We start from the raw sequence: 115,343 nt of genomic DNA on the forward strand, positions 1-115,343 counted from the left end.
CGGCCTGGACCAGCACCAGGTCCGCCGCTGGGACTCCTGGCACCGGTTCACCACCCTCGCACTGGCCGCTCTCGCCGTCCTGGCGATCTGCGCAGCCGACGCCGCCGCCGAACCCACCGACACCGGCATGATCAAGCTGACCGTCAACGAGATCCGCCGCCTGATCAACACCCTCATACTCCACCAAAACCCCGACCTCAACCACTGTCTGCGCTGGTCAGACTGGCGCCGCCGCCATCAAGCCCGAGCCCGACAAGCCCACTACACCCGACGACTCAACCTCGAACCCCAGCCATGATCCCGAACGGCGGCTGCCGTACTAGACGCTGGCGAACCTTCGTCGGGCCGCCGGGGGCCGCAGAGGCAGATCCTGGTATGCGCCAGCAAGCTCCTACCAGGCGGGCCGGCCCGGTGGGCATGGGTCAGCGTTGTAGGCCGCCGACGCGAATGGTGTTGTCTCCGGAGCGCGTGAGGGGGTGGGTTCTGCTGTGAACGGCATCAGGTTCTCGACCGACCAGTACCGGCTGTCGACGTTCGAGGTCGACGACCAGCGCCTGCGGGTGCTCGGTGCGTGGTTGATCACTGACGTCTCCAAGCATCTGCTGGTCTGCCTGGACGCCCTGGCCATGGTCGACGACGTCAGCCAGGGGCGCCCGCCCTTCGAGGAGTGGAGCAGCGAGAACTACGCCGTCTCGATCACCCCGGAGGGCGTCACGCTGCGCAACGAGTGGGTGGAGGGCGAGGAGGCCGGATACCCGCTGGCCGAGTTCCGGGAGGCGGTGGAGGCGTACTGGAGCTTCCTCGCCGGTCTGCCGGAGAATCCGCACCTGGTTCGAGAGCACCGTCCTGACCTGCCCGAGTGGGAGGCGGACCTGCTGAACTGGGAGGGGAAGTGGGGCCGGCTGCACCCCTACCGGGGTCGCCTCTTCTGATCCGCCGTCGGTCTCGGGGGCAACCCGGGGATCACCCCTGCCCGAAGTCGGGGACCGTCCACTTGTGACCGCGCAACCAGCCCTGCTAACTTTCCTTTGCATGTGCAAGGGTTGGTTATGAGCGACGAGCCGCCCACCGGGGACGACCTCCTGCGGGTGCTGGCGACCCTGGCCAACCCGCACCGCCTCCGGGTGGTCGCCGCGCTGGCCAGGGAACGCGCCTACGTCAGCCGGCTGGCACGCGAGCTGGGCATCAGCCGGGCCCTGCTCCAGGTCCACCTGCGCAAGCTGGCGGCGGCCGGGCTGGTCTCCGCGCGCCTGGAGCTTTCCGAGGACGGGAGGGCAATGAAGTACTACGAGGTGAATCCGTTCGTGTTCACCCTCACCCCCGAGACCATCCGGCGGGCGGCCGAGACGCTGACCCCGCCGGACACGGCCGGACAGGAGGGGGAATGACCGGGATGAGCGGCCACGACTGGACCGAGGTGATCGGGGCGGCCGGCATCTTCACCCTGCTCGTCACCGTCGTCACGGTGGTCGTCGTGCAGCTGTCCAAGAACCGCCGGGCCAGGCTGTCCGGCGGGCGCGAGGACGACTACCGCCGGCTCGCCGAGGCGTCGGCGCGGGCCCAGGAGGCCAACGAGCGGCTCCTGGCCGCGATCGACGCCCGGCTCGGCGAACTGGCGACCCGGACGGCCGCGCTGGAGCGCGTCCTGCGGGACGTCGACTGAGCGGCCGGTAAGACCCTGGGCCGCCGAGCGGCAACTCGACGACCCAGGTGGAAGCAGCATCACCTCGCCCGTGGGCGAGTTCTCAGCGCAATGCTCCTTCGAGGAGAGGACAGCATCTCATGCTGCGTACCCGCAAACCCGCAGCCGACCCGCCGCCGCGCACCGGCCTCCGCCGGGCCGTCGGCGCGACGCTGGCGGCGGCCGTCGCCGGCACGTTCCTCGCCGGCGCGCCCGGCACGGCCCGCGCCGATCCGGCAGCAAAGCCGACGGTACGGCCGACCTCAGGGCCGACGGCGTTCGGGCCGATCCGTTGGGTGCCCTGCCCCGCCGACGGGTCCGCCGAGTGCGGCACCCTGTCGCTGCCGGTGGACTGGGCCGACCCGGCCGGGCAGCGGTTCGATCTTGCCCTGGCCCGCCGGCGCGCCACCGACCCCGCCGCCCGGGTCGGCGTGCTGTTCTTCGGCCCCGGCGGTCCGGGGGACTCCGGCGTGCAGAAGGTGGTGGAGAGCGTGCGGTTCAGCGCCGAGCAGCGCCGCCGCTTCGACATCGTCAGCTTCGACCCGCGCGGCGTCGGCCGCAGCAACCCGGTGGTCTGCGCGGCGGACCTGCTCGCCCGGGTCCCACAGGTGATCACCGACCAGGCGCAGTTCGACGCCACCGTACGCGACAACGCGGAGCTGCGCGCGGACTGCCGGGCCCGCACCGGCCCCATCTTCGACCACGTCGACACCCGCAGCGCGGTACGCGACCTCGACGCCGTCCGGGCCGCCCTCGGTGAGGAGCGGCTGACCTTCCACGGCAGCTCCTACGGCACGCTGCTCGGCGCGCAGTACGCCGACGAGTATCCGCACCGGGTGCGGGCCATGGTGCTGGAGAGCGTGATCGACCACAGCCTGCCGATGCGGCCGTTCCTGGCCAGCCAGGCCGCCGCCGCGCAGGACTCGTTCGACGAGTTCGTGGCGTGGTGCGACCGTTCCGCCGACTGCGTCCTGCACGGCCAGGACGTCCGGGCCCGCTGGGCGGAGTTGCTCGACCGGGCCGAGCGGGGCGAGCTGCCCGATCCGACGTTGACCCCGTTCGCGCTGACCGCCCGCGCCCAACGCGACCTCTACGGCCCCGACTGGGCGGTACTCGCCGGCCGCATCGCGACCTGGTCGGCATCCGCCGGGACGGACAGCAGTGCGGGGGGCACGCATGCAGAAACCGCAGCGAACCCGCTCGCCGTCTTCTGCCAGGACTGGAGCCTGCCCGTCGACAACTACACCGAGTACGCCCGGCTACTGCGCCGGCTCGCCGCGATCGCGCCCGACGTCCGGTATCCGCTGGTGGTGCAGGCGCTCGCCCTGTGCCTCGGCGCACCCGTCGGCAACCCGCAGCACCGGCTCCGGGGTCGCACCGACGTGCCGGTGCTGGTGGCGGCCACCCGGCACGACCCGGTGAGCGAGTTCGGCCGGGCCGCCGCCGTCGCCCGCCAGCTCCACGGCGTCCTGCTCGCGTACGAGGGGTGGGGGCACGGCAGCTACACCACCAGCCCCTGCATGGGCGCCACGATCGACCGCTACCTGATCGAGCTGGCACCCCCCGCCCCCGACGCCCACTGCCCACCGCTGGAACCCCGCTGACCCACCCCACCCCCGCCACCCGGCTCGGTGATCAAGAGGTTTGCGTCATCCTGGAGATCAACCCTGACGTTCTTCTCTTGATCACCGGGGCGGGCCGGTGGGGTGGTGGGGGCCGTCAGGGTAGGCGGGTGGCGCGGGATTCCAGGTAGCGGCGCTCGGGGCGGCTGGTGGTGGATCGGGCCGCCGCTCGGTACGCGTCCCGGGCGGCGGCCGGGTCCCCGGCCAGCTCCAGCAGGTGGCCCCGCACGGCGGCGAGCCGGTGGTGCCCGGCGACGCGCCCGTCGCCGTCGAGCGGGGCGAGCAGGGCCAGGCCGGCGCGCGGACCATCCACCATGGCCACCGCCGCCGCCTCGTTGAGGGTGACCATCGGGTTCGGGGCGAGCCGGCCCAGCAGCCGGTAGAGCGCCACGATCTGCCGCCAGTCCGTCTCGGCTGCGGTCGGGGCCTCGGCGTGCACCGCCGCGATGGCCGCCTGGAGCTGGTACGGCCCGGGCGGCGACCAGGTCAGCGCCTCGGTCACCAGGGCGGTGCCCTCGGCGATCGCGGCCCGGTTCCATTGGCTGCGGTCCTGCTCGGCCAGCGGCACCAGCTCGCCGTCGGGGCCGGTGCGCGCGTCCCGGTGCGCGTCGGTGAGCAGCATCAGCGCCAGCAGCCCGGCGACCTCGCCGTCGTCGGGCAGCAGCCGGCGCAGCTCCCGGGTCAGCCGGACCGCCTCGGCGGTCAGCTCGGCGCGCTGCAGGTCCGGCCCGCTGGAGGCGGTGTAGCCCTCGTTGAACACGAGGTAGAGCACCTGGAGCACGGCGCGCATCCGCTCGTCGCGTTCGGCGGGCGAGGGCAGGACGAACCGGGCCCCGGCCGCCTCGATCCGCTGCTTGGCCCGGCGGATGCGCTGACTCATCGTCGCCTCGGGCACCAGGTGGGCGCGGGCGATCTGGGCGGTGGTCAGCCCGCCGACCGCGCGCAGGGTCAGCGCGACCTGCGCCGACCGGTTCAGCGCCGGGTGGCAGCAGAGCAGGAGCAGCAGGAGGGTGTCGTCGCCGGTCGGCGGCTGCTCGTCGGGCGGCGGGGCCACCGCCGCGTACGCCGGCTCCCGGAGGGCCACCGCGACCTCGCGGTCCCGGCGGGCGTGCTCGCTGCGCCAGGCGTCGGTGAGCCGGCGGGTCGCCACGGTGAGCAGCCACGCCCGGGGGTGGTCGGGCACCCCGTCGGCGGGCCACCGGGTCGCGGCGGCCAGCAGCGCCTCCTGCACGGCGTCCTCGCAGGCGTCGAACTGGCCGTGCCGGCGCACGAGCAGGCCGAGGACCCGCGGCGCGAGCCCGCGCAGCAGGTCACCGACGGCCCCACCGCCGGGGCCGGTCGGACCGGAGCCGCCCGCACCCGCGACGGCCGACCCGGCACCGGTCACATCTCCGCCCCGGCCTCGTCCATGATGGGCCGCACCTCCAGCACGCCGAACCCCCGCACCACGTCCGGCCAGCCGGCGGCGATCTCGGCGGCCCGCTCGATCGACTCGCAGTCCACGGTGAGATAGCCGGCGAACTGCTCCTTGCTCTCCATGAACGGCCCGTCGGTGACCTCGACCCGGTCGCCGGCCAGCCGGGCCGTGCTGGTCTGCGACGGGTCGGCCAGCGCCTGCCCGCCGACCAGCTCGCCGGAGGCCGTCAGCTCCCGCATGATCTCGTCGACCTCGCCGAAGAGGGCGGCCCGGTCCTGCTCCGACATGCCGTCGACGAAGCCGGGGCGGTTCCAGATCAGCAGCATGTACTTCACGGCGTACTCCTCACGTGTCGGCCGCGCCCCGTCGGCGCGTCCCGGCAGGGGGTCGGAGCCGGTGCGCCGCACCCGACACCCGGGCCGGGGCGGATCCGCCCGGGTCCAGCGCCGCCCGGTCGGCGGCGGAGGTGCCGGAGGCCCAGCCCTCCTCGTCGGCGACGGTGAGCCGCTTGCTGGTCACGCCGGGGAACAGGTCGTCCAGCCGCTCCCGCACGGCGGTCGCGCGGGACGCGAGCACCGGCAGCAGCCGCTCCCCGCCCTGCTCCCGGGCCGCCTCCCGGCCCGCCTCGTCGGCGGCGGCCCGCAGCCGCTCGCCGATGCGCAGCGCGAACGCGTTGAGGAACGACTCGTCGTACGCCTTCGTGCGCCGGTTCCCGCCGCGCACCCGGCGCTCGGTGCGCCCCCGCAGCATCGCGGCGGTGGCCTGCACCAGCAGCGACGTGTAGAGCAGCTCGACGGCGGCCAGGTCGGCCGGGAAGCCGAGCACCGTGGCGAAGCCCAGGTCGTCGGACCACACCGACTCGCAGCGGTTCGCCGCCGCCACCTCCTGCACCAGCAGCGCCTTCGCCCCCGGGTACGGCGGCTCGGTGCCCAGCCGCACCCCGCCGGGCGCGTCGCCCCGCTCGGCCGTCGCCTCGACCAGGGCCGCGTCGATGCTGTGCCGGGCCATCAGCTCCTGCGCCTTGCCGGTCAGCGCCTCCGCCTCCGCCGGGAAGGTCGTCGACTCGGCCTTGGCCAGCAGCGCCCGCACCCGGTCGAGCATCCGTGACCCGCTGCCGCCGCGCCCGACGGCCGTGGCCGGGGCGGCCACGCCGGGCGGCGGGCGCAGCACCGCGATCGGCGGGAGCCCCTCCACCAGCGCCAGCACGTCGACGGCGTCGCGCAGGGCGGCGATCCGGTCGGTGCCCTCCCGGGCCGCCCAGGCCGTCAGGTGCCGCCGGTCGTCGTCCCACCACACGGCCGCGTCGAGGCTGGCGAGCTGGTCGTCCCACCAGGTCGGCACCGGATCGGGCTGGACCCTGCGCTGGGCGGCGGCCAGGTCGGCCACGAGCCGCCCGGCCGCCGGGCCGAGCCGGCGGGTCGCGATGCGGACCAGGTCGACGGGCTGCCAGCCCCGGGGCCAGAGCCGGCCCACGCCGCCCACCAGGCGCGCGGTCAGGGCGGCGTCGACCGCCGCCGGCCCGTCGGGCACGCCGGCGCCGACCACCAGGCGGTCCAACTGCCGTTCGGCGGCGCGTACGTCGGTGCCGCGCGCCGCCGCGAGGGCGTCGGCGACCAGCGCGTCGGCGTCCGGCACGAGCTGCTCCTCAGGGTCGGGTGGCGCAACGTCCGCTGGCCGGGGCGGAGCCGGTCGGCCAGGTTCCGCCGGGAAACCGTACCGCCGGAGCAGCACCCGCCGGGCGTGAGCGCCGCCACGGCCGACGAAATGACCGCCGGACGCCTCATCCGCTCCGGGTCGCCGTCCGTATCCATCCGTGCACGGGTGCGGAATCCCTCCGTGCACCGACAGCGGATCGACGGGACGGAGCGCGAGTTGTCGAGTCGTACCCATGCCAGGTCCGGCCCGGGTGGCCACCGCCGGCGGCGCGTCGCCACCCGGAACGGGCCGGTGGTCGCGTGCGTCGCCCTGGCCGTGGTCGCCCTGGCCACGGCCGGCGCCGGGGCCGTCCGCCGGGGCGGGCCGGACCAGGCGACCAGGCCGGTCGCGGCCGCAGGGGTCGCCGCGCCCACCCTCGCCTCGCCGACCACCCGGGCCCCGGCCCGGCCCGCGACCCCGACCCCGGCCGCGCAGGCGCCCGCCGACATCACCTTCCCACCCCGGGGTACGGGCGACTTCCGCGCCGCCACCCTCCGGGGCGCCGTCGCGGGGCGCTCCGGTGAGCTGCTGCGGTACCGGGTCACGGTGGAGGAGGGGATCGACGGTGTCGACGTGGAGCGGTTCGGCCGGGAGGTGGGCGCGATCCTCGCCGACCCCCGGGGCTGGACCGGGGCGGGCCGGTGGCGGCTGCAACGCGTCGGCCCGGACGACCCGGCCGACTTCACCGTCGCGCTCACCACCCCGGTGACCCGGGGCGTCCTCTGCGGGGACGTCACCGACCACTACACGTCCTGCCGCAACGGCGACCGGGTGGTGATCAACGTGGCCCGCTGGGCGGGCGGTGTGCCGCAGTTCACCGGCGACCTCGCCACCTACCGTAGGTATCTGCTCAACCACGAGGTGGGCCACCGGCTCGGCCGGGGACACGAGCTGTGCCCGCGCGAAGGGGGACCCGCCCCGGTCATGCAGCAGCAGACCCTGGGCCTGCACGGCTGCCTCCCGAACGCCTGGCCCGAGGTGGACGGTGCCGTGTTCACCGGCCCGCCCGGCCAGTACGACGACCCGGTGCCGGACGGCTTCTGAGGTCCGGCCCCGGCGGCCCGTTCGGACGGGGTGGTGCGCTGCCGGCACGCTGGGTGAGTGCGATCGACGCAGATGACGGCTACCCTGGGGACGACCGGCACCCGCCTTCTGCTACGAGGGATCGCTGCCGGTGCCGATCAGGGGAGTTCCCGTTGGGCCCCGCCACGCCGCTGTCCGTTTCGTTGCCACCCCCCGGTGGCCTGTCGATCGGCCCGTTCACGGTCGCCGAGGGTCGGGGGCGACTCGTCGTGACCGGGGAGATCGACATCGCCACCTCGGGTGAGCTGGCCTCGGTCCTCGCCGGCCTGCTCGACGGCGCACCGCCGGCCGCCCTGGAGCTCGACTTCGGCGGCGTCCGGTTCCTCGACTCCTCCGGCATCCTGGTGCTGCTGCGTGCCCAGGGCCGGGCCGCCGACCGGGGCTGCCGCCTCACCGTCGCCGACGTGCAGCCCACGGTCCGCCGGGTCCTGGAGATCACCGGCGTGCTGGAGCTGCTCGGCCTGGGGATCATCCCGGCCGAGGCCGCTGACGACGCGACGCCGGCCCGCTGACGACGCACCGCAGGCCCGCTGACGACGCGATCCCGACCCGCTGACGACGCACCGCCGATTCGATGACGCCGGCCGCCCGGGTCGGCGCTCCCGGTCACGGCCGGTCGACCAGCTCGCCGGTCTCGATCAGGTCGCGGGCGACGTCGAGCAGTTTCACGTTGAGCCGCTGGCTGGCCCGGACGAGCAGCTCGAACGCCTGCTCCCCGGTCAGCCGGTGCCGCTCCATCAGGATCCCCTTCGCCTGACCGATCAGGTCCCGCACGTCCAGCGCCTGGGAGAGCTGCGCCAGCCTCCGGGCGTCCCCCATCGCCACGGCCGCGTGCGCGGCGAAGAGCACCCCGATCCGCTCCGACTCGTCGGTGAACGCCCCCGGCTGACGCGCGTAGAGGTTCAGCGCGCCGAGGTTGTCCCGCGCCAGGTAGAGCTGGAACGACAGCATGCTGCGTACGCCCAGCCCGTCGATCCGGCGGACGAAGTCCGGCCAGCGGGTCTCCGCAGCGACGTCGGGCATCCGCACGGTGTGGTGCTCGAAGAGCGCCGTCAGGCACGGGCCCTGACCCGTGTCGTACTGCGCCTGGTCGACCCGGCGGACCAGATTGCCCGTCGCCGCGCTGGTCACCACCCGGTGCCGGCCCTCGACCTCGGTGATCGCGGCGTGCCAGGCGCCCGGCACGGTGCCGACGGCGCACCGGACGATCCCGTGGAGGGTGGCGTCGAGGCCGGGTTCGTCCTGGAGCGCGCGGGCGATCTCGGCGAGGCGGCCGGCGAGGTCGTCGTCCGGCCCGGCGGTGCGCGGCCGGCGGCTCGACGTGGCCCTGATCCGGCGTGACCGGATCGGGTCCGGGCGGCTCTCGACGTCCATGACGGCCCCCTTCCGCCGCCGGCCCCTTCCCCTCTCGCCGACGGCCGTGGACCGATACCCGAGTGGCCGTCCGGCCAATCCCCGCCGACCTCGGCGGCCCACTGCCTGCGAACGTCCCGCCCTCGTCAGCGGGTGCCGCCTCCCGTCGTCAGCGGGTGCCGCCCGCCTCGTCGGCCTCCCGCCGGGGGAAGGACGCCCAGATGTGCTTCGTGCCCTCGGTGGCGTACCAGCCGACGTCCAGCGAGAAGGCGCGGGCGAGCTGGAGGCCACGACCGCCGGCCCCCAGCGGTCGGGTGTCGGCCAGCTCGGGCACGCTGGTCAGGTCATGGTCGGCGACGTCGAGGATGAACAGGTCGTCGTCGCGCAGCAGCCGGACGGTGGTCGGCGGCAGCCCGTGCAGCAGGGCGTTGGTGGCCAGCTCGGTGGCGACGAGCACGATCCGTTCGGGGATGTCGTCGAGCTCCTCGCCCTCGGCGAGCGCATGCCCGGTCAACGCCTCGTGCAGGGAGGCGCGCAGGCCGCGCAGCTCCGCCCCGGTGGACAGGGCCCAGGTCCGCATCTCGACGGCGCGGGGCGGTGGCGGCGACGTCCGCAGCGATCCCATGACCGGGCATTACCCTGGGCGCCCGCCGTTCACACGACCCACCAGGCCGGGCCCGCCGGGGTGAGCGGGCCCGGCCGTGGGTCGCGGTCAGGCCAGCGGCTTGCCGCCGGTCACCCCGAGCACCTCGCCGGCCAGCTCGGCCGGCTGGCCGGCCCGGCCCAGCGGGACGTCCCCGCCGAACGTGCCAATCGCTTCACATGGTGACAATCGCCCATTCCGGCGCGGGCCGCGGCGACCGGCGGGCGGCAGGGGGGTGCTCACCCGCCGTGGCCCGGACCGCTACCGTGTTCCGTGTTCCGGACCGGGGCGAGGCAGTCCAGGTGGAGCGGGACGGGCCGGCCGGCGTAACGGCATGGACACACGTGGGGCACCACACGGTGCCCGTTCCGGTCCATGATGTTCGTCGGTTGTTCGCATACCGGTTCACGGACCTGACGGGGAAGAAGACGATGACGGCCAGTACGAATGTTCCCAAAGTCAGCGTGGTGGTGCCGGCCTACAATTCCGGCCCGCACATCGAGAGGCTGATCGCCTCTCTGTTGCGCCAGTCGCTGCAGCCGGGGGAGTTCGAGGCGGTCTTCGTCGACGACGGCTCCACCGACTCGACCGGGGCCCGGCTGGACGAGCTGGCCGCCGCGCACCCGCACATCCGGGTGGTGCACATCGACAACTCCGGTTGGCCGTCCCGGCCGCGCAACGTCGGCGTCGCCAACGCCCGCGGTGAGTACGTCTTCTTCTCCGACGACGACGACTGGTTCGGCGACGAGGCCCTGGAACGCCTCTACGCGTACGCCGTGGAGAACGACGCGGACATCGTGATCGGCAAGATGGCCGGCCACGGGCGCTCGGTGCCGCGCGAGCTGTTCCGCCGGGACCGCCCGGACGCCACGCTGGACAATGCCCCGCTGATCGACAGCCTGACGGCACACAAACTGTTCCGCCGGTCCTTTCTCGAAGAGCACGAGATCCGCTTCGTGGAGGAGAAGCGCCGGCTGGAGGACCACCTCTTCGTGGTCCGGGCCTTCCTGCTGTCCAAGCGCACCTCCGTGCTGTCGAACTACGTCTGCTACCACCACATCCGCCGCGAGGACGCCGGCAACGTGACGGCGCAGGGGCTGGACCCGGCGGGCTACTACGCCAACCTGCGCGACGTGCTGGACGTCGTCGACGCGCACACCGAGCCGGGGCCACTGCGCGACAAGCTGCACCGGCGCTGGCTGCGTAACGAGATGGTCAGCCGGCTGCGCGGCAAGCGGTTCCTCCGGGAGCCGGCCGACTGGGTGGAGCAGGTGGCGCTGGAGTGCGGCAAGATCGTCCGTGAGCGCTTCGCGCCGGGCGTGGCCGCCGGGCTCCCGCCGCTGCAGCGGGCGATCACGGCCCTCACCGCGGCCGACGACGTCGCCGGGCTGCGCGGGCTGGCCGAGTGGGAGGCGGGCGTCCGCGTCCAGGCCCGGGTCGACGACCACCGGGTGGACGGGACGGTCCTCACCGTCGACGTCACCGCGCACCTCGCGTCCGGCGACCAGCCGGTGGCCCTCACCGCCTCCGACGAGCGCTACCAGATCGTCCTGCCCGTCGACCTCGCCCCGGAGATCCTCGACGTCACGGCCCGCCGGGCCATGGCCCGGCTCGACGTGGTGGCCCGGCGCAAGGAAGGCGGCGAGGAGTGCTTCCTGCCGGTCGAGTTCCGGGTCGAGGACGAACCGCTCCAGGGCGCCGGGCAGGGGCGGGTGCATCTCGTGCACCACGCCACCGCCACGGTGGACTTCGCCACCCTGAACTCGGGCCGTACCGAGGGCACCTGGCTGCTCAAGGCCCGGCTCACCGAGAACGGGTGGACCGAGGACGCGCGGCTCCCGCTGACCTTCCGGTGCGCCGCCGACGGCGCCGCCCCGGTGCGGGTCGTGCCCGCCGCGAAGAAGAAGCCCGCCCTGCACCGGCGCGTCCGCAACCGCCTGCGCCGGGTGGCCAACCGCCTGCTGGGCCGGTAAGGAAGGGCCCCCTGTTAACGCATTCGGTATAGCAGGGTTCCCCTCTCACCTCTCTCGTGGACCGGCGGGCATCCCGGGCGGATGAACCGTTTCGCCGCTGCCCGCGTAGTCATTGTCAGCGCCGCGTGGCGTCCAACCGGCCGGCCGGACAGCCGGACGGCGGAGCGGTGCGGCGGCGCCGACGATCCGAGGTGTCCCGGTGGCGGGGCGACGGGAGGACCACCATGACCAGCGACCCGCGGCCCGGACAGCGGACGTTGCGCCGGGCCTGGGGACTCACCCGTTCCCTGGCCATCTACCACGGCCAACCCCACAAGCACCGCCGGGCGCTGGAGCTCTACCGGGAGTTCCTCAAGCCCGGGGACGTCGGCTTCGACATCGGCGCCCACGTCGGCGGCCGGGTACGCACCTGGCGGCGGTTGGGCGCGCGGGTGGTGGCGGTGGAGCCGCAACCCGACTGTCTGCGGGCCCTGCGCCTGTTCTTCGGCCGGGACCCGAACGTGACGATCGTGCCCGAGGCCGTCGGCGCGGACGCCGGCCGGGCGCGGCTCGCCCTGTCCACCGCCACCCCGACGGTCTCGACGATGTCTACCGAGTGGATCGAGTCGGTCACGGCGGACAGCAGCTTCTCCGGGGTCCGCTGGGACCGGTCCGTCGAGGTCGACGTGGTGACCCTCGACGACCTCGTCGCTGCGCACGGCGTGCCCGCGTTCTGCAAGATCGACGTCGAGGGCTTCGAGGTGGACGTGCTGTCGGGGCTCAGCCGGCCCCTGCCCGCGCTGTCCTTCGAGTACCTCCCCCCGGCCCATGACGCGGCCCTCGCCGCGCTCGACATCGTGGACCGGCTGGGCGGCCCGGCCGGCGGGTACCGCTACAACTATTCGCCGGTGGAGACGATGCGCTACGCCGCTGACGAGTGGCTCGACGCGGCCGGGCTGGTAAGGCTGCTGGAGCGGTTCCGCCCGGCGGGCCGGTCCGGCGACGTCTACGCCCGCCTGCGCGGGGCCTGAGGCTGGTCCCGGCGCAGCCGGCGGGCCGTTGCGCGGGGCCTGAGGCTGGTCCCGGCGCGGGTGTCGGGCCGCGATCCGTTGCCCGGGGCCGGAGGCCGGCCCCGGCGCAGCCGCCGAGCCCGATCCGTTCGGTGGAGTGAGATTCGCTCCGATGGTGGTGCGTTCCGTCGCCGGGATCATGTCTGATGGCGATCGGCCTGATTCCGGCGAGGCACGAGATGATGAGGCGGTTTCGCCTCTTACGGTGTCCTCGGCATGCCGGCGGGTGGACGCTGCCGGGGCCGACCCGGTGGCGCGATGCGGGCGCTAACAGGGGGTTTGTCTCGATGCGTGTTCGGAGCCGCGTGATCGCGGGTCTGGTGGCCGGGACTGTCGTGTTGATCGGTCAACCGGTCATCGCGGCGGTGTCTGCCTGGCAGGCGGGTCCTGCCGCCAAGGCGCTCGTCACGGAAAGGCCGGGGCACACCGGCCTGGTGCCCAGCGCACCGCGCAACGATGTCCCGAGGATCACCGACGGTGAGGTCACCGACATCGAGGTGATCGGGAACCGGGTGTTCATCGCCGGCTCGTTCACCGGGATCGCCAACGTCGGGCAGACCGCGCTCGCGCAGCGGTGGCTGGCGTCGTACAACATCGACACGGGCAAGGTCGACACCGGCTTCCGGCCGACGTTCGACGGGGCCGTCGAGGCCGTCGAGGCGTCGCCGGACGGCTCGGCGCTCTACGTGGCCGGCACGTTCAACACCGTCGGCGGGCTCACCAAGCGCAAGGTCGCCCGGCTCGACCCGGTGACCGGTGCCCCGGTCGCCGGCTTCACCGCGCAGGGCAACGGCCGCGGGACCGCCCTGGCCGTGACCAACAACGCGGTGTACGTCGGCGGCCAGTTCACCAAGATCAACAGCACGAACCGCACCGGCCTGGCGGCGCTCAACCCGACCACGGGGGCGGTGGACGCCGGCTTCGACCTGCAGCTGTCCGGTGGCATCGGCGTCGGCGGCATGCTCACCGTGCAGCAGCTCAAGCTGACCCACGACGGCGCGAAGCTGATGGTCGTCCACACCGGCCGGCAGATCGCCGGCCAGGACCGCTACGGCGTCGGCCTGATCGACACCGCCACCAAGGCGCTCCTGCCGTGGCGCACCCGCCTGTGGGAGGACAACCTCTCCTTCGTCGGCGGCATCCAGCGGGCCTTCGGCGGCGACATCTCGCCGGACGACTCGTACTTCGTCGTCACCAGCGGCTCGGGCGGCGACCGCCCGCCGATCAACGACACCGCGATGGCGTTCCCGATGGCCGGCGGCGACCACGTCGAGCCGATCTGGATCTCCCGGCACTTCGACAGCATCTACTCGGTCGCCGTCACCGAGGCGGCCGTCTACGTCGGCGGCCACTTCAGCTGGCAGGAGTCACCGACCGCCAACGTCCCGTGGCCGGGCCTGGACAACGTCGGGTACGGCACGGGCCAGGGCCTCAGCGGCTACGGCCTCGGCGACCAGGTGGTCCGCCGCGACCACCTCGGCGCGCTCGACCCGGCGACGGGCACCGCCCTGGAGTGGAACCCGGGTTCCAGCTCCTACGAGGGCGAGAAGGCGATGCTGGCCACCCCGCGCGGCCTCTTCGTCGGCGGCGACGGCAACACCAAGGGCGGCCTCACGGTGGGTCGGGTCGGCTTCTTCGACCTGGGCCGGGTGCCGGCGCCCTCGGCGGTGGAGACGACGATCGACACGCCCATCGAGGGCCGGGTGAAGCCCGCCAACGGCTCGTTCACGATCGAGGGCCAGGCGACCGCGCCGTCCGGCGTCAAGAAGGTGCAGCTCGAGATCCAGAACCGCGGCTCCAAGAAGTACCTCCAGCCGGACCTGAAGACGTGGGGCTCGTCCGCCGTCATCGTGTCGACCCTGGCCAGCCCGAACGCCACCTCGACCATGTGGTCGCTGGCCGTCTCGCTGCCCGTCGGCGAATACCAGATCCAGGCGAAGACGTTCGGCCGCACCAGCAGCGAGACCGACACGACGAAGGCCGTCAAGAAGATCGAGACGTTCAGCTTCGACGACCTGCCCCCGACGACGAAGTTCAGCGCGCCGGCCGCCGGCCTGCTCGCCACGAAGACCTTCGTGGCCACCGGCACCGCCACCGACGACAAGGGCGTCAACGCGCTGACCTACTCGTTCCGCACCCCGGACAACCGCTACCTCCAGGACGACGGCACCGTCGCGCCGGTCTACAACACGTTCCGCACCGAGCCGGACGTGATCGGCGCGGTGTCGACGACCTGGCAGGTCGAGGTGACCCTGCCGACCGAGGGTGAGTGGCGGATGACCGCCACCGCCATCGACACCGCCGGCCAGAGCGACCTGCGCGGCGAGAACCGGGACTGGATCATCGCGGAGGACGGCGTGGCGCCGACGGTGGCCATCACCGCGCCCGCCGCGATGACCCCGCCCACCGCCGCCGGCCCGGTCACCGTGGCCCCCGGCAGCCCGCTCACCTTCTCCGGCACGGCCAGCGACGACGGCACCCTGAAGTCGGTCGAGGTCTACCTGCGCAACACCACCACCCGCGAGTCGCTGGCCGCCGACGGCACGTGGGGCCCCGACGCGGTCGCGGCGTACCACCGGGTGTCGCCGACGAACCTCAACGCCGCGTCGTACAACTGGTCGTTCACCACCGCGGCGCTCACCCCGGGCATCTACGACTTCCGGGTACGCGCCACCGACAACCTGGGCCTGGTCACGACGAACGCCAACCTGGGCAAGCTGGCCGTCACCGCCCAGGTGCCCGGCGACGCCTTCCCCAACGGCAAGCTGAACGTCACCGGCACCGACCAGAACGTGGAGCAGTTGCACCTCGACCTGGCCGGCACCGCGACCGACGACAAGGGCGTGCAGGGCGTCCGGGTGGCGCTGCGCGACCTGGACACCGGCCGGTACGTGCAGCCCAACGGCACGATGGCGGCGAGCTTCGCCACGGTGAACGCCACGCTCGCCTCGCCCGGCGCGACGAGCACCGCCTTCACCCTGTCGATCGACCTGCCGACCAAGGGCGAGTACAGCGTCGAGGCGTGGGCCGTCGACACGTCGGGCCAGCAGGACAGCTCGACCTCCGGGGCCACCGCCAAGTACCTCGTCTACCCGGGCGACCTCGACCCGCGCCTGGAGCCGAGCCTCAGCCCGACCAACGGCGCGGTCTTCGGCGACTCGCGGATCGTCGTGACCGGGCGCGCGGTGGACGACGTCGGCATGTCGAAGGTGGAGGTGCAGATCGTCAACGGCGCGGGCCAGGGGATGAACTCCTCCGGCGCGTTCGGCGGCGGCTCCGCCCCGTGGATCGCCACGTTCCTCACCAGCCCGGGTTCGCCGGGGTCGAACTTCGCGTACACGTCGCCGGTGGTGCCGGCGGGCGCGTACACGATCTCGGTGCGGGCGGTCGACAACTACGGGCAGCTCCAGCAGCCGCCCACCACCATCTCGGTGACCGTCAGCTGAGCTGACGGCAGCCCAACCCGGGCCGCGTCGGGGCTACTTCCGCCCCGATGCGGCCCGGCCCGTATCCGGCCGCCGGCCCGATGCGGGCCACGTCACCGGTCGGGGGCCGTCTCGGCGGCCGGGCGGCGGGGGCAGCCCCGCAGGACGTACGCGACGAGCCCGACCACCGCGAGGACCGTCGCGCAGACCGTCGCGGCGGTGGTGCCGGCCGGCTGGACCAGCCAGGCACCGACCTGCAGCCGCATCTGGTCGCTCGGCCCCAGCCACGGCAGCATCGCGACGAGGGTCCAGGTCAGCGGGGCGATCCAGGACAGCGCGGCACCCAGCAGCGCGGCGCCGAGCGCGGTGAGCCCGAGCAGGCCGACCGTGTTGCGCGCCACCACGCCGAGTGGTTCGAACCGCACGTCGGTGAGCGTGCTGGCCAGGAGCAGCGCGACGATCGCGGCGGCGGCCAGCAGGACGTGCCCGGCCCGGCGGGCGGGCCAGTTGACCGACGCCGTGTGGTCGAGGGCGTCGTCGGCGCCGCCGAGCGTGGTGCCGACGGCGACCGCCGCGATCAGCGCGGCGACGCTGACCACCCGGGCGTTGACGGTCTGCCCGTCGGAGAAGTACGGCCAGCTCGCCCAGAGCGACCCGACCGCGCAGGCCGTGCCAGCCAGCGCCAGGGGAACCCGCCGGGCCCGCAGGTACAGGCGGAGCCACCTCACGGTTGCGCCAGGAACAGCAGCGAGTGGAACCGGTCGACATCGCAGCCGAGCGCGGCGGTGCGGGCCGCCTGCACCCGCTTGCGCTGCTCGTCGGAGGGCAGGTTCCGCAGCTCCCGGAGGGCGGCGTCCACCTTCTCCCGCTCCTCGGGGGCCGACCCCCGACCGAGGTCCGGCTGCCCTCCGGTGAGCCAGGCGACGGCGACCGCGCGGGCCAGGAAGGTCGTGTGGTAGGTCTCGCACTCCCGCCACCAGGCGGCGTCGAGCAGCGCTGCCCGCAGGTCGTCGGCCGAGACGTCGGAGAAGCCGGTCCAGCCGACCGACAGGGCGTCGAAGACCAGGGTTCCGTCGTCGCGGACATGGCTCGCGTCCGGCCGGACCGTGTTGTCGAGCAGCTGCCGGCTCTCCTCCACGCGGGTGGGGGCGGTGCCGGGTAGCTTCGCGTCGATGAGGGCCAGCGCCTCCCGGGCCGGGCCGACGACCCTGGGCAGCAGCGCGGCGTGCGCCCGGGTCACACAGACCTGGGGGCCGTCGTCGTCGCAGACCAGCTCGACGGCGGCCGGATCGAGCACGGCCGATCCGGAGTAGCCGCCGGTGGGCAGCAGCGGCACCGCGACGGCGGCACCGACCACGGCCGGAAGCACGGCCAGTGCGACGGTGCGCCGGCCGACCGCGCCGAGCAGCAGCAGCCCGGTCGCGGCGAGGGCCGCCAGCCACAGCGCCTGGAGCAGGCTGACCGACGACGGGATCGTCTTGAAGTCGTTCAACGAGCTGATGGCAGGGGCCAGCAGCAGCGCCGCCGGGTCGGGCCGGACCTTCGTGAAGTTCTCGTCGTAGCCCGAGATCGAGACGTAGTCGGGCACGAAGGTCAGCACGGCGAACGCGACCACCGCGAGGATCGGGGCGGTGGCCACCCGGGGCACCGCCCGGCCGGCGGCCATGCCCAGCCAGCCGGCGGCGACCAGCGCGAGCGCGCCGACCGCGGTGATCGGGATCGTCGCGACGGCGAAGTACCCGGCGGTCGGCGCCACCCAGGGGATCCCGAGAAGGAACGTCAGCAGGTACACGGTGACCAGCGCGACCGCGTAGCCGGCGGCGAGCGGGACGCTCCGCTGCCACCGGGGCCGGACGGTGGTGCCGAACAGCTCGTCGACCCGGTGCCGCCGGTCGCGACGTCCCAACCATGCGCCGCCGGCCAGCGCCAGCGGCATCAGCATCATCAGCGTGGACCGGGCGTACACCGCCAACTGCGTCCACCGCCCCGCGTACCCCCCGGTGACGGTCAGCATGAGCGCGGCGCCGACGATCACCAGCAGCAGGGCGATGCCGGGGACCGCCGAGCGGCGTACCTCGATCCGCATGATCCGCCCGGTCATGCCGCCACCCGCTCCCGGTGGGCGCGCAGCAGCGCCGAGTAGCCGCGCTCGGCGGCGCTGTCCCCGGCGTCGCCGGTGCCGCCCTGCGCGGCGAGCTGCCCCGTGGTGCCCTGCCACACCAGCCGGCCCTCGTGCACCAGCACCACGTCGGTGCAGGCCACGGCGACGTCCTCGACCAGGTGGGTGGAGACCAGCACGCAGCTGTCCGACCCGATGTCGCGGAGCAACTCGCGGAAGTCGAGCCGCTGCTCGGGGTCGAGGCCGACGGTCGGCTCGTCGAGCAGCAGCAGCTCCGGGTCGTTGACGATCGCCTGGGCGATCCCGGCGCGGCGCACCATGCCGCCGGAGAGCGTCTTCATCCGGGCGTCGGCCCGGTCGGTCAGGCCCACCCGGTCGACGGCCCGCTGGACCGCGCCGGGGATGTCGGCCTTCGGCATCTCCTTGAGCCAGGCCATGTACTCGACGAACTCCCGGACGGTGAAGCGCGGGTAGAAGCCGAAGTGCTGCGGCAGGTAGCCCAGCCTGCGGCGGACCCGACGCAGGTCGGCGCGGCCGCTGACGTTCTCGCCCAGCAGGTCGAGCCGCCCACCGGCGGGCTTCACCACGGTGGCGAGCGCCCGCATCAGGGTGGTCTTGCCGGCGCCGTTCGGGCCGAGCAGCCCGTGCACACCGGTGCCCAGCGCCAGGTCGAGCCCGTTGACCGCGAGGCGTCGGCCGGCGCGGACAGCCAGGTTCTCGGCGTGCACGGTCCACGCGTACGTGGTCGGTGCGGTCTCCGCCGCGCTGACGGCACGCATCATGATCTCTCCGTTCGTCGTGTCGTCGGCGGTGCCCGCCGACGGAGAAGGGGATGTACCGGCCGGACGACCGGGGTCGCCGGTGACGACCGGTCAGCTCCGGTCGGCGCGCAGCCGGCTGTGGTCGGTGGCCCGCAGGAGCACCACCGCGCTCAGCGCGACGGTGGCCAGCGCCCAGCCGGGCCAGCTACGGGTCTGGAGGACGACCGGCAGTTCCTGGCCGACCAGGCTCGGCGTGATCACGCCGACGGACCAGGCGATCGCCAACCCGAGCGCCGCCCGGTCCACCCCGACCAGCCCGCCCAGCGCCAGGGCGCCGGCGGTGAAGGCCAGGCACGGCAGTAGCCACAGCGCCGGCGAGTGCCCGGTCCACCAGCCCGCCACGGCCAGCACCGGGACGACCGCCGTCAGGATCGCCAGGGTCCGGCGCAGCAGCAGCGGCAGCCCCGCGCGGGGCACGGTGGCGATCAGTTCCCAGGCCGGATCGGTGCGTCGGCTCCACGCGGCGGCCACCAGCAGCAGCGGCACCAACGGCGCGACCAGCAGCACCGGCGACGGCATCCGGCCCGACACCATCTCCAGCAGGACCGCGACGACCACCAGCGCGGTGGTCGTGGCCAGCCAGGGCAGGAGCCGCGCGGCGACACCGGTGCGCCGTAGCCGGCGGCGACGCACCGGCCCGGGCCCGGCGTCGAGGCCGGCGGCGATCCCGACGGCCACCCGGTCCAGCAGTTGCCGGGCGGCCGGGTCGGCCGCGTCGGCCAGCAGCGCCCGGCACCCGGCGCAGGACTCCAGGTGCGCCTCGACGGCCCAGACGGTGACGTCGTCGACGCCGTCGTCGCCGGTGGCGTACCGGGAGATGAGGGTGGGGGTGGGGTGGTCGGTCATGACAGCGCCTCCCGTAGCGCGATGCGGGCCCGCCGCGCGTACGTCTTCACGGTTCCCTCCGGCATGCCGAGCAGCACCGAGGTCTCCCGCGTGGTCAGCCCGTCGAGCACCATCGCGCGCAGGACCCGGCGCAGGTTGGGCGGCAGCGCCAGCAGCGCCTGCTCCAGGTCGGCGTCCATCCCGCCGGCCAGCGCCTCCTCCTCGGCGGCGGGGGCGACGGTGGCGAAGGTCCGCACCGCCGGGACCCGCTCGGCGCGGGCGCGGGCGCGGAACGCGTCGACCAGCCGGTGGGCGGCGATCGTCCACAGCCAGCCGACGGCGCTGCCGCCGCCCGCGTGCTGGGCCTGGCTGCCGGCCGACCGCCACACCGCCAGGTAGGTGTCCTGGAGCACCTCGGCGACCACGTCGTCGTCGGCGCAGCGCCGCCGCAGCCGGGCGGTCAACCAGGGCGACGTACGGCGGTACAGCTCGTCGAAGGCCCGCCGGTCGCCCCGGGCGACGCGGCGCAGCAGCGCACCCTCGTCGAGGGTCTCCAGGCTCTGTCTCACAACAGGCAAGACGATCCCCGGGCCCACCCCGGTTTCCCATCGGTGGTGATCCACGTCACACCTGGCGGGGGCGTTGTCGGGGTGGTCTCGGTCGACGAGGCCGCGGTGGCCGTTGTTACCGATAACATTGACGATTATAGTTTCCTGGCGGGAATTGCCCCGGCCCAGCGTCCGCAGCGGTCGGCTCCGCCGCCGAAGAGGAGACAACGATGAGACGTACCGCTTCCCGCCGCCGGTGGGTGACCGCCCTGGCGGCCGGGTTCCTGCTGGTCGGCGCCGCCGTGGGTCTGCACGCGCCGGCTGGCCAGGCGCTGGAGAACGGGGTCGCCCGCACCCCGCCGATGGGTTGGAACAGCTGGAACACGTTCGGCTGCAACATCAACGAGACGTTGATCCGGCAGATGGCGGACGCGATCGTCAGCAGCGGGATGCGCGACGTGGGCTACGAGTACGTGGTGGTGGACGACTGCTGGTTCAACCCCAACCGGGACTCCGCCGGCAACCTCCAGGGCGATCCGACCCGGTTCCCCAGCGGGATGAAGGCCCTGGGCGACTACATCCACGGCAAGGGTCTCAAGTTCGGCATCTACCAGGTGCCGGTGGACAAGACCTGCGCGCAGTACTTCGGCGGGTATCCGGGGGCGACCGGCAGCCGCGGGCACGAGGTCCAGGACGCGCGGCAGTTCGCCGCGTGGGGGGTCGACTTCCTCAAGTACGACTGGTGCTCCCCGCAGGGCACGATCAACGACCAGGTGGCGACGTTCGCCAAGATGCGCGACGCGCTGGCGGCGACGGGCCGGCCGATCGTGTTCAGCATCAACCCGAACAGCATCCACGAGAAGACGGGCCCCCAGCGCAACTGGGGCGACGTGGCCAACATGTGGCGGACCACGGAGGACATCACCAACGCGTGGAACACCGGGCAGACCAACGGCTACCCGATGGGGATCCAGAACATCATCAACGTGACCGTGCCGCTGGCGTCGTACGCCCGGCCGGGGGCGTTCAACGACCCGGACATGATGGAGGTCGGCCGGGGCGGGATGACCGACACGGAGATGCGTAGCCACTTCGCGATGTGGGCGATCATGGCGTCGCCGCTGATCGCGGGCAACGACATCCGGTCGATGAACGCGGCCACGCAGACGATCCTCAAGAACCAGAACCTGATCGCGATCAACCAGGACGCCCTCGGCCTCCAGGGGGTGCAGGTGTCCAACGACGGCACCCGCCGGGTGCTGGCGAAGAAGCTGGCCAACGGTGACGTGGCGGTGGCGCTGTTCAACCAGGGCAGCGCGACCACGACGGTCTCGATCACGGCCCCCGCGATCGGCATGTACCCCGTCACCCTCACCCTGCGCGACGCGTGGACCAACGGCACCAGCACCAGCACCAGCACCGGGACGATCTCGGCCAGCGTCCCGAGCCACGGCACGGTCGTCTACCGGGTCAGCGGCCCGGGCAGCACCCCGCCGCCCCCCACGACCCCGCCGCCCACCCCGCCCTCGCCCTCTCCGTCGCCCACGACGGGCCCGCCGGCGGCCGGGTGCCGGGTCGGCGCGACCGTCAACGCGTGGAGCACGGGCCTGACCGAGGACATCACGATCACCAACACGGGCAGCTCGGCGATCAACGGGTGGTCCCTGGCGTTCACCCTGCCGGCCGGGCAGAGCATCACCGGCGGCTGGAACGCCACCTACGCCCCGACCAGCGGGCAGGTCAGCGCCACCAACGTCAGCTACAACGGGACGATCCCGCCCGGCGGCTCGGTGTCCATCGGCTTCCAGGCCAACCACACCGGCAACTCGGCCGCACCGGCGGCCTTCACGCTCAACGGCAGCCCCTGCTCCCGCGCCTGAGGGAGCGTGACGGCCCGAGCCTGACGCCGGGCCCTGCCCGGTGCGCGCGTGCGGCGCACCGGGCGGGGCCGGTCACCCCCGGCGGCGGGCGACCAGCACGGCGTCGTGGATGGTGACCTCGCGGCCCTCCGGGTCGACCGTGGCCCGGGCCCGGGTCTCGGTGGCCAGCACCTGCCAGGCGGCGGGGTCGAGGGCGGACGCGACCTCCTCGGCGGTGTACATCGCGTCCGGGAAGTGCATCCGGTGGGCGGTGGTGCGCAGGTCGCGCGGGTGGTGCCCGACGATCAGCAGCGTCCCGCCCGGCGCGACCGCCGCGGCGAGCCGCGCGAACAGCTCCCGCCGCGCCGCGCCCGGCAGGTGCATGAACTGCGCCGACACCAGGTCGTACGCGCCCTCGGCCGGCGGCGTGACGCGCAGGTCGGCGTGCAGCCACTCGATGCGGTCGGCGACCTCGGGACCCGCCGCCGCGGCGTGGGCGGCGGCCCGCTCCAGGGCGGTGGCGGAGATGTCGACCGCCGTGACCCGCCAGCCCCGCCCGGCGAGCCAGCCGGCGTCGGCGCCCTCCCCGCAGCCGACGTCGAGCGCCCGGCCCGCCGGCAGCCCGGTCGCCTCCGCGACGAGCTGGGGGTTGGGCCGGCCGCTCCACACCGCCGGCCGGGCGCGGTAGCGCTCCTCCCAGGCGGCCTCCTCGAACATCGTCCGCGTCCGCTCCCGGTACGCGTCCACGGCGGCGCGACCCTCCTCGGCGACGAGGTCGGCGTTGACCGCCGCGCCGGCGGCCAGGCCCGCCGCGGCGGAGGCGACGACCTGGGCGCGTACGTCGGCCACGTTGCCCGCGACCCACACGCCGGGCACGGCGGTGGCCCCGGTCGGGTCGGCGGGCACCTGGCTGCCGATCACCTGCCCGCCGAACTCGACGTCGACCGGCTTGCACCCCAGCGACTCCAGCACCTCGGCGCGGGCGGTGAACCGGGGCGCGACGACCACCGCGTCGAGCGCGACGACCTCGCCGGAGGCCAGGCGTACCCCGGTCAGGGTGTCGTCGGTGACCTCGACGGCCGCGACCCGGTCCGCCACGACGGTGATCTCCCGCGCGGCGAGCCGCTCGGCGTCCTCGGCGGCGAGCGTCGCGTCGTGCAGCAGGAGCAGCACGTCCGGGCTCCACTGCCGCCACAGCTCCGCCTGGTGCACGGCCGTCGGGCCGGTGGCGAGGACGCCGATGCGCCGGTCCCGGACCTCCCACCCGTGGCAGTACGGGCAGTGCAGCACGTCGTGACCCCACCGCTCGGCCAGCCCCGGCAGGTCGGGCAGCTCGTCGACGAGCCCGGTCGCCACCAGCAGCCGCCGCGCCCGCACCTCCCGCCCGCCGTCCAGCGTGACCACGAAGCCGGTGTCCTCCCGGGCTGCCGCCTCGACCCGGCCGGCGACGATCTCGCCGCCGTAGCGGGTCACCTCGTCGCGGCCGGCCGCCACCAGCTCGGCCGGCGGGGTGCCCTCCCGGCCCAGGTAGTTGTGCACGTGCCCGGCCGGGGCGTTGCGCGGCTGCCCGGCGTCCACCACCAGCACCGACCGCCGCGCCCGGGCGAGGGCCAGGGCCCCGCTCAGCCCGGCCGCGCCCCCGCCGACCACCACCACGTCGTACGCCTCGTCCACCGCGCCTCCTTCGCTCGTCGTGCGCCCACCGTGCCGCGCGGCCCGCCGATCCGACAAGAGAAGTTGCCGGAACGGCAAAAGGCCAGCCGGCCGGGTGGCCCCGCCGGAGGGGATTGCGGGGCGCGTTACCTAGAACTACTATGCATTGCAGTTCTAGGGATAGGTGGTCGGATGCACATCACCAAGGACCTCGTCGCCGCCTCGGCGACGCCGCTCGTGCTGGGGATCCTCGCCGAGGGCGAGAGCTACGGCTACGCGATCCTCAAGCAGGTCAACGAGCTCTCGGGCGGGCGGCTGGAGTGGACCGAGGGGCTGCTCTACCCGCTGCTGCACCGCCTGGAGCGGGTCGGGCACGTCGAGTCGTACTGGCAGACCCCGCCCGGGGGACGCCGCCGCAAGTACTACCGCATCACCGACCAGGGCCGGGCCGAGCTGGTCGAGCAGCACCGCCAGTGGGCCGCGGTCGTCGACGCCCTGCGCGGCGTCTGGAACACGGCCCGGGCCATCAACCCGATCGTGGCACCGGCCTGGGAGGCGGGACGATGACCCTCGACAGCGACAGCGACCTGGAAGGGCAGATCGCCCAGTGGCGGACCTACACGCGCCGCCGCCGGGAGCTGCACCACGCCGACACCGAGGAGCTGGAGGACCACCTGCGCAGCCGGATCACCGAGCTGACCGAGGCGGGCCTGCGCACCGACGAGGCGTTCCTCATCGCGGTCAAGCGCATGGGCAGCCTCGACGAGCTGTCGCGGGAGTTCGCCCGCGAGCACTCCGAGCGGCTATGGAAACAGCTCGTGCTGCCGGGGGAGCCGGACGCGCGCGCCGCCGCCCGCACCCGCCGCGAGCTGCCCGTCATGGTACTCTGCGCGGCCCTCGCGGCCCTCGCCATCAAGGTGCCGAGCTGGTTCGGGTTCGACCTGGCCGACGAGGACACCGACTTCTACGCCCGCAACCTGAGCCTGTTCGCGCTGCCGGCGCTGGCCGCGTACTTCGCCTGGCAGCGCCGGGTCGGCGTCCGCGTCGTCGGGGCGCTCGTGGCGCTGTTCGCCCTCGGCGGGGTCGCCGCGAACGCGTACCCGCTCGCCGGGGACTCGCAGTCCTTCGGGCTCACGGCGATCCACCTGCCGCTGGCGTTGTGGCTGGTCGTCGGCGTCGCCTACGTGGGCGGCGACTGGCGCTCCGAGCGGCGCCGGATGGACTTCATCCGGTTCACCGGCGAGTGGGTGATCTACTTCAGCCTCCTCGCCCTGGGCGGCGGCGTGCTCACGGCCTTCACCGCCGGCACCTTCCGGGCCATCGGCATCGACGCCGAACAGTTCATCAGCTCGTGGCTGCTGCCGTGCGGCGCGATGGCGGCCGTCGTCGTGTCGGCGTGGCTGGTCGAGGCGAAGCAGAGCGTCATCGAGAACATGGCCCCGGTGCTGACCCGCGTCTTCACGCCGCTGTTCGCGGCGACCCTGCTGGCGTTCCTGGTCGCCGTCGTCTGGACCAACAGCGGCATCGACGTCAAGCGCGACGTGCTCATCCTGTTCGACCTGCTGCTCGTCGTCGTGCTGGGCCTGCTGCTGTACGCCATCTCCGCCCGCGACCCCGCCGCCCGGCCCGGGCTGTTCGACCGCCTCCAGTTGGCGCTCGTCGTCAGCGCCCTGGTCATCGACGTCCTGGTGCTGGTGGCGATCACCAGCCGGATCGGCGAATGGGGCTTCAGCCCCAACAAGACGGCGGCGCTGGGGGAGAACATCGTCCTGCTGACCAACCTGGCCTGGTCGGCGTGGCTGTTCCTCGGCTTCGTCCGGGGCCGCGCGCCCTTCGCCCGCCTGGAGCGCTGGCAGACCCGCTACCTCGCCGTGTACGCCGGCTGGGCCTGGGTCGTCGTCCTGGCCTTCCCCCTCGTGTTCGACTTCGCCTGAGCCCCTGAGCCCCTGAGCCGGTCCGGTCGCCGTTCGCGCGGTGGCCGGGCCGGCTACGGCGTCCAGCGGATGTTGGGGTTCACCTGGCCGGTCCAGTTGAAGATGGCCATGTTGTCCCACTGGTTGCCGGTGCCGTTGATGTTCGCCGGGTCCCACCCGTTGCCGGGGACGGCGTACCAGGTCGGCTCCCAGTAGAAGACGCCGACGGCACCGGCGTCGCGGGCGGTGTTCTGCACCCAGGCGAACTCGGTGGCCTGCCCGCTCCAGCTCGCGGGGTGGCTGGCGCAGGGCTCGCCACCGTTGATCGAGTTCGGCTCGCCGTCGGCGTTCGCGGCGGTGAACGGGTACGCCGTCTCGGTGAGCACGACGGGCCGGCCGTAGCGGGACCGCACGTCGGTGATGACGTTGTAGAGGTTGGCCAGGCTGCCGTGCCACATGCAGTAGTAGGACAGGGCGGTCAGGTCCCACTGGACGCCCTTGGCCCGGATGCCGTCGTAGAACCAGCGCGCGTTGGCCATGCTGTCCGCGTTGGCGGTGTGGATGATCACCTGCGTGCCGCCGTTGCACTGCTTCGTCGCCTGGTAGCCGGCCTTGAGCAGCAGGCTGAGGTTGGTGAAGTCGTTGTTGACGACCTTGCCGTCGTTCCACAGCATGCCGACGTTGATCTCGTTGCCGATCTGCACGCTGTCCGGCGTGGTGCCCTGCGCCTTCAGGCTGGAGCAGACGTCGTAGGTGTAGTTGTAGACGTCCGTCTGCAACTGGCCGATGCCGTGGCTGGCCCAGGCGGCGGGCTTGTACTGCTTGCCCGGGTCGGCCCAGGTGTCCGAGTAGTGGAAGTCGATCATCAGCTTGAGGCCCTTGGCCTTGACCGTCCGCGCGTACGCCAGCACCCGGGCCTTGTTGTTCCAGCCGCTGGCGGGGTTGTTCCAGACCCGGAGCCGGACGTAGTTGACGCCGAGGCCCTTGAGGATGTCGAGCGGGTCCCGCGCCGTGCCGGCGGCGTCGTAATATCGCGCGCCGAGGTCCAGGCTGCGCTGCACGCTGGAGACGTCCGCGCCCAGCATGGTGAGCGTGTTCGCGGCGGAGGCCGGCGCGGGCGGCACGAGCAGGGCGGCCGGCAGGGCGACCAGCGCGAGGAACGCGGCGATCCAGGCGTGCGGGCGGGAGCGGTGCCGGGTCATCCCGACCTCCTCGGTGGCGGGCGCGGGGCCGGGGCGCGGCACCGCCGGACATCAATCGATGCCCATATATACCACAGGTGGCGGGCCCGTCAGGCGTTCCGCCCCGGGCGGTCGCCCGCCTCCGTCGAGGCGGCAGCCTGGTCGACCGGGCCCACCGCGAACGGGTGCCGCAGCCGCCGCATCGCCTCCTCGCTGCCGTCGAAGGTCACGCCCCGGTCGTCGAGGTCGTCGGCGGTCGGCGTGACGAGGAACAGGGCCGAGCGATCGTCGTCGTGGAAAGTCATGCGGAGATCCCGTTTCTGGAGAGGAAGAACCTGGGCGGCTGCGGATGGTGGTGCCGCATGGCCCCAGTCGGCGCTCACACCGGCGCCCGATCACGATGCCCGACTGCGGAGGAACCTCCTGCCGACACCGTCACCCCGCACCATACCCGGCGACGCCCCCGTCCACGCCGGCCGGACGTCGCCGGCCTCAGTCCGTCGAAGCTCACACCGTGGTCGCGGACGCCCGGCCCTCCTGCCGGGCCCGGTCGAGCAGCAGGTCGAGCCGCCGCTGCCGCCGCCGACGGACGGCCCGCAGCAGCAGGGCGACCGCGACGAGAACGACCAGCAGGCCGAGCTGCGGCCACGGCACCGCCCAGACCGTCACGGTGGCCGTGGCCTGCCGGACGTCGGCGACGGTCCCGTCGCCGAGCGCCGCGGGGGTCACCGTCACGGTCGTCCGCAGCGGGCCCAGCCCCCAGACGCCGCCGACGTTGGCCCGGGCCACGCGGCTGCCGCCGGGCAGCAGCTCCTCCACCTCGACGGTGGTGTCCCGCCTGGCGAGGCCGAACGCCTCCGAGACGGTCACCCGGCCCCGGCCGGAGGCCCAGACGTTGCCGCCGTTGGCCACCGCGTACCGCAGGCGGAGGGTGCCCGGCGCGAACGGGTTCCAGGACCGGGCGTACGTGGCGGTCACGTCGTCGACGGCCAGGGCCGCCGTTGCCGTGCCGCTGGCGCGCAGCATGACCCGGAAGCCGACCCGGCTCTCGACGGCGACCGTGCCGCCGGTGCTGGTGACCGACGCCGCGATGCCCGCCGGATGGTCGCCCGGCGCGGCGTCGGCGGGCACGGTGATCGTGAAGGGCACCACCTTCGTCTCGTTCGCGCCGACGGTGACTGTGTCGCGCACCGAGATCCAGGTGCCGCCGTCCTTCGACGTCTCGGTCGAGGGCAGCATGTTGAAGCGGCCCTTGTCGGTGAGGTAGCCGTCGGCGGCCTGGAGGCGGAACACCGCCCTGGCGGCGCTGAAGTTGCGCACGGCCAGGTGTTCCGTCACCACCTGGCCGGGGTCGAGGGTGCGCTCGATCCACCGCCGGCCGTCCGGGCCGTCCGGGTCGGCCGGCTGCACCGCCCAGGTCAGCTTCGGCGCGGCGGGTTCCGCGCCGGCGCCGATGGGCGCGACCGGCACGGCGACGAGCACCGCCGCCAGCACGGCGAGCAGCCTCGGCAGCGCCTGCGGCACGGAACGGATCATCGGGCGTCCTCCGGCGGGGTGCGGGGGGCGGGACCGCTGCCGGCCCCGCCCCCGCGCGTGATCATTCGAACAGGGACAGGGTCAACGTCGAGGTGTACGCGCCCGCGGCGACGTCCGCCGGGGTGCGCAGGTACAGGTCGGCGTTGACCGAGTACGAGTCACCGGCGACCGCCCCCGAGTCGTACGTCGACATCAGCAGCTCCTGGTCGGCCAGGCCGACATTGTTGCCGGGCTGGGTCGGCTCGTCCAGGACGGTCACGACCTCCTCGCCCTCGGTCACCGAGCCGGTGGTGCCGCCGTCGATGAGCCGCGGCTTCCAGCCGAGGTGACCGGCGCTGATCGGGGCCTGCCCGGAGCTGCCGACGAAGTCGCTCGCGCTGCCGACCACGGCCCAGGCCGCGCCGGCCGGCACCTCGTCGGCGGTGCGGGTGTCGGTGACCGTCACCGTCGGCAGGGTGCCGACGAACTGGCGTACCAGCAGGGTCGAGCCGTCCTCGGACAGCGCGACCGAGTCGCCCGCGACCGACAGGGCGAGCACGCCCGGCTCCCGGATCTCCTCGATGTCGACCGTCACCCGGACGTCGGCGCCGTCCTCGGCCAGGGCCGGTGCCGGCAGCGCCGCCGTCCCGGCCAGGATGGCGGCCGCGGCACCCGCCGCGTACAGCCGCTTACGCTTCCATGTGTTCATGCGATCTCCGTTGACGTCCGTGGTTGATGGGGGTTGGTGGTCATCCGCCGCAGCTGAGGGCGGGGTGGTTGGCGGTGACGACGGTGGTGACGGTGGTGCCGTCGACGGTGCCGGTGGCGCGGATGGTGGCGGTGCCGGCGGGGATGGAGGTGGCGCGGGTGGTGAAGGACTGGTAGGCGTTGGCGCCGGGTGCGACGGCGGTGACGGTGCGGGTGCCGTAGGCGGTTTCGAGGGTGATGTCGACGGGTGCGGTGTGGCCGTTGGTGGCCTGTACGGCGACGTAGGCGCGGCCGCCGACGCACCGGGTCTGCGCGCTCGCCGTCACCGGCAGCTCCGGCTGACCGGTCGCGGCCGCGAACTTCCAGGAGTCGAGCTCGAAGAGGTCCGCCCCGGCGGGGCCCGAGTAGGTGAAGTAGACGTCGTGCACGCCGCTGACGCCCTGGAGCGCGGCGGTCACCTCGGCCCACTCGCCGACGGGCGTGTCGACCTCGACCGTGCCGACCACGGGGCCCGCCACGTCGTCCAGGCGCACCTGCACCCGGCCGCCGGCGGCCAGCGCCCGCACCTTCGCCGTCACGCTCGCCGCGCCGGCCGCGCCGAAGTCGACGGACGACAGCGCCGTCCAGTCGCCGTTGTCGATGTCACGCACCACCAGGTTCGGCGCGGAGGTGCCGAACTGGGCGGAGCCGCCGTCGACCTTCGCGGTCGCGATGCCCTTGCTCCAGCCGAAGGTCTCCGCCTCGAACAACCGGTACGGGTCGAAGTCGCGGACCTGGTCCACGCCCGCGTAGGTGCCCACGACCTGCTGGATCGTGCCGTCCGGGTTGAACGTCAGCTCCTGGATGTGCGGGCTGCGGTAGCCCTGCGTGGTGTTGCCGTTGATGCGCTTGTTGAGCGTCGGGGCGTGGTAGGTGAAGTAGTACCTGCCCCCGAACTCGAACACCGACTGGTGGTTGTTGCCGCCCGTGCCGGCGCCGAAGAACTGCGACTGGTTCGGGAACAGCACGCCCGCGTAGGTCTCCTTCGGCCAGGACATCGGGTCGTCGGAGATCAGGTAGCCGATCTGGCCGCCGCCGGGGTAGCCGGGCAGCGGGGTCTGGTTGCCGCCGAAGTCCGCGCCCCCGAAGTGCGACGAGTACGACAGGTAGTACTTGCCCTGGCGCTTGAAGACCTGGGCCGCCTCGAACGAGACCGGGGTGTCGACCACCACGGCCGAACCCTGGGTGGAGACCATGTCGTCGCCGAGCCTGATCGCCCGGATGTTCTTCGGGTTGTTGAAGCGCTCGGCGGCCGGCATGCTCGTCGACGCGGGGCCGCCACCGAAGTAGAGGTAGCCCTGGCCGTCGTCGTCCACCAGCGGGGCCGGGTCGAACTTCCACGCGACGTCCTCGGCGCCGGGGGTGCTGCCGTTGATCAGCGTGCTCGTCCGCTCGCTGGTCCACGGGCCGAGCGGCGAGTCACCCGTGATCACGTTGCTCGAACCGCCGCCGTTGGCGTAGTAGAGGAAGAACTTCTCCTTCCCGTTCACCGTCTTCTTGGCCATGCCGGGCGCCCACGAGTTGCCGGTGAACGGCGCGACGCCGTTCGGGCCCGCGACCTGGATCTCGCCGTGGTCCGTCCAGTTCACGAGGTCCTCGGACGAGATCAGCGTGATCTGGTTGATGTTGCCGTAGTTGATGCTCGGCGAGATGCCCGTGACCGGGTCGGGCGCGTAGCCCTGGGTGTCGTTGGTCATGTACAGGTAGACCCGGCCGTTGTGCACGAAGCCGAAGCCGTCGGCGCCGAACTTGTGCCCGATCAACGGGTTGTGCTCGCCGGGCAGCTTGCCGACGACCTCGATGGTCCTTGACGGCGGCGGGGGCGGCGGCGCGCCGATCACCGACACGTCGTCGAGCGTGAAGTCCATGAGGTGCAGGGCCGGGTCGGTGGACGGCGTGCTCGTCCACGGCGTCTCGAAGAAGATCCGGGCCGTCGACACGTTCTGGGACGCCGGAATGGTGAACGTCCCGTTGAACTGCGCCCACTGCCCCTTCGTCGCGACCACGCTCACCAGGTTGGTGTAGGTGGACCCGCCGTAGTGCATGGTGGCGAAGAACTGCTTCGTCGCCGGCCCGGCCTCGTTCTCGTACTTGATCCGGGCCGTCAGGGCGTAGGTCTGCCCGGCCTGCACCTTGCCGCTGAGATCCTGCATCGGCCCGGAACCGGTCGTCGCCCGGCCGGTGACGAGCGCCGCGCCCGACCCGGCGTAGGCGTCCGACGTCGCCGACAGCGTCGCGCCGTCGGTCGAGTTGCCGTTGTTCACGAACCAGTTGGCGACGCCGGCCTCGAACCCCCCGTTCACGATGAGGTTCTCCTCGGCGGCCTGGGCCGGCGCCGACGTGGCGACCAGCCCCGCGGCCAGCATGGCGCCGACCGCCGCGATCGCGGTCACCCGTCGCCGGGTAGCCCCTCGCAAGCGTTGTCTCACTCGGTGTGCTCCTTCGTTGGGACGTGCGCTGGTGGTGGGTCGCCGGCCCCTCTCGGGCCGGTCGGCTATGCGCCGCAGCTGAGGGCGGGGTGGTTGGCGGTGACGACGGTGGTGACGGTGGTGCCGTCGACGGTGCCGGTGGCGCGGATGGTGGCGGTGCCGGCGGGGATGGAGGTGGCGCGGGTGGTGAAGGACTGGTAGGCGTTGGCGCCGGGTGCGACGGCGGTGACGGTGCGGGTGCCGTACGCGGTTTCGAGGGTGATGTCGACGGGTGCGGTGTGGCCGTTGGTGGCCTGTACGGCGACGTAGGCGCGGCCGCCGACGCACCGGGTCTGCGCGCTCGCCGTCACCGGCAGCTCGGGTTCGGCCCGCAGCACGCCGAGCCGCGCCAACTGGAAGCTGAGCGACCGCTGCGGCGCGTCGATCTGGTTCTGGGTGCCGAACCGGCCGGCCCGGGCCGCCTTGGCGGTGGCGAGCGCGGCCCGCATCGCCGCCCAGGCGTCCGCCGGGTAGTGCCGGCTGTCGAGCGTCTCGGCGTGCGCGATGGCCGCGTCGAGCGCGCCGGTGTCCAGCGGCAGGCCCTGCGCGGTCAGCGTGTCGCTGAGCAGGTAGTGGTCGAAGTCGACCCGCCCGCCCGTGGCCTGCGTGGCGTAGTTGAACAGGCCGACCCGGTGGCCCATGAAGTGCGCGAGGCTGCCGTCGAGCGTCTGCGGGCCGACCCGGTTGCCGAGCTGCGTCCAGGTGAGCCCGTCGAGGCTGTAGTAGAAGGTGGTCCAGAGCTGCCCGACCGGCGCGGCGAAGTCGAGATCGGCCTTCACGTGCACCACGGTCGCGTCGCCCAGCGGCACCGTCGTGCCCGGCAGGAAGCTCTCCAGCGCGGCCTGGTCGAGGTCGACCGCGAACGGCTGCCCCCGGTTGACCACGCCGAGGGTGTTCTGGCCGTCGACGCGCTTGACCGCGACGTACGAGAAGCCCCGGTTGTAGGCGGCCAGGCCGGCGACGTCGCCGTTGCGCATGCCGGAGATGTCCATCCGGGTCTCGGCCGACTGGCGCGGGCCGAAGGTGCGCTGCGACAGGGTGTTGCGCGCCTCCTCGAACCAGGCGAGTTCGGCCCGGTTCGACAGCTTCGTGTAGACGTACTGGCCGGTGACCACCTTGCCGGTGGTCAGCCGCAGCCAGCCCTCCCGGTCGGTGAGCGACCAGTACCGGTTGTCCGGGGCGTGGTTCCACTCCCAGGCCAGGTCCAGCCGCGAGCCGTTCGGGGCGATCTCCGCCTCGGTCGGGTGTTCGGTGGTGACGGGCTGCCCGACGACCGAGACGTCGTCGATCAGGTATTCCACCGTGGACGACGCCGGCTGCGGGTTGCCCCACGGCGTCTCCACCGCGAACTTGACGTTGGCGAGGTTCGCCGTCGCCGGGAACGTGTACTGGCCGGTGACCGTCGTCCACTGGCCGACGGGGACGGTGCCGAAGGTCATCACCTGCACGCCGGAGCCCCAGTCGGCGGCCAGGTTGAACCGGACGCTGGCCGGGCCCGAGGTGTACTTGATCTTCGCCGACACCGTGTAGGTCACACCGTGCTGGAGCTTGCCGGCGAGATTCTGGTGGGGGCCGGAGCCGTTGAGCGTGCGGTTGCCGACCCGCAGCGCCGCCGCGCCCGAGGCGGCGTCGGCCGGCTCCAGGGCGAGGGTCGCCCCGAACTGCGCGGCCCACGGCGAGACGCTGCCGGACTCGAAGCCGGCGTTGCCGAGCAGCTCGACGCCGAGAAGCGACTCGTCGAGGTCGGGCGGCGTCGGGATCGTCCACTCCTCGTCCTGGTACGCCTTGTGCGGCGCGTCGTTGGCGAAGTCGTCCGAGGCGACGATGCTCTTCTGCCGTTCGAGGGCCTCCTCGGCAGGGCTGAGCCGGATCGGCTTGGCGAACGCGCCGTCGACCGGCACGACCCCGTTGTTGCCGAACGTCGGCCACCCGTCGGACCAGGTGGCGGGGATGAGGGCGGGGATGCGGCCGATCGGGAACGTGTCGCGGAAGAACATCCCGTGCCAGTCCGTCCCGCCGCCGGCGCGCGCGACCGGCACGAGGCTGCCCTGGGCGAAGCCGTTGGAGTTGAGCACGCCGCGCGCCTCGTAGGTGTTGACCCCGCCGGCCGAGGTGTACCGCCCGAGCAGGTCCTTCGAGCGGAACATGACGACCTGACGCCCCTGGCCGGAGGGCCAGGTGATGATGACGGCGTAGTACCAGCCGTCGATGTGGTAGAACTGCGCGCCCTCGAACAGGCCGCCGATGAACGGTTGGCCGGCGTAGTCGGCCGCCGTGAAGATGTTCGGGTAGTCCTGCTCGATCGCGGTCAGGCCGGCGTTGAGGCGTACGGCGCTGGTGCCGCCCGAGCCGTAGAAGATGTACGGCGTGCCGTCCACGTCGAAGAAGAGCGACGGGTCGTGCAGGCCACGGCCGAGGGCGGTGCGCTGCCACGCGCCGTTCTCGATGTCGTCGGTGCGGTAGATGTACGCGCCGTTGAGGTTGTTGGTGTTGAACGCGACGTAGTACATGCCGTCGTGGTAGCGCAGCGACGACGCCCACTGCCCCTGCCCGTACGAGTTCTGGCCGTTGCGCAGGGAGAACGAGTCGCCGATGCTGGCCCGGTCGAAGACGTAGTTGACCGTCTCCCAGTTGACGAGGTCGTACGACTTCATGATCGGCGCACCCGGGCTCAGGTGCATCGTCGTGCTGATCATGTAGTAGATGTCGCGGCCCTCGTCGTTCTCGGCGGCCGGGACCCGCTCGACGCTGATGTCCGGCACGTCGGAGCGCAGCAGCGGCACGGTGTACGTGCCGTCGCCCCGGTCGGTCGACGTGTGCGACGACTCCGGGGACCACTCGTCGGCCGCCTGCGCCGCTGTGCCGATCGTCACGACACCGGCGCACAGGAGGAGCGCCCCCACGGCTGCCAGTGAGACCCGTCGTAGCCCTCCGGAGGCACCACGACCCACGGTTACTTTCATGCGAACTCCTGCCGCCAACGTAACGGGAGGTTCATAGTGTTATCGCTCACATGCGGTGTCAAGACGTTCCCGAGACTTGTCGGAAATCTTCGTGAAACAGTCGCCGCCCGGCGTGGAAGCGCTCCCGTAGCGGCAGATCAGCCGCGCTCCGATCAGGTGCAAGTCGCCCCGTTCGCGGCGAATCACGTGAGCGCGACCTATGGGGCAAGGGCCCGCGAGTGCCGAATGCCGGGTCACGATGTTTGCGCTAACACGTACCTGTCGTGAGGGGGGCCAAGAATAGCGGCGGCAGTCGCTCCCAATCGCTCGGGAGGCGCAATTCAAAATGAGTCCCGTCGATCTGCCGATGCATTGTCGGCGGTGATTCGGGTCGCCGGTCGAACGCTGCGCGGGGGCTGACCCGAAACCCGGCCGCCGGGGAGACTGCGGTACGGCCCGCACCGCGCGGGCCACCTCGACCCCGGGAGGCAGCAGATGACTCCGGCCCAGGCCCACCCCACCCCCGGCACCGCCGGCTGGAGCGACGGCGCGTTCACCAACCCGGTGCTCGCCGGTCTGCACCCGGACCCGAGCGTCTGCCGGGTCGGCGACGACTACTACCTGGCCTGCTCCAGCTTCGAGTACTTCCCCGGGGTGCCCATCTTCCACAGCCGCGACCTCGTGCACTGGGCACAGATCGGCAACGTGCTGGACCGGCCCGGCCAACTGGTGCTGCCCGCGACGACGCCGTCGTCCGCCGGCGTCTACGCGCCGACGCTGCGCCACCACGACGGCCGCTTCTGGCTGATCGTCACCAACTGCGCCGACGGCGGCGGCAACCTCCTCTACACCGCCACCGACCCCGTCGGCGACTGGTCGGATCCCGTCCGGCTGCCCGGCATCGCCGGCATCGACCCGGACCTCGCCTGGGACGACGACGGCACCTGCTGGTGCACCTACGCCGGCATCGAGCAGGTGCGCCTCGACCCGCACACCGGGCGGACGCTCGGCCCGCCCCGCCGCCTGTGGTCCGGCGCGCCCGGCGCGCAGGCACCGGAGGCCCCACACCTGTACCGGGTCGGCGACCACTGGTATCTCCTGATCGCCGAGGGCGGCACCGAACGCGGGCACGCCGTCTCGATCGCCCGCGCCCCCGCGCCCGACGGGCCCTACGAGCCGTGCCCGGCCAACCCGATCCTGACCCACCGGGGCACCAACCGTCCGATCCAGAACACGGGCCACGCCGACCTCGTCGAGGCGGCCGACGGAACCTGGTGGATGGTGCTGCTCGGCGTACGCCCCGGCGGCGGCACCCCCGGCTGGCACGTGCTCGGGCGGGAGACGTTCCTGGCCCCGGTGACCTGGGTCGACGACTGGCCGGTGGTGGGCGCGGTCGAGCCGGTCATGCAGGCGCCGCCGTGGCCCGCGCACCCGGTGCCGACGTCGCCCGTGCGGGACGACTTCGACGCCGACGGGCTGCACCCGCGCTGGGTGTCGGTGCGGTCCCGACCCGCCGGGAGCTGGTCGCTGACCGAGCGGCCCGGCTGGCTCACGCTGCGGGCGCGCGGCGCGTCGCTGGACGAGCCCGACGTCACGTTCGTCGGCCGCCGCCAGCAGCACCTGTCGTGCCGGGTGCGGTCGCTGGTCGACGCGACCGGGGGGCGCGGCGGCCTCGCCGTACGCCTCGACGAGCGGCACCACTACGAGATCGAGGCGGGCGACGGCGAGGTGCGGGTGCTCGCGCGGATCGGTTCGGTGCTGTCCACGGTGGCCACCCGGCCCGTCGGCGCCGGCCCGGTGTGTCTGCGCGTCGACGTGGTCGCCCCGTCGCCCGGCGACTGGCACCCGGCCAAGGAACCCGACGTGCTCCGGTTCGGCATCGAGGCGGCGGACGGCACGTACGACGTGCTGGGCACGCTCGACGGCCGTTACCTGTCCACGGAGGTCGCCGGCGGCTTCACCGGCCGGGTCGTCGGCATGTACGCCGGGTCCGGCAGCGTCCGCTTCGACTGGTTCGACTACGAGCCCCGCGACCTCGCGCGCGCGGACGGGGCGGTGCCGTCCGGGGCCGAGCCGGGGCGCTGACGGCCGGCGGGCCCGGAGCCGGGTGGCTCCGGGCCCTGATCGTGCCGTGCTCAGGGGCTGGTGCAGGAGACGTTGCTGGGCGCGGGCCCGTCGCCGGTGGCGGTGAACCCGAACGTCGTCGAGCCGTTCGGGGCGACCGTGCCGTTGTAGGCGGCGTTCTTGACGGTGACGTTGCCGGTGGTGCCCGTGTTGGTGCCGTTCCAGACGCTGCTGATGGCCTGGCCGCTGCCCAGCGTCAGGCGTACGGTCCAGCCGTTCAGCGTGGCGGTGGTGCCGTTGGCCACGGTGACCTCACCCTGGAACCCGCCGGGCCAGCTGTTGACCGCGCGGTACGTGGATGTGGGTCAGGCTGCCCCGGCTCGGCTCGCGCGGGCTCTGCGCGGTGCAGCCGTTGTTCCTGACGAACGTGTCGCGCAGCGACCGGCCCGCCGAGATGTTCAGCACGCTGTCGTGGATGCCGTGGATGCCGAAGTACGCCACCGGCTGGGTGCCGGGGTTGCAGCCGCTGAGGTTGGCCCCGGACAGGACGCTGACCGCCCGGATGACGGTGGGCCGGGCGCAGGCCACCGCGTAGCTCATGGCCCCGCCGTAGCTCCAGCCGAGCGCGAAGCGCTGCGTCGTGTCGACGCAGAGGTCGTTCTCGATCACCCGGGAGATGTCGTCGAACAGGGTCAGGTCACGACCGTTGGTGTTGGCCCAGCCGTTGTCGATGCCCTGCGGCGCGACGAAGATCGTGCTGTTGTTCGACAGCGGCAGCAGGCCGTAGTAGCCGGCCGAGGCGACGTTGTTGGCCGAGCCGTTCAGCCAGTGGAAGCCGAAGATCAGCCGGTAGGGGCGGTTCCTGTCGTACCCGTCGGGGATCCGCAGGATGTAGCTGCGGTTCTGCCCGCTGCTGGAGATCGTGCGCGTGCCGCTGGTCAGCGTGGGGGCCTTCCCACAGCCGGCGGTCGCCGCGAGCGTGCCGTTCGTCGCGGCCTCCGCCGCCTGGCCGAGGCTGCCGGTCAGCACGCCGCCGGCGGTGGCGACGACGAGCGCCGCCGCGGCCGCGACGGAGGAGAGGACGTATCTGTGCTTCCACTGCCTCACCATTGCCTGGTTCCTTCCATCGATCGTCATGTGCGTGGTGGCGGCCCGGCTGCCCGGCCGGGCCACGGGGTGGTGGCGGCCACGGGCGTCCGGGCTCGATCTTGGGTCGCCGGGCTGCGGCGCTCCCCGCCCCGTCGGGCGCGCGGCGCGGTTGCGCAGAGTTTTCGGGCGACTACTTCCCCGGGCGGTGCAACTCCCCGGCCGGGTGGCTCCGTTCTACCTCCGTCACGAGGAGGCAGTCGACTTGAAAGCCGAAGACGAGCAGGCGTTCCGCGAGTTCGTGACGTCAGAGATGGCGTCGCTGCGCAAGCTGGCGTACATGACCTGCGGCGACTGGCACACGGCGGAGGACGCCGTGGCCAACGCGCTGGTCAAGCTCTACCCCCGCTGGCGGAAGCTGGAACGGCCCGATCTCTACGCCAAGACCATGGTCTACCGGGCCGCGATCGACGAGACCCGCCGGCCCTGGCGACGCGAGCGGTCGGCCGGCGACGCCATGCCGGACGTGGCGCTGCGGGACCCGGCCGCCGCGGCCGACGAGCGCATGCGCCTGCGGGCGGCGCTCGACGCCGTGCCGGCCCGGCAGCGGGCCGCGGTCGTGCTCCGGCACTACCTGGGCCTGAGCCTGGAGGACACGGCCGGCGTGCTCGACTGCACGGTGGGCACGGCCAAGAGCCAGGCCTCCCGTGGCCTGGCGAAGCTGCGCGAGGCCCTCGCCGGCGAACACATCAGTCTCACCGGGAAGCAGATGGAGGAGTGGACCAGTGCAGTTGCGTGAATTCGTGGACGCCGTGACGGGCGAGGAACCGCCGATGGCCCGCACCGTCGACGACATCGTCGCGGCCGGGCGGCGGGCCGAGCGGCGACGCCGGGCCAGCTTCGCGTCGGCGGGCGCGGCCGGTCTCGTCGTGGTCGCGGTCACCGGCGCGTTCCTGCTGCCGACCTCCGGCGCCGAGCGGAACACCCCGGCCACGCCGGCCCAGGCCGGCGCGACGGCGGCCGGGCCCGCCGCGGCCACGTGGTCCGACGCCGCGCCGTTCACCTTCACCTTCCAGGGGTACGACGCCGGCACGCTGCACGTGCAGGACCCGATCGTCGCGTCCACCGCCTACCAGATCGCCTCCGTCTACTCCGACCGCCACACCTCGAACGACAGGCCCGTCACGGCCGAGGAGGAGGCTGGAACGCGGGGCGACATCCTCGAGTGGAAGAAGAGGGCGGCCAAGGGGAAGCCGAGCCTGTGGGCGTACCTGACCGTCTACCGGCCGGGCGCCTTCGACCCCGCCAAGATCAAGGGCGGCGAGAAGGTCACCGTGGCCGGTCGCAAGGCCATCCAGGCGACGCTGCCGGTCGGCCTCGACCCGCAGGGCCCGACGGACGCGCGCAACAAGCTGTTCGCCTGGGAGTACGCCCACGACGCCTGGGCGGCCGTCACGTCGATCTCCAGCGACCAGGCCGCGCCGAGCTTCCGGGACCTGGGCGGCCTGGTCGAGGGCCTGAAGCCCAGCAGGCCGAAGCCGGCCCCGGTGCCGTTCACGGTGGGCTACGTGCCGGCCGGCTACCTGCCGTTGCAGAGCGGCACGCACGCCATGCCCGGCCTCAGCGGCATCGCCACGGCCCGTGCCGGTGACTACGGCGGCGCGACGTACGCCAGGCCGGCCATGCCCACCTCGGGCCTCACCGCGCCGTACGACGCGGTCGAGGGCACCATCAAGGACGGCTTCCACATCTTCGTCACGCCGAACACCAGCTCGAACCAGTCGCCGGAGCCCGGCACGACGAAGTGCTACCGCACCACCGACGGCCCCGCGCGGGGTGGCTTCTGCAACGTCTGGAGCGCCGACGGCAGCGTCGTCCTCCAGGTCAGCAGCCAGGGCCTCGGCAACAGGCTGCCGCTGGCCGAGGTGGAGAAGGTCGCGAAGGGGATCACGGTCGCCGACGTCGCGGACGAGTCGACCTGGACCCCCGCCGCGACGGCCCTGCGTCCGTGAGGAATCGGCACCTGGAGGTGGCGGGGGCCTGCTTGGCGGGGCCGGCTCCCGGGGGCGGGGCGGGGAGCTGAGGCTGGCCTGATCGTCACGGCGACAACGGCACTGCGCGTCACCGGCAGTGCCGTTGTCGCCGTTTCGGGTCCAGGTCATCGGTCGGCAGTGGTCGAAACTTTCGGGCATCTCGTTCGAAACTACCGGTTGAAACGCCCGGGGTTGTCTGTCAGCGTTGATAACCATCGATCGATGTGAACGTAGACCTGGCCCGTCCCGGCCCGGCCGGACCCACCGCACCCACCCCACCACCAGGAGGAACCGACAGTGCGAGGACACGCGCACCCCCCGCCCCCGGGGAACACCAGCGCCGGCCGGGTGGCCCCCGGCCTGCGGGGACGACTGGCCAAGCTGGCCGCAGCCGGCATCGCCGCCGCCGTCGGGCTGTTCACCATCGCGGTGGCGACCGGGTCGGCGTCGGCCGCCGACAACCCGTACCAGCGGGGCCCGGACCCCACCCGGGCCAGCGTCGCGTCCGAGAACGGCCCCTTCGCCAACACGTCGGTCGCCGTCCCGACCGGCTACGGCTTCAACGGCGGCCGGATCTACTACCCGACCGACACCAGCCAGGGCACCTTCGGCGCCATCGCGATCTCGCCCGGCTACACCGCGCTGTTCTCCGTCGAGCTGGCCTGGATGGGGCCGTGGCTGGCCTCCCACGGCTTCGTCGTGATCGGCATCGAGACCAACAGCCGCAACGACTTCGACACGGCCCGGGGCACCCAGTTGCTCGCCGCGCTGGACTACCTGACCCAGCAGGGCCCGGTCCGCGACCGCGTCGACTCCAGCCGGCTGTCCGTCGCCGGTCACTCCATGGGCGGCGGTGGGGCGTTGAGCGCGGCCATGCGGCGCTCGTCGCTGAAGGCGGCGGTCGGCATCGCGCCGTACTCGCCGTCGTCGAACCTGGCCACCGACCGGGTGCCCACGATGGTCTTCTCCGGGCAGGCCGACACGGTGGTCACCCCGTCCTACGCCACCGGCCTCTACAACAGCCTCCCGAGCACCACGGAGAGCGCCTACCTGGAGGTCGCGGGCGCCGACCACGGGTTCATGGTCGGCCGGTCGAACCCCGTGCTGATCCGGACCATGCTGCCGTTCCTCAAGATCTTTGTCGACAACGACGCCCGCTACAGCCAGTTCCTCTGCCCGCTGCTCGACACCAGCGGCGTGGTCACCTACCGCAGCACGTGCCCGCTGCTGCCCACCCCGCCGACCAGCCCGACGGCGACCCCCACCACCACCCCGGCCACCCCTCCGACCACCCCTCCGCCCGGCACCGCCAGCCAGCTCGTCGGCGCGCAGTCGGGCCGGTGCGTCGACGTGCCCAACGCCTCCCGCGCCAACGGCACCCGGGTGCAGCTCTGGGACTGCAACCGGCAGTCCAACCAGTTGTGGACGTACACCTCGACCAAGCAACTACGGGTGTACGGCGACATGTGCCTGGACGCGGCGGGCACGGGCAACGGCGCGGCGGTCCAGATCTACGGCTGCCACGGCCAGGCCAACCAGCAGTGGAACGTCAACTCCAACGGCACCGTCAGCAACGTGCAGTCCGGGCGCTGCCTGGACGTCTGGAGCACGGCCAACGGGGCGCAGATCCAGCTCTACGACTGCCACGGGCAGACCAACCAGCGGTTCAACCTCACGCCCCTCGCGTGATGATCACGGCCGACGGGCCCCGGGCGGCCTCGGAGGCCGTCGCACCCCGACCCGGCCGCACCGCCTGAGGCGGTGGCGATCGCCGACCGGCCCCGCTCGTCCCCCGAGCGGGGCCGGTCCGGCCGCACCGGCCGGTGGGGCGGTTCAGCCTGCCGACCTCTCGTCCCCGGGGCTCACCAGGATCATCCGGCGACGCCGGGCAGCGAGGAACAACGCGGCTCCGACCGCCAGCGCCGCGACGCCGATCCCGCCGATCAGACCGGCCTGCGGCCCGGTGACCGGCAACCCGCCGTCACCGCCGCCGCCACCATCCTCGCCGCCATCGTCGCCGCCGCTCTTCGCGGCCAGCACCACGGCGAACCCGTCCTCGTTGTCGCTGTCGTCCGTGTCGGCCACCCGTACGGCGACGGCGTTCGCGGGCAGCGCGGTGCGCGCAGGCTTGGAGCGGTCGTCCGTCGACCGCTCGGCGAGGCCCTCCACCTGCACGGTTCCGCCCCGCAACGTCGCCGGGGCGGTGGCGGAGGCCGCGGTCTTCACCAGGTTGAACAGCTCGACCGCCGAGTAGGTCGTGTCGTTCGGATCGGTGTCCTCGACGGCCGGGACGAGGGTGAGGCTCTCGTAGGTGCAGACCGCCGACCGCCCGGCGTCGGCGAGCACACACTCGGTCGGCTGGCTGGTGAAGGTCACCCCCTCCGGCAGGCGCAGCGTGACCCGCACTCCGCTGACGGCCTTCCGGCCCTGGTTGGCGACGGTGTGCCGGACCGCACCCGTCTCACCCGGGTGCAGCGTCCCGGTGGGCTCGGGCGTGCCGTCGGCCCCGACCCGCACCGACTGCTTCACGGCCGGGGCGACCACCGAGAGGTCGGCACTGGACTGGTCGACCAACTCCAGCGGGAACCATCCGGTGTTGTCGGCCGGGTTCGCGTCCTTCTCCGGCCCGATGGTGACCGAAGCCTCGAACTTGCCCTCGTAGGGACCCGCAGCCCCGTAGACGGTCGCGTCGACGGGAACGTCGACGGTCTCACCCGGCCCCGGAATCAGCTCGGGCAACAGTCGGCAGTAGAACCCGCCGAAATCACCGTCGCACTCGCCCACGCCACCCTTTGAGTGCCAGATCAGGCCGACCGGCAGGGGGCCGGGGCCCTCCTGCGGCTGGCGGACCCTGACGACGACGTCGGTCGGGGTCTCGTCCCCCAGGTTGCTGACCCTCAGATGGACGACCTTCCTCTCGACCCCCAGCGGGACTCTCGTCCCGGACGCGGCGACCGCGAGGTCCGGGCCCTTCTTCGCCGCCTCGGCGGGGCCGGCGGGGACAGCCACCCCGGCGGCGAGGAGCAGCGCGGCGGCGACAGTTCGCGACAGCCGCCGACGACCAAAGCTCATGGCAGAACCCTTCAGGACGAGCGGACAGGGTGGTGGAGAACACTATCGGCAATCGGCTTCCGTGAGTGCCCGTCGCGTTGGCGAAACCGGGGCGGCGCTGGAGTCGCGCGGCGGAGGATCGCGCCCGTGCGAGGTCGGGGGTGACACCGGCGGGGAGCGGTGTCACGGGCACCTCCATGGGGGCTTATTGCCAACTTTTGGCAACTGCGCGATAGTGGCATCAGTGGGCGGGTGCTCCGGCGGCGCGATGATCCGAACCATCGCCGGGGCGCCCGCCCAGCTCATGCGACGACGAACGTTCGAGGAGCCGCCGCCCGTGGCCGCACGATCCCTGGAGTACGTCATGGTCAAGCCCCTGCCCGCGCGCGTGACGGCGGCGGCCGTCGCCGCCCTGCTCGCCGTCGCCGGCTGCTCGTCGCCGACGACGTCGTCCGGCGGGGCGGGCGACGCCGGCACGCTGGTGGTGGCCACCGCGGGTGAACCGGACACCCTCAACCCGGTGCTGAACTACGGCGTCGACGGCGCGTCGCTGATCTTCGACGGGCTGGTCGCCCGGGACGCCGGCAACCGGCTGGTGCCCGCCCTGGCCCGCGACCTGCCGACCGTGTCGGCGGACGGCAGGACCGTGACGGCCAAGCTGCGCGAGGGCGTGCTGTTCCACGACGGCACCCCGCTCACCGCCCAGGACGTCGTCTTCACCTACCGGGCGGTGCTCGACCCGAAGGTCGACTCCACGCTGCGCTCCGACCTGGACATGCTCGCCTCCGTGACCGCGCCCGACCCGGCCACCGTGGTCTTCACCCTGAAACACCCGTACGCGCCGTTCCTGCAGCGGCTGGCGCTGGGGATCGTCCCGGCGAAGGCGTTCGCCGGGCAGGACGTCAACAAGGCCGAGTTCAACCGCAGGCCGGTCGGCACCGGCCCGTACCGGGTGACGGCGTGGACGCCGGGGGACCGGCTCGTGCTCGCGGCCTACGACAGGCACTGGGGCGGCCGGCCGAAGAACCCGGGTGTCGTGGTCGCGTTCGTCGCCGACGACAACGTGCGCGCCCAGCGGATGCGGGCCGGGGAGTTCGACGCGGCCGAGCTGGCACCCAAGCTGGCCACCGGCTTCGACGGGCAGGGCGGCTACCGGGTGCAGCGGGTCCCGACCGCCGACTACCGGGGCGTCATGCTGCCCATGGGCAACCCGGTCACCGGCGACCTGGCGATCCGGCGGGCCCTGAACACGGCGGTGGACCGGCAGGCCATGGTGACCGGCGTCCTCGGCGGGGCGGGGGAGCCGGCGTTCGGGCCGGTGCCGCCCTCCTCGGAGTTCGCCGAGCCGTCGATCGTCGGAAGGGCCGCCGCCGACCCGGCCGCCGCGACCGCGACCCTGGACGCCGCCGGCTGGAGGCCGGGCCCGGACGGCATCCGGGCCAGGGGCGGCCGGCAGGCCGCGTTCACGCTGATGTACCCGGCCACCGACAGCCTGCGCAAGGAACTGGCCCTCGCCGTCACCGCCGACGCGAAGAAGATCGGCATCAGGGTCACCCCGGAAGGGCTGACCTGGGACGCGATCACCCCACGGATGAAGACCGACGCGCTGGTGATGGGCTACGGCACCCCGTACGACCCGGATTTCGTCTCCTACAAGCTGTTCGGCTCGGCCTTCGCCGGGCAGGGCTTCTTCAACCCCGGCTCCTACCGGTCCGCCGTCGCCGACCGCGCGTTGCAGCAGGGCCGCGACAGCGCCGACCCGGCCGTCCGCAGGGCCGCCTACGCCACCTTCCAGCAGCAGCTCGCCGCCGACGTGCCGTGGGTGTTCCTCACCTACCTGCAGCACACCTACGTCGTGAAGGACACCGTGGCGGGGGTGACGCCGCGGGTGGAGCCGCACGAGCACGACGTCGCCAACAGCCTCTGGTGGAACGTGCACACCTGGACGAAGCGGCCGTGACCGCGGCGACGGCCGGGCGTCGGCGGCTGGCCGGGGCCGGGGCGGTGGTCCGGCGGCGGCTGCTGGTGGCCGTACCCGTGCTGGCCGCGACCAGCATGGGCATGTTCGCCCTCGGCGCGGCCTCCCCGATCGACCCCGCGCAGCAGTACGCGGGCGCGGCGGTGTTCACCACCAGCGAGGAGAACCTCGCGCAGATCCGCGCGAACTGGGGCGTCGACGACCCGCTGCCCGTGCAGTACGCCCGCTGGATCGGCAACCTGCTGCGCGGCGACCTGGGCTGGTCGACCAGCCGCCACGAGCCGGTCACCTCCGTGCTGGCCGCCCGTGCCGGCTGGACCCTGCTGCTCGTCGGCACCGCCCTCGCCCTGGTCCTCGTGGCCAGCGTGCTGCTGGGCACCCTCGCCGCGTACCGGCGCGGCGGCTGGTTCGATCGGGCGCTGCGCGCCGCCGCGTACGCCGTGCAGTCGATGCCGGTGTTCTGGATCGGCCTCGCGGCGATCGCCGTATTCGCCCTCGCCCTGGGCTGGTTGCCCGCCGGTGGGCTCACCGACATCACCGCGACCGGCACCGACCCCGCCGACGTGGCCCGGCACCTCGTCCTGCCCGTGACGGTGCTGGCAATCTCCCAGGCCCCGTGGTTCGTGCTGTTCGTCCGCGACGCCGTCGCCGAGAGCCTGCGCGACGACCACGTCCTGGCCGCCCGCGCCCGCGGCCTGCCGGGCCGCACCGTCCTGTTCGGCCACGCGCTGCGCACCGCGCTGCTGCCGTTCCTCACCCTGGTCGGCGCGCATCTGCCCGAACTGGTCGGCGGCGCGGTCCTGGTGGAGACCGTGTTCTCCCTGCCCGGCCTCGGCGCGGTCACCGTCGCGGCCGCGCTGGGCGCCGACTTCCCGCTGCTCGCGGCCACCACCCTGGCCACCGCCGTCGTGGTCCTGGCCGCGAACCTCGCCACCGACCTCGCCTACGCCGCCGCCGACCCCCGGGTACGCCTCGATGACTGACCTCGCCCGGCCGCCGGCCACCACCCCGGCCCGCACCCACCCGCCGACCCGGGTCCGCGCCGGTCGCCTCGGCGCGGGCGTGGCCGTCGGCGTCCTCGCCGCCGCGGTGGCCGCGTGCCTGCTCGCGCCGCTGCTGTGGCCACTCGACCAGAGCGCGGTCGACCTCGCCCGTACCCGCCTCGCGCCCTCGCCCGACCACCTGGCCGGCACCGACGACCTCGGCCGCGACGTGGCGCTGCGCAGCCTCTACGGCCTGCGGGTGTCGCTGCTGGTCGGCGCGGTCGCCGCCGGAGTCGCCACCGTCGTCGGTGGCCTCGTCGGCGCGGTCGCCGGCACCCTCGGTGGCCGGCTCGACCGGGCCCTCATGCGCGTCGTCGACACCGTCGCCGCCCTGCCGCACCTGCTGCTGGGCATCTTCGTCGTCGCGATGCTGCGCCCCGGCCTCGGCGCCGTCATCGCCTCCATCGGGCTGACGCACTGGCTGTCCACCGCCCGCATCGTCCGCTCCGAGCTGCTCAGCCTGCGCACCCGACCGTTCGTCGACGCCGCCATCTCCGGCGGGGCCTCCCGCACCCGCGTGCTCACCCGGCACCTGCTGCCGCACGTCCTGCCGCGACTGGCCCTGGCCACCACCCTGATGGTGCCGCACGCCGTCTGGCACGAGACCGCCCTGTCCTTCCTCGGCCTCGGCCTGCCCCCGCACCTCGCCTCCATCGGCAACATGATCAACGACGGGCAGCGGTCCCTGCTCACCGGAGCCTGGTGGGCCAGCATCGTCCCCGGCCTCCTCCTCGTCGCGGTCACCCTCGCCCTCGCCGTGCTCACCGGCCGCTGGCGCGACCGCCTCGACCCCCGCGTCCGAGCGGAGCTGCACCTGTGACCACCACCGTCCCCACCGACACCCGCCGCGCTCACGCCCTGCTGGGCGTCGACGGGCTCACCGTCCGCTTCCACCTCCGGGGTGCCGTGGTGCACGCCGTCACCGACCTGAGCCTCACCCTGCACCCGGGCGAACTGCTGGCCGTCGTCGGCGAATCCGGCTGCGGAAAGTCCGTCCTGGCCCACGCCCTGCTCGGTCTGCTGCCCCGCAACGCCACCGTCACCGGACGCGCCCACCTGCACCCGCCGGACGGCCATCCGGTCGACCTGATCGACGCCGGTGAACGACACCTCACCCGCCACGTACGTGGCCGCGCCGTCGGCCTCGTCCCGCAGAGTCCCGCCACCGCGCTCACCCCGGTCCGCAGCGGCCGGCGGCTGCTGGAGGAAACCCTGCGCGCCCACGGACACACCCGCCGCGCCGCCCCCGCCGCCGCCGACCGGATCGCCGCCGACGTCGGACTCGACCCCGGCGACCTGGACCGCTACCCCCACGAGCTGTCCGGCGGCATGGCCCAGCGGCTGGCCACCGCCCTGGCCCTCGCCCCCGACCCGCCGCTGCTACTCGCCGACGAACCGACCACCGGCCTCGACCGGCCCCTGGTCGACCACACCCTGGACCTGCTGCGCCGCCGCTGCGACACCGGCGCGGCCGTGCTGCTCATCACCCACGACCTCACCGCCGCCCGCCGCGTCGCCGACACCGTCGCCGTCATGTACGCCAGCCGCATCGTCGAACACCGCCCCACCGCCGCCCTGTTCGACGCACCCGCCCACCCCTACACCGCCGGGCTGCTCGACGCCCTGCCCGACCGGGCCTTCACGCCCGTGCCCGGTCATCCGCCCATGCTCACCGACCTGCCCGACGGCTGCGCCTTCGCCCCACGCTGCCCCCGCGCCACCGACGCCTGCCACATCCCACCCCGCCTCCTGCCCGACGGCGCGGGGCGGGTCGCCTGCCACCACCGGCTCACCCCCGGAGCGCCCGCATGACCGTCACCACCGACGACACCGTGCACGGGGCCGCAGCCGGCGGGCTCGCCGCGCGGCGGGTCACCGTCGCGTACGGCCGGCAGCGCGTCCTCGACCGGGTCGACCTGCACATCGCCCCCGGCGAGACGGTCGGACTGCGCGGGCTCTCCGGCAGCGGCAAGTCCACCCTCGCCCGTGTGCTCGCCCTCCTGCACGCCCCCGACAGCGGCCACGTCACCATCGACGGGCACCCCGTGGGCGGTGCCCGGCACCGGCTGCCCGCCGCCCTGCGGACCCGCGTCGCGATCCTGTTCCAGAGCCCCCGCTCCGCCACCGATCCCCGGCTGAGCCTCGCCGACCTCATCGCCGAACCGCTCCGCGCCACCGGCGCGTCCCGCGACCAGGCGTCCGCCCGTACCGCTGACCTGGCCGACCTGGTCGGCCTCACGCCCGACCTGCTCGCCCGCCGCCCCCACGCGGTCAGCGACGGGCAACTGCAACGCGCCTGCCTCGCCCGCGCCCTCGTGCACCGGCCCGACTACCTGCTCTGCGACGAGGCCACCGCCATGCTCGACGCCTCCACCCAGGCCCACGTCGCCGCCGTCGTCACCGACTACCAGCGCCGCAGTTCGGCGGGGGTCCTGCTCATCACCCACGACCCCGCCCTGATGAGCCGCTGGGCCACGCGGGTGGTGGACCTCCCTACGCCGTGAGGGTGGGGATCGGGGCTGCCTTCGTCACCATCGGGCGCGGGGTGCCGCCCGACCTGTAGCTGCCCCTCATCAAGCCACGGGCTGGCGACGGGGTGCGCCGGGCAGGGCACGCAGGGCCGGCGACACCTGAACCGTGGCCGCGATCCGGTGCGCCTCGTCGAGCAGATGCCGGCCCCATCGGTCCCAGAGGCCGTGGAGTCGAGCGGTGAGCACGACGGTGTCCATGGATGCGGAGGGCAGCGCCGTCCGCAGGCCGATGGCGTGATGGAAGCGATGCCGCCCGCGCTCGAGGTCCGGCTGAATCGTCTCGTCGAACTCGATCAGTTCGGCGTCCGGCAGATCCGCGGGCAGCCGTTGCCCCGCGCCCACGACGGCGACCCGGCCGGGGCGTACCGGGCCGGCGGCGCGTATGGCGTCGGCGATTTCGCCGCTGACGTCGAGCCCCCGTGCCGCCTGCCGCCATTCGGTCAGCTCTCGGTATGCGTCCGCGACGGGCCAGAGCTCGTTCTGGCGGAACGTCGCCCAGGTCAGCTCGCCGAGCGGATCGCGATGCAGGTCGAGAAAGTGGTCGAGGTTGACGAACAGGCTGGCCAGGTTCCCCTCGACGTCGCGGTCGTGCGGGGCTTCGACGACCCACGCCGACCGACTAAATTTGATCTTGATGCCGTGCCGGATCAGGCGCAGCCCGATCTCCATGTCTTCCGAGCCCCAGCCCGGGAAGCTCTCCGTGAAGCCGCCCACCCGGAAGAAGTCGGTGCGACGGACCGAGCAGTTCATCGACCAGTAGAAGATCCATGGGAGCGGGTGGCGGTCGGGGTCGAAGTCGAGGGCGGCCAGGTGCTCGTGGCGCCAGTCGAAGAAGCGCGGGTCGTGTCCGTACCGGTCGACAACCCCCGCTGCGCCGCCCTCGGTGACGAGCAGCTCGGCAAGATCGGGGGTCGGATCGTACGGTCGGTAGCCGTAGGCGTATCCCGCGACGGCGTGCCCACCGGCCGGGCCGTCCGCGTGGGCCGCCAGGTGGGCGTCGAGGAAGCCTGGACCCGGAAGGCTGCCGGTGTCGAGGAAGACCAGAATCGGGGCGGTCGCCGATCGGGCACCCCGATTGCGGGCGGCCGACGCCCGGAACCCGAGATCCGGCTGGTAGGCGTAGCGCAGCGGGAGGACGGACTGGAACGCGTGGCAGACGTCGAAACTGTCGTCCGTCGAGCCGTCGTCGACGACCACCACCTCGAACCGGTCGGGGGACATGTGCTGCCGGGCGAGGTGCTCCAGCGTCGTGCGTAGGTGATGACTGCGGTTGTACGTCGGGATGACGACCGACAGATCGGGCGCCTCAGGAAGTGTGCGCATGACTCTCCTCCTCGGTGCTGCGTGAGACCGCGTTGGTGTCGGCCACCATGTCCTCGAAGCCGGTGCCCGGAAGCCTGAGAGGCGCGGCGGTCGGCGAGCGTCGACAGCCGGCCGAGAGTGTCACGGCAGCAGCGACTTCTCCGTTTCCACCGCCACCCGCGCCGGTTCGGTCCGCTCCCGGCGTGCGGCGCCGATGCAGAGCAGCAGGCCCACGATGCACAGCACAGCGTTACCGATCGAGAATCCGCTGAACGCCGGGCCGAGGCCGGCGGACGGGATCACGGCGCCCACGCCGAGGCTGGCGACCGTCGTGCCCAGGTAACACAGGATAAAGAAGATCGACACGGCGGCGCCCCGCGTCGGTGCGGGCTGGTGGACCGCGATGACCTGCGTGGCGCCCTGCAGGGCAAGGCCCTGACCGATGCCGATGAGCACGGTGGCGACCAGCATGATCCAGATGCTGGCCAGGGCCGCGGTGAGGCCGAGTGCCGCGGAACCCACCAGCAGCCAGGCCAGACCTTGTCCGGTGACGAACATGTCGCTGCGGTTGATCCGCAGTGCTCCGAAGATGGCCGACAACACGAAGCACATCGACACGGCCGCGCCCTCGACCAAGCCGTTCTCGATCATGACGACGCGGTGAATGACGACGGTGCCGAGCGAGGCCAGCAGGCCACCGGCGACGAACGCGCCGAAACCGGCAAGGAGGGCGCCCGGCGATGCGAAGCCGCGGAACATGTTCGTGAGCACGCTGCGCAGCTGAAGCGGCTCGTCCGCGGTGCTGGTGGCCGCAGGCGTCCGCATGAACGGCATGACCGCCAGCGTGACGACGATCTGGATGACCCAGACCAGCCTGCCATCCCAGGGGGCGATCTGCAGCAGCAGACCGCTCCAGATCGGCCCCGCCGCCAGGCCCACCGCGTTGGCGGAGGTGGTGGCCCGGCCGACGAGTTTGCTTGACTGCGACAGGTCAAGCTGCGCCAGGACGACAGGCACCACTCCGGTGAAAACGCCCAGAACGACGCCTTGCAACAGGTGTCCGACGTAAAGTTCCCATGGCGAAGCGGCCACCAGAAAAAGAACGTCGGCGACGATGGAAAGGCCGCACGCGTATATGAGAACCGACCGGTACCCGGCGACAACGGGCATCAGCACCAAGCCGATCATGACGCCGGCGACGTATGTCGCGAACAGCAGACTGACGGTTGCTGAACTGATGCCCATTGTCGACTGGTAGAGCGGGTAAAGCGGAGCCGGTAATCCGCTCGGCATGTGGAGCAGGGCAAGCCCGGCGGCAAGTACGAGGGCGGCTCGCGTGGACGTTCTGTGGTCGGTCAAGGCAGGCCCTTTCGCATCCGTGCAGGCCAACGCGGGATCATCGCTGGGCAGGGATCCTGCGGCGACAACAGTCGTAAACCCTAGCACAGCGGACACTGCGCCTGACCGTCCGCAAGGGACTACCGATGCCCCTCCGTATTCAGCCAGCACCCCTCCAGCGCGCTACGGCAGCCACATTCAGCATCGTCTTCGAGAGCGGCGACCGTGGCACGAACCGCAGCCTCCACGCGCGCCACATTGTCATTGAAGTACGCGACAACGTCGCGATGGCGGACCGGGGGGTCGCCGCTCTCCGGTGCCAGGTCCTCCGAAATTACGCCGTAGTCGGTGCAGAAGGACAGATTCACGTAACAAAGTTCCATTTCACGGGCGACGGTCGCTTCGGTCGACTGTGTCATGTTGATGACATCGGCGCCCCAGGAGTTGTAGAGGCGGCTTTCTGCCTTCGTCTGGAACTTCGGGCCATTGATGATCAGCGCGGTGGCTTTGGGGTGCACCACCTCCGGGCTGTCGCTGAGCGCTTCGATCGCCTGCGCACGCAGTCGGCCGCAGTACGGGTCTGCCAGGTCGGCATGCGCGCCGTTGGCCCGGTCGAAAATGGTCCAGTCCCGGCCCCACGTCAAATCGATGAACTGGTCGATGAGGAGGAAGTGGCCCTTGCTCACGTGCTCCGACAGGCTGCCCACGACGTTGAATCCGAGGATCTGACGTGCGCCGAGCTCCTTGAGTGCCGCCACGTTCGCCGGGTACGGAACGCGATGCGGCAGGTACTCGTGGTGCAGTCCGTGCCGGGGGATGAATCCGATTCGCTTGCCTCCCCAGGTGGCCAGAGTCACCGGCGCACTCGGTTCTCCGTAGGGTGTCTCGACGATCCGTTCGCCCGTGGACTCGAAGAACTTGTAGAAGCCCGTTCCGCCGATGATTCCTAGGTCGATCACGTGCCATGCTCCCTCGGATAGTGGATCCTGCTTGATGACACCGCACCCTGGCCGTGCTTGGTGGCCAGGCTGGTCCTCCTCCGTTGTCAGGTCACGCCCGGCCGATGGCGAAGGCCTGGCCCGTCGCTGCGGTCTCCTGCTCGGCGCGGAACCACCGCACGGTGTCGGCGAGCCCTTGCCGTAGGGGCCGAGGCCGGAAGTCGATGACTCCGCCCAAGACGTCGACGTCCGGGAGACGACTCTCGGTGCCCGCGCTCTCGGCGGGGACCGAGACGATCCTTTCCGGCGCGTCGAGCAGCTCGAAGACGAGTCTGGCCAGGTCCAGGCCCGACACTGCCTCGGCCGTTCCGATCGTCACCACATCGCGGTGACCTCGGCCGAGCAACTGCAGGGTCGCTCGTACCGCGTCGGTGACATACATGAACGTGCGTAGGTCCTTGCCGTCGCCGCGGACGTGGACGGTGCCGCCGCTGACGACCCGGGTCAGCAACTCGGGTATCTCCCGCGCGTTCCGGCCGAATCGATCACGCGGGCCGTACAGGTCGGTGTATCGCGGCAGCAGAATCTGCATGCCGTACTGCTTCTGGTGCAGCCCGGCCTGGAACTCGGAGAACCTCTTGGCGAGTGCGTAGCCGTCGTGGTTGTCGACTCTCGCGGCCGGCTCGTGTCGGACGTCTGCGGATCCCGCGATGCTGATGGTGGGAATCTCCGCATCCCGGGCGGCACCGAGTACGTGGGACGTGAGAAGGACGTTCGTCTCCAGGATGTGCGCCGCGTTGCGCTTCCTGAAGTCGGCGTTCCCCTCCAACCCGGCGCAATGGAAGACGGCGTCGAAGCGTGGCGCCGCCGTGCGGAGGAAGGCCCTGAGAACGGCGTCGTCCAGCAGGTTCAGTTGTACGATCCGCAGGTTGCCGCTGTTCGGCAGCCGGACGCGCCGCCTCGGGTCCGTATCACGCGTCGTCGCCGACACGTGCGCGCCCTGCGCCAGCAACTCCTCGACGAAGTGCGAGCCCAGGAAGCCCAGACCGCCGGTGACCAGAACGTGTCTTCCTAGCCATGGACCTTCCATCGAGCCTCTCCATCGCGTGAGTGCGTCGGCATCCCTGAGATCGACACTTGTTCATCGGATGGGCATCGTCGTCGCTGCCGGATCGCTTTCCAGCGGGCGTCCCTCGAGATAACCGGCTGACGTCTGCACCCGCACGTCCACGCGGGCGCGATACTCGGGCAGACTCCGCGCGCCCACATAGCTGAGCGTGGAACGCAGACCGGCAGTGATCTCGTCGAGTACGTCCTCGGCGCCCGGCCGGTCCGGACGCAGATACGCCTTCGCATCGGATACGCCTTCCTCGAACACCAGCCGCCGGGCCCGCTCCGCGGGCAACAGCGTGGCGAACCGGTTGGCAGCCGCCCGGCGCGAGGCCATCCCGAAGTTCTCCTTGAATCCGCGCCCGGCGGCGTCGCGGCGCAACTGTCCGGGCGACTCGTGCGTGGCCGCGAACATCGATCCGATCATGACGTTGGAGGCGCCCGCTGCGATCGCCAGCGCCACGTCGCGAGGATGGCGGCAACCACCGTCGGACCACACGTGCGCGCTGATCTCCCGGGCGGCTCGCGCGCACTCGAGCACGGCGCTGAACTGCGGGCGTCCGACGCCGGTCATCATTCGCGTGGTGCACATGGCCCCCGGCCCGATGCCCACCTTGACGATGTCTGCGCCGGCTTGCACCAGGTCACGGACACCCTCGGCGGTCACCACGTTCCCCGCCACCAGCACGACTTCCGGCGCCAGTTGGCTCAGCATCTCGCGGACGGCGCTGACCGCCTCGATCATCCGTTCCTGGTGACCGTGCGCGGTGTCCAACACCAGCACATCGGCGCCGGCATCGATGAGACGCTTGGTGCGCAGCCCCGGATCTCCGTTGAGGCCCAGGGCGGCGCCCACCCGCAGGCGACCCTGTCGGTCGAGGGCCGGCTGATACAACATCGACCGCAGCGCCTGGCGAGCGGTCAGCACACCGGCGAGCGCCCCGGCCGTGTCGACGATCACCGCCAGTTCGGCGTCGGCTTCGTCCAGGGCGGTCAGTGCCCGGGCCGGGTCGATGTCTTCGGTCTGGAGAAGCGGCGCAGACATGATCTGTTCGGCAGTGTGTCGTGGATCGGCTGCCGCGAGTGCCGCCGCCGTCACGACGCCCACCGCACGGTTGCCTTCGACGACCACGACGGCCTGGTGCGCCCGAAGGTCCATGTGGGCCGCGATGGCCGACGCCGGTCGGTCGGGCGGTACGGTCACCGGCGTGTCGAACCGGACGTGCCGGCTCTTCACCCAGCGGATGGCGTCGCAGACAGCCTCGTCCGGGAGATCTTGGGGGAGGATCGCCAAGGCGCCACGACGCGCCAGCGTTTCGGCCATCCGTCGCCCCGACACCGCATTCATGTTCGCGGCCACGATGGGGACGTGGGTCCCGGTGCCGTCGTCGGTACGCAGGTCGACCGAGTGCCGCGAGTGCACAGCCGATCGCGCCGGCATGATGAAGGCGTCCGCGAACGTCAGCTCGCGATCCGGCAGAAACCGTTGCTGATCCATGGCGGCCCGTCAGCTCCTCACCAGGTCGGCCAGGCGCGAGCGCACCGGCTCGGCACAAGCGGCGCCGGCCAGGCCCGCCGACCAGGCCGCCGCCGCGCTCAGCCCGAGCCCGGCGGCAAGATCGTGCTCGCGTCGCAGGTCGGTGTTGAACATCGCGGGGTCGTCGGTGCCCACGGTGCAGCGCGCCCCCGCGGCGAGCAGCCGTGGCAACGGATGCGCCGCCAGCTCCGGCACAGCTCCGGTACGCAGGTTCGACGTCGGGCAGACGTCCAGCACGATGCCCCGCTCGACGACCTCTGCAAGCAGATCGGGGTCGCGCCAGGCGCCGATGCCGTGCCGGATCCGGCGCGGCCCATACGGCAGGACTTCCCGGACAGACTCCGCGTCGTCGTTCTCGCCGGCGTGGGGCAGGAAGGTGAGACCGGCATCAGCAGCGAATTTCAACGCCCTGTCGTACCCGGCGAGTGGCGCCGCCGCAGGCCTGCCCCCGACGCCCAGCCCCACGACGCCCCGGTCCGCATAGGCGGTGGCGATCCGGGCGCACTCCTCGGCGAGGGATACGTCGATGCCTCGGTAGAACTCGGGAGTGAGTCGGACGGTCACGCCGAAGCGATCCTCGGCCTCCGCGACGCCCTCGCAGTAGCCGGTGAACATCTCGTGCCAGTCCACCCCACGCTGGGCGCGTTCGGCCGGTGAGAAGATCGCCTCGACGTAGACGCCGCCCTGCTCCGCGACCTGACCGATGTAGTCGACGGTGATCCGCCGGAAGTCGTCCGCGGTGCGCAGGCAGTTGGTGGTGGTGATCCAGGTGGTGATGAAGTCCTTCAGGCTGGTGAAACGGTAAAGTGGGGCCAGCCCGTCGACGGTGTCCGCAGGCAGTCGGATGTCGTTGTTTCGCGCCACTTCGAGCAGCGTGGCCGGCCGTACGGTTCCTTCCAGGTGGACATGCAGCTCCATCATCGGCAGCGTGTTCGAAGGGCTGAGGGCGCTACCTTCCACCATCGAAGGTCCTTCCTGGAAAGGCTCTCAGCGCTTGCTCGGTGTGGCTCACACCGACTCCTCGAACGCTGGCACGACACCCACGACCGTGGGCTCGTCCGCACGGGCCAGCCGCCGGTTCAGCGTGCCCACGGACGGGTCGAGCAGTTGACCCACCGCGTCGATCAGGGTCTCGACGATGGGGACACCCAACTCCTGGAAATGCTCGCGGGCGTGCAACGCGTCCTCACCCGGGTGGTAGAGCAGACAGTGGGCACCGCATGCCTGAGCCGCGCGGGCGTCGTCCACGCTGTCGCCGATCACGACGGCGCGATCCGCCCTGATGCCCTGGCGGTCCAGATGCTCGGCCAGGTGTGGGGCCTTACGGGTGAGGACACCGATGGTCCCGTCGACCCTGGTGAAGAACTCCGAGATGCCGGTTCTCTCGATCAGGGGGACGAGCCGGTCGTGCGGGTGCATGGACAGCAGTGACTGGCTGCGGTTGGCGGTGCGCCACAGCGACATCGCATCGATGGAGTCGTGGGTCAGCATGATGTTGTCCCGGTACCGCTGATAGGCCGCCTGGAAGCACTCGTCCAGTTGGGCTTGCTCCTCGTCGGACAGGACGCGTCCGGCCAGCCGGTTGTAGAACACGGGGATCGGCTGCGTGTGCTCGCGCTGATAGTCCGCGACGGTTATGGGCGGCATGCCGCACATGGCGAACGCTTGGATGGTCGCGTCGATCAGCGCGCGGCTGTCTCCGAAGATGGTGCCGTTCCAGTCCCAAACAATGTGTTCGACAAATGAGTTGACCATGTCATCCTCTCGCCTCAGGCAGGCCTCGCCGGACAGCGACAACGGCGTCCAGCAGATGAGCCACGCCGTCATGATCGTTTCCAGGGATGATCATGTCGGCGACGTCCACTATGCGGCGGTCCGCGTTCCCTACCGCCACCGCTATGCCCGAACGATCCAGCATCGGCAGGTCGTTGGGCATGTCACCGATCGTAGCGACGGCCGTGGTCGGAAGACCGGCGGCGGCCGCGATGGCGTCGACAGCCTCTCCTTTCGTCGCGTGAATGTCCGAGATTTCGAGAAATCGCTGCGTGGAGTACGTCACCAGATATTCGTCGCCCAGAGCTGCGGACACAGCGGGAGCGAGCGTTTCCGCGGACAATTGGGCATGAGCTGCCAACACCTTGAGCATTCCGCCATCGCTCAGCGCGTCGGACACCGATCCGGCGCACACCTGGCTGCTCCATTCGTGTGCGAGGTCGGCCGGAAACCCGGGATCCAGGAACAGCCGGCTCTCGTCCACCGCACCGAGCACCAGCTCCGGGAACCAGAGGTGCAGGTGCCGGGCCACTTCGGCCGCCCGCTCCCCGTCGAGGACCCGGCGATGCAGCACCCGGCCGTCAGGGTCCAGCACGATCGCGCCGTTGCTTGCCGCGACGTATCCGTGCAGGCCCGCCGAGCTCAGCAGGTCTCGGGTGTCGGCCAGGGGACGGCCGGTCACGAAGGCCAGCTGTATGCCCTCATCGCGTGCCCGCCGCACGGCCGCGCCGACCCGTGCGGTCACCTCACCCCTCCCGTTCAGCATCGTGCCGTCCAGGTCCATCGCCACCAGATCGACTCCGCGCAACGCCGTGGCCGGATCGGCCGTGACCGCGGGACCGAATGGCGGCCGGATACGCATCCACAGGGGGCATCCGGTGATCCGTAGCGAGCTGAGACTGTCACCGGACCACACGACCTCGACCTGGACGGTGCCGACCAGCCTCGTCGTCACCCGGTCCGGCGCCAGCGGCAACCAGAGCCAGCCATCGTCGTAGGCCGGTCCACCTCGCGCGGCCGGGTTTCGGACGTGCACGTCGGCAAGCGCGTCCGGGGCGTCGAGCAGGTCGATCGCGCTGAACCGGTCGCCGGCGAACGACACCATGACGCGGCTCGTGAACGATGCTCTCTGCTGCCGGCCGTTCGGCGGAGTGGGCCAGTCGAGCCCGGCCGTGCCCGTCCTCGGATTCCAGTACCCACGTACCTCCGGCTCGGGCACACCGAGAGGTCCCGGAGTCGTCTGCGCGGACGAATGTGTCTCTGCTCGGTTGGCCACCGGATGCTCCTCCTTGCAGGCCCACGGATGTGGGCGTTCCACTCGTCTGCTAAACCGACTGCAGGCGATCCAGACCGGCGACGACCGGAGGACCGAGTGACGCCGGTCGTAACTCGATCTCACCAACCGCGACGTCTGACGGGTTCAGGACGAGGTCGCGAACGACCTTGGCCACCGAAACCGTCGACATCTTCATCGGGGATCGGTCGCCGTCCTCGTTCGCGATCGCTCCGGGGCTGACCAGCGAGGTCCGGACGCCGTACGGGCGTTCCTCCAGCAACAAGACCTCACACAGCGCCTTGAGCGCGGCTTTGGTGGCGCAATACGACAGCCCGCTTTCGAAGAACCGGGTGCCCGCGTGACTGCCCATCAGCACGATGGAGCCTTGCGACCGGCGCAACAGGGGCAGCGTCTGCTGGACCGTCGCCACGATCGACGTCAGGTTCACCGTCAGTGCAGCGTTCCAGCGCTGCATGTCGATGTCGGCGACCGGGGCGAAGTAGCGATCCACCGCGTTGGTCACCAGCGCGTCGAGTCGATCGACCCGCTGGAGGACCTCGGTGATCGCCGCGCTGAGTTCTGCCGGCTCGGACAGATCGCAGATGATCTCCGTGGGGCTGCCGGACGGATTTCGGTTGAGCTCCCAGACCTGCATCCCGGCCTCGGCGAGCTCGGCCGCGATCGCCCGGCCGGTGCCCCGGTTGGCGCCCGTCACCAGAGCCACCCGCTCCGGCGATCGGTCCGGCTGTTCGTCAACCCTCGCGTACATGGCCGAGCAAGACCTCCCACCTGGTGACGAGTTCCTCCTCGGTGGCGCCCTGGCGGAACAGGTCCTTGTCCAGCGCCCGACCAGCTTCATCGCGCAACCGCATGCAGTCGGGGGACACCTCCGAGATGATCACGGCACTGCCGTCCGCCGCGGAGGCGACGACAAGGCAGAAGTCCCACAGATCGAGCGGTGACAGCCAGTCGCGAAGGACCTCGTTGCAGCGCAGGGCGACGTCGTGGAAACGGTCCACCGGCACGCCGCAGGCGCGCAGGTAGTCCTCCGCGATCGGCTGATCCTCCGGGTCGATGCGGAAGTCGTACTTGACCACGGGGGGCACGAAGCGGTGTCCCTCGGCGAACAGCCCCGGATACTTCCGGGTCGTCGAGCCGGTGGCCACGTTCTTGACGATGACCTCGAACGGTGGCGCCGGCACATAGTCGGCGACGTAGGTGATCGCGTCGAGCCGGCCCCGGTACGCCGTCCGTACCCCGACCCGGGCCAGCCGCCCGGCGGCCAGCTCGTAGAAATCCAGTCGCTGGCGGCCGGTCTCCTGGAACATCTCGTCGCGGTCGTGGGTGAAACTGCGCAGGCTCGGGATCAGCTCCACGACGCAGGTGCCGTCGCCGAGCAGCCACAGCCGCTTGCTGCGCCCCTCGACATCCGGTGGCCGTGACTTGATCGCCAGATCGGGCTGCTGTACCGCCTTTGTCTTCACGCGTTCCTCCTTGGCGTTGACGTCAGCGCAGCTGCAGGGCGTCCTCGTCGATCCGGGCCGTGTCCGGGTTCGCCCGCCAGGGCTGCGGCAGGTGCGACACGTCGCCCAGACGGTGCAGCGTGGAGCCCGTCGGCCGGACGGTCAGCCACGACACCGAGGCCACCGACACACCCGCGATGTCGCGGTAACGTGACGGCGGGATTCCGAGGAAGAAGGCCAGCACCAGGCGCACCGGCGCCTTGTGCGTCACCACCGCGACCGCCGAGCGACCGTGCATGGCATCGCGCACCGCGGCGACGGCGCGGGCCAGCACGTCGAGCCCGGATTCGCCGTCCGGCGGCGAGAAGTATGCCGGGTCCAGCTCCCAGCGCTCGTGCTCGGCCGGCACGGGCACATCACTCGGGAGCAGGTTCTCCCAGGTGCCGAAGTGCAGCTCACGGAGCCGATCGTCGACCACGACCCGCTGGCCGTGCTTCTCGGCGATCATCCGCGCGGTGTGCCGGGCGCGCTGCGCCGGGCTGCTGACAACGGCTTCGATTCCGTGCAGGGCCGGATGGTTTCCGATCGCCTCGGCCATCTGCTCACCAACCGGAGTCAGCGCGCTGTCGTGGCTGCCGCAGAAGCGGCCGGCGAGCGTGCAAGGGGTCTGCCCGTGACGGATCAGGATCAGCCGGCATCCCCGGCCGTCCGGCTCGGCGCGTTGGTCAGCCGGCATGGGGGTCTCCGGACGATCCGTCCGCGGCACCGAGGTGGATGCCCATCGCTCGGGCCAGCGCAGCCGCGACGTACTCGTCGCACTCCGGGGGCAGCTCGCGCAGGCCGGCCTGCCAGCTGGTCGCCTCCTTGACCGACAGGCACAGGGCGAGTACCTGGCTGGCAAAGGTGACGTCCATGACCTCACTGACATTGCCGCGGCCGGCAGCCAGGTTGGCGATGTTGCCACCGCCGATGAGGTACACGCGCCGCCCGTCGGCCAGGGTCAGCACCTCCGAACCGGGATGCGCTGCCGGCATTCGATGCCGTGTCATCCGGTCGAGCGCGGCGAGATCGATCTCGTACGGCAGGTGGCCGCCGTTGGCCAGGACGGCGCCACTCTTGAGCAGGCTGAGGTGCTCCTCGCGCAAGACCCCGGCCGTCCCGGTGACCGTGCAGAAGAGATCGCCGACCCGTGCGGCGTCCGCCATCGGCAGCACCTCGAACCCGTCGAGGACGGCCATCAGCGCGCGGGTGGGCCGCACCTCGGTCACCACCACCCGAGCGCCCAGCCCGCGGGCCTTGGCGGCGACGCCGGCGCCGACCCGGCCGTACCCGGCGACCACGAACACCTTGCCGGCCAGCATCCGCCCGCTGGCGGCCATGATGGTCTCGAGCAGGGACTGCGCGGTGCCGTGCGGGTTGTCGATGACGTCCTTGCCGAACGACTCGTCGCTCTTGATGACCGGGAACCGGATCGGCGTGCGACGGGCCAGGCGATCCAGCTCCGCCAGGCCGTCGGGCGTCTTCTCGGTCGCCAGCACGGGCGCCGGCAGGCCAGCCATGGTGTCGTGCAGGGCGCTGATGATCATGGCGCCCTCGTCGAGGACCATGGTCGGGCCGTCCTGCCAGGTGAGCAGGACCTCTTCGACACCCTTGCGCAGGTCAGCCTCGCTCATTCCACGCGACCCCACCACCCGGATGCCGCGTTCCCGCAGCAGCGCCGCGACCTGCTCGTCGGTGGTGCTCGTGCTCGACGCGCACCAGGCCACCTCGGCGCCAAGAGCAATGAGCGTGTCGACCTGCACCGCCGTTTCGACAGTCACATGACCACACAGGGCGAGCCGCTCGCCGACCAGTGGCTTGGCGACCCGGTAGTCCTCACGGATGCGGGCCAGCACGACCATCTGCTCGGTCGCCTGGGCGAGTCGCGTCGCCGTCGAATCTGCTGTCATGCGGATTTGTCCTCTCCCACGCCGCGAGTCGTGCCGGCCGGCTGGTCCGATCCGTCGAAACGCACGCCCATGGCCGCCAGCTTGCGGCGGGCCACGTCCTCGTCCTGAGCAGCGTCCACGTCCTGCACGCCGGCGGCGTACCGGTCGGGTCGGCCGCCCAGACCGAGGGTCACCAGGGCCTGGTTCGCGAAGGTGACGTCCATGACCTCGCTCGGATTGCCCTCAGCGGCGTCCAGGTTGACCAGCCCTCCGCCTGAGAGCAGGTCCAGGTAACGGCCGTCGTCCAGCCGGTGGCGGCGTACATGCGGTCGCACCTGCTCCGTCGACACGGTCCGCGCCTGAAGGTCGGCCAGGTTGATCTCCGCCGTGGAGTGGCCGGTGTTGCAGAGAACCGCGCCGGACGGCAGCAGATCGAGATGCTCCGCAGTGACCACGTCAGGGCGGCCGGTCGCGGTGCAGACGATGTCGGCGGTCCGCGCCGCCGACTCCAGCGGCAACACTTCGAACCCGGCCAGCCGGGCTCGTACGGCGGTCTTCGCCGACCGGCACACCACGACGACCCGGGCGCCCATGCCACGGGCGCGTAGCGCGACGCCTCGGCCAACATGGCCGAAGCCGCAGACCACGAAACGTTTCCCGGCCAGGAACATGCCGGTGGCGCGGAGAATGCCGTCCAGCGTCGACTGCCCGGTGCCGTAGGTGTTGTCCACCTCCCACTTGGTCACCACGTCGTTGACCGAGACGACAGGGAAGGGGAAGTCGATCGTCGCGCCCAGCTCGCGGACGCGGCGTGAACCCTCGGATGTCTTCTCGGTGGCACCGCGCAACTGCGGATGCCGGTCCAGCGAGGCAGCGGCCATTTCGATCAGGTGCGCCCCGTTGTCGAGGATCATAGTGGGTCCATCGCTGAACGCGCCGAACGCCTCGGCCGCGGCCTCACCGACCTCGGCGGTGGTCATTCCGCGCCGGCCGAAGACCCGCACCCCCTCGACCGCGAGAGCGGCGGCGACCTCGTCCTGCGTGGAGACCTCGTCCCCACCGGTCCACGCGACCTCGGCTCCGCTGGCCACCAGCAACTGCACCAGAACGCCGGTCTCCTTGGTCAGGTGCACGCAGCCCACCAGGCGGTGGCCGGCGAGCGGACGCGACTCGGCGGCCTCCCGCTGAATGCCGTCGAGCAACGGCATCTGGCTGCGGGCCAGGGCCAGCGCCGCCCGGCCGCGCTGGACCAGGTCCTCGTCCGGGTCGGACACGAGCCAGCTCACGTCCGGGCTCCCGTCAAGGCGTGCTGGCAGGCACAGTCGAACTCGGCCGGCAGCGCACCGACGATGCGCCGGACCATGTCGACGACCCGCTCCGAGTCGGCGCTGAAAGCGGCCAGGACGCCGGCGTGCGAAACGGCCTCCGCCTCTTCACCGTCGGCCACCTCGGCCGCGGCCACGTCGTAGTCGGTGATGTAGGAGAGATTCATGTAGCAGAGCTGGAGCTCGCGTGCCAGCACGACCTCCGGGTACTGGGTCATGTTGACCAGATGCCAGCCCTGCGTGCTGAACCACCGGCTCTCCGCGGCGGTGGAGAACCGAGGTCCCTCGATCACGACCACCGTGCCGCTCGGGTGCACCGTCGCTTCCGCCCCCTCCAGCGCCTGTGCCGAGAGCTGTCGCATGCGAGGGCAGTAGGGCGTGGCCGAGCTGATGTGCGCGGCCTGGCTCCCGGCGAAGAACGTGTCCTTGCGTCGCCGGGTACGGTCCACGAACTGGTCGACGAGCACGAAGTCGCCCTTGCGGTACGAGCGCTGCAGGCTGCCCACCGTGTTGAAGGCAACTACCTGCCGGATGCCGAGCTCCTGCAGCGCCCACAGGTTGGCCTGGTAAGGCACGTCCGACGGCAGGAAGTCATGGTTACGCCCGTGTCGAGGAAGGAAGGCGACGCTCCGCCCTTCCACCTTGGCGATGGTGATGGGGGCGCTGGGCTTACCGAAGGGAGTGTCGATGACGATCTCGTCGGCGCTGTCGAGGAACTGGTAGAAACCGGTTCCACCGATCAGCGCGATCTGGGCCGTCGTCTCGGCTCTGGACATGGGATCTCCATTCTTCGGTGTGCCGGCCGGTGCCGGCCGGGCACATGCGGGAACGAAAGACTCAAGGAGCGAGGAACTCTCCGACGGAAGCGGTGAGCTGGGCGATCAGGCGGTCGTTGCGCGGACCGGGCGACAGCTCGCCGTAGACCCGGACGCCGGCCTCGGTCGTGGATCGCCGCAGCAGCATCCATTGGTCGTCGTGGAAGCGGAACTTGACGCCGTCGAGTTCCGTGACCGCAAGCCCGGGGTCAGCCAGGCCGACGCCGTCGAGGGCCCGGAGCCCGGCCTCGTGCAGCAACTGCCCGTCGCCGGTCCCGGCCACCCGGAACTCGAACCACCGCGGCCGCCCCACCTCGTCGCGAAGCGCGTCCACCAGATCGCCGAGAGAGCCGCCGGTGGTGTTGAGGTGGTCGGCCAGCAGCGCGACCGCCACGAAAGGGTCCCGATCTATGCCGTGCTCGGCGAAGGCCAGGTCACCGACGCTGCCACCGGCCGCCGCCGCCTTGCCCTCCGCCAGCAGAGGGGAGAGGAACTTGAACCCGATCGGAGTCTCGTGCACCCCACGGCCCTGGCGGCGAGCGACCTTGTGGACGGCCATCCCGGTGGAGACCGTGACGGCGACGTCGTCCGCGCGATCGCTGCGACGCGCAGGGCCGTGGGCATCCAGCAGCAGAGCCAGCAGCTCGTGCGGTTGAACGCAACGACCACGTTCGTCGATGACGAAGATCCGGTCGCCGTCGCCGTCGAGCACGATCGCCAGATCGGCGCCGACGTCACGGACCATGCTCTCGGCCCGACGGCGGGTGCCGGCCCAGGTGGGGTCCGGCACCAGCCCGCCGAACTCCGGATCGGGCGTCCCGCCGAGCAGCCGCACCTGCCAGCCGAGTCGCCGGCACAGTTCGGCCATCGGCTGGCCCGCGATACCGCCCACCCCGTCCACCACGACCGAGCGCCGCCCGCCCACCGAGCCAGGAAGCTCGGTGAGCAGGCAGGCGACGTGGTCGTTCACCCAGCCAGCGCTGGGTTCGGGGGCCGGCAACCTGGTCAAGTGCGAAACAGCAACGGGTGCCGGCTCGGCGAGCATCTGCTCGACATGACGCTCCACCGCTGCGGGCAACGACCGGCCCGGCGCGACCTTCACCTTGATCCCGTTGTAGCGGGCCGGGTTATGGCTCGCCGTCACGAGGAAGGCCACGTCGGCCTGGCCCTGACGCAACGCCGCCGAGGCAATCGGGGTCGGCAGATGCGGTACGAGCCGGACCTGCACACCGCCCATCTCGGACGCGGCGGCCGCCACCGCCGCCGCGCACGCCTCGCCGCCCCGCCGCCCGTCGTAGGTCACCAGGACCGTCCTCGTCGGCCGGGTCAGTGCCAACGCCCGCACGACGCAGCGCGTCACGAGCGCGGCGAAGTCGGGGGTGAAGGTCTCGTCGACGACGCCGCGCCAGCCGTCAGCACTGGATTTGGTCGGTATCGATCCGGTCACTGTTCACACCGTTCTTGTCAGGTGCCGACGCGCCAGTCCGTGAGGTACTGCTGCTGACCCGCGCTCAGCTCGTCGATCTGGATGCCGTATGCGCGCAGCTTGGCGCTCGCCACGTCGTTCTCGATCGAGCGCGGGATCGGCACGATGCCCGGTTCGAGGCGTGCGGCGTTCTCGATCAGGTATTGCACGCCGAGGGCCTGGGTGGCGAAGGTCATGTCCATCACCTCGGCCGGATGTGCCTCCGCCGCGGACTGGCCGACCAGCCGGCCCTCGGCGAGCAGGATCACTCCGCGACCGTTCGACAGCTTGTACTCGACACAGTTCGGCCGCAGTTCCCGACGCGCGGTCGCATTCGCCTGCAGCTCAGACACGGCGATCTCGACGTCGAAGTGGCCGGAGTTGCAGACCACCGCGCCGTCCTTCATCTGCTGCAGGTGCGCGTACGTGATGGCATCCCGGTTGCCGGTGACCGTGACGAAGATGTCGCCTACTGCGGCGGCCTGGTCCATCGTCATGACGTCCAAGCCGTCGAGCTTGGCCTCCAGCGCCCGGATCGGATCGACCTCAGTCACTACCACCTTCGCCCCCATGCCCCGGGCCCGCATCGCCACGCCGCGTCCGCACCAGCCGTAACCGACCACCACGAACACCGACCCGGCGAGCAGCACGTTCGTCGCGCGCAGGATGCCGTCGATGGTGTTCTGCCCGGTGCCGTAGCGGTTGTCGAACAAATGCTTGGTCGCCGCGTCGTTGGTCGGGAGCACTGGATAACGGAGCGCGCCGTCGGTGGCCATGTTGCGGATGCGCAGAACCCCGGTCGAGGTCACCTCGGTGCCGCCGATGATCTCGTCGAGCAGCTGCGGGTAGTCGTTGTGAATCGTCGTGGTCAGGTCGGCGCCGTCGTCGACGACGATGGTCGGCCGGATCGCGAGAACGCCCTGCACCTGCTGGTAGAAGGTCTCACGGTCGCAGCCGTAGATGGCGAAGACCTCGGCGCCGATGTCGCGCTGGATGGTGGCCGCGACGTCATCCTTCGTGGACAGCGGGTTCGAAGCGCAGAGTGCCAGCTCGGCTCCGCCGGCCACCAGGGCACGGCACATGTTGGCCGTCTCCGTGGTGACGTGCAGGCAGGCGGCGATCCGCTGACCGATGAAGGGCTTCGATTCGCTGAACCTCTCGACCAGCGCGGAAAGGACCGGCATGCGCCGTGCGGCGAAATCGACCTTCAGTTGCCCAACGTCGGCGAGGGAGAGGTCGCGGACCATACTCATAGCGTTTCCTTTCGTCTTTCTTTGAACTGGTGCCGTGCATCGGTGGCGATCGTAGCTGCCGGCACCGTTCGAGGATCTGGCGCCACCCCGGTGGTCAACTCCGCGAGAGATGCGTGGCGTGCGCGGGCCCCGACCGCGCTAACCGCGACTGCGCCTCCGACGTTTCCGCTGCGTAGGCGCATTAGCGGGGGCAGGCCCGCCAGGACGGACAACAGGTAGGCGGCGGCAAATGCATCACCCGCGCCAGTGGGGTCCACCGCCTGAACCGGTTCGGCCGGGGCATGCCACTCCTGATCGCCCCGGCGAAGTAGAGACCCCTCGCGTCCCAGGGTGAGCACCACGTCGCCGCCCGGCCGACCCGGTGACGCCGAACCCAGCCGGCCGGTGATCTGACGATGCTCGTCCCGATTCAGCAGGAGCACATCGCAGTGTGGGGCGATCTCGGCCACGATGTCGTCTCCGCAGTAAATCCCCCCGGGACACCAGCACAGCAGTGGAGGCCGGGGCTGGCGGGCGACCGTTTCGACGGTTTCCCGCAGCGCCTCCCGGCTCGGATCAAACATCACTACGGCGTCGATCGGCGCGGTGAGGGCGTCGCGGACCTTCGCCGCGGAAAGCAGGTCGTTCGCGCCCCGGTGCATCAACATGTAGTGCTTCTCCGAGAAGACCGGGATGATCACTCGGCCGGTGGGCGCGCTGGTGTAGCGGTGTACGGCTGAGACGCCGATGTCCCGGCTGCGCAGATCACTGAGCACGCTGTCGCCCTCGGGATCCGTGCCGATCGCCGCGGCCACGTCGACCCGGATGCCGAGCGCGGCGAGAGCCGACGCGCAGTTGCCGGCGTGGCCGCCGGGCGCGGTCACGATGGACGGCACGACCACCGCGCCGTCGTCGTCGGGCTCTCGGTCGCTCTGGACGATCAGGTCGACGTTCAGTGAGCCGACGACGAGGACGCGGCTGCCATTGGCCGCGCGGCGCAGCGCGGAGCGGTATTCCGACGAGCCGCCGGGCGGCAGCGGAGAATCGGTCACGACTCGCCCTCCACTATCGCGATGCCGCTGATCTCGACGACGCAACCGGTCTCGGCCAGCGCGGCTACCTCCACTAGAACGCTCGCCGGGGGTGGGTCCGCCAGCACCTCGTTCCGTACGGCCGAGACCGCGGGAAAGTCGCGACGTACGTCGGTCAGATAGATGGTCACGCTCACGAGATCGGCGAGGGAGCCGCCGGCAGCGGCCAGCACCTGCTCGATACGGCCGAACACGACTCGCGCCTGCTCCCTGGCGTTTTCGGGCGACAGCACGTTGCCGTGATCGTCGGTCGCCACCTGGCCACTGATGAAGACAAGGCCGGCGCCGCTCGATGCGGCCACCCGGATGCCGGGCGAGTATCGACCGATCGGCTTGGAGTGGCCCTCCGGAAGAAGAACCGTCTTCTGCGATGTCACGCGCCTGTCCTCTCCGGGAAGGGACCGAAGGTCGATGTCATGGAGGAGAGCTGGATCTCCCGCACTTCCACACCGGCTGGAAGGCGGAAGACGCCGGCTATCACGGCGGCGACCTCGGCGGCCGTGAGCGCGCCGTCGCGTGTGCCCGGTGCCGCTACCGCGTACGAACCCTGGAAGTGCGTGTCGACTCGGCTGGGCATCAGCCGGCAGATGCGCACCCCGTGCTCCCGCGTCTCGCGCCGAGTGACCTCAAGGAGCGCGGCGAGTCCCGACTTGGATGCCGCATATGCCGCCCGCTCCGCGAACGGATAGCACACCGAGTCGGACAGCAGGCCGACGACCAGTGCGCCACGCACCGCGGTCAGCAGTGGCAAGACGGTCTTGAGGACGTGGAAACTGCCGTCCAGATTCGTCCGCACGGTGCGATCCCAGTCCGCCGGCTCCAGGTCGCTCAGCGCGGTCCACGTGCCCTGGCCCGCATTGAGGACGAGGCCGTCGAGGCGATCGAGGCCGGCAAGGGACTCTTGTGCCGCCCGAGCCACCGCGGCCCGGTCGGCGACGTCGACGACCGACGTGCGCACCGGCACTCCTTGCTCGGCCACCTCGTCGGCCACCTTGGCGAGGTCGTCGCCGGACCGGGCCCAGAGCACCGGCGCGTACCCGTCCGCGGCGAGCGCCAGAGCGGTGGCCCGGCCGATCCCTCGGCTGGCGCCGGTGATCAAAACCGATCGATGCGCCTCAGGCATGAGCGTCCTCCGGAACACCGCGTTCGCTCCGGCCGGGGCGGACTTCGGTGCGGCGCGCCACCGGCTCGATTAGCTCGGGTCGCAGGTCGGCCAGCAGCGCGTACGCCAGGTCCACTGACTTGAGCGAGATCTGGATGTCCCCGCCGACCGAGCAGATCCGGTCGTCGCGGACCAACCCGTGGGCCGCCTGCTTCGCGCCGAGCGCCAGGAGTTGCTGACGCTTGGCGGAATGCACGGCGAGGACGCGACCCTCCGCCAGTCCGGCGCCGGCCAGGACGAGCGCCCCGGAACACACGGAATACAGCCGAGTCCCACCGTCGTACGCCATGCGCAGCGTCCGGCGCAGACGGTCGTCGTCACGGGTCGCCGCGGCTCCGCGACCACCAGGTACGACGACCGCCTGCGCCCGCGTCACTGCGGACACGTCCTCCTGAACCCGAAAGGTCACACCGCCGGAGCCTCGAACCTCGTCGTTCGAGGCAGCGATGACGACCCGTACCGGTGCGAGGCCCTGCTCCTGGGCGACGAGCCCGGCCTTGCCGAGAATCGCGTACGCACCGAAAAGGTCGAGCTCGTCCACGCCGGGGTAGGCAAGAACCGCGAGGACAGTGCCCGCCGAAAGGTCAGGAGGCGTGTGGGTCATCGTGCCGACGCCGCCGGGACGATGTCCTCCGACTCCAGCCGGTCCAGCTGCCGGAACCCTTCCTCGACGTCCTCCGCGGTGTACGAGGTGTGTCCACCGGCCGGCGACTTGAGAATGCGGACTGCGGCCGGCGGGAAGCCCGAGATGCCGAGCCGGCTGCTGGCGGCTGCGATCCGCACCAGGTCGATGATCACGCCGGCCGCGTTGCTGGAGTCCTGCACCTTCAGCTTCAGATCGAGCGAGACCGGCGTGCCCGCCCAGCCCAGGCCCTCGATGTTGAGCATCGCGACCTTGTTGTCCTTCAGGTGCGGAACGAAGCCCGCCGAAGGGATCACCTCGACGTTGGAGGTGTCCACGCCTTCCTGGGCCAGGGCATTGAGCTTGGACTGCCGCTTGCTCGCTCCGCGCTCCCGCAGGTTGCGGAAGTCCTCGTTGCCCCCGAAGTTCAGCTGGTAGGAGCTGGAGAGGGTCAGACCCCGCTCGCTGAGCAGGCCGAGCAGCGCCCGGTGCACCACCGAGGTGCCGAGGTGGCTGGCCAGATCGTCACCGACCAGGGGAACCTTGGCGTCCTGGAACGCGGCGAGCATCTCGGGCGAGCGGGCAACCACCTCCGGTGTGCAGTTGACAAAGGCGACGTTGGCCTCCAACGCCGCGCGGGCGTACCCGTCGGCCGCCCACTGCAGGCCGGTCGGCAGCGAGTAGAGCAGCACCTCGGCACGGCTGTTACGCAGTTCGTCCACGGTGGCGCGGAACGCCGCCGAGCCGGGTTCCGCGTCCTCGGGAGTGGCCAGACCGGCCTGTACGGTGAAGCCCACCTCCGGCAGCTCGACGTCCAGCCGGGGATAGTTGTTCGGCTCGGCGAGAACCGCCTCGGTGAACGACCGCCCGAGCTTGTTGGGATGGACGTCGAAGGCGGCGACGAATGCCAGGTCGCTCACCGCGATCCCACCCACTCGGGCCCTCTTGATACCAGGGAATTCGGCTTCGTCGACCCCGTCGCGATACATCTTCCGGTACAGCTCGGCACCCTGGAAAAGTGCGGAAATGTTGTTGCCTACGCCTGCGACGGCCAGCCGGATGTCCTCAGCCATCACTCCACCACCAATCGAATAGCAATTGAGGCACGGCGGGGCTAGCGCGCATGCCTGCGAGATCATGGTTGTGACGCTCTTAAGGAGCCTTCTTCGTGAACGCGCCCGGGGCACGTGGAAGAAATGCGATCTCGATTACGGGCGTTCGGTCTTGCGAAAGCGTCGTACCGCTTCGTCCATAAGACTTTGAGCGCGTGTGCCGTCTGCGAAAGTGGGCGCGCCGATCAACTCGTCTCTATTGGAGAAGAATAGCTTGTAGATATTCATCGGGTCGGCGGGAAAGTCCTCCACCTGTGGATCGGAATCCGGCTTGAAGATGTGCAGCCGGCCAGACCCGTCGTCGGGATCGAGACTTGCGCTGACACCTGCCCGACTGCCGTGGATCTCTACTCGTAACTGACGGTGGACCGAGACCCGGGACGTGAAGACGCGAGCCGGAATTCCGGACGCCGAGGACAGCCAGACGTCCGCGATGTCTTCCGCTCCCCCGTCCAGGGACTGGTCCTGATGCAGCCGGCGGGCGAAGGTGATCGACGAGCGGGCGTCATCGACGACCCACTCCTCGCCGAGCAGCCAGCGCAGCGCATCGAAGAGGTGAACTCCCTGGTCAGAGAGGGTGCCGGCGCCTGCGGAACGACCGTCGTGGCGCCATGGCCACGGCGTCTTGGTCTGCCCGAGGAAGCTGTGATGGAATTCCAGGCTCACCTGCCGGACGCGGCCGAAGAGACCGTCCCGCTGCAACTGCCCGATCCGGCGAAGAGCGCGGTTCGCGCGCCACTGGAAGGTGACAAAGGCGTCCGCTTGGCGCCGCTCGGCATGCTGAGCGAGCCGATTCGCCGTGTCGACGTCCGCTGCCAACGGCTTGTCGGAGATTGCAGTCAATCCGGCGTCGAGGCCGGCCACGAGAAGTTCATTGTGCGTTTCCGGAGGTGTTACCACGCAAACGGCGTCGACGTCCCCACTGCGCAGGACGGACAAGGGGTCGGGATCAATGCGCGGGATGTTGAATTGCTGAGCGATGCGAGCTGCCTTGGCCTTGTCCTCGCGGTAGCAGAGGACCGTGACCGCCATGCCCGGTATATCGGTAATCCACCTGACGTGCTGTTCCCCGAATCCGGTGCCCACGACAGCGAAACGCACGTTACCACCTCCCCGTAGAAGTGTTCGATCGCGCCCTGCGTCAGAACGGCGCCATGACGGCGCGGTGATGTGGCGCGGTGATATGGCGCGGCGATCACTGGGATCGAAGTCTAGGCGACGCTCTGCGATTCCGCAACCACTGATTGCCATCAACCAATTGATCAACTTGAAATCGACTGCGGAAGTGGGGCATGACCAGCGGCTCTGCTGATGAATGTGGATACTTTTGGTTGCTCGCCGTTCACGGACGTACGGTCTGCAGTAGAGAGTGAGCCCCCGGTGGCACCGTGAATGGGTCTCGTCGCCGGGCGGCCGTCCTGCCTCAATGGGGCGACTACCACAGCTGCTGGAAGGAGTCGGCTGATCATGGCTGACGTACGGGGGTCGCACAGGCGTGGCCCGCACCGAATAGCGTTGCCGCACAAGGGCGCGCTGGCATCCGGGGCTCGGCGCCTGCTCGCCGCCGCGGGCTACGACTGCGGCGTACCGGGTGAACGACTGCACTCGTTCGACCGGGCCAACGACACGGAGTTCCTTCACCTCCGGGCCCGGGACGTCCCGCGTCTCGTCGCCGAGGGTGTGCTGGATGCCGGCATCACCGGCCGCGACCTGGCGGCCGATGCGGACCGGCCGGTCGTCGAACTCCTGGCGCTGGGTTTCGGACACGCGCGCGTGCACTACGCCGCGCCCCCCGACTTCGGCACCGATGTCACCGGGCTCCAGGGTCGGCGAGTCGCCACCGCGCTGCCCCGGCTGACCGCCCGGGACCTGGCAGCGCGGGGGCTGAACGCGACCGTCGTGGAGATGAGCGGCGCCGTGGAACTGGCCGTACGCCTCGGCATCGCGGACGCCGTCGCGGATGTGGTGGACACCGGTCGTACCCTTGCCGCGCACAGCCTGGTGACGATCGGTTCCCCATTGATCCGCTCGGAGGCCGTGCTCGTCTGTGCGCCCGCAGCGGCGGCCACGCCGGCCACCTGGCTGCTCGCCGAGCGGATGCTGGCGTGCCTGCTCCCGGCCGCCCGATGAGGCGGCCGGGAGTCCTGCCGTCAGCTCGGCTGCTCGTGGTGGTCGTCGGGCTGCCAGGGCGGGGTGGAGACCGCTAGCAACCGAGCCCCCTGCTCGCCGGCCAGCACGCCGTGCCGTATCGGCGGTGGGATGGTCACGACCCCGCCGGTGGCCACGAGGTGCTCCACGCCGTCGAGCGTCACGGTGACCTCCCCATCGAGCACGATGTAGGTCTCTTCGGTGCGTTCGTGATGGTGGACGGCGATCCGGGCGCCAGGCGCCAGCGTCGAGCAGGCCAACGTGTGGTGCTGTTGGTACGCGGCGCACTGCGGGCCCGCCAGCTCCTGCAGGACGTGACCGCCGGCCTCGGCGGCATCCACCCGTTGGATCGCGCCGACGTGTGCCGGCCGGGGCGGCGGCGACAGATAGAGCTCGGCGATCCGCCGCTGCATCAGCGCCGGAAGCGGCCGGATCCCGGGAGGTTCGGCCGCCCACTCACCGGTCAGCAACCAGGCACAGCTCAATGCGGTCACGCCGGCGAACAGATCCCACAGGTCGTCACCGAAGGTGTTGTCGACTGTCAGGTTCACCGGGCTTCCGCCCCCGAGCACGACAACTGTCCGCTGTGGGCCCCGGTATTCGACGAGACCCGGCCGAAGCGGGTGCGCCATGCCGCGGTCGGCCAGGTGCGCGAGGTCGATCTCCTGAGGCGAGTGGCCGGCGTTGGCCACGATGGCCCCGTGGGGCAGCCGGTCCAGGACCGCGGCGCTGACCGAAGCCGGTCGTCCGGTGGCGGTCACGACGATCTCGGCCGTGTGCGCCGCGGCGAGTGCGGTGGGAACCGTCTCATGACCGTGCAGCCGCGCGTCCAGCGCTCGCGCCGGCTCCGGCTCCGCCACGGTCACCAGCGCGCCCAACCGGCGGGCCCGGTCGGCCACTCCCTTGCCCACCTCGCCGTACCCGAGAACCAGCACGCGGCGGCCCTCGATCGACAGCCCGGTCAGCCACGCGATGGCCGACCACACGCCGGCGGCGACGTGGAACCGGTGTTCCACCTTCTCCTTGAGCGGGATGCGCGCCCACTCGAGCATCGGCATGGGGACGTCAGGCAGCTTGCCCAGCCGCCACAACCCGGTGCTTGTCGACTCCACCGCGGCCAGCGGTGGCGTGCCCTCCTCGATCAGCGCCGCGGTGAGGTCTCCGCCGGTGTCGAAGACCAGCTCCGGCCGCAGCCGTACGGCCTGCTCAAGTTCGTCCTCGTCGGTGAGGACAGCGCACCCGGCCGCCCGCAGCCGTGCCACGACCTCGGGATCGGCCGTGTTCGGATCACAGCTCGCAATCGTCAGCTTGATGCCGGAGGCGGCCAGCCACTCGAACACCGGCATCGAATTGAGGGTGAGATGCCCGCGGTAGCAGAAGGTTCGGTCGGCACCCGGTCTGTCGCCCAGTTCGGCGATGACTCGGCTGGTGACCGGCATGGTGGTCCGCACCCAGTGGAGACGATCAGCAAAGCTCGTCGGCACGTTTGCTCTCCCCGTCAAACTCCGAAGACATCGGACAGAGCAACGATGGTTGCATGTCGTGCCGATTCCGACTGTCCCGCACGGGGCTCGCCCGGCAGCGGCCGGCAGAGTCCCCGGGCCCGAGCCGCATCCCCGCTGCCAGGTGATGCGACGGCGGGTGGCCTCTCCGGCCATCCGCGCAGCACCTGGCTGCGGAGCGGCCTACTGTGGCAGGCCGAGCAGCTGTTGAACGCCCCGCCGCGGGCGGTATCCGAAACTCTCAGCGGCGGCCGTCGAGTCGTGAACACGGTCCACCCGCTCGGGCAGAGCCCAGCCCCGGGCCCGAAACGCCGCGCCGGTCTCCGGCGCCCGCCGCGCCAGCACTGCGGCCGCGTCGCGATGAAGGTCCGGGCAGTCCGTACGCCGGAAGGGGTGAGGGCCGGAGATGTTGAACGTGCCCGTCACGGCGTGGTCCGCGGCCAGCAGGACGGCGTCGGCGACGTCGGCCACATCCACCGCCCGATGCAGCAGATGGACCGCACGCACCATGAGCGGCTCGGGAAAGCAGCGTGCGATCCGCAGGACCACCGACGGTAGGGGGCCGGTGGTGACCAGGCGCTCGGCCGCAAGCTTGGTCTCGTCGTAGATGTCGCGAGGACGCGGTGTGAGTAGTTCGTCGACCCACACGGTGTGGTCGGCGCAGCTGAGGGCATGCCCGTAGACGCTGGTGCTGCTGATGTACAGGGCGCGGCCGACGTCGGCCTCCATCGCGTCGGCGAGCAGGTCCGCGGTCAGGCCGATGTTCACCGCGCGGAACTCCTCGTCGGACCGGCTGCCCACGTGCGGAGCGTGCAGCGCCGCGGCGTGGACGAGCACACCTGCGTCGCCTACGGCGGCCCGTCGCACGCGAGGATCGCGGAGGTCGCCCACGATCTCGGTGTGCCGGCCCGGTATTCGGTCGGCGCCGCGAGCCGTCCATCCGGCGGCGCGGAAGGCCGCGACGACGGCTGCGCCGACCCGGCCGGAACTTCCGGTGACGATGGCCAGCTTTGCTGGGGTCCTCGCAGACACGTTCCATTCTTAGTGAACGGCGAGCGCCATTGCCGCTAAAGGCTGGAAATTGATCGGTGAAGATCATGCCATCGCCTGCTGGGCTATTTTCGTCGTGACGGCGCAGGTCACGGTAGGGTTGCGCCGCCCCGCTCGCCACGACCGCCGACGCGGCACAGCGCCCGCACCCCGGTCGACCGCCACCACCACCCGGCGGAGGCTGTCCGCGTGGCAGAAGAAGATCAACCGCGCCCACGCCCGCACCCGCGCCGCAATGCCAAGATTGACTTTCTGGCCGTCGGCGCCGGTCGTGACCCGGTCGGCTTCGGTGATGTTGATCGTGGCAGGTCGATGGAGTGCGTCGGTTCCGTCTGCAGAGGAGTGGATCGACCTGCAATTACGCCGAAAGGTATTGCATCATCATCAGGCGATTGACTAGCGTCCCCGTTTGCGACCGTCCACTTGCGGCGTAGCCCATCCGTGGCGGCGCCAAGTGCGACGTCATGGATACGAGTGGGGGACTTGATCCAGCGTGATCGCCGACGAACGCCCGAAACTGTCCGTGCCTGCCACGATCGCGGACATCTGGGAGAGGCTGTTGGGCAGCCGTCCCGAGCCCGGCAGCTCGTTCTTCGAGATGGGTGGCAGCTCGCTGACCGCGGTCCGGCTCCTGGCGCGGATCCGCCGCGAGCTCGGCGTCGAGCTCACGCTCACCGAGATCATCACGCACCCGCAGCTGGCCGCCATGGCCACCCTCGTCGAGACGCGCGGGGCCGTCGCAGACGCGCCCGCGGAGCCGGCCCCGGTGATCGCCGCCGCTGGCCGGCACCCCGTCAACGCCAACCAGGCTGCGCGCCTGATGCGGGCCCGGCGGGCGCTCGCCGCAGGCGGCGGCGGCTGGAACACCACCACCTCCGTCATCGCCGCGGGCTACCGCATCGAAGGGGACCTCGACCCGGCCGCGCTCTCGGCCGCGGTCGCCGCCGTCGCGCGCAGGCACGATGGGCTGCGCGCCGCGTTCTCACTCGACGATCTGACCCAATGGGTGGTTCCCGCCGCCGCCGTCGAGCTGGAGATCGTCGAAGCCGACGGCCCGCCGCTCGTCGAGCTGGCGACACTGCCGTTCGACCTGGGCTCGGGAGTGCTGGCCCGGTTTCTGCTGCGCCGCACCGGCCCCCGCGAACACGAGTTCTGGTTCGGCGTGGAGCATCTGGTCGCTGACCGACTGGCGGTGCGCATCCTGCTGGAGGAGATCTCCCAGGTCTACCGCGCCTGCGTCACTGGCGGCCCCCTGCCCGAGCTGTCCGAGCCCCTGCAGAACCAGGCGGTCGGGCACCTGGAGGAGCAGTTCTGCGCCTCGGCGGCGGGCCGTCGGGCGTACGACTGGTGGGCTCGGTCGGCGGGTGGGGGGCCGCTCTGGCGTGAGCTAAAGTATCCGGGGTCGCGGCAGCCGATCGGCGACGAGTGGGAGCACGGCGTCACGCACCAGGTCGAAGTCGACGCGGGCACGGTGGCGACGCTGGCCGCCAACGCCGGGCAGGACGGGGCGACCTGGCTGCTTGTCTCGCTCGCGGCGTTGACCGTTGCGGTGGCCGAGCGCACCGGCGCGGACCGGGTGCCGGTGCTGGTGCCGATCGGCAACCGCCAGCTGCCGGGCACGGAAAGCGTGGTGTCCTTCCTGACCACCAACCTCGCCCTGGAGGTGCCGGCCCTGCGCGAGGCCGAGCCGCCGGACGTGCTTAAGCAGGTGCGCGAGCTGCTGGTTGACGCGCTCACCCACGGGGCGTACCCGGCGCAGCGCCTGATCCGCGAGCTGACTCCACAGGACTGGGGCCATCCGCGCCGGCATCCGGTGCTCTACCTCGACCTCGACAGCACCGTGGCGTGCGATCTGGAGCTTGCCGGGTGCACGGTAGGTGATCTACCCGAGCCGGGCGGAGCGGTCGGCTGGGGGATCTGGATCTGGATGCGGGCCGCCGCCGAGGGCATGCGCTTCGAACTCAGACATCCCCGTGGCTACCTGCCGCCTCAGGAGAGCGCCGAGCTGGCGCAGGCCGTCCTGCGCGGCATCGTCCGCTTCGCGGATGCACTGAACTGATGGGAGCCGCGGGGTGAAGCAGGGTAGTCAACGGCACCGTGGGCCAGGGGCGGCCGGATGACGCCGCGCAGCTGCGTCGTCCTGGGCTGTGCGCGTAATGGGACGAGCGTCAGCACCGCCGTCATCGCCGGGCTCACCGGGCATCGGCTGGGCCCCGCGCTACTGCCGCCCGATCAGTGGAACCGGGGTGGCTACTTCGAGAGCGAGCTGGTCAACGCGATCAACGACGAGCTGCTCGGCCGGCTGCCCTCGGTGACGCCCTGGGTTCCCGCGCCCCGCCACCGCTACCTCAGCGCGGTGCCCGCCGACCAGGTCGCGTTCGGGCCGGCACCCGAGGACATGCGGCACAGCATGGCGGAGCTGACCGGCCAGCACCCGTTCTGCCTTAAGGACCCGCGGTTCTGCTACACGTTGACCGCCTGGGAGCCGTACCTCGACGACGCGCTGCGGGTCTGCGTCTTCCGCGATCCGGAGTCCGCGGCGCGTTCCCTGGTCCGCTTCGGCTCCGAGGTCAGCGCGGTGCCCATCGACCGGGAGATCGCGCTGGAGATCTGGCGGCTTGCGTACGCCAGCGTGCTGAGTCAGGTCTCGCGGGGCGAGTGGCTGTTCGTCGACGTCGACACGTTCGGTGCCACCCGCACCCGCAAGCGACTGGAGGCCGCCATCGGCGCGCCGCTGGCTTGGCACCTGTTCGACGCCAGCCGGGTCGGCGGCGAGCCCGGCCGGGGCCGGGCGGACCTGCCGGAGAACACACGTGAGCTCTACGACGACCTGCTCGCCCGCAGCTGACGGACGGAAGCGGCACCGGATGGAAACCTCATGGGCGCGCCTGGTCGCGCGCGTGCTTCAACTGCCCGAGCAGCGGGTGCTGGCAGACGGGCCGAGCCGATCCTTCATCGCTCTGGGTGGTACGTCGATGCGCGGCGCCGAGCTGACGGCGCTCGCCGAACGGGAACTGGGCTGCACGGTCAGTCTGGCGCGGCTGCTCGGCACCGAGCCACTCGGGCGGGTCCTGGCGCAGGCGGAGGAGGCAACGTCCCCGCCTGCGCCGGCGCCGCCGGGCGTGGACGGCGTGCTCGATCTGCTTCCCGGACAGAACGCCATGATCGAGGCCGCGGAAGTCCACGGCAGCACGGCCTACCACCTGCTATTCAGCGCGGTGCTCAGCGGGCCGGTGGACCCCGCGCGGCTGCGGACGGCGGTCAGCGACGTGGTCCGGGCGCACGAGTCGTTGCGCACCTCGTTCGCGCTGCGCCCGGACGGGAGCCGGGGCCGGGTCGTCCACCCGAGGTGGACACCCACGCTGCGAGAGCAGACGGTACGCCTGGCAGCGGGCCAGGACCTCCTCGGCTCGATCCACGCCGGGCTCGCGGCGGCCAGCGCGCGGCTCCTGCACCCGTACGGCACCCCGCCGGTGCATCTGGTGCTCACCCGGACCCCGGACGGGCCTCGGGTGCTGACCCTGCTCGTGCACCACGCGCTCGTGGACGGTTGGGGCATCGGTGTCTTCTGGCGAGACCTCGCCGCCGCCTACGCGGGCGCGCCGGTCGCGCCGTCGACCACCGCGATGCTCGCGGCCGGCGCCGACCCGGACCGGCAGGCGACCGCCGCCGCCGAGCGGGCGCTTCAGCTCGCGGACGCGCCGTCAACGGTGGAGCTGCCGTCCGGGATCCGCCGCCCGGCCGCGTTCGCTCCTGCGGCGGCGCGGCACGTGTTCAGCCTGCCGGACGAGATCCGCTCCCGTTGCGACACGCTCGCGGCTGCGCTGGGGGTGACCCGCAATGCCTTCCTGCTCGCCGCGTGGGGGCTGGTCGTCGCGCGCCGCTGCGACCTCGACGATCTGCTGGTCGGGGTGCCCGCTGCGGGCCGGCCCACGGCTGGCCTTCGGGACGTCGTGGCCCTGTGTACCCGGGTGGTCCCGGTGCGGCTGCGACCGCACGCGGAGGTGTCCGTCACCGACTACCTGACCGATGCCGCCCGGGCGTTGGCGCAGGCGCTCGACTTTGCCGAGGTGCCGTTCGAGCAGCTCGTGCGGGAGCTGCGTCTCGGCGGGGACATCGCCCGCAACCCGCTGGTACAGACGGCGTTCGCGCCGCACGACGAGCTGGTCCCCGCCCGCCTGACCGCGGGCGAGGTGGAGTTCCGCATCCACGAGGGGCACTGCGGCGGGACGCCGTTCGACGCGATGCTCTACGTGCAGCGCTGGTCGCCCGCGCCGGTGCTGGCGCTCGAGTACGCGGCCACGGTGCTCGCGTTCGACGAGGCGGCGAGCCTCGCCGAGTCGTTCGTCGCGGCGCTGGTCGAGCTCACCGCCGACCCGGCCGCGCCGCTGCAGACGGTGCGCACGATCGCCGAGGCCGAACGCGCGCTGCTGCGGAAGTGGGAGCAGGGCCCGCCGCTGCCGGCGGACCTGCCCGACCTGTGGGAGCTGTTCGCCGCCCAGGCCGCCGCGACACCGTCGGCGTCCGCGGTCAGCGGGGCCGGTGCCGCCTACCGCTACCGGGAGCTGCTCGACGCGGCGACCGGCCTGGCGGCGAGGCTGGCCGAGGTGGGCGTCGGCGTCGGCGACACGGTCCTGGTGGCCGTGCCGCGCTCGTCCGAGGAGATCGTCGCGGTGCTGGCTGCCCTGCGTCTCGGCGCGGCATACGTCGGCCTCGACGCCGACGCGCCCCCGGCGCAGCAGCACGCGGTCATGGCCGTGGCCGAGCCCCGGGCCGTGGTCGGACCGCCCGCCGCCGCCGCGCTGCTCGCGTCGGCCCCGGCACACTGTGTGCTGGTCGACGCGGGCGAGCGGGGCGAGCGCCCGCCGCCCCGCCCGCCCGCCGACCCGGAGCGCGTCGCATACCTGGCTTTCACGTCCGGATCGACCGGCGTGCCGAAGGGCGTCCGGGTGCCGGTGCGCGGCGTGGTCCGCCTCGTGCACCGCGCCGGTCATGTCCGGCAGGGGCCGGGGGAGCGATACGCCCGATTGGCGCCCCTCGCGTTCGACGCCTCGACTCTGGAGATCTTCGCCCCGTTGGTCAGCGGTGCCGCGATCGAGGTGTTCCCGGACGGGCCGCCGAGCCCGTCGGCGCTGGCTGGCTTCCTCGCCGAGCGCGCGGTCACGGTGTTGTGGCTGACCGCTGGCCTGTTCCGCCTGCTCGCCGAGCACCGGCAGAACGCCTTCGCGGGACTGCGGCAGCTGCTGACCGGCGGCGACGTGGTGGCGTCCGCGCAGGTTCGCCAGGTGCTCGAACGGCACCGCGGTCTGCGGGTGAGCAACGGGTACGGCCCGACCGAGAACACGACCTTCACCACCGTGGCACACTTCGACGACCCGGCCGAGGTCGACGACCCGCTGCCGATCGGCCGGCCGATCGCCGGGACCCGGGTGATGGTGGTGGACCGGTCCGGTCACCGGGTGCCCGCCGGCGCGGTGGGGGAGCTGCGCACCTCGGGTCTCGGCCTCGCCCTCGGCTATGCGGGCGACCGCGCCGCGACCGCGATCGCGTTCGGGTGTCTCCCCGAGCACCCCGACGAGGTGTCCTACGCGACCGGCGACATCGTGCGCTGGGACGCCGACGGGAGGTTGCGTTTCCTCGGCCGCCGCGACCGCCAGGTCAAGGTGTTCGGCCACCGGATCGAGCTGCACGGCGTGGAACAGGCGCTGCGGGACCATCCGGCCGTCCGGGACGCGTACGTGACGGTGGTCGGCGACGGGACGTCGGCCCGGCTGCTGGCCGGGGTGGTCGCCGTGCCGGACACGGATCCGTCCACGCTGCGCGAGCACGTCGCCAGGGCACAGCCCGCCTACGCGGTGCCGTCGGCTTGGGCGCTCGTCACCGAGCTGCCGCTCACCGCCAACGGCAAGGTCGACGTCGCCATGCTGGCACGCCATACGATCACCGCGCTTGCCGGGCCGCCGGACGCGTACGCCGACGGCCCGGCCCCGCACCCGGCGCATGCCGCTGAGACCGGAGGCGGCGTGGTGCCGGACCGACAACCGGAGCCCTCGGACGTTGAGGACGTCATCACCGACATCTGGGTCGACGTGCTGGAAGACGACGACTTCGGGCCGGAGGACGGGTTCTTCGAGGTGGGCGGCAGCTCGGTGCAGTTGATGGCGGTCCGCAACCGGCTTCGGCAGACCTGGCCCGGCTGTGCGTTGTCGACCCTCGACATGTACCGCTACCCGTCCGTGCGGACGCTGGCGCGGCACGTGTGCGCCCTGCTGTCGGCGGTGGGCTGAGCCGTGACCGGGATCCGATGGGTCGACGGTATCGCCGTCATCGGGATGGCCGGGCGTTTCCCGGCCGCCGCCGACACCGCCGAGTACTGGGCGAACCTGCGCGCGGGGCGGCACTGCGTGAGCCGGTTCGACGACCAGCAGCTCGCGGCGGCCGGGGTGAGCGCCGCCGAGCGGGCTGCGGAGGGCTATGTCGCCGCGGGCGGAGTGCTGGCCGACGCCGACCTGTTCGACGCCGAACTGTTCGGTATGTCGCCGCGGGAAGCCGAGGTCACCGACCCGCAGCAACGGATCGCCCTGGAGTGCGCCTGGCAGGCGCTGGAGGACGCCGGCCTCGACCCGGCTCGCACCACGGCCGCCGTGGGTGTGTTCGCCGGGACCGGCGTCAACACCTACTTCACCGAGCACGTGCTCGCCGACGGTGGCCTGGCGGATGCCCTCGGGCGGCTTTCCCTGATGGTGGGCAACGAGAAGGACCACGTGGCGACGCGGATCGCGTACCGCCTGGGTCTGCGCGGTCCGGCGGTGACCGTGCAGACCGCCTGCTCGACCTCGCTGGTGGCCGTACACCTGGCCTGCCAGAGCCTGCTCGCCGGCGACAGCGACGTCGCCATCGCGGGAGGTGCCCGCATCTGCGTTCCCCAGGAGGCCGGGTACGTCTACGACCAGCACGGCATCAACTCCCCGGATGGCCACTGCCGGGCCTTCGACCGCGCCGCCCGGGGCACCGTCGGCGGCAACGGGGTCGGCATGGTCGTGCTCAAGCGCGCCGCCGAGGCGATCCGCGACGGCGACGCGGTGCGCGCGGTCATTCGCGGATCGGCCGTCAACAACGACGGGGCGGCGAAGGTCGGCTACACCGCGCCGGGCATCGACGGCCAAGCCGCGGTGATCCGCCGGGCGCACCGCGTGGCGGGTGTCGAGCCGCACGACATCGACTATGTGGAGGCGCACGGCACCGGCACCGAGATCGGCGACGCCATCGAGGTGGCCGCGCTGGGGCAGGCGTTCCGCACGGAGCGGCCTCGATCGACACCGTGCCTGTTGGGTTCGGTCAAGCCCAACATCGGACATCTGGACGCCGCGGCGGGGGTGGCCGGCCTGATCAAGGTGGTGCTGGCGCTGGGGCACGAGTATCTGCCGCCGAGCATCGACTGCGTCGAAGCGCATCCGGAGATCCCGTTCGCGGACGGGCCGTTCGAGGTGGTCATGGCGGGCCGGGCGTGGCCGCGTACGGATCGGCCGAGGCGGGCGGGGGTCAGCTCGTTCGGCATCGGCGGGACCAATGCCCACCTCGTGGTCGAGGAAGCACCGGAGCGGGCGCCGTCGCCGCGGCCACACTTCCCGCAGCTGCTGCCGCTCTCCGCGGACAGCACCGAGGGCCTGGCGGCCATGACCCGTGATCTCGTCGAGCACCTCGCCGCACATCCCGAGCTGGATCCGCCCGACGTGGCACACACACTCCAGTACGGCCGAGCCCGGCACCGGATGCGCGGCGGCCTGCTGTGGGCCAGCGCCGGAAGCCTCGTCCCGGTCCCGGTCCGCAGAGCGGCGCGCAGCAGCGTGTGCCTGCTGTTCCCCGGTCAGGGCAGTCAGTACGAAGGCATGGCGGCCCCGCTCTACGCCGCCTATCCGCGATTCCGTGAGACGGTCGACGAGTGCTGTGCCCGGCTCGTCCCGCTGCTGGGCGGGCTTGACCTGCGCAGGCTACTGCTCGGTGATGGCGGGTCGACCGGCGAACTCGACCAGACCCGGCTTGCCCAGCCCGCGCTCTTCGTGACCGGGTACGCCGTGGCGCAGCTGCTGGCGAGTTTGACGGTTGAGCCGACGCTGCTGCTCGGCCACAGCGTCGGCGAGTACGCCGCCCTGTGCATAGCCGGCGGCATGAGTCTGGCCGACGCGCTGCGCCTGGTCGCGGCGCGCGGCCGGTTGATGCAGGAGATGCCGACCGGGGCCATGCTCGCCGTCTCCGCCGAGGAGGAGCAGGTCCGGGCGCTGTTGCCGGCCGGCGTCGAGGTCGCTGCGGTCAACGCCGCTCGCTCGGTGGTCGTCGCCGGACCGCCCGAGTTGATCGATCTGACCCGGGAGCGAGCGGACGCCGGTCACCTGCGGCACCGGCGGCTGCGGGTCTCACACGCTTTCCACACCGCGGCGATGGACGGGATGCTCGACGACTTCCGCGCCGAGGCGGCCTCGGTGACCTTCACGCCGACCACCCGGCGGGTCGTGTCCAACGTGACCGGGCAGGTGCTGCCCGCCGGCACGACGGTCAACCCCGGCTATCTGGTGGAGCAGTTGCGGCGGCCGGTCCGGTTCGCCGACGGCATCGAGCGGCTGGCGGCGCTGCGGCATCCTCTGCTGATCGAAGCCGGGCCCGGGCGCACCCTCATCACGCTGGCCAGCGGGGGGCCCGGCGCCGACGCGGTCCGGCTCGCCACGATGGGCGGGCCGGACGAGCCGGACGCGGGGCTGCAGCCGTTCCTCGGCACAGTGCTCGGCGCGTGGGCGGCGGGTGTGGACGTGGCGTTCCCGATTCAGGGGCGGCCGACGCCGCTGCCGGGATATCGGTTCCAGCGGCGGCGGCACTGGCTGGAGCGGACCCGGCCCGGTACGCCGAGCCGACCGCTCCAGACCGGCGTACCGCATGCCGGCGTACCGCATGCCGGCGTGCCCTCGGAGACGGCTGGCCTTGCCGAGGCTCTCGGTGAGATTTGGCAGTCCCTGCTCGGCGGTGGGCCGCCGACGCCTGAGACGAACTTCTTCGATGCCGGCGGCGACTCACTGCTGGCGGTCCGGATGATCGCGCGGGTACGCAAGCGACTCGCCGCCGACCTGGAATTCAAGACCCTCCTGGAGACGCCGACGTTCGGCGACATCCTCGGCGCGGTGCACGCCGGGCGCGACACCACGGGGACGCGGCGATGAGCGCGGCGTCGCCGAAGTGGTGGACCCTGGTGCGCCGGGCCGCCCGCGAGCCGGTCCGGGTGCGGCTGCTGGTGCTGCCGCCCGCCGGTACCGGCCCGGCGTCGCTGCGGCCGCTGGTGACAGGGCTGCCGGACGACGTCGAGGTGATGGGGCTCAACCTGCCGGGCCGCGAGCGTCGCCGCGGCGAGCCGCCCGGTGCGGGACTGGCCGACGTGCTGGCGAGCCTGCGCCAGCCGCACGATCGGGGCCGACTGCCGACCGTCGTTTACGGTCACCGCCTCGGGGCCCTGCTCGCTCCGCTGGTCGCGGCCGAACTCGACGACGAATGCCGGGCGGTCGTGCTGAGCGATTTCCCGGCGGCGGCAGACGACCGGCGCACCTTCGCGGCGGAAGCCGAGATGTCGGGCGTGGGCCCGGCCGGGACGGCGTTGCTGTCGCAGGAACTGCTCGCCGCCGATCCGGCCGAACGACAGGCACTGCTGCCGGTGCTGCGCGCCGATCTGACGCTGGCCGCCGCCGCCTCCGAGGCGCTGCGCGCGGTGCGCCTGACCGCCCCGGTGACGGTCCTGACCGGCCCGGACCACGCTCAGTCCGCCGTTGACGCGTTGCGGGACCGCGTCTGCGGCCCGGTCGAGCTGCTGGCCGAGCCGCACGGCGGCCATGGGACGTCCTCGGTCGATCGGCCGGTGACCCTCGCCGCGCTGCGCTGGACCACCGACCGGGTCGAGCGGGTGCGCGGCATCGGCATCCTCTGCCTGCCGTTCGCCGGTGGCGGCGCCGGATTCTTCCGGAGCTGGAGCCGCCGGGCGCCCACGGGACACACCGTGCGCGGCCTGCAACTGCCCGGCCGCGAGAACCGGATCCTGGAGGAGGCCGTCACCGACGTCCGAGCCGCGGCGGAGTGCCTCTTGCCGCAGGTGGCGACTGCCATCGACGATTGCGGCAAGGTCGTCCTGTTCGGACACAGCCTGGGCGCGGCGCTCGGCTTCGAACTCGCGCTGCTGATCAACCGACGTTGGCCGGGAGCCCTGGGCCATCTCTACGCCAGCGGATCGACGGCGCCGCACTGCGGGCGAACCGATCACGCCACCGGTCTCGACGATGACGCGTTCGTCGCTCGCGTGCGTGGCTTCGCCGGTCACCACGACGCCGCCCTGGACGATCCGGAACTGCGCGAGCTGCTGTTGCCCACACTGCGGACCGACGTGGCGATGCACGAGGCGTACCGGGCCGAGCCCGGAGTGCAACTGGACACGCCGATCACCGTGCTGCGGGGACAGCACGACGAGTTGGTGTCCGCAGCCGAGGCGGCGCGCTGGGCGGAGGTGGCTGCCGGCCCCATCACCAGTGTCGAGCTGACCGGCGGCCACATGTACCTGCTGGACCAGGCGGAGGCGGTGCTGGCCGTGATCGCCGGGACGGCGGCGGCCGTGCCGCACGCGGAGGGGAAAGCGACGTGAACGCGCAGCAGAACACCCGAGGGCCGGGTCTGGATCGACCAGTCGCGTCCCACCTCGGCGACGGCGTGGCCCTGACCCCGGCCGACCAGGTCAGCATCCACCAGGCGTTCGCGCAGGTCGTGCGACGGCAGCCGGAGCGGGTCGTGGTGTCCTCCGGTGCGCGTGACATCACCTACCGATACCTCGACGAGCTGTCCGGCCGCGTCGCCGTCGGGCTGGCGGCGCGCGGCGTGACCCGCGGCGACCGGGTGGCTGTCTGCCTGGACCGCGACGAGACGCTGATCGCGGTGCTGTTGGGCGTGCTGAAGGCGGGCGCGGCCTACGTTCCCATCGATCCGGCCTATCCGGCCGAGCGGCGCGAGCACACCGTGGCGGCTGTCGGCGCGAGGGCGGTGGTGGCCGCCGCCGGGCTCTTCCCGGCCGGGACACCGGCGGTCACGCCGGACGAACTGGTGGCCGCGACGGCGCCCCCGGGCCACCGGCTGCCTGAGGTGGGGCGTGAGGACGTCGCTTACGTGATCTTCACGTCGGGCTCGACCGGGCGGCCCAAGGGCGTCGTCATCCCGCACGGCAACGTCCTGGCGCTGGTCGCCGCGACCCGCGACGCGATGGGGTTGGGCAGCGAGGACGTCTGGTCGATGTTCCACTCGGCGGCGTTCGACGTGTCGGTGTACGAGATGTGGGGCTGCCTGCTCACCGGCGGGCGACTGGTCGTCGTGCCGTACTGGACTTCCCGGACGCCGCCGGACTTCCTCACCCTGCTCGTCGATCAGCGGGTGACCGTGCTGAGCCAGACTCCGTCTGCGTTCGCGCAGCTCATCTACGAGGACCGGCAGCGGCCGGCCGAGCTGGCCGTGCGCCTGGTGCTGCTCGCGGGGGAGACGCTGCCGGTCGGCATGCTCGGCGGGTGGCTGGAGCGCCACCCGCTCGCCGGCTGCCGCCTGCTGAACCTCTACGGCATCACCGAGACGACGGTGCACACCACCCTCAAGGACATCACCGCCGACGACGTGCGGCGCGGCTCTCGCTCCGTCGGCCGGCCGCTGCCCGGATGGACGATGTCCATCCGCGACACGGACGGCACTCCCGTGCCCGACGGCGGCGTCGGGGAGATCTGGGTGGGCGGCGCAGGAGTGGCCCGGGGCTACTGGGGTCAACCGGACCTGACCGCCGCCCGCTTCATCCTCGATCCGGTGACCGGGCAGCGCGCCTACCGCAGCGGCGACCTGGGCCGGATCGGCCCCGACGGCACGATCGATCACCTGGGGCGGATGGACGACCAGGTGAAGGTGCGCGGGTTCCGGATCGAGCCGGCCGAGATCAGGTCAGTGCTGCTGGCCTCGCCTGCGGTGGCCGAGGCCGCGATCGTCGTGCGCGGCGCCGGTGCCGCAGCGGTCATCGAGGCGTACGCGGTCCCGTCCAGCGAGGTGACCGTGTCCCAGTTGCGCGGCCATCTCGCCGCGTCGCTGTCCGAACACATGCTGCCTCAGTCGATCACCCTGATGGACGCCCTTCCCCTGACCGTGAACGGAAAGCTGGACGTGGGCGGCCTGAGACCTGCGCGGGCCGCGCCAGCCGCGCGGGTCGCTCGCCCGACTGCGGACACGAGCGACGTCGAGGATCTGATGCTCGACGTCTGGCAGCGGGTCCTCGGTGAGGAGCTGACCCCGTACGACGACTTCTTCGCGGTGGGCGGCAACTCGCTGCTGGCCGCCCGACTGTGCGCGGCGATGCAGGAGGCCGGGCTGCGCCGGTACACACCGCGAGAGATCTACGCTCACCCGACGATCAGCGAGCTCGCGCGGGTGGTGAGCCGTGCTTGAGGTGACCGTGGACCAGGCCGCGTCGGGTAGCGGCGGGCGCCTGCTGGTGGTCGACTTCCGGCGGCCGGACGCGCGGCCGACGCTGACCGCGGCGATCCTGCCGCATCTCGCCCTGACCGTGTGCCGGCTCGACCCCATCGCCGACCTGACCGCGTCGGGAGGCGCTGCCGATCCGGCCGAGCTGGCCGCTGCGTACGTCGAACGGCTCGTGGCCATGGCACAGCGACCGGACGTGGTGGCCGGCTACTGCAACGCGGGCACGCTGGCGCTGCAAGTGGCCCGGCTGCTGGCCGAATCGGGCCGTGTGGCCCCCTGTGTGCTGGTGGACCCGAGCTGGCCCACGCCGGCGACGATCCGGGCGGAGTTCGCCGCCCTTCGGGTCTCGCTGGGTGTCGCGCCCGCCGACGCCGCGACGCAGAGGTGCGAGCCGACCGTCGAGGCGATGACGCGGCAGCTTCGACACGACCTGCTGACGATGCTCGACGAGGACGGCGCGGAACCGGACGAGGCCGAGATCGCGGCGGCGGCATTGTTGCCGCGCTACCGCGCCTGGCTCGGCTTCCTGCTCGCCTCGTCCGCACACCCGCCGGAGCCCGCCGCGGACTCCCACGTGATCTGCGGCCGGGAGACGGCCGCCCCCGCCGCCTGGCTGCCCGACCAATGGCGGCCCACCGTCCTGGACCTGCCCAGCGCGGACCTGCTCCAGCCAGGCTCGTCGGCACCGGAACTCATCGCGCGCCGCATCACCGCGCTCGTCAACCTACGGGGGCTGTCGTCGTGACCCTGGCCATCCTGCGCCGCGCCCTGCCCGAGCCGGGTCCCGGCCGCCACATGGTGGTGGCGACCCTGCTGGTCAGCATCGGCTTCAGCCTGTACTCCGCGGCCAGCGTCCTGTACTTCCACCAGCAGGTGGGCTTGCCGGCCGGGCAGATCGGACTCGCGCTGACCATCGCGGCGATCATCGGCCTGCCGCTCCGGGTGCCGCTGGGCCGGATGGCCGACCGGTACGGCCCGCGTGAGGTCACCATGGTCATGGAGGTGCTGCTCGGACTGTCCCTGATCGGGCTGTGCCTGGTGACCTCGTTCGCCGCGTTCGCGGTCATGGTCAGCATCATCGCCATCGCCGAGACCGGCACGAACGTCGTGTTCGGCGCGCTGCTGGCGGGCGTCCTCGGCAAGCAGGACCGGGTCAAGATATCCGCGCACATGCGCAGCGTGTTCAACGGCGGCTTCGCCGTCGGCGCCGGGTTGGGCGGCCTGATCCTGGCCGTCGACAGCCGGGCGGTCTACCTGGGTGCATTGGGCGGTTACGGCGTGGTGCGCCTAGCAATCGCAGTGGCGCGGTTCTGGCTGCCGCACGTGCCACCCGCCCCCAAGCAGGCCCCCGACGTGCCGAAGCGCTCGGCCGTGCGCGACGTGCCGTACGCGTTGCTCGGCCAGATCAGCAACTTCTACGTGCTGAGCGACAAGATCCTGCTGATCGGCATCCCGCTGTGGGTCGTGGGACACACCAAGGCCCCGGCCGCACTCGTCGCCGTCCTGCTCGGCATCTCCACCGGCATCGTGACCCTCTTCCAGGTACCTGCGAGCAGGGGTGCCGACACCGTGCCGGGGGCCGGGCGGCTCCAGCACTGGTCGCTGCTGTCGCTGGCGGCTTGCTGCGTGCTCATCGGCGCGTCGGCCTGGGGCGGCAACGCATGGGTGGCCGGAGGCGTGATGCTGGCCGCGGTGGTGCTGCTTACGATGGGCGAGATGTGGGGCTCGGCGGCGGAGTGGGAGCTGCGCTACGAGCTGGCCGACCAGAAGGCGCAGGGCCAGTGGGGCGCGATGTTCAGCCTCGGCAACGCCATGCCGGACGTTCTCGGGCCGCTCATGGTGACCGTGCTGGTGGAGCGGTTCCTGTTCGGCGGTTGGCTGGCGTTGGCGGCGCTGTTCGTGCTGGTCAGCCTGTTCTCGAAGCCTGTGGTCCACTGGACGGTCCGGACCCGCAGCCGGTATACGACCTCACCGGACGCCCCGACGGCGGACACGACGCCCCAGGCCGCTGCCACCTGACGGAGCGTCAGCCCTCCGTGCTGAGCGGGCGTCAGCGGCGGCGTGACTGCGTCGGCCTGGCACCCGGGGCCCGTACACGGCCCGGGTGCGGCCGAACTGATCCTGTACCCGTTCGAGGAGTCGGTTTCGGCTGTGCGGCCGGCTCGTACTCGTTGATCTACCCCGTGGACGACCTTCCGGCGCCGTGCCCGGATGGCATCCAGGATGATCAACTGCGGCGCGGCGCGGATCGCCCAACCGGCTGGGCCGGATCCGTCCTGGTTCTCGGGCGTGGTCGATCCGGCCCGGACCGTGTCATGCTGCACGGAGCCCGACGGGAGGACGACGATGGCTGCTGGCGATGCCGTGCAGGTGCGGCCGGCGCGAGGGCTGCTGCGACCGCTGGTGTCCGGGGCGACGCTGATCGCGGTCCTGGCGTTGCTGTTCGGGCTGCCGTGGTGGACGTTGACGGTGGCGGCGCGGTGGCCGGCGCCGGTGGTGGCTGCCGGCACGGCGGTGTTCGTCGTCGCGGTCGTTGCGTTCCCCGTTCTGATGTATCTCGGGCACGGCCGCCGGCGGCTGGACGCGGCGGCCCGCGCGGGGGACACCCTGCTCGGCCTGGTGTGGATCCTGTTCGTCTGGGCGCTGATCGGCAACGTGGCCCGACTTCCGCTGGCCGCCGCGGGTGTCGCCGATCCCGTGCGGTCCCGGGCTGTGGCGGTCGGCGCGGCGGTCGTCTCGATCGTCCTGGCTGTCTGGGGCTACGCCGAGGCGATGCGGGTGCCCCGGGTCCGGCGGGTGGACGTCGCCATCGACCGGTTGGGTGCCGGTCTCGACGGGGTCCGGGTGGTGCTGCTGACCGACACCCACTACGGCCCGATCGACCGGGCCCGCTGGTCCGCCCGCACCATCGAGGTGGTCAACGACCTGGCCCCCGACATCGTCTGCCACACCGGCGACATCGCCGACGGCACGGTCGACCAGCGCCGGGCACAGGCAGCGCCGCTGGGCGCTGTGCAGGCCCGGCTGGCCCGGGTGTACGTGACGGGCAACCACGAGTACTACGGCCAGGCGCAGGGCTGGGTCGACCACATGCGGACCCTCGGCTGGGAGCCACTGCACAACCGGCACCTCGTGGTGGAGCGGGGCGGTGCACGGCTCGTCGTCGCCGGGGTGGACGACGTGACCGCCGCCTCGTCCGGCCTCGCCGGTCATCGGGCCGACCACGCGGCGGCGCTCGCCGGCACCGACCCGCGGCTGCCCGTGCTGCTGCTGGCGCACCAGCCGAAGCAGATCGGTGACGCGGTCGCGGCCGGCGTGGATCTGCAACTGTCCGGGCACACCCACGGTGGCCAGATGTGGCCGTTCCACTACCTGGTCCGGCTCGACCAGCCGGTCGTGCAGGGCCTCAGCCGGCACGGCCGGACCCAGCTCTACACGAGCCGGGGGACCGGCTTCTGGGGCCCGCCATTCCGGATCTTCGCGCCGAGCGAGATCACCCTGCTCACCCTCCGGGCGGGTTAGCCCGACCGGGCCGGCACCTACCTGACCGTGGCTGGGATGCCTCGGTCAACCCTGCTGGCTGTCCCGGCCCCCAGTCCTCCGCCCTTGGTCGATTCCTCGACGGGTTGTCGTTCGAGCAGGCCTGAGTCGGCACCGAGCTATCCCGATGATGACAAAGTCACCCCAGAGCGTTGACGGTGTCATCTCGATTGCCTACGGTGGCTGTGATGACGCCGTCATCTTGCAGGGCCGGGGTCCTCGGCCTGCGGAAGCCGGTATCCGCACGTATGCCGTGGGCGTCACGCAATCGTCGAGGAGTGTCGATGAATATCTTTCTCACGGGCGGATCGGGCTTCGCCGGAGGGGCAATCCTCCGGCGGCTGGTCAACGACGGGCACACGGTGCACGCGCTCGCGCGGTCCGCGGTGGCCGCGGACGCGATCACATCGGCCGGCGGGATCCCCGTCAGCGGCGACCTGTTGGACCTGGTCAAGTCCGGCAGCGGGCCTGCATGGCTACAGACTCTCGGCGAGGTCGACGCCGTGGTGCACTCGGCGGCCTTCATGGCCTTCTGGGGACCCGACCAGCCTTTCGTCGACCGCAACCTGCTGCCGACCCGCGCCCTCTACCAGGCCGCGGTGGACGCACGGGTCAAGCGCTTCGTCTTGGTGTCCGCGGCCAGTGTCTCCACCGGCACCAATCACGACCACACCGTCGACGAGAACTCCGACACGGGCAGGGCGAATATCGCCTACAGCCGCGTGAAGCTGCGCACCGAGCAGGAACTGCTTGCCCTGCCGCACGGGAACACGTCTCTGGTCGTCATCCGGCCGCCGTTCCTGTGGGGCCAGGGCATGACCCACACCTTGCAGGGATTCATCGACTCCGTCGAAGCCGGCCGATTCTCCTGGATCGACGGAGGGCTGCACATGGTCGACTTCTGCCACGTCGACAACCTCGCCCACATCATCACGCTGGCACTCGACCGTGGGGATCACGGCTTGATCTGCTACGTCACCGACGGCAGCCCCCGCCCCGCCCGCGACTTCTTCACCCCTCTGCTCGCCATCCGCGGCATCGACGTCAGCGCGGCCAACAGCGTTCCCCGGGCAGTCGCCTCACCTCTGGCCACGCTCATGCAGACCGCTGCGAAGGCGCGTCGCAGCGCCACCGCACCACCGCTCACCCCCTGGATCATCTCGTTCATGGGCCGCGACCGCGTCTACGACATCACCCGAGCACGACTTCGACTGGGCTCTCAGCCGGCGATCACCGTGGAAGAAGGACTCCGGCAGATGGCGCACTCCCACACCATGGGCCGCTGAACCTCGCGCCTACGCCACCCAGCCAGCGGAAGGACTCTCCATGCGGCAGTTCTCAGTGGATGACCAGACGACGAAGGTACGTCGAGTCACGTTCGCCCGTCCACCGTTCAACCTGATCGGCGCGGACACCCTGGCTGAACTGCTGGACATCGTCGACCGTCTGAGCGGCGAGGAACAAGTCAGCGTCGTCATCTTCGACAGCGCAACGCCGGGGGACGCACCCGTGGCGGCGGCGCGGAGTACACCGCGGCCTTCGACCTGCGCTACGCCAGCCGGGAACAGGCGATCTTCTGCCAGCCCGAGGTCGGCTTCGGTCTGGTCCCCGGCGCTGGCGGCACCGAGCGACTGACACACCTCCTCGGCCGCGACCGGGCCTTGGAGGTACTCCTGACCGGTCAGGACTACGACGCGGACCGCGCCGCACAGTACGGCTGGGTCACCCGGGCGATCCCCGACGCCGAACTCGACGACTTCGTCACCGCTGTCGCCCGGCGTATCGCCAGCTTCGACAAACAAGCCATCACGGCGGTCAAAACCCAGGTGAACCGCTCCACCCTGCCGCCGGAGGAGAACCTGCTGGCGTCGTTCGTCGAGTCCGCCCGATCCACCACGGGACCTGGCGTCGAGGCTCGAGGGCGCGCCGTCGGCAAACTCATCGCCCGGATCGGGATCGACGACCTCGAACGGAACCTGGGCCACCACCTCGAGTCGCTGGCCCAACAGCCGTAGCAACCCCCGGGGCGGTAGCCACAACCCCTCGCCTACGGTCGGCATAGGCGTCCTGACCCGGCCATAGGATGAACGCATGATCCGGGCTGAAACCGCCGCCGCGACACGCCAGGCCCTGCTCGAAGCGGCGGCCGAGCTGCTTGACCGCGGCGGCCTCGAAGCCGTGACCCTCCGTGCCGTCGGAGCGCGGGCAGGGGTCACCCGTGGAGCCCCCTACCGGCACTTCCCGGACAAAGAACACCTCATGATCGCGGTCGGCAGCCATGCCTGGGACGAACTCGGTCAACGAATCGGCGCCATCCACCGAGACCCCAGCCTCACGCCGGCCGCAAAGCTGCGGGCCCTCCTCGCCGCCTTCATCAACCTCGCCCGCCGCCAACCCCATCTCTACCGTCTGATGTTCAGCAGCCCCGCCAGCGATCCCACCGCCTTCGCCCGGGCTGCCCAGCCCATGCAGGACGAATCCCTCCAGGTGGTCGCCGCCGTGACCGGCGAGCACCACGCCCGCCGATACGCCGCCCTACTCCTCGCCAGCGCCGACGGCATCGCCGGCATGGAACTCACCGGCCAGCTCGAAGGCGACAAATGGCACACCACCGCCGAAGAGCTGATCGACACCCTCGTCACCATGGTCGCCGCTCAAACCCGCGGAAGCGCCACGGAAGCGGCGGGCGGTTCCTGACACATTCGCTGAGCCTTCTTCAGGCTGACCTTGCAGGTCGGAGGGGGTGCGGCGGGCCCGGAGGTCGATGAGGGTGAGGCTCCGGGTCTGGCCGCAGGCGGTGCACCAACAGTGCGCCGCCGCCGAAGCCCGCTTCGAGGCGTTCGCCGTCGAGTTCGGCGACCAGCACCCGGGGGCTGGTGGTGTGCCTGCTCGGCTTGGTCGTTGCCAACGGCCCTCTCGCCTGGATCGAGGTCCTGCACGACGGCGATCTGTCCGTGCCGGCCGGGCTGATGACCCCTCAGCCGCCCTGTTCATGATCGGGTGCTCGGTACATCTCCGGGTAGGGACGTGAAACGGGGCGGGTGGGTGGTGCATGGTCCGGGTGGGCGCGCCGGTCCCAGTCCATGGTCGACCATGGGAATGCCAGGTCTGCGAGGACGTCGATCTCGGTGGGTTTGAGCGGAGCCGGGTCCAGGGCCTCCACGTGCCGGGCGAATACCCGGTCCACGTATCGGTGCCCGGTGTCGGCGCCGATGACGAGGTGCTCGCGTTCGGGGTGACGCTGTGCCTCCCACGCTGCTGCCAGGAAGGCCGCTCCGGTGGACAGGCCAGCGAAGACGGCGTGCGTCCGCATCAGGTCGACCGTGCCGGCCATGGCGTAGTGGAACGTCAGCCAGTGCAACCGGTCGTAGAGGTCGGGGCGGACGTTGTCGAAGGGGATGGCGCTGCCGATGCCGGCGATGATGGCTTCGGGGTCCTGGAAGCGCTCGCTGCCGAAGCTGACGCTGCCGAACGGCTGGACCCCGACGAGTTTGGTCGACGGGTCGTGCTGGCGTAGCGGCTGGATCAGGCCGGCGCTCGACGCGCCGGTGCCGACGCTGGCCACTACCGTCAGGGGTCTGCCGGCAAGCGCGATGCGCACGAGGTCGGCCAGTTCCGCGTATCCCAGGCAGTGGTTGGGGTCGTGATACTGGCGCATCCAGTGCATCTCGGGGTGGGCGCGCAGCAGTTGGCGTACTCGCGCGACCCTGCGGTCCTGATCGAGGCGCAGGTCGGACTCGGCTGGCATCTGGTCCACTGTCGCGCCGAGGATTTCCAACTGCGACCGGATCGTCGGTGTCACGGTGGTCGAGGCGACGATGTGGCAGCGGAGGTCGTAGCGGTGGCAGACCATCGCCAGGGCCAGGGCGTAGATGCCGCTCGAACTGTCGACGACGGTGTCTCCCGGCCGTACGGTGCCGTCGGCGAGCAGGGCCCGGACGGCGCCGAGGGCGGCGTAGATCTTCAGCGTCTCGAACCGGACGAGCATGGTGTTGTCCGACAGGCGGATGAGGCGTGGCGTCCTGAGGGCGTCGGTGACATGGCTGTGGACGGTCGTGACGGCTTCGGGCGGGACCGTGAATGGCATGGGTGGTCGTCCCTCGTGTTGTGCCGCTGGTGGGGGCGGCGGAGCGCGGGCAGCCAAGGCCAGTCATCGAGGTCGATGTCTAGCGCTTCGTTCAGGTCGCGTCCACGGCCGTGCCGGTTCCGGTGGGCAGGGAATCTTCGCGAATGACGAATTGACCGATCTCGGGGGAACCAGGGGCATTGTGCCGCCGACTACTCCAGCGGTGGCCGACGAATCGCCGCCGAGCCGTCTGGTCAGCGTCCACCCAGGAGAGCCCGTGTCACGACTACGCCCGCTCGCCCCCCTCGTAGCGTCGATCATGATGGTCAGTGCGTGCACCGTCGACGCCGGTGCCGCCGGCGCCAGCTCCACGGTGCTGCGCATCGGCCTGAGCGCGGAGTCCGGAGCGCTGGACCCGCACGCGTTCACCGGCAATTTCCTGCTGCTCGACGCGATCTACGAGCCGTTGGTCACCTACGCGGAGGGCGGCAAGCTGGAGCCGGGGCTCGCGCAGTCGTGGACCGTCGCCGAGGGCGGTAAGCAGGTCACGTTCGACCTGCGCGACGGGGTCGCCTTCAGCGACGGGACGCCACTGGACTCCGCCGCCGTCAAGTGGAACTTCGACCGGTGGGTCGGGAACAAGAAGTTCACGTTCTTCCGCGCCTCGCAGATCATCTCGGCCGTGGACACCCCGGACGCGGACACCGTGCGGCTGACGCTGTCCGAGCCGTACGAGCCGCTGTTGCAGGAGCTGTCGATCGTGCGGCCGGTGCGGCTGCTCAGCCCGAAGTCCGCGACCGCGAGCGGCGAGTTCCAGAAACCGGTCGGCACCGGGCCCTGGACGGTGGAATCCCAGTCGGCCACCGGCGTCACGCTGGCCCGCAACGACGCCTACTGGGGGACGAAGCCGAAGCTGGAGAAGCTCGAGTTCAAGGTCATCCCCGACTCGCAGGCCCGCATCGACGCGCTCGGCAACGGCGAGCTCGACCTCATCGGTGGCTCGTACCTGGCCCCGATCACGCCGGTGGAGGCCCGGTCGCTGACGGACCGCGCCGACGTCGCACTGCTCACCGGCGCGCCCGACGTCTCGGTCATCCTCGGGTTCAACGCGAAGGGCCCGGCCGGTGACCGGGCCGTCCGCGAGGCGGTCCGGCAGGCGGTCGACACCGCCGCCCTGGCGAAGGCGCTGCTGCTGGGCTACGGCGAGCCGGCCCGGCGGGTGTTCCCGCCGGGCGTCCCCGACTCCGGCACCGACCTCCCACTCGTCGTCGACCAGGACGCCGCCCGCCGCACGCTCGACGCGGCCGGCTACACGCCCAGCGGCGACGCCCGTGTCAAGGACGGCAAGAAGCTCTCTCTCAAGATGCTCATCCCCGCCGCACCGGCCGAGGGGCAGCTCGACCCGCGCGCCATGGCCGCCGCGATCGCCGCGTCGCTCAAGGAGGTCGGTATCACGGTCGAGATCGCCCCGGTCGACTCCGCCGCCTACTACGACGAGCGGGCCGAGGGCGCGTACGACATCACGTTCTTCGAGGGGCTCGGCGCGCCGTACGACCCGTCCGGGTCGATCGTCTCGCTGTTCACCTCCGGCGCCCGGGCCCCGCTGTGGGCGACCCCGGCCACCGAGGACCTGGTCGACAAGGCGCTCTACGCCACCACTCCGGCCGCCCGCAGCGCGGCATACCAGGCGCTCTACGACGCGGTGGCCGCCGACGCGGGCTTCGTGCCGTTGGTCTACCGGCCGCGTCTGTGGGCCGTCCGGGACGCCGTCAAGGGTTTCGCGGTGCCGCCCACCGACGTCGACCTGGAGCTGACCGGAGTCACCGTCGAGTGAGGGTGCCCGATCGCCTGGTCGCCGCCGGTGGGTACGTCACGCGCTGGGCCGCCGACACGGTCGGGGTGCTGCTGGCCATGTCGGTCGGCACGTTCGCCCTGGTGCTGCTCGCCCGTGGCGACCCGGCGGCGGTGCTCGCGGCGACCCGGGCCGGACGCCCGGCCACGCCCGAGCAGATCGAGGCGGTCCGCGTCGAGCTCGGCCTCGACGACCCCGCCCCGGTGCGGTACCTGAGGTGGCTCGCCCATGCCAGCACCGGCGACTTCGGGCTGTCGCTGCGGACGAACACCCCGGTGGGACCCGAGGTCGCCGACCGGCTGGGGGTCACGTTCGGGCTGGTCGCCGGCTCGGCGACGGTTGCGCTCGTGGTCGGGTTGGCGGTCGGCGTCGCCGGGGCGGTGCTGCCGCGAGGGCCGCTGCGTGGTGCCCTACGAATCGGCGCGCTGCTGGTCACGTCGGTGCCGGCGTTCTGGCTGAGCTACCTGCTGGTGCTGTTCCTGGCGCTGCGTCTGCACCTGGTGCCGACGTCGGGAATGGCGGGCCCGCGGACGTGGCTCATGCCGATGGCGGTGCTCGGCCTGCCGGCGGCCGGTGTGCTCAGCCGGGTCGTCGCGGTCACGCTGCGCGAGGCGTTGGACCGGCCGTACGTGCGCGCGGCGCAGGCGCGGGGGAGCCGCCCGCTGTCGATCGTGCTCCGGGACGGCCTGCCCAACGCGGCCGGGCCGATCCTGTCGGTGGCGGGGTTCGGCATCGGCAGCCTCCTGGTCGCCACCGTCGTGGTGGAGAAGATCTTCGGCTGGCCCGGCCTCGGGGCCTACTTCGTGCAGGCGGCCGGGGCGCGGGACGTGCCGGCGCTGCAGGCCGCCGTGCTCGTCATGGGCGGCGGGTTCATCCTGGCCAACCGGTGCGCCGACGTCCTGCACGGCCTCATCGACCCACGCGCCCGCCGGAGCTCGTCGTGAACCGCGGCAGGGCGCGGACGACGCTGGTCGCGGTGCCGCTGGTCGTGTTCGTGGTGGCGGGACTGCTGGCGCCGCTGATCGCCCCGGCAGACCCCACCGCCAACGACCTCGCGGCCGGTCTGGCGTCGCCGTCTGCCGAGCACCTTCTCGGCACCGACCAGCTCGGCCGCGACCAGCTCAGCCGGCTGCTCTACGGCGCGCAGATCTCCCTGGCGATCACGGCGGCGGTGCTGGCCATCTCACTGACCGCCGGTGCGGTCGTCGGCACCGTGGCCGGCTACGCGGGCGGATGGGTCGACCGCGTGGTCTCCCGGGTGATCGACGTGGTCGTGTCACTGCCGGGGATGCTGGTGGCGCTCGCGGTGATCGGAGTACGCGGCCCCGGCGTGGACAACCTGATCCTCGCGCTCGCGCTGTGGTCGTGGGCGCCGTACGCCCGGATCGCGCGGGCCCGCGTCGCCAGCCTGCGCGACAGCCCGCACCTGGACGCCCTGCGCCTGCTCGGCGCCGGTCACGGCCGGATCGTCGGCCGGCACCTGCTGCCGTTGGCGCTCGCGCCCTGCCTGGTCTACGCCAGCACCGACGTCGGCACCGTCGTGCTCGCCGTCGCCACGCTGAGTTTCCTCGGCCTCGGGGTCGCCCCGCCGTCCGCGGAGTGGGGCCAGATGCTCATCGAGGGGCGGCCGTTCCTGGCCTCCGCGTGGTGGCTGGCCTACCCGCCCGGTGTCGCGATCACGGCCGTGGTGTTCGCCAGCAACCTGCTCGGCGAACGGCTCGCGGCCGGTGCGGAACGACCGTCGATCATCCGCCTGGTCCGCCCGGGACGGATCCGCCGCGCCACCCGGCCGGCGGCGTCCCCCGATCCGGGCACCGTGCTGCGGGTGCGGGACCTGTCCGTCACGTATCCCGACGGCAGCGCTTCCCGGCGCGTCGTCGCCGGGATGTCCTACGAGGTGCGGCGCGGGCAGGTGCTCGCGTTCGTCGGCGAGACCGGCAGCGGCAAGACCACGGCCGCTCTCGCGCCGTTCGGGCTGCTCGACCCGAGCGCGGCGGTGACCGGCTCCGCGCTGCTGGACACCCACGAGCTGATCGGTCTCGCCCCGGGCGAGCGGCGCCGGATCAACGGCCGCAGGGTCGGCGTGGTCTTCCAGGACAGCGGCGCGTTCCTCAACCCGTTACGGACCATCGGCGCGCACGTCGACGAGGCCGTCCGCAATGCCGGCCGGGGCGGACGGCGGGCCGCGACCCGCCGGGTCAGCGGGGAACTGCTGCGGCTGGCCGGTCTGCCGGATCCGGTGGCGGTCGCCCGCCAGTTCCCGCACCAGCTGTCCGGCGGCATGCGTCAGCGGGCGCAGATCGCCATCGCGCTCGCCGGTGAGCCGGAGCTGCTGGTCGCCGACGAGCCGACGTCCGCCCTCGACGCGACCGTGCAGGCGCAGCTGCTCGACCTGCTCGCGCGGCTGCGCGACGAGCTGGGCATGGCGATGATCATCGTCAGTCACGACCTGGCGGTGGTGTCGCGGGTCGCCGACACCGTGGCCGTCGTGTACGGCGGCCGGATCGTGGAGTCGGGCCCGGCCACTGACCTGATCGACGAGCCGGACCATCCCTACACGCGTGGGCTGCTGGACGCCGTGCCGCGTCCCAGGACGGCGCCGGGCACCCGGTTCCGCACCATGCCGGGCCTCGCCGGAGGCGGCCCGGACGACCTCGCCGGCTGCGGCTTCGCGCCCCGGTGCCCGCTACGCCAGGACAGCTGCGACCACGAGCCCCCGGCCCTGCAACCGCTGCTTCCGGCGACCGCGCACCGGTCGGCGTGCCTGCACCCGCCGACCAGGGAGGGCTCGTGCTAGCAGTCGATCGGGTGAGCGCCGGCTACGGTGCCGTCGGGACGGTGGTCGAGGACGTCACGCTGCGGGTGGCGGCCGGTGAGATCGTCGGGCTGGTCGGCGAGTCCGGCTGCGGCAAGACGACGCTGGCGCGGGTCGTCACCGGCCTGCACCGCCCCCGCACCGGGACGGTTCACCTCGCGGGCGTCGACGTGCACGCGTTGCGGGGCCGGGCGTTGCGGGCGCACCGTCGTCAGATCCAGATGGTGTTCCAGGATCCCTTCCTGACGCTCAGCCCTCGGCAGACGATCCGGCAGGCGATCACCGAGCCGCTGCAGATCCACCGGATCGGTGACGCGCGGTCCCGGTCCGCGCGCGTGGACGAGCTGCTGGACCTCGTCGGGCTCGACCCCACGCTGGGTGACCGCCGACCCGGGCAACTCTCCGGAGGGCAGCAGCAGCGGGTGGCGATCGCCCGCGCGCTGGCGCTGCAACCGCGGCTGCTGATCTGCGACGAGCCGGTCACCGCCCTCGACGTGTCGGTGCAGGCGAAGGTCCTCAACCTGCTCTGCGACCTGCGGGACCAGCTTGAGTTCGGTTGCCTGTTCATCACCCACGACCTCGCGGTCGTCGCGCAGCTCGCCGACCGGATCGCGGTCATGAGGGGCGGTCGGATCGTCGAGCAGGGCCCGACCGGGCAGGTCACCGACCAGCCCGCACATCCGTACACAAAGACCCTTCTCGCGCTCGGAATCAACGATGGGCGTCGATCGGTGGGAACCCTGGGCCCCACCCGCCCGACCTATCCATCGTGACCATCGCGTGCATCGAGATGCTCTCCTTCGGCCTCGCCCACCTCGCCAGGGCCGCCCACTCCTGCGGTGAGCGGCTGGCGCTGCTGACCGGTGTCGAGCCGCTCTACCTCCACGAGCCGGCCACGCTGCCGCCGGGCACGATCGACGTGATACCGGTCGACACGCAAGACCGCCGGGAGGTCACCAGAGCCCTGCGCGCGATCGGCGACCTGCGCGGCCTGATCAGCTCGACGGACACCTGGGGAGTGACCGGCGCCGAACTCGCCGCCGAGTTCGGCCTGCCCGGCATCGACCCGGCGGTCATCCGGCTGGCCCGCGACAAGGCGCGCGTCCGCGACCTGCTGCACCGCAGCGGCCTGAGCCGGGTCGTGCCCTTCCCCGTGGACGACGTGGCCACGGTGAGCCTCGACCGGCTCGCCTCGGCGGTCGGGCTGCCCGCTGTCGTCAAGGACACCGCCGGCACCAGCAGCGCGAACGTGTGGCTCGTCCGCGACGCCGACGACCTCGCCCGCCTCCGCCGCGAGGCCGCGGACGCGGCACTGTTCGGGAGCCTGTTCGCCGAGCCGTTCCTGCCCGGGCCCGTCTACAGCGCCGAGACCGTGACCTGGGCCGGGCAGACCAGGCTGCTGGGACTGTCGAGCCGGCTCATGTCGGCCCAGCCGTGGTTCCGGGAGGACGTGACGGCGTTCCCCGTGGCGCTGCCACCCGACGAGCTCCGCGAGATCGAGGCGTGGGTCGGCGCGGTGCTGGCGGCCCTCGGTTACACCGACCGGTTCGCGCACATCGAGATCGCCATGACCATCGACGGGCCGCAGCTGATCGAGGTGAACCCCCGCATCGGTGGCGCGCTGGTCGGCGAGGCGATGTGCCGCGCGCTCGGGGTCAACGTCTACGCCGGCCTCGTCGACCTCGCGCTCGGTCGCCGCCCCCGCCTGCTCGACGCGGCCCTGCCCGGAGGCCCGGCGGTGGCGTTCGTCCTGGCCTACCCGCAGCAGGCCGGTGAACTCGTCGCCGTGCACGGGACCGACGACCTGCACCGCTATCCGGGACAACCGCGCTGGTATCCGACCAAGGCCATCGGCGCCCGCATCGCGCACGTCGCCGACGGGCGTGGCTACGCCGGCATCGTGCTCGCCGAAGGACCGACCGCCGAGATCGCCACGCATCGTGCCGTCGCCGCGGCGGGCGCGGTCCACGTTCGCACCCGCCAGTCGTGCTAGCCGCGTCGGCCGCGCACGATCAGCCGCCGGGCGTGGTTGTCGAACGGCTCCCCGTCGAAGCCGCCGAAGCAGTCGACGTCGGCGAAGCCCGCCTCGCGGAGCATCCCCTTGAGCTCGGCGGCGCTGTAGAGCGCGTGCTCGACGACGGCCGTGCGCGCCTGACCGCCCCGGACCAGGAGGAAGTCGTCCCGGAACCGGGTCCAGCCGGCGAGGACCGTGCCGCGCACGACGAGCGTGCCACCGTCGACATCGATGATCTTCGGGGCGAGGCCGTCGCGGGCCGCGATCTCCTTGCCGTACAGGTCGATGAGCGCCCGACCACCGGGCTTGAGGCTGGTCAGCACGTTGCGCAGCACCCGCATGTTCTGGTCGTGGTCGGCGAACAACCCGAACGACGTGTACATGCTGATCGCGAGGTCGTACCGGTCCGGCTCGACGAACTCACGCATGTCGGCCCGGACGAGCCGGATGTCGACGCCGGCGGCGGACGCGGCCGTCGCGGCCCGGTCGAGCAGCGCCGCGCTGAGGTCCACGCCGGTGACCGCCGCGCCCCGGCGGGCCAGCGGAATCGTGTACATCCCCGGCCCGCACCCCAGATCCAGCACGGCGGCCCCGGCCGGCAGGCGCAGCAGCGGAGACGTCGACACCCGCGCCTCGGCCTCGGCGGCACGCCCGGCGGAGAACATCACCTCCGCGAACCCGGTCCACAACGCCTCGTCCTCGAACCACTCCATCACCACTCCATCCGCCGCCGTTGATGTCCGCCGCGTCTGATAGTCGTCGCCGGGCCTGCGCTGGTTCCGGCAAGCCGCACAATCGGGAGGACTCGCCCATGGAACTGTCCGTCCGCCGCGAGACACTGCGGCTCATCGAGGTGGTGCGCAGCTCCCGGGGCGAGATCGACTCCGTCGGGACCTGCATGGTCACCCTGACGCACGACGGGATCACCGCCTACGGCGAAGGCACACCGACCGGGTACGACGGCGTCACCGCCGACGACGTCGTGGCGGCAATCGACGCCGACGCGGTGGCGGTGCTCGGACGGGACCTGCGGGACCCGGAGGGCGTCCTCGACCGGATCGGTAGGTGGGACGCGCCCGCAGGTGCCCGGATGGCACTCGACGGCGCCGTGCACGACTGGATCGGCAAAGCCGCCGGGCAGCCGACCTGGAAGCTGTCCGGCGCGGCCCGAACGCTCGGACCGACCGTCTACACGATCTCCATGGCAGGACCCGAAGCGGCGGCGAACGCGGTCCGCAACGCGCCGGCGGTGGGCGCCTTCAAGGTGAAGGTCGGCGGCCCCGGCGACATCGCATCCCTCGAAGCGATCCGGGCGGTCACCCCGCTGCCGGTCCGCATCGACGCCAACGAGGCGTGGGACCTCGACACCGCCCGCGCGCTCACCCCCCACCTGCGGCGGCTCGGCATCCAACTGATCGAGCAGCCGTTCCCGGTGACCGCGATCGACGACTACCACCGCTACCGGGAGGTGCCCGACCGGCTGCCGGTCTTCCTCGACGAGGGCTGCACCGACGAGGCGAGCGTCCAGGACGCCCGGTCGTACGCCGACGGTTTCGTCGTGAAGCTGTGCAAGTCCGGCGGGATCCGCGGCGCCCGGCGGGTGATGCAGGCCGGCCGGCGGGCCGGGCTCGGCACCATGATCAGCTGCATGTGCGAGTCGGAGCTGGCCATCAGCCAGGCCGCGCAGCTCGCACCGCTGGCCGACCACATCGACCTCGACGGCCACCTGTACCTGCGGGAACCACCCTTCCAGGGCCTCGGTCTGGAGGACGGTCGGATCGTCCTGGGCGACGCACCCGGACTGGGCGTCGTGCCGTCGTGAGGAACTTTCCCGGTCATCGATACGACGTGTCGACAGGACGCGGGGCGCCGCGCGATGGGAGGCCACGGTGAGCTGGTACGAGGATCTGTCCCTGTGGTCCGGCTTCTCGGACGTGCTCTTCTCCGCCGAGCGGGCCCGGCACGCCGCCGAGCTGGTGGCCACCTCGCCGCTGTTGGCGTTCCCGCCGGGAAGCCGCGTGCTCGACCAGGGCTGTGGTGTCGGCTTCTTCGCGGTGCCGCTGGCGCGTCAGGGCCACCGGGTGACCGGCGTGGACATCCACCGCGAGCTGCTCGACCGGGCCGAAGCCGAGGCGGCCGGCACCGGGGCCGGGCCGTCGTTCGTCCGCGCGGACGTGCGCGAGTACGTGTCGCCGGACGCGTTCGACGTCGTGGTGAACATGTACACGTCCTTCGGGTACTTCGACGAGCACGACGACAACCTCCAGGTCCTGCGCAACGCGTACCGCTGCCTGGTGCCCGGTGGAACGCTGATCGTCGACCTGCTGAGCAAGGAGGTCTACGCCTCCTGGGTGGGGCCGCCGAAGATCGTCGACGTGCCCGGCGGCATGGTGGTCATGCGCGACACGATCCTCGACGACTGGACCCGGTACCGCACCGACTGGACGCTGGTCCGCGGCGACCGCGCCGAGCACACCTCGCTCACCTGCTGGGTCTACAGCGCCGCGGAGCTGACGGACATGGTCGCGCAGGCCGGGTTCGAAAAGGTCGAGTGCTTCGGAGACTTCGCCGGCGGACCGTACGACGGCGCGGCCACCAGGCTGATCGTCCGGGGAACCAAGGCGTGACCGGCATCCGCCGGTTCACCCGGGTGCAACTCGCGCTGCTCGGCAGCGGGTTCCTCGTCAACCTGATCAACTTCTCGGTGTACCCGTACCTGGCGGTCCTGCTCCGCGACCGGATGAACCTGGGCATGGACCAGGTGGGTGTCATCCTCGGGCTCGCCACGTTCGTGCAGTTCGCCGGCGGGCTGCCGGGAGCGGCCCTCGCCGAGCGGCTCGGCCTCCAACGGTGCCTGCTCGCCGCGATGGTGCTGCAGACGCTCGGCTCGCTGGGCTTCCTCGCCGGCGGCGCGTGGCCGGCGCTGACGATCGCCGCGCTGTTCCTGCGCTCGGCGGCCTCGGCGGTCTACTCGCCCAGCGTGCGGGGCTACACCGTGCTCGGCGCGACCCCGGACGAGCGGCCACGGCTGGTCTCCGCGAGCTATGCCACGGGCAACGTCGGCATCGCCCTCGGGCCGGTGGCGGGCGCGCTGTTCATCCACGACCCGACCGTGATGTTCGCCGTCGCCACCGTGCTGCACCTGGCGATGACGATCGGGCACGCCCTCCTGCCCCGGGAACGGCGAGCCGACCACGAGGTGGTCGAGCCGCTGCGCCGCGCGCTGCACGGGATCGCGGTGCTGCCGTTCGCCGTGACCGCCCTGACCCTCTACCTGCACATGCACTTCTACCAGTACCTGTCGTCGTACGCCGAGGGCCGGGTGCCGGCCGTGTTCTACGGGGCGGCCATGATGGCGTACTCGCTGATCCTGGCCGTGATCCAGCCGCTGATCTCCCAGCGGGTCGAGCGGATGCGGTACCCGCACGCGATGGCCCTCGGCTTCGGTGGCCTGGCCGTCGGCATGCTCGCCTTCACCGGAGGCAACGCGATCGCGATCGCCGCCGGCGTCCTCGCCATCGGCGCGGGCAACTCCGTGCTCTTCCTCAAGAACACCCTCGAAGCGCTCGCCCGCACCGACAGATCCCCCACGGTCGTCTTCGGCCAGCAGCGGCTTGCCGAAGGCGGCGGCGCGTTCCTCAGCGGCCTCGCGGGCGGGGGCCTCTACCAGCTGTTCGAGTCCGCCGGGAACCTCGCCGGCTTCTGGCTGGCCATCGCCGCCCAGTGCCTGCTGCTGCCACCGGTCGTGATCCTCGCGGACCGGATGCTCCGCCGCCCAGCACCCGAACCGACAGGGGTGTCATGAACCCGGCAGAAGCGATCACCACTGCCCACACCGTCGCCGAGCGGCTCCGCGCGGACGCCGTCGAGCGGGACCACGCCAACCAGCCCCCGCACGCCGAGATCGACCTGCTGCGCGACAGCGGCCTACTCGCCCTCGACCCCGACGACCACCCCACCACACACGCCGTGACCCGGATCGTGGCGGCCGTCGATGCGTCGATCGGTCACCTCCTCGGCTACCACTACCTGCACCTGTGGCGGGCCACGCTTTACGACAACGCCGAGCTGGCGACCTCGCTACGCCAGGAGGCCGCCGCCGGCCGGGTGTTCGTAGCCGCGGTCAGCAACCCACGCGACACCATCACGGCCACCACGACCAGCGACGGGCTCCGCGTCTCGGGTCGCGGCGCGTTCGCCACCGGCTGCGCCGTCGCCGACCGCCTGCTTGTCAGCGCGATCCGCGAGGACCACACGGCCCGCCTCGTCGTCGTCATGCACCGCGCTGGTGGCGGCCTCTCGCACCCTCCGGACTGGGACAACCTGGGCCAACGCCTGACGGCGAGCGGCAGCGTCGCCTTCGACGACGTCCGGGTCAGCCAGGGCGACGTGCTGGGCACCTTCCCGGCAGACGAAGACGAGTCCAGCCCTCGCCACCTACGCCTGTCCCTGGTGTCGCTGGCCTTCCAGGCAGTCCTCGCGCAGGTCCTCGTCGGCATCACTGCCGGCGCGATCGACGAGGCCGCCAGATACACCCGCGATCGTTCGCGCCCCTGGCCCGCGAGCGGAGTCGTGCGGGCCGTCGACGACCCGCACGTGCTCGCGGGCTACGGAGAGCTCGCCGCGACCCTGGATGCGGCCCGTCTCCTGGCCGACCACGCGACCCGCGCCCTCACCGAGGCCGACACCCGCGGCCCCGCCCTGACCCCGGCCGAACGCGGCCGGGCGGCACTGACCGTCTCCGCCGCGAAGGTCGTTTCCAGCCGACTGGCCACGGAGGCGACGAGCCGGATCTTCGAGTTCACCGGCGCGCGCGCAACGGCCCGCGCCACCGGCCTCGACCGGTTCTGGCGCGACGCCCGTACGCTCACCCTGCACGATCCCGTCGCATACAAGGCCCAGGAACTCGGCGACCACCTACTCACCGGGCGGTATCCACGCATGACGGCATACAGCTGACCGCCCCCGGCATCCGGCTGCGGCCCGACAGAGCAGATCGCGGTGCGGAGCCGTGTCGGCGCGAGGCGTCCAGACCTGGTCATCGATATGTTCCGCGTGGGCGTCGAGGACGAGGAAGCCGTGGTGTCCCACATCGAGGTCATCACGAACAGCGGTAAACCCTGATGATCCGTCCCGAGCCGATTCGCCACCGAGCGCTACTGGGCGAGGCCGTGAAGGTGGTCGACCTTGTGTTGCAAGAAACGCACGAGGGTGCCCCCGCTCCCCACGACAGTCGCCGTCTTGTTGCAAGATAGTGGCAACAGCGAAGCTATGGCAGTATTACTGGAGGGGATCCTGATGGCGGTCTACACCCTGCCCGACATGCCCTACGACTACGGTGCGCTGGAGCCGGCCATGTCCGGACAGATCCTTGAGCTGCACCACAGCAAGCACCACGCCGCGTACGTCAAGGGTGCCAACGACGGCCTCGAGCAGCTCGCCGAGGCCCGCGCCAAGGGCGACTTCGGCACCCTGGTCGGGCTGGAGAAGACGTTCGCGTTCAACCTGTCCGGCCACGTGCTGCACACCATCTTCTGGGGCAACCTGTCCCCGGACGGCGGCGACCGGCCCGATGGCGAACTGGCGGCGGCGATCGACGAGCACTTCGGTTCCTTCGACGCGTTCGCCGGGCAACTGTCCGCGGCGACCAAGAGCGTGCAGGGCTCCGGCTGGGGTGTGCTGGCCTGGGAGCCGCTCGGGCAGCGACTCATCGTCGAGCAGGTCTACGACCACCACGGCAACGTCGGCCAGGGCTCCACGCCGCTGCTGGTCTTCGACGCCTGGGAGCACGCCTACTACCTGCAGTACAAGAATGTGCGCCCCGACTACGTCGACCGGCTGTGGAACCTGGTCAACTGGTCGGACGTGATCGCCCGCTTCGACGCCGCCCGCGCCACGAGCCCGAAGGTCTGACCCGGGTGAGTGAAGCCACCCCCACGGCAGCGGAGCTGCTCCAACGCGCCGCCGGAGTCATCGCGGCCAAGCACCGCGGTGACCTCGTCGGCGCCGAGGAACTGCTCGCCGCGTTCCCCAGCGAGCAGGCCCGCACCCTCGGCTTCTACCTGCTGGCCGACCTCGCACTCGGATTGGTCCGCGCCCAGAGTGGCCAAGCCATGGACGATCTGGTCCGCGAACTGTCCCTGCTCGTGGCCGCCAGTGCAGGGAACCCGCCGGCTACAGCATGACCGGGCTGGCGGTTTCACCTCGGCGACCCATGGTCGCCATGGTCCTGCAGGGCGGGCAGCCCGGTCCGTTGCTGCAGGCCCTGGACGGTATCAAGCAGGTTCTGGTGCTGGTCGTCGCGCGCACCACTGACCGGCCCCACCAACTACGTCTACGCACTGGCCTTCAGTAGGACAGCAAGTGGCGCCGTGCTCAGGACGGTGGCCATGGCGACCGATGCCGCCGGCTGGCCGAGGTGGGCGGTCAGCAGCACCGTCAACTCGGCCAGGCCCTCTTCGGTGACGCCGGCGGCGCGTGCGGCGTTCAGGTAGGTGATCAGCCGGGCATCGACGACGTGTTGGCCGACGAGGGCGGCGATGACGGCGACGCTGCGGTCGCGGTCGGTCAGTCCCGTTCCGGACCATCCGGGTCCGCCGGCCGCGAGGAATGCCTCCCGGGCGTACTGTGCGCCGGCTCGCGCCGCGAGCGTGCTCTCGGCTTCGTCCTCGGGGACGCCGAGGTTGCGGGCGTACACGGCGCGGCCGGCGGTGATGCGGTCGGCCACGCTGTCGGAAGCGTTCATATGCACGATCCCGGGTCTTCGGCTGAGCCGATGATGAGGTAGAGGGCCCGTCGCAGCTGTGCGACCTCGGCCGCCGGGATGGGCCGGACCGCGTCGGCCTCGCGAGCTTCGGCGCCGGCCGCGATCGCCGCGCGCGCCGCATCGCCCTTCGGGGTGATGGCGATGATGCGGGCCCGCCGGTCTCGTGGGTTGACGCGCCGTGAGACGAGTTCCATGCGCTCGAGCCGGTCGATCTCCGCAGTGAGAGTCGTCTTGTCCATGCCGAGGGCTTGCCCGAGTTCGACCTGGGTGAGATCGGCGGTCTTGTGCAGAGCGCTGAGGACGATGTGGTCGCGCAGCGACAGGCCGTGGCGTTCTGCTTCCGCGCCGACGAGTGCGTGCATCCGCTGGGCCGCCCGGTGGAGCAGCCACGTGAGCTCGGAGTCGGGCCCTGGTCCCAGAGTGGGGCGCTGCGGTGCGTCGTCGTCGGTCGACGGCTCGGGGCGGCCCGGGGCGGGTGCGGCAGGCATGGTCACAGTGTCACGCTCGGGAACCGGGACGGCAGGAGCGGGATGCTGTCGTAGGCGGCGACATCGTGGGCCGGAACGACCTGCAACACGCGGCTGAGGGCGATGCTGCGCTGCAGGCCGACCCGGACGGTCCTGGCGTCGACATCGGCGACGCGGCGCATCAACCACGGGCGTTGCGCACCACGGGAGATGCCGTCCATCTGCCAGGTGAGGTCGCCGATGAACGCATAACGCTTCCCGGTAGGCAGCGTGACGAACACGACGACGGAACCCGAGGTGTGCCCTGCGGCGAGGGCCACGACCACCGAGCCGTCTCCGTAAAAGTCGAAGCTCGCCGGAAAGCCGAGATACTCCGGGCCGTCGAAGGCGTACTCCCGGATCTCCATGCCTTGCGACACCGCGCGGAACACCCTGCCGTGCGAGTCGTCGGCGCCGTAGCGGTTTTCGGCCTCGTTGATCCACACCGGCACCCGCAGGGAGTCCAGGCCGCTGACGTGATCCCAGTGCACGTGCGTGACGAGCACGCCCAGGAGCCGGGACCGGTCATAGCAGCAGTGTGGCCGGGCTGTGCCCCAGCAGCCACGCCAGCCCGGCCTGGGCCGGGGTGATGCCGAGGCGTCGGGCGTGCGCGATGACCACCGGGTCGTCGGTGACGCTGGGCAGCCAGTCGAAGGCCGATCCGAGCGGGCAGTACGGCACCCAGGCGATGCCCTGTTCGGCGCATTCGGTCAGCACGGCCTCCTGGCCGCGGGTGAGGACGTTGTACAGGTTCTGCACGCAGACGATGCCGGCCGGAAGGGCCTGCCGCAGTTGTGCGAGGCTGACGTGGCTCAGGCCGATGCCGCCGATCTTCCCCTCGTTGCGTAGGGCGATCAGCTCGGCGAGCTGGCTGTCCAGGTCGACCACCTGGTCGCCGGTGACGGTGATGCCCGGCGGCGCGTCGGCCCGGCGAAGGTTGACCACGGCGAGGTGTCCGGTGCCGAGGGTGCGCAGGTTCTCCTCGACCGACGCGCGTAGCTGCGCCGGCTGCTGGGCGGCGACCAGTCGCTCGGTCGGGTGGGACACCGCGCCGACCTTGGTGACGATCCGCAGGCGGTCAGCGTACGGATGCAGAGCGGTCCTGATCAGTTCGTTGACTGTGCCGTAGAACTGGGCCGTGTCGATGTGGTCGACGCCAAGTTCGACCGCGCGGCGCAGCACCGTGACGGCATCCGCGGGGTCGGCGCGTTCCAGCTGCATGGCGCCGAAGCCGACCCGCAGGACCTCGTGATCGCCCAGCTTTCCGTGCGCGTACACCTGCGATGTGGTCATGGGTGTGGACCTCCCGATGCGATGACCGCAAGCGGAATCGGTTCCGCTTGTCTCAGCTCGACCCTGGCATAAGCGGAAGCGATTCCGCTTATGAGGTGATCATGGTTTCCGAGATCGAGCGACGCCCCGGCGCGCGCAGGGACGCCCAGCGCAACCGGCAGCGCATCATCGAGGCCGCCAAGCGCGCCCTCACCACCGGTCCGGACCCTGTCAAGATCGAGACCATCGCCCGCGAGGCGGGAGTCGGCGTCGGCACGCTCTACCGGAACTTCCCGTCCCGGGAAGCCTTGGTCGAGGAGGTCTACCGCAGCGAACTCACCCACCTCTGCGCCGTCGCCGCGCAACTGGTGGCCGACCACCAGCCAGCCGATGCCATGCGCGAATGGATGCGCTGCTACCAGGACTTCGTCGCCACCAAACACGGCATGGCCGAAGCCCTACGCGCGGTGATCGCCAGCGGTGCGATCAACTCCGGCCAGACCCGCGAACACCTCGACGGCGCCATCGCCACCATCCTCGACGCCGGCCGAACCGACGGCAGCCTGCGTGCCGACGTCCAACCGGCCGACGTGTCCGCCAGCATGGCCGGCATCATGCTGACCGCCGCCGACATCGACCAGGCCAGCCGGATGCTGCAACTCCTCGTCGACGGCCTACTCGCCCGTGACCCCTCCTGAAGGGTCTACCCCAGGGCCTACCTGCCTGAAGAGGCGACGCACTCTTCCGCCGCGATGCGATCCGCGCGCTGCGGCGGCGACGCCTGCCCGAGCAGAGGGCCGAGGTCGGCCAGGGGCCGACGGACAACGACGGGCGCGTGAGGTACGGGTGGCCGGTAGCGAACTGTTCGGACGCCACGACGACCTGGCGCAGCTCGCCGAGTTCCTCGACGGGGTGCGCCAGGGCGGCGGGGCGCGGCTGATCTCCGGCGAGCCGGGGGTCGGCAAGTCCGCCCTGATGACCGCCGCCATGGAGTTTGCCCTCGCGGACGGGATGCGCGTGCTGCGGGCGTCCGGGTCGGAGTTCGAGGCCGACGTCAGCTACTCCGGCCTGCACCAGCTGCTGCTGCCCGCACACGCGGCTCTCGACCGTCTCCCGCCCGGTCCGCGCGAGGCGCTGTCGGTGGCGCTCGGCTTCGGCGTCGGCACGCCCCCGGACGTCCTCCTGGTCTGCAACGCCGCCCTGCTGCTCGTCACGGAGCTCACGGCCGACGAGCCGGTCCTGCTGGTGGTCGACGACGTGCACTGGCTCGACCGCGCGAGCGCCGTCGTCCTCGGCTTCATCGCCCGGCGGCTGGCGGGTGTCCGGGCCGGGCTGCTGGCGTCGACCAGGGCGGGATCGGTGAGCTTCCTCGACCTGCGGGGGCTGTCCGAGCACGCCGTCGGGCCGCTCGACGACGAGGCCGCGGGGCGGCTGGTCGACGCCCGCCACCCGCAACTGCCGGCGCGGGTACGCCGCCGCCTGCTCGACCTCGCCCAGGGCAACCCCCTCGCGCTGATGGAGCTGCCCGCCACGCTGCTGGGCTCCGTGCGGCGCACGGAGACGCAGCCCGAGGTGGTCCCCCTCAGCGACCGGTTGCAGGCGATCTTCGCGGCCCGGTTGACCGGGCTGCCCGAGGCGACCCGGCGGGTGCTGCTGCTGGCCACCTTCGAGGGCGCCGGCGACGTCCGGGTGCTCCGCGCCGCGCTGCCCGACCAGTCCAGCCTGGCCGACCTGGCCCCCGCCGAGCGGGCGCAGCTCGTCCGGGTGGACGACGCCACGGCCCGGATCGCGTTCCGGCATCCACTGATCCGCTCGGCGATCGTGGCCATGTCCACCCACGAGGAGCGCCGCACCGCGCACGTCGCCCTCGCCGGAGCCCTGGTCGACGACGAGGAACGCCGCGCGTGGCACCTCGCGGCGGCCGCTGTCGGCCCGGACGAGGCGGTGGCGGAACTCCTGGAAGAGGCGGCACACCGGGTGATGCGGCGCGGGGACGGGTTCGCGGCGGTGGCGGCCCTGGTCCGCGCCGCCGAGCTGAGCGCCACGAGCGCCGGCCGGGGGCGACGGCTCGCCGAGGCCGCGTACATCGGCGCGGAGGCCAGCGGCACCATCGACGACGCGAAGATCCTGCTGACCGACGCGCGTCGGGCGGCTCCCGACTCCGCCGGTTCGCTGCACGCGGCCAACGCGACCGCCTTCTCATGATCAACGGGGACGGCGACGTGAACACCGCCCACCGGCTGCTGGCGGGTGCCATCGAGACCGGCGACCACGGCTACCGGGCCGCCGACCCCGCGCTCGTCGAGGCCATGCACACCCTGCTGCTGTGCTGGTACGGCAGCACCCCGGCGTACTGGGAACCGTTCTTCGCCGTGCTGCGCCGGATCCGGCCCCGGCCGCCGGACGTGCTCGCGCTGGCGAGCGACAGCTTCGCCGACCCGGTGCGCACCGGAAAGGCCGCGCTGGGCCGGATCGACGCGGTGCTCCGCACGCTGACCGAGAACGAGGACCCCACCCGCATCATGCGGATCGGCACGGCCTCGGTGTACCTCGATCGTCTCGGCGACTCGCGGGAGGCGTCCTGGCGGCTGGTCGAGCACGGACGCAGCGGCGGGGTGCCCCGCCGGCACCTCGGAGCCCTGATGCACCTGTGCCTCGACGACTTCCTGACCGGCCGGTGGGACGAGGCCGAGGAACTCGCCGTGGAGGGCCAGCGGACCTGCGACACCAGCGGCTTCTCGTTCTTCGCGTGGTACTTCCGGTACAACCGGGCGATCCTCGCCGCCGGCCGGGGACGGTTCGACGAGGCGTACGCGCTCGCCGACGAGATCACCCACTGGGCGCTGCCCCGGGGCGTCGCCGCCGCCGCGTTGTTCGCGCAGCATCCCCGGGTGCTCGCCGCCATGGGGCAGGGCGACTACGACGCCGCCTTCGGCCACGCCGCCGCGATGAGCCCGCCCGGCGTGCTCGCCTCCCACGTGCCGCACTGCACCTGGGTCATGTTCGACCTGGTCGAGGCAGCCGTACGCACCGGGCGCACGTCCAGGCGATGCGGGACGCGGACCTGGCCAGCCTGTCGCCCCGGATGGCCCTGCTCCAGGCCGGCGCGGAGGCCCTCGTCCTCGACGACGACGAGTCGGTGACCCGCGTGGAGGCCCTGCTGGCCGAACCCGTCACCCGACGGTGGTTGTTCGACGGGGCCCGGGTGCGGCTGGCCCTCGGGGAGCGGCTGCGGCGGACCCGGTCGCCGGTGGAGGCCCGGCGGCATCTGCTCGCCGCACGTGACGGGTTCGCCGCCATGGCGGCCGAGCCCTGGCTCGACCGGGTGGAGGGGGAGCTGCGCGCCTGCGGCCACCGACCGGTCCCACGACAACGGGGTGACCTGACCGCGCTGACGGCGCAGGAACTCCAGATCGCGGAGCTGGCGGCGAGCGGCATGACCAACAAGCAGATCGCCGAGCGCCTGTACCTGTCCCACCGGACGGTCGGCGCCCACCTGTACCGGATCTTCCCCAAGCTGGGCGTCACGTCCCGGGCCGCGCTCCGGGACGCCCTGTCGCCGCCTGCTGAGCAGACTGCGCGCTGAGTTCGTCGGCCTGCGTCTCCTTCGCTTCGAGCAGCCGCTCCAGGAGCCGCCGGGTGGTGGGGTCGTCGTCGCCGATCCAGCGCACCGCCTCCTGCAACGTCTGGACGAGGATCCGCACCCCGACGAGGTTCTGCGTCACGATGCCGACGACGTCACCGTCGGGGAACGCCCGGAAGGCGACCTGGGACCGGGGGCTCAGGTGCTGCGGGTCGTAGTCGCCGACGCAGCCGAGTTGCCGGATCCGGGTGGCGACCAGCCGGGCGTCACCACGGTCGCGGTCGGCCCCGGCGAACAGGAGCTCCGCGAGCGGCCGGGCCAACGGGGCGCGGACGACCAGCGCGTGCTGCTCGTACTGCAACGAGGACACGACCAGGCTCGCCAGCAGCACGTTGAGCAGGCGCGTGGTCGCCGTCAGGTCGGCCCGGTTCGACGGCGTGACCGGCCCGTCGTCGAGGTCGAACAGGGCCCGGTCGCGGACCTCGCGCATCCGCAGCACGGTGGGCGGCGATGCGGGGTGTTCCCGTCCTGATGGCGTCACGCCGTCGATGGTGCGGCGCGGCTCCCGGCCCACGCATCTGTCGAATGACCTAACCCCGGGCCGAGGCGCCGGCGCCGGACGGCCGTCGCGGCCCCGGACCAGGGCTCCCGGCCGTGGCGCGGGCCGGCAGCCCCGCTCACGTCACCGGCACCGCCCGGCTGCTGGCCTGCCCGGTTCCGGCACGACCGGCTAGGTCACCGGCCGTCGGCGGCCCGGATCTCGGAAGTCGGATGACTGATGAAGGCCGGCCCGGCGGCACCGAGAGTGGAGCCCAGCCAGGCAACACCGTCGCCGCCGACATCCGGCGGCAGCCGCCGAGGAGAGTGCCCGATGACCGTCAGCTACGGCTTCCACGCCACCATGACCGCCCGCCCCGGCAAGGGCGACGAGCTGGTCGACTTCCTGCTCGCCTCGCCGTCGCTGGCGAACGAGGACTGCGTCGTCTTCCTGATCGGCCGGTCCGCCGCCGACTCCGACGTCGTCCACGTCACCGAGGGCTGGACGACCGAGGAGGCGCACCACAGCTTCTTCGCCACCGACGAGGCGCAGGCCCTGGTGGGACAGCTCCAGCCGCTGATCGCCGGCGAGCCGGCATACCTCGACGAGGTGCCGGTGGGCGGCAAGGCCGCCATCTGAGACCCGCCCGTCCGCATCGAACACGACAGGAAACCCCTCATGACACTGACACGTCCCCCCTTCGACCCCGAGCTGCGTGCCCTCCTCGCCGACATGCCGTTCGTACCCGAACTCAACCGCGAGGTGCTCCCGCAGATCCGGCAGTTCTCGTCGATGCCCGTGGAGCCGCTGCTCGAAGGCCGGGCGATCGACCGGCGCGAGATCAGCATCGCTGGCCCGGACGGCACGGACATCCCGCTGTCCGTCTTCAGCCCCGCCGGCCCGGAACACACCGCTCCGGCCCCCTGCGTCTACTGGATGCACGGCGGCGGCATGGTGATGGGCGACCGCTTCTCCCAGATCGACATCCCCCTGGAATGGCTCGACCGGTTCGGTGCCGTCGTCGTCTCCGTGGACTACCGGCTGGCACCCGAGGCCACCGGCACCAGCCTGCTCGACGACTGCTACCACGGCCTGCTGTGGGTGGCCGAGCACGCCGACGAGCTGGGCATCGACCCGAACCGGATCATCGCCGCCGGGGTCAGCGCCGGCGGCGGCCTCACCGCCGGGGTCGCCCTGCTGGCCCGCGACCGCGGCGGCCCTAACCTCGCCGCCCAGGTGCTGATCTGCCCCATGCTCGACCACCACAACGACACCACCTCCAGCCGCCAGTACGCCGGCGAGCCCGGCGTGTGGACACGCGAGATGAACGAGTTCGCCTGGCGGTCGGTGCTCGGC

General features: G+C 71.9%; 102 protein-coding genes and 3 pseudogenes (1 of these 105 running past the window's edge). 55 read left to right on the forward strand and 50 right to left on the reverse strand.

The genetic code is table 11. From position 1 onward, the window contains the following. The 5 genes and pseudogenes from GA0070558_RS33495 to GA0070558_RS23050 all read left to right on the forward strand — a co-directional run. Positions 1-298 (forward strand): annotated as a pseudogene (locus GA0070558_RS33495) (IS701 family transposase); the annotation flags it as partial. Positions 299-488: 190 nt separating this feature from the next. Then, complete coding sequence (locus tag GA0070558_RS23035) at positions 489-932, forward strand: hypothetical protein (protein ID WP_091283486.1); 444 nt, start codon at positions 489-491, stop codon at positions 930-932. A gap of 117 nt (positions 933-1,049) precedes the next feature. Next, entirely contained in the window at positions 1,050-1,388 is a 339-nt protein-coding gene (locus GA0070558_RS23040; RefSeq protein ID WP_091283488.1) for an ArsR/SmtB family transcription factor, read from the forward strand. Continuing rightward, positions 1,385-1,663: a hypothetical protein gene (locus GA0070558_RS23045; protein ID WP_091283490.1), complete on the forward strand. Its 279-nt coding sequence runs from the start codon at positions 1,385-1,387 to the stop codon at positions 1,661-1,663. The genes GA0070558_RS23040 and GA0070558_RS23045 overlap by 4 nt, the downstream gene beginning before the upstream one ends. 119 nt (positions 1,664-1,782) lie before the next feature. Further along, positions 1,783-3,285 (forward strand): alpha/beta fold hydrolase, encoded by a 1,503-nt coding sequence (locus GA0070558_RS23050; RefSeq protein WP_091283492.1) that lies wholly within the window; start codon positions 1,783-1,785, stop codon positions 3,283-3,285. A gap of 115 nt (positions 3,286-3,400) precedes the next feature. On the opposite strand, the gene GA0070558_RS23055 is transcribed toward GA0070558_RS23050, so the two are convergent. The 3 genes from GA0070558_RS23055 to GA0070558_RS23065 form a co-directional block, all read right to left on the reverse strand. Then, positions 3,401-4,612 carry an RNA polymerase sigma factor gene (locus GA0070558_RS23055; protein WP_256092088.1) on the reverse strand — a complete coding sequence of 404 codons (1,212 nt, stop codon included), beginning with the start codon at positions 4,610-4,612 and terminating at the stop codon, positions 3,401-3,403. Between the two features lie 74 nt (positions 4,613-4,686). Continuing rightward, positions 4,687-5,046: a YciI family protein gene (locus GA0070558_RS23060; protein ID WP_256092089.1), complete on the reverse strand. Its 360-nt coding sequence runs from the start codon at positions 5,044-5,046 to the stop codon at positions 4,687-4,689. 19 nt (positions 5,047-5,065) lie between these two features. Next, positions 5,066-6,355, reverse strand: a complete 1,290-nt coding sequence (locus GA0070558_RS23065) for a DUF2786 domain-containing protein (protein WP_091283496.1) — start codon at positions 6,353-6,355, stop codon at positions 5,066-5,068. A 186-nt stretch (positions 6,356-6,541) separates the two neighbouring features. Here GA0070558_RS23065 and GA0070558_RS23070 point away from each other — a divergent pair, with 186 nt between their 5' ends. Further along, on the forward strand, positions 6,542-7,459 hold the full coding sequence (locus tag GA0070558_RS23070; protein ID WP_369523385.1) for a DUF3152 domain-containing protein: 918 nt from the start codon (positions 6,542-6,544) through the stop codon (positions 7,457-7,459). A gap of 53 nt (positions 7,460-7,512) precedes the next feature. Continuing rightward, positions 7,513-8,010, forward strand: coding sequence for an STAS domain-containing protein (locus GA0070558_RS35280; protein ID WP_500862222.1), 498 nt, complete (start codon positions 7,513-7,515; stop codon positions 8,008-8,010). Positions 8,011-8,104: 94 nt separating this feature from the next. Here the strand turns inward: GA0070558_RS35280 and GA0070558_RS23080 are convergent, their stop codons facing one another. Together GA0070558_RS23080 and GA0070558_RS23085 are read right to left on the reverse strand one after the other, a co-directional pair. Continuing rightward, entirely contained in the window at positions 8,105-8,872 is a 768-nt protein-coding gene (locus tag GA0070558_RS23080) for a GAF and ANTAR domain-containing protein (protein WP_091283500.1), read from the reverse strand. Positions 8,873-9,020: 148 nt separating this feature from the next. Next, entirely contained in the window at positions 9,021-9,476 is a 456-nt protein-coding gene (locus tag GA0070558_RS23085) for an ATP-binding protein (protein WP_077935860.1), read from the reverse strand. 449 nt (positions 9,477-9,925) lie between these two features. Here GA0070558_RS23085 and GA0070558_RS23090 point away from each other — a divergent pair, with 449 nt between their 5' ends. From GA0070558_RS23090 to GA0070558_RS23100, 3 genes are all read left to right on the forward strand, one after another. Then, positions 9,926-11,467 (forward strand): glycosyltransferase family 2 protein, encoded by a 1,542-nt coding sequence (locus GA0070558_RS23090; protein WP_091283660.1) that lies wholly within the window; start codon positions 9,926-9,928, stop codon positions 11,465-11,467. A gap of 224 nt (positions 11,468-11,691) precedes the next feature. After that, entirely contained in the window at positions 11,692-12,477 is a 786-nt protein-coding gene (locus GA0070558_RS23095) for an FkbM family methyltransferase (protein WP_043961628.1), read from the forward strand. Between the two features lie 473 nt (positions 12,478-12,950). Further along, the gene (locus GA0070558_RS23100) at positions 12,951-15,962 is read left to right on the forward strand and encodes an Ig-like domain-containing protein (protein WP_256092077.1); all 3,012 of its coding nucleotides are present in this window, start codon (positions 12,951-12,953) and stop codon (positions 15,960-15,962) included. A 92-nt stretch (positions 15,963-16,054) separates the two neighbouring features. Here GA0070558_RS23100 and GA0070558_RS33505 read toward each other — a convergent pair whose 3' ends face one another. From GA0070558_RS33505 to GA0070558_RS23125, 5 genes are all read right to left on the reverse strand, one after another. Then, a complete protein-coding gene (locus tag GA0070558_RS33505; RefSeq protein WP_091283504.1) occupies positions 16,055-16,669 on the reverse strand; it encodes a hypothetical protein in 615 nt (204 codons plus the stop codon). Then, positions 16,666-18,042, reverse strand: coding sequence for a hypothetical protein (locus tag GA0070558_RS23110; protein WP_091283505.1), 1,377 nt, complete (start codon positions 18,040-18,042; stop codon positions 16,666-16,668). The genes GA0070558_RS33505 and GA0070558_RS23110 overlap by 4 nt, the downstream gene beginning before the upstream one ends. Then, positions 18,039-18,842, reverse strand: coding sequence for an ABC transporter ATP-binding protein (locus GA0070558_RS23115; RefSeq protein WP_077935865.1), 804 nt, complete (start codon positions 18,840-18,842; stop codon positions 18,039-18,041). Before GA0070558_RS23115 ends, GA0070558_RS23110 begins: the two co-directional genes overlap by 4 nt. Before the next feature lie 90 nt (positions 18,843-18,932). Beyond that, positions 18,933-19,727: a zf-HC2 domain-containing protein gene (locus GA0070558_RS23120; RefSeq protein ID WP_091283507.1), complete on the reverse strand. Its 795-nt coding sequence runs from the start codon at positions 19,725-19,727 to the stop codon at positions 18,933-18,935. Further along, positions 19,724-20,275, reverse strand: a complete 552-nt coding sequence (locus GA0070558_RS23125; protein ID WP_077935866.1) for an RNA polymerase sigma factor — start codon at positions 20,273-20,275, stop codon at positions 19,724-19,726. Before GA0070558_RS23125 ends, GA0070558_RS23120 begins: the two co-directional genes overlap by 4 nt. A 209-nt stretch (positions 20,276-20,484) precedes the next feature. On the opposite strand from GA0070558_RS23125, the gene GA0070558_RS23130 reads away from it, so the two are divergent. After that, positions 20,485-22,134, forward strand: a complete 1,650-nt coding sequence (locus GA0070558_RS23130) for a cellulose binding domain-containing protein (RefSeq protein WP_091283509.1) — start codon at positions 20,485-20,487, stop codon at positions 22,132-22,134. Positions 22,135-22,206: 72 nt separating this feature from the next. Here the strand turns inward: GA0070558_RS23130 and GA0070558_RS23135 are convergent, their stop codons facing one another. Beyond that, positions 22,207-23,787 carry a bifunctional NAD(P)/FAD-dependent oxidoreductase/class I SAM-dependent methyltransferase gene (locus GA0070558_RS23135; protein WP_091283510.1) on the reverse strand — a complete coding sequence of 527 codons (1,581 nt, stop codon included), beginning with the start codon at positions 23,785-23,787 and terminating at the stop codon, positions 22,207-22,209. A 171-nt stretch (positions 23,788-23,958) separates the two neighbouring features. Between GA0070558_RS23135 and GA0070558_RS23140 the strand changes: the two genes are divergently transcribed. Together GA0070558_RS23140 and GA0070558_RS23145 are read left to right on the forward strand one after the other, a co-directional pair. Next, on the forward strand, positions 23,959-24,333 hold the full coding sequence (locus GA0070558_RS23140; protein ID WP_091283512.1) for a PadR family transcriptional regulator: 375 nt from the start codon (positions 23,959-23,961) through the stop codon (positions 24,331-24,333). After that, the gene (locus GA0070558_RS23145) at positions 24,330-25,700 is read left to right on the forward strand and encodes a permease prefix domain 1-containing protein (protein WP_091283514.1); all 1,371 of its coding nucleotides are present in this window, start codon (positions 24,330-24,332) and stop codon (positions 25,698-25,700) included. Before GA0070558_RS23140 ends, GA0070558_RS23145 begins: the two co-directional genes overlap by 4 nt. A gap of 53 nt (positions 25,701-25,753) precedes the next feature. On the opposite strand, the gene GA0070558_RS23150 is transcribed toward GA0070558_RS23145, so the two are convergent. The 6 genes from GA0070558_RS23150 to GA0070558_RS23175 all read right to left on the reverse strand — a co-directional run bounded on the left by GA0070558_RS23150 (position 25,754) and on the right by GA0070558_RS23175 (position 34,463). Further along, a complete protein-coding gene (locus GA0070558_RS23150) occupies positions 25,754-26,881 on the reverse strand; it encodes a glycoside hydrolase family 53 protein (protein ID WP_091283665.1) in 1,128 nt (375 codons plus the stop codon). 89 nt (positions 26,882-26,970) lie between these two features. Further along, positions 26,971-27,165, reverse strand: a complete 195-nt coding sequence (locus tag GA0070558_RS23155; RefSeq protein WP_077935877.1) for a hypothetical protein — start codon at positions 27,163-27,165, stop codon at positions 26,971-26,973. Between the two features lie 202 nt (positions 27,166-27,367). Continuing rightward, positions 27,368-28,396 carry a hypothetical protein gene (locus GA0070558_RS23160; RefSeq protein WP_091283516.1) on the reverse strand — a complete coding sequence of 343 codons (1,029 nt, stop codon included), beginning with the start codon at positions 28,394-28,396 and terminating at the stop codon, positions 27,368-27,370. 61 nt (positions 28,397-28,457) lie between these two features. Continuing rightward, complete coding sequence (locus GA0070558_RS23165) at positions 28,458-29,084, reverse strand: hypothetical protein (protein ID WP_077935879.1); 627 nt, start codon at positions 29,082-29,084, stop codon at positions 28,458-28,460. A gap of 40 nt (positions 29,085-29,124) precedes the next feature. Continuing rightward, positions 29,125-31,515 carry a family 43 glycosylhydrolase gene (locus GA0070558_RS23170; protein ID WP_256092078.1) on the reverse strand — a complete coding sequence of 797 codons (2,391 nt, stop codon included), beginning with the start codon at positions 31,513-31,515 and terminating at the stop codon, positions 29,125-29,127. A 101-nt stretch (positions 31,516-31,616) separates the two neighbouring features. Beyond that, positions 31,617-34,463 carry a family 43 glycosylhydrolase gene (locus GA0070558_RS23175; protein ID WP_439709628.1) on the reverse strand — a complete coding sequence of 949 codons (2,847 nt, stop codon included), beginning with the start codon at positions 34,461-34,463 and terminating at the stop codon, positions 31,617-31,619. Between the two features lie 564 nt (positions 34,464-35,027). Between GA0070558_RS23175 and GA0070558_RS23180 the strand changes: the two genes are divergently transcribed. After that, entirely contained in the window at positions 35,028-36,617 is a 1,590-nt protein-coding gene (locus GA0070558_RS23180; protein WP_091283523.1) for a glycoside hydrolase family 43 protein, read from the forward strand. A 50-nt stretch (positions 36,618-36,667) separates the two neighbouring features. Here GA0070558_RS23180 and GA0070558_RS23185 read toward each other — a convergent pair. Continuing rightward, positions 36,668-37,706 (reverse strand): annotated as a pseudogene (locus tag GA0070558_RS23185) (CE1 family esterase). 241 nt (positions 37,707-37,947) lie between these two features. On the opposite strand from GA0070558_RS23185, the gene GA0070558_RS23190 reads away from it, so the two are divergent. From GA0070558_RS23190 to GA0070558_RS23200, 3 genes are all read left to right on the forward strand, one after another. Further along, on the forward strand, positions 37,948-38,481 hold the full coding sequence (locus GA0070558_RS23190) for a SigE family RNA polymerase sigma factor (protein WP_091283525.1): 534 nt from the start codon (positions 37,948-37,950) through the stop codon (positions 38,479-38,481). Beyond that, a complete protein-coding gene (locus GA0070558_RS23195; RefSeq protein WP_091283527.1) occupies positions 38,468-39,694 on the forward strand; it encodes a hypothetical protein in 1,227 nt (408 codons plus the stop codon). The genes GA0070558_RS23190 and GA0070558_RS23195 overlap by 14 nt, the downstream gene beginning before the upstream one ends. 318 nt (positions 39,695-40,012) lie before the next feature. Further along, positions 40,013-41,404, forward strand: a complete 1,392-nt coding sequence (locus GA0070558_RS23200) for a poly(ethylene terephthalate) hydrolase family protein (protein ID WP_091283529.1) — start codon at positions 40,013-40,015, stop codon at positions 41,402-41,404. 144 nt (positions 41,405-41,548) lie between these two features. Here the strand turns inward: GA0070558_RS23200 and GA0070558_RS33510 are convergent, their stop codons facing one another. Then, the gene (locus GA0070558_RS33510; RefSeq protein ID WP_176734318.1) at positions 41,549-42,787 is read right to left on the reverse strand and encodes a COG1361 family protein; all 1,239 of its coding nucleotides are present in this window, start codon (positions 42,785-42,787) and stop codon (positions 41,549-41,551) included. A 316-nt stretch (positions 42,788-43,103) separates the two neighbouring features. On the opposite strand from GA0070558_RS33510, the gene GA0070558_RS23210 reads away from it, so the two are divergent. The 5 genes from GA0070558_RS23210 to GA0070558_RS23230 are packed head-to-tail and all read left to right on the forward strand — an operon-like array spanning position 43,104 to position 48,291. After that, positions 43,104-44,726 carry an ABC transporter substrate-binding protein gene (locus tag GA0070558_RS23210; RefSeq protein WP_256092080.1) on the forward strand — a complete coding sequence of 541 codons (1,623 nt, stop codon included), beginning with the start codon at positions 43,104-43,106 and terminating at the stop codon, positions 44,724-44,726. Then, entirely contained in the window at positions 44,723-45,727 is a 1,005-nt protein-coding gene (locus tag GA0070558_RS23215) for an ABC transporter permease (protein WP_091283531.1), read from the forward strand. Before GA0070558_RS23210 ends, GA0070558_RS23215 begins: the two co-directional genes overlap by 4 nt. Beyond that, positions 45,720-46,607 (forward strand): ABC transporter permease, encoded by an 888-nt coding sequence (locus tag GA0070558_RS23220; RefSeq protein ID WP_091283533.1) that lies wholly within the window; start codon positions 45,720-45,722, stop codon positions 46,605-46,607. The genes GA0070558_RS23215 and GA0070558_RS23220 overlap by 8 nt, the downstream gene beginning before the upstream one ends. Further along, positions 46,604-47,599 carry an ABC transporter ATP-binding protein gene (locus GA0070558_RS23225; RefSeq protein WP_091283535.1) on the forward strand — a complete coding sequence of 332 codons (996 nt, stop codon included), beginning with the start codon at positions 46,604-46,606 and terminating at the stop codon, positions 47,597-47,599. The genes GA0070558_RS23220 and GA0070558_RS23225 overlap by 4 nt, the downstream gene beginning before the upstream one ends. After that, positions 47,596-48,291, forward strand: a complete 696-nt coding sequence (locus GA0070558_RS23230) for an ABC transporter ATP-binding protein (RefSeq protein ID WP_091283537.1) — start codon at positions 47,596-47,598, stop codon at positions 48,289-48,291. Before GA0070558_RS23225 ends, GA0070558_RS23230 begins: the two co-directional genes overlap by 4 nt. 69 nt (positions 48,292-48,360) lie before the next feature. Here the strand turns inward: GA0070558_RS23230 and GA0070558_RS23235 are convergent, their stop codons facing one another. From GA0070558_RS23235 to GA0070558_RS23340, 22 genes are all read right to left on the reverse strand, one after another. Beyond that, complete coding sequence (locus GA0070558_RS23235; RefSeq protein ID WP_091283539.1) at positions 48,361-49,641, reverse strand: glycosyltransferase; 1,281 nt, start codon at positions 49,639-49,641, stop codon at positions 48,361-48,363. A 120-nt stretch (positions 49,642-49,761) separates the two neighbouring features. Further along, positions 49,762-50,865, reverse strand: coding sequence for an MFS transporter (locus tag GA0070558_RS23240; protein ID WP_091283540.1), 1,104 nt, complete (start codon positions 50,863-50,865; stop codon positions 49,762-49,764). Positions 50,866-51,098: 233 nt separating this feature from the next. Continuing rightward, positions 51,099-51,917, reverse strand: coding sequence for an MTAP family purine nucleoside phosphorylase (locus GA0070558_RS23245; RefSeq protein WP_176734319.1), 819 nt, complete (start codon positions 51,915-51,917; stop codon positions 51,099-51,101). 91 nt (positions 51,918-52,008) lie between these two features. Continuing rightward, the gene (locus GA0070558_RS23250; RefSeq protein ID WP_091283544.1) at positions 52,009-52,986 is read right to left on the reverse strand and encodes an NAD-dependent epimerase/dehydratase family protein; all 978 of its coding nucleotides are present in this window, start codon (positions 52,984-52,986) and stop codon (positions 52,009-52,011) included. Between the two features lie 51 nt (positions 52,987-53,037). Beyond that, the gene (locus GA0070558_RS23255) at positions 53,038-54,504 is read right to left on the reverse strand and encodes a GuaB1 family IMP dehydrogenase-related protein (protein ID WP_091283546.1); all 1,467 of its coding nucleotides are present in this window, start codon (positions 54,502-54,504) and stop codon (positions 53,038-53,040) included. A 9-nt stretch (positions 54,505-54,513) separates the two neighbouring features. Next, positions 54,514-55,506, reverse strand: coding sequence for an adenosine deaminase (gene add, locus GA0070558_RS23260; RefSeq protein ID WP_176734320.1), 993 nt, complete (start codon positions 55,504-55,506; stop codon positions 54,514-54,516). 45 nt (positions 55,507-55,551) lie between these two features. Then, complete coding sequence (locus GA0070558_RS23265; RefSeq protein ID WP_091283548.1) at positions 55,552-56,370, reverse strand: HAD family hydrolase; 819 nt, start codon at positions 56,368-56,370, stop codon at positions 55,552-55,554. Continuing rightward, positions 56,300-57,421, reverse strand: coding sequence for an HAD-IIB family hydrolase (locus tag GA0070558_RS23270; protein ID WP_091283550.1), 1,122 nt, complete (start codon positions 57,419-57,421; stop codon positions 56,300-56,302). Before GA0070558_RS23270 ends, GA0070558_RS23265 begins: the two co-directional genes overlap by 71 nt. A gap of 220 nt (positions 57,422-57,641) precedes the next feature. Then, complete coding sequence (locus GA0070558_RS23275) at positions 57,642-58,307, reverse strand: SDR family oxidoreductase (RefSeq protein WP_256092081.1); 666 nt, start codon at positions 58,305-58,307, stop codon at positions 57,642-57,644. A 37-nt stretch (positions 58,308-58,344) separates the two neighbouring features. After that, the gene (locus tag GA0070558_RS23280; RefSeq protein WP_256092082.1) at positions 58,345-59,076 is read right to left on the reverse strand and encodes a phosphoribosylaminoimidazolesuccinocarboxamide synthase; all 732 of its coding nucleotides are present in this window, start codon (positions 59,074-59,076) and stop codon (positions 58,345-58,347) included. A 22-nt stretch (positions 59,077-59,098) separates the two neighbouring features. After that, on the reverse strand, positions 59,099-59,791 hold the full coding sequence (locus GA0070558_RS23285; protein ID WP_091283554.1) for a histidine phosphatase family protein: 693 nt from the start codon (positions 59,789-59,791) through the stop codon (positions 59,099-59,101). Beyond that, positions 59,781-61,004, reverse strand: a complete 1,224-nt coding sequence (locus tag GA0070558_RS23290; protein ID WP_091283556.1) for an adenosylhomocysteinase — start codon at positions 61,002-61,004, stop codon at positions 59,781-59,783. The genes GA0070558_RS23285 and GA0070558_RS23290 overlap by 11 nt, the downstream gene beginning before the upstream one ends. Beyond that, entirely contained in the window at positions 61,001-62,257 is a 1,257-nt protein-coding gene (locus tag GA0070558_RS23295) for an adenosylhomocysteinase (protein ID WP_176734321.1), read from the reverse strand. Before GA0070558_RS23295 ends, GA0070558_RS23290 begins: the two co-directional genes overlap by 4 nt. 8 nt (positions 62,258-62,265) lie before the next feature. Then, positions 62,266-63,084: an S-methyl-5'-thioadenosine phosphorylase gene (locus GA0070558_RS23300; RefSeq protein WP_091283560.1), complete on the reverse strand. Its 819-nt coding sequence runs from the start codon at positions 63,082-63,084 to the stop codon at positions 62,266-62,268. 61 nt (positions 63,085-63,145) lie between these two features. After that, positions 63,146-64,570: a hypothetical protein gene (locus GA0070558_RS23305; protein ID WP_091283563.1), complete on the reverse strand. Its 1,425-nt coding sequence runs from the start codon at positions 64,568-64,570 to the stop codon at positions 63,146-63,148. 17 nt (positions 64,571-64,587) lie between these two features. Beyond that, entirely contained in the window at positions 64,588-65,841 is a 1,254-nt protein-coding gene (gene ahcY / locus GA0070558_RS23310) for an adenosylhomocysteinase (protein ID WP_091283565.1), read from the reverse strand. Then, complete coding sequence (locus tag GA0070558_RS23315) at positions 65,838-66,872, reverse strand: carbohydrate kinase family protein (protein ID WP_176734322.1); 1,035 nt, start codon at positions 66,870-66,872, stop codon at positions 65,838-65,840. Before GA0070558_RS23315 ends, ahcY begins: the two co-directional genes overlap by 4 nt. Beyond that, the gene (locus GA0070558_RS23320; protein ID WP_091283568.1) at positions 66,869-67,288 is read right to left on the reverse strand and encodes a RidA family protein; all 420 of its coding nucleotides are present in this window, start codon (positions 67,286-67,288) and stop codon (positions 66,869-66,871) included. Before GA0070558_RS23320 ends, GA0070558_RS23315 begins: the two co-directional genes overlap by 4 nt. Further along, positions 67,285-68,034, reverse strand: coding sequence for an SDR family oxidoreductase (locus GA0070558_RS23325; RefSeq protein WP_091283570.1), 750 nt, complete (start codon positions 68,032-68,034; stop codon positions 67,285-67,287). Before GA0070558_RS23325 ends, GA0070558_RS23320 begins: the two co-directional genes overlap by 4 nt. Beyond that, complete coding sequence (locus tag GA0070558_RS23330) at positions 68,027-68,677, reverse strand: DJ-1/PfpI family protein (RefSeq protein WP_091283572.1); 651 nt, start codon at positions 68,675-68,677, stop codon at positions 68,027-68,029. The genes GA0070558_RS23325 and GA0070558_RS23330 overlap by 8 nt, the downstream gene beginning before the upstream one ends. Continuing rightward, positions 68,674-69,768: a myo-inositol-1-phosphate synthase gene (locus GA0070558_RS23335; RefSeq protein ID WP_091283573.1), complete on the reverse strand. Its 1,095-nt coding sequence runs from the start codon at positions 69,766-69,768 to the stop codon at positions 68,674-68,676. Before GA0070558_RS23335 ends, GA0070558_RS23330 begins: the two co-directional genes overlap by 4 nt. A 135-nt stretch (positions 69,769-69,903) precedes the next feature. Beyond that, positions 69,904-70,908, reverse strand: a complete 1,005-nt coding sequence (locus GA0070558_RS23340) for a Gfo/Idh/MocA family protein (protein ID WP_176734324.1) — start codon at positions 70,906-70,908, stop codon at positions 69,904-69,906. 366 nt (positions 70,909-71,274) lie between these two features. On the opposite strand from GA0070558_RS23340, the gene hisG reads away from it, so the two are divergent. Beyond that, on the forward strand, positions 71,275-71,937 hold the full coding sequence (gene hisG / locus GA0070558_RS23345; RefSeq protein WP_091283577.1) for an ATP phosphoribosyltransferase: 663 nt from the start codon (positions 71,275-71,277) through the stop codon (positions 71,935-71,937). 20 nt (positions 71,938-71,957) lie between these two features. On the opposite strand, the gene GA0070558_RS23350 is transcribed toward hisG, so the two are convergent. Both GA0070558_RS23350 and GA0070558_RS23355 read right to left on the reverse strand, forming a co-directional pair. Then, positions 71,958-73,439 carry a cupin domain-containing protein gene (locus tag GA0070558_RS23350; protein WP_176734325.1) on the reverse strand — a complete coding sequence of 494 codons (1,482 nt, stop codon included), beginning with the start codon at positions 73,437-73,439 and terminating at the stop codon, positions 71,958-71,960. A gap of 201 nt (positions 73,440-73,640) precedes the next feature. Beyond that, positions 73,641-74,489, reverse strand: a complete 849-nt coding sequence (locus GA0070558_RS23355; RefSeq protein ID WP_218107056.1) for an NAD-dependent epimerase/dehydratase family protein — start codon at positions 74,487-74,489, stop codon at positions 73,641-73,643. A 49-nt stretch (positions 74,490-74,538) separates the two neighbouring features. On the opposite strand from GA0070558_RS23355, the gene GA0070558_RS32970 reads away from it, so the two are divergent. The 14 genes from GA0070558_RS32970 to GA0070558_RS23410 all read left to right on the forward strand — a co-directional run bounded on the left by GA0070558_RS32970 (position 74,539) and on the right by GA0070558_RS23410 (position 93,272). Beyond that, positions 74,539-74,907 (forward strand): hypothetical protein, encoded by a 369-nt coding sequence (locus tag GA0070558_RS32970; RefSeq protein ID WP_141722289.1) that lies wholly within the window; start codon positions 74,539-74,541, stop codon positions 74,905-74,907. Positions 74,908-75,000: 93 nt separating this feature from the next. Further along, positions 75,001-76,566, forward strand: coding sequence for a condensation domain-containing protein (locus tag GA0070558_RS23360; RefSeq protein WP_091283580.1), 1,566 nt, complete (start codon positions 75,001-75,003; stop codon positions 76,564-76,566). A 57-nt stretch (positions 76,567-76,623) separates the two neighbouring features. Continuing rightward, positions 76,624-77,355: a sulfotransferase family protein gene (locus GA0070558_RS23365; protein ID WP_091283582.1), complete on the forward strand. Its 732-nt coding sequence runs from the start codon at positions 76,624-76,626 to the stop codon at positions 77,353-77,355. A gap of 19 nt (positions 77,356-77,374) precedes the next feature. Beyond that, positions 77,375-80,794 carry a non-ribosomal peptide synthetase gene (locus tag GA0070558_RS23370; RefSeq protein ID WP_091283584.1) on the forward strand — a complete coding sequence of 1,140 codons (3,420 nt, stop codon included), beginning with the start codon at positions 77,375-77,377 and terminating at the stop codon, positions 80,792-80,794. Between the two features lie 3 nt (positions 80,795-80,797). Further along, positions 80,798-83,716 carry a type I polyketide synthase gene (locus tag GA0070558_RS23375; RefSeq protein WP_091283586.1) on the forward strand — a complete coding sequence of 973 codons (2,919 nt, stop codon included), beginning with the start codon at positions 80,798-80,800 and terminating at the stop codon, positions 83,714-83,716. A 29-nt stretch (positions 83,717-83,745) separates the two neighbouring features. Beyond that, complete coding sequence (locus GA0070558_RS23380; protein ID WP_176734327.1) at positions 83,746-85,176, forward strand: thioesterase II family protein; 1,431 nt, start codon at positions 83,746-83,748, stop codon at positions 85,174-85,176. Beyond that, a complete protein-coding gene (locus tag GA0070558_RS23385) occupies positions 85,173-86,999 on the forward strand; it encodes a non-ribosomal peptide synthetase (RefSeq protein ID WP_091283590.1) in 1,827 nt (608 codons plus the stop codon). Before GA0070558_RS23380 ends, GA0070558_RS23385 begins: the two co-directional genes overlap by 4 nt. After that, a complete protein-coding gene (locus GA0070558_RS33515; RefSeq protein ID WP_176734328.1) occupies positions 86,992-87,780 on the forward strand; it encodes a hypothetical protein in 789 nt (262 codons plus the stop codon). The genes GA0070558_RS23385 and GA0070558_RS33515 overlap by 8 nt, the downstream gene beginning before the upstream one ends. Continuing rightward, a complete protein-coding gene (locus tag GA0070558_RS23390) occupies positions 87,777-89,054 on the forward strand; it encodes an MFS transporter (RefSeq protein ID WP_176734329.1) in 1,278 nt (425 codons plus the stop codon). Before GA0070558_RS33515 ends, GA0070558_RS23390 begins: the two co-directional genes overlap by 4 nt. A gap of 327 nt (positions 89,055-89,381) precedes the next feature. Continuing rightward, entirely contained in the window at positions 89,382-90,557 is a 1,176-nt protein-coding gene (locus tag GA0070558_RS23395) for a metallophosphoesterase (protein ID WP_091283594.1), read from the forward strand. 302 nt (positions 90,558-90,859) lie between these two features. After that, positions 90,860-91,861 carry an NAD-dependent epimerase/dehydratase family protein gene (locus GA0070558_RS23400; RefSeq protein WP_091283596.1) on the forward strand — a complete coding sequence of 334 codons (1,002 nt, stop codon included), beginning with the start codon at positions 90,860-90,862 and terminating at the stop codon, positions 91,859-91,861. A 40-nt stretch (positions 91,862-91,901) separates the two neighbouring features. After that, the gene (locus GA0070558_RS33890; RefSeq protein WP_218107057.1) at positions 91,902-92,210 is read left to right on the forward strand and encodes a hypothetical protein; all 309 of its coding nucleotides are present in this window, start codon (positions 91,902-91,904) and stop codon (positions 92,208-92,210) included. Further along, positions 92,120-92,590, forward strand: coding sequence for an enoyl-CoA hydratase/isomerase family protein (locus tag GA0070558_RS23405; protein WP_218107062.1), 471 nt, complete (start codon positions 92,120-92,122; stop codon positions 92,588-92,590). Before GA0070558_RS33890 ends, GA0070558_RS23405 begins: the two co-directional genes overlap by 91 nt. Before the next feature lie 76 nt (positions 92,591-92,666). Continuing rightward, on the forward strand, positions 92,667-93,272 hold the full coding sequence (locus tag GA0070558_RS23410; RefSeq protein WP_091283599.1) for a TetR/AcrR family transcriptional regulator: 606 nt from the start codon (positions 92,667-92,669) through the stop codon (positions 93,270-93,272). Positions 93,273-93,552: 280 nt separating this feature from the next. Here GA0070558_RS23410 and GA0070558_RS23415 read toward each other — a convergent pair whose 3' ends face one another. Further along, positions 93,553-94,662 carry a pyridoxal-phosphate dependent enzyme gene (locus GA0070558_RS23415; protein ID WP_091283674.1) on the reverse strand — a complete coding sequence of 370 codons (1,110 nt, stop codon included), beginning with the start codon at positions 94,660-94,662 and terminating at the stop codon, positions 93,553-93,555. Between the two features lie 301 nt (positions 94,663-94,963). Here GA0070558_RS23415 and GA0070558_RS23420 point away from each other — a divergent pair, with 301 nt between their 5' ends. Genes GA0070558_RS23420 through GA0070558_RS23440 form a run of 5 tightly spaced genes read left to right on the forward strand, consistent with a single transcriptional unit; the run spans position 94,964 to position 101,301 of the window. Then, the gene (locus GA0070558_RS23420) at positions 94,964-96,475 is read left to right on the forward strand and encodes an ABC transporter substrate-binding protein (RefSeq protein WP_218107058.1); all 1,512 of its coding nucleotides are present in this window, start codon (positions 94,964-94,966) and stop codon (positions 96,473-96,475) included. A 2-nt stretch (positions 96,476-96,477) separates the two neighbouring features. Then, positions 96,478-97,437, forward strand: a complete 960-nt coding sequence (locus tag GA0070558_RS23425) for an ABC transporter permease (RefSeq protein WP_091283603.1) — start codon at positions 96,478-96,480, stop codon at positions 97,435-97,437. After that, entirely contained in the window at positions 97,434-99,290 is a 1,857-nt protein-coding gene (locus GA0070558_RS23430; RefSeq protein ID WP_176734331.1) for a dipeptide/oligopeptide/nickel ABC transporter permease/ATP-binding protein, read from the forward strand. Before GA0070558_RS23425 ends, GA0070558_RS23430 begins: the two co-directional genes overlap by 4 nt. Beyond that, positions 99,284-100,081, forward strand: coding sequence for an ABC transporter ATP-binding protein (locus tag GA0070558_RS23435; protein ID WP_091283607.1), 798 nt, complete (start codon positions 99,284-99,286; stop codon positions 100,079-100,081). The genes GA0070558_RS23430 and GA0070558_RS23435 overlap by 7 nt, the downstream gene beginning before the upstream one ends. After that, complete coding sequence (locus GA0070558_RS23440) at positions 100,078-101,301, forward strand: ATP-grasp domain-containing protein (protein WP_091283608.1); 1,224 nt, start codon at positions 100,078-100,080, stop codon at positions 101,299-101,301. The genes GA0070558_RS23435 and GA0070558_RS23440 overlap by 4 nt, the downstream gene beginning before the upstream one ends. Here GA0070558_RS23440 and GA0070558_RS23445 read toward each other — a convergent pair. Beyond that, positions 101,298-102,035 carry a class I SAM-dependent methyltransferase gene (locus tag GA0070558_RS23445; RefSeq protein ID WP_091283610.1) on the reverse strand — a complete coding sequence of 246 codons (738 nt, stop codon included), beginning with the start codon at positions 102,033-102,035 and terminating at the stop codon, positions 101,298-101,300. The genes GA0070558_RS23440 and GA0070558_RS23445 overlap by 4 nt on opposite strands. A gap of 98 nt (positions 102,036-102,133) precedes the next feature. Here GA0070558_RS23445 and GA0070558_RS23450 point away from each other — a divergent pair, with 98 nt between their 5' ends. The 7 genes and pseudogenes from GA0070558_RS23450 to GA0070558_RS34550 form a co-directional block, all read left to right on the forward strand. Next, positions 102,134-103,144, forward strand: coding sequence for an enolase C-terminal domain-like protein (locus GA0070558_RS23450; RefSeq protein WP_091283612.1), 1,011 nt, complete (start codon positions 102,134-102,136; stop codon positions 103,142-103,144). Positions 103,145-103,211: 67 nt separating this feature from the next. After that, complete coding sequence (locus GA0070558_RS23455) at positions 103,212-103,949, forward strand: class I SAM-dependent methyltransferase (RefSeq protein ID WP_091283614.1); 738 nt, start codon at positions 103,212-103,214, stop codon at positions 103,947-103,949. Continuing rightward, a complete protein-coding gene (locus GA0070558_RS23460; RefSeq protein WP_091283616.1) occupies positions 103,946-105,127 on the forward strand; it encodes an MFS transporter in 1,182 nt (393 codons plus the stop codon). The genes GA0070558_RS23455 and GA0070558_RS23460 overlap by 4 nt, the downstream gene beginning before the upstream one ends. Then, the gene (locus GA0070558_RS23465; RefSeq protein ID WP_091283618.1) at positions 105,124-106,281 is read left to right on the forward strand and encodes an acyl-CoA dehydrogenase family protein; all 1,158 of its coding nucleotides are present in this window, start codon (positions 105,124-105,126) and stop codon (positions 106,279-106,281) included. The genes GA0070558_RS23460 and GA0070558_RS23465 overlap by 4 nt, the downstream gene beginning before the upstream one ends. A gap of 312 nt (positions 106,282-106,593) precedes the next feature. Next, positions 106,594-107,235 (forward strand): superoxide dismutase, encoded by a 642-nt coding sequence (locus tag GA0070558_RS23470; protein ID WP_256092083.1) that lies wholly within the window; start codon positions 106,594-106,596, stop codon positions 107,233-107,235. A 5-nt stretch (positions 107,236-107,240) separates the two neighbouring features. Beyond that, positions 107,241-107,507 (forward strand): hypothetical protein, encoded by a 267-nt coding sequence (locus tag GA0070558_RS23475; protein ID WP_077935914.1) that lies wholly within the window; start codon positions 107,241-107,243, stop codon positions 107,505-107,507. Then, positions 107,504-107,632: pseudogene (locus GA0070558_RS34550) on the forward strand (DUF6244 family protein); the annotation flags it as partial. The gene GA0070558_RS23475 and the pseudogene GA0070558_RS34550, both read left to right, overlap by 4 nt. A gap of 24 nt (positions 107,633-107,656) precedes the next feature. Here the strand turns inward: GA0070558_RS34550 and GA0070558_RS23480 are convergent. Genes GA0070558_RS23480 through GA0070558_RS23495 form a run of 4 tightly spaced genes read right to left on the reverse strand, consistent with a single transcriptional unit; the run spans position 107,657 to position 109,887 of the window. Further along, positions 107,657-108,067 carry a carboxymuconolactone decarboxylase family protein gene (locus GA0070558_RS23480; protein ID WP_091283620.1) on the reverse strand — a complete coding sequence of 137 codons (411 nt, stop codon included), beginning with the start codon at positions 108,065-108,067 and terminating at the stop codon, positions 107,657-107,659. Further along, the gene (locus tag GA0070558_RS23485; RefSeq protein WP_256092084.1) at positions 108,064-108,576 is read right to left on the reverse strand and encodes a MarR family winged helix-turn-helix transcriptional regulator; all 513 of its coding nucleotides are present in this window, start codon (positions 108,574-108,576) and stop codon (positions 108,064-108,066) included. The genes GA0070558_RS23480 and GA0070558_RS23485 overlap by 4 nt, the downstream gene beginning before the upstream one ends. A gap of 2 nt (positions 108,577-108,578) precedes the next feature. Next, positions 108,579-109,106, reverse strand: a complete 528-nt coding sequence (locus GA0070558_RS23490) for an MBL fold metallo-hydrolase (protein ID WP_439709630.1) — start codon at positions 109,104-109,106, stop codon at positions 108,579-108,581. A 13-nt stretch (positions 109,107-109,119) separates the two neighbouring features. Then, entirely contained in the window at positions 109,120-109,887 is a 768-nt protein-coding gene (locus tag GA0070558_RS23495) for an aldo/keto reductase (RefSeq protein WP_091283621.1), read from the reverse strand. Between the two features lie 101 nt (positions 109,888-109,988). Here GA0070558_RS23495 and GA0070558_RS23500 point away from each other — a divergent pair, with 101 nt between their 5' ends. The 4 genes from GA0070558_RS23500 (at position 109,989) to GA0070558_RS33905 (ending at position 113,452) form a co-directional block, all read left to right on the forward strand. Next, positions 109,989-110,564, forward strand: coding sequence for a TetR/AcrR family transcriptional regulator (locus tag GA0070558_RS23500; RefSeq protein WP_176734332.1), 576 nt, complete (start codon positions 109,989-109,991; stop codon positions 110,562-110,564). Between the two features lie 148 nt (positions 110,565-110,712). After that, on the forward strand, positions 110,713-112,071 hold the full coding sequence (locus GA0070558_RS33895; RefSeq protein WP_218107059.1) for an AAA family ATPase: 1,359 nt from the start codon (positions 110,713-110,715) through the stop codon (positions 112,069-112,071). Then, positions 112,068-113,009, forward strand: coding sequence for a hypothetical protein (locus GA0070558_RS33900; RefSeq protein WP_218107060.1), 942 nt, complete (start codon positions 112,068-112,070; stop codon positions 113,007-113,009). Before GA0070558_RS33895 ends, GA0070558_RS33900 begins: the two co-directional genes overlap by 4 nt. After that, positions 112,952-113,452: a helix-turn-helix transcriptional regulator gene (locus GA0070558_RS33905; protein ID WP_218107061.1), complete on the forward strand. Its 501-nt coding sequence runs from the start codon at positions 112,952-112,954 to the stop codon at positions 113,450-113,452. Before GA0070558_RS33900 ends, GA0070558_RS33905 begins: the two co-directional genes overlap by 58 nt. On the opposite strand, the gene GA0070558_RS23510 is transcribed toward GA0070558_RS33905, so the two are convergent. Next, complete coding sequence (locus GA0070558_RS23510) at positions 113,391-113,990, reverse strand: ferritin-like domain-containing protein (protein WP_141722291.1); 600 nt, start codon at positions 113,988-113,990, stop codon at positions 113,391-113,393. The two genes, GA0070558_RS33905 and GA0070558_RS23510, sit on opposite strands and share 62 nt — an antisense overlap. A 330-nt stretch (positions 113,991-114,320) precedes the next feature. Here GA0070558_RS23510 and GA0070558_RS23515 point away from each other — a divergent pair, with 330 nt between their 5' ends. Both GA0070558_RS23515 and GA0070558_RS23520 read left to right on the forward strand, forming a co-directional pair. Next, positions 114,321-114,626 carry a putative quinol monooxygenase gene (locus tag GA0070558_RS23515; RefSeq protein WP_091283625.1) on the forward strand — a complete coding sequence of 102 codons (306 nt, stop codon included), beginning with the start codon at positions 114,321-114,323 and terminating at the stop codon, positions 114,624-114,626. A gap of 39 nt (positions 114,627-114,665) precedes the next feature. Beyond that, on the forward strand, positions 114,666-115,343 hold the 5' portion of the coding sequence (locus tag GA0070558_RS23520; RefSeq protein ID WP_091283627.1) for an alpha/beta hydrolase. It continues 324 nt past the right edge of the window; 678 of the gene's 1,002 nt are visible here — the first part of the coding sequence; the start codon lies at positions 114,666-114,668; its stop codon lies beyond the right edge, outside the window.

Source organism: Micromonospora haikouensis (assembly GCF_900091595.1).
Lineage (GTDB): Bacteria > Actinomycetota > Actinomycetes > Mycobacteriales > Micromonosporaceae > Micromonospora > Micromonospora haikouensis.

What these genes read in the sequence shown, in the direction of transcription:
- GA0070558_RS23120 (WP_091283507.1), bottom strand. Translation starts at nt 19,727, where the DNA reads ATGACCGACCACCCCACCCCCACCCTCATCTCCCGGTACGCCACCGGC.
- GA0070558_RS23150 (WP_091283665.1), bottom strand. Translation starts at nt 26,881, where the DNA reads ATGACCCGGCACCGCTCCCGCCCGCACGCCTGGATCGCCGCGTTCCTC.
- GA0070558_RS23140 (WP_091283512.1), top strand. Translation starts at nt 23,959, where the DNA reads ATGCACATCACCAAGGACCTCGTCGCCGCCTCGGCGACGCCGCTCGTG.
- add (WP_176734320.1), bottom strand. Translation starts at nt 55,506, where the DNA reads ATGGTGGAAGGTAGCGCCCTCAGCCCTTCGAACACGCTGCCGATGATG.
- GA0070558_RS33890 (WP_218107057.1), top strand. Translation starts at nt 91,902, where the DNA reads ATGCGGCAGTTCTCAGTGGATGACCAGACGACGAAGGTACGTCGAGTC.
- GA0070558_RS23415 (WP_091283674.1), bottom strand. Translation starts at nt 94,662, where the DNA reads ATGCCATTCACGGTCCCGCCCGAAGCCGTCACGACCGTCCACAGCCAT.
- GA0070558_RS33905 (WP_218107061.1), top strand. Translation starts at nt 112,952, where the DNA reads ATGGCCCTGCTCCAGGCCGGCGCGGAGGCCCTCGTCCTCGACGACGAC.
- GA0070558_RS23230 (WP_091283537.1), top strand. Translation starts at nt 47,596, where the DNA reads ATGACCGTCACCACCGACGACACCGTGCACGGGGCCGCAGCCGGCGGG.
- GA0070558_RS23255 (WP_091283546.1), bottom strand. Translation starts at nt 54,504, where the DNA reads ATGGATCAGCAACGGTTTCTGCCGGATCGCGAGCTGACGTTCGCGGAC.
- GA0070558_RS23290 (WP_091283556.1), bottom strand. Translation starts at nt 61,004, where the DNA reads ATGACAGCAGATTCGACGGCGACGCGACTCGCCCAGGCGACCGAGCAG.
- GA0070558_RS23250 (WP_091283544.1), bottom strand. Translation starts at nt 52,986, where the DNA reads ATGGAAGGTCCATGGCTAGGAAGACACGTTCTGGTCACCGGCGGTCTG.
- GA0070558_RS23130 (WP_091283509.1), top strand. Translation starts at nt 20,485, where the DNA reads ATGAGACGTACCGCTTCCCGCCGCCGGTGGGTGACCGCCCTGGCGGCC.
- GA0070558_RS23500 (WP_176734332.1), top strand. Translation starts at nt 109,989, where the DNA reads ATGGTTTCCGAGATCGAGCGACGCCCCGGCGCGCGCAGGGACGCCCAG.
- GA0070558_RS23465 (WP_091283618.1), top strand. Translation starts at nt 105,124, where the DNA reads ATGAACCCGGCAGAAGCGATCACCACTGCCCACACCGTCGCCGAGCGG.
- GA0070558_RS23160 (WP_091283516.1), bottom strand. Translation starts at nt 28,396, where the DNA reads ATGATCCGTTCCGTGCCGCAGGCGCTGCCGAGGCTGCTCGCCGTGCTG.
- GA0070558_RS33900 (WP_218107060.1), top strand. Translation starts at nt 112,068, where the DNA reads ATGATCAACGGGGACGGCGACGTGAACACCGCCCACCGGCTGCTGGCG.
- GA0070558_RS23495 (WP_091283621.1), bottom strand. Translation starts at nt 109,887, where the DNA reads ATGACCACATCGCAGGTGTACGCGCACGGAAAGCTGGGCGATCACGAG.
- GA0070558_RS23220 (WP_091283533.1), top strand. Translation starts at nt 45,720, where the DNA reads ATGACTGACCTCGCCCGGCCGCCGGCCACCACCCCGGCCCGCACCCAC.
- ahcY (WP_091283565.1), bottom strand. Translation starts at nt 65,841, where the DNA reads ATGAGTATGGTCCGCGACCTCTCCCTCGCCGACGTTGGGCAACTGAAG.
- GA0070558_RS23265 (WP_091283548.1), bottom strand. Translation starts at nt 56,370, where the DNA reads ATGACGGCGTGGCTCATCTGCTGGACGCCGTTGTCGCTGTCCGGCGAG.
- GA0070558_RS23285 (WP_091283554.1), bottom strand. Translation starts at nt 59,791, where the DNA reads ATGCCGGCTGACCAACGCGCCGAGCCGGACGGCCGGGGATGCCGGCTG.
- GA0070558_RS23330 (WP_091283572.1), bottom strand. Translation starts at nt 68,677, where the DNA reads ATGACCCACACGCCTCCTGACCTTTCGGCGGGCACTGTCCTCGCGGTT.
- GA0070558_RS23515 (WP_091283625.1), top strand. Translation starts at nt 114,321, where the DNA reads ATGACCGTCAGCTACGGCTTCCACGCCACCATGACCGCCCGCCCCGGC.
- GA0070558_RS23450 (WP_091283612.1), top strand. Translation starts at nt 102,134, where the DNA reads ATGGAACTGTCCGTCCGCCGCGAGACACTGCGGCTCATCGAGGTGGTG.
- GA0070558_RS23270 (WP_091283550.1), bottom strand. Translation starts at nt 57,421, where the DNA reads ATGGTGTCGTTCGCCGGCGACCGGTTCAGCGCGATCGACCTGCTCGAC.
- GA0070558_RS23095 (WP_043961628.1), top strand. Translation starts at nt 11,692, where the DNA reads ATGACCAGCGACCCGCGGCCCGGACAGCGGACGTTGCGCCGGGCCTGG.
- GA0070558_RS23470 (WP_256092083.1), top strand. Translation starts at nt 106,594, where the DNA reads ATGGCAGTATTACTGGAGGGGATCCTGATGGCGGTCTACACCCTGCCC.
- GA0070558_RS23410 (WP_091283599.1), top strand. Translation starts at nt 92,667, where the DNA reads ATGATCCGGGCTGAAACCGCCGCCGCGACACGCCAGGCCCTGCTCGAA.
- GA0070558_RS23085 (WP_077935860.1), bottom strand. Translation starts at nt 9,476, where the DNA reads ATGGGATCGCTGCGGACGTCGCCGCCACCGCCCCGCGCCGTCGAGATG.
- GA0070558_RS23420 (WP_218107058.1), top strand. Translation starts at nt 94,964, where the DNA reads ATGGTCAGTGCGTGCACCGTCGACGCCGGTGCCGCCGGCGCCAGCTCC.
- GA0070558_RS23235 (WP_091283539.1), bottom strand. Translation starts at nt 49,641, where the DNA reads ATGCGCACACTTCCTGAGGCGCCCGATCTGTCGGTCGTCATCCCGACG.
- GA0070558_RS23300 (WP_091283560.1), bottom strand. Translation starts at nt 63,084, where the DNA reads ATGTCCAGAGCCGAGACGACGGCCCAGATCGCGCTGATCGGTGGAACC.
- hisG (WP_091283577.1), top strand. Translation starts at nt 71,275, where the DNA reads ATGGCTGACGTACGGGGGTCGCACAGGCGTGGCCCGCACCGAATAGCG.
- GA0070558_RS23180 (WP_091283523.1), top strand. Translation starts at nt 35,028, where the DNA reads ATGACTCCGGCCCAGGCCCACCCCACCCCCGGCACCGCCGGCTGGAGC.
- GA0070558_RS23155 (WP_077935877.1), bottom strand. Translation starts at nt 27,165, where the DNA reads ATGACTTTCCACGACGACGATCGCTCGGCCCTGTTCCTCGTCACGCCG.
- GA0070558_RS23110 (WP_091283505.1), bottom strand. Translation starts at nt 18,042, where the DNA reads ATGACCGGGCGGATCATGCGGATCGAGGTACGCCGCTCGGCGGTCCCC.
- GA0070558_RS23145 (WP_091283514.1), top strand. Translation starts at nt 24,330, where the DNA reads ATGACCCTCGACAGCGACAGCGACCTGGAAGGGCAGATCGCCCAGTGG.
- GA0070558_RS23080 (WP_091283500.1), bottom strand. Translation starts at nt 8,872, where the DNA reads ATGGACGTCGAGAGCCGCCCGGACCCGATCCGGTCACGCCGGATCAGG.
- GA0070558_RS23115 (WP_077935865.1), bottom strand. Translation starts at nt 18,842, where the DNA reads ATGATGCGTGCCGTCAGCGCGGCGGAGACCGCACCGACCACGTACGCG.
- GA0070558_RS23400 (WP_091283596.1), top strand. Translation starts at nt 90,860, where the DNA reads ATGAATATCTTTCTCACGGGCGGATCGGGCTTCGCCGGAGGGGCAATC.
- GA0070558_RS23335 (WP_091283573.1), bottom strand. Translation starts at nt 69,768, where the DNA reads ATGGCTGAGGACATCCGGCTGGCCGTCGCAGGCGTAGGCAACAACATT.
- GA0070558_RS23480 (WP_091283620.1), bottom strand. Translation starts at nt 108,067, where the DNA reads ATGAACGCTTCCGACAGCGTGGCCGACCGCATCACCGCCGGCCGCGCC.
- GA0070558_RS23060 (WP_256092089.1), bottom strand. Translation starts at nt 5,046, where the DNA reads ATGCTGCTGATCTGGAACCGCCCCGGCTTCGTCGACGGCATGTCGGAG.
- GA0070558_RS33510 (WP_176734318.1), bottom strand. Translation starts at nt 42,787, where the DNA reads ATGAGCTTTGGTCGTCGGCGGCTGTCGCGAACTGTCGCCGCCGCGCTG.
- GA0070558_RS23090 (WP_091283660.1), top strand. Translation starts at nt 9,926, where the DNA reads ATGACGGCCAGTACGAATGTTCCCAAAGTCAGCGTGGTGGTGCCGGCC.
- GA0070558_RS23445 (WP_091283610.1), bottom strand. Translation starts at nt 102,035, where the DNA reads ATGGAGTGGTTCGAGGACGAGGCGTTGTGGACCGGGTTCGCGGAGGTG.
- GA0070558_RS23370 (WP_091283584.1), top strand. Translation starts at nt 77,375, where the DNA reads ATGGAAACCTCATGGGCGCGCCTGGTCGCGCGCGTGCTTCAACTGCCC.
- GA0070558_RS23240 (WP_091283540.1), bottom strand. Translation starts at nt 50,865, where the DNA reads ATGGGCATCAGTTCAGCAACCGTCAGTCTGCTGTTCGCGACATACGTC.
- GA0070558_RS23050 (WP_091283492.1), top strand. Translation starts at nt 1,783, where the DNA reads ATGCTGCGTACCCGCAAACCCGCAGCCGACCCGCCGCCGCGCACCGGC.
- GA0070558_RS23165 (WP_077935879.1), bottom strand. Translation starts at nt 29,084, where the DNA reads ATGAACACATGGAAGCGTAAGCGGCTGTACGCGGCGGGTGCCGCGGCC.
- GA0070558_RS23365 (WP_091283582.1), top strand. Translation starts at nt 76,624, where the DNA reads ATGACGCCGCGCAGCTGCGTCGTCCTGGGCTGTGCGCGTAATGGGACG.
- GA0070558_RS23395 (WP_091283594.1), top strand. Translation starts at nt 89,382, where the DNA reads ATGGCTGCTGGCGATGCCGTGCAGGTGCGGCCGGCGCGAGGGCTGCTG.
- GA0070558_RS23485 (WP_256092084.1), bottom strand. Translation starts at nt 108,576, where the DNA reads ATGCCTGCCGCACCCGCCCCGGGCCGCCCCGAGCCGTCGACCGACGAC.
- GA0070558_RS23045 (WP_091283490.1), top strand. Translation starts at nt 1,385, where the DNA reads ATGACCGGGATGAGCGGCCACGACTGGACCGAGGTGATCGGGGCGGCC.
- GA0070558_RS23040 (WP_091283488.1), top strand. Translation starts at nt 1,050, where the DNA reads ATGAGCGACGAGCCGCCCACCGGGGACGACCTCCTGCGGGTGCTGGCG.
- GA0070558_RS23325 (WP_091283570.1), bottom strand. Translation starts at nt 68,034, where the DNA reads ATGCCTGAGGCGCATCGATCGGTTTTGATCACCGGCGCCAGCCGAGGG.